Raw genomic sequence first — 115343 nt, 5'->3', positions numbered from 1 at the left:
GCTGCGGCGCGAGTGGGCGCGGATACTGGAGGAAATGACATGACCGACCTCGCCGCCCTCAAGCGCGAAGCCCGCCGCAAAGGAACGCCGCCAGAGCGTTTGCTGGAGCTGGCAAGGATGGGGCCAGAGTTGGCGCGGGAAGTGGCGAGGAGCGACAACACGCTGCCGGACATCCTGGCGCGACTGGTCAACATTCAGCCGGACGATTTGCCGACCTTGCAGAAGGTGGCCGCCAACAAACGCACGCCTGCGCAAACGCTGACCGAACTGGCGGCGCACCCACAGGCCGAAGTGGTGTGGTGGGCAGCAGGAAACCCAGCGACTCCCCTGGCCTGCCTGGAAGCCCTGACCGAGCATCCCGCGCCCAAAGTCCGTTCCTGGCTGGTGAGCAACCCGGTGATGCCGCTGTCGGTACTGGTGCGCTGGCAGCATGAATTTCCACATCTGACGTATCAGGCCCTCAAAACGCTGGTGGAGTACGGCGAGGGAGCGGAATTCTCAGCGGAAGAATTGACCCGCGCGCTCATTTTGACCGACTTGATCCCCGCTCCCGCCGCCCTACGGCTGCTTCCTTTTCCAGAATTCCACCGCACATTGCTGCAAAACGCCGACAAAATCGCTGCTTCCGTCCGCCCTCAAATTCTCGCCCAACTTCAAGGAGAAACCCCATGACCAAGAAAACCCCTAAAGCCCAAGCCCTCGCCGAAGCCCCTCAGCCCGAAGTCCTGCGCCAGCACGCCGAGCAGCAGTACGCGCACGAACTCGCCGCGCTTGCCGAGGCCGATGCGTTCCCCCGCCCGCCCAAATGGAACCTCTCGCCCCGCGCCGTGCTGACGTACTTGCTGGGCGGCACGGCAGGCGACACCGAAATCACGCCCAAGTACGTGGGCGAGCGCCGCTTGATGGAAATCGCGGTGGCGACGCTGGCAACCGACCGCGCCCTGCTGCTCATCGGCGTGCCCGGCACGGCCAAAAGCTGGGTCAGCGAACATCTGGCGGCCGCCATTTCGGGCGACTCCACGCTGCTGGTGCAGGGTACGGCGGGCACCGACGAGCAGGCCATCCGCTACGGCTGGAACTACGCCCGCTTGCTGGCCGAGGGGCCGAGCGAGGCCGCGCTGGTGGAAAGCCCCGTGATGCACGCCATGCGGGGGGGCAAAATCGCCCGCCTGGAGGAACTCACCCGTGTGCAGAGCGACGTGCAGGACACGCTGATTACCGTGCTGTCCGAAAAGACGCTGCCCGTCCCCGAGCTGAACACCGAGGTGCAGGCGGTGCGCGGCTTCAACCTGATTGCCACCGCCAACAACCGCGACAAGGGCGTGAACGAGCTGTCCAGTGCGCTCAAGCGCCGCTTCAACACCGTCGTGCTGCCCGTGCCCGACAGCCTCGAAGACGAACTGAGCATCGTCACCCGCCGCGTGGACGCGCTGGGCCGCAGCCTCGGCCTGCCCGAAGTCCCGCCCGCGCTGGACGAACTGCGCCGCGTGGTCACGGTCTTCCGCGAGTTGCGCTCCGGCGTCACCGAGGACGGCAAGACCAAACTCAAGACCCCCAGCGGCAGCCTCAGCGTGGCCGAGGCCATCAGCGTGGCGGTGAACGGCCTGACACTGGCCGCACATTTTGGCGACGGTGAACTGAGTAGCCGCGACATCGCCGCCAGTTTGGTGGGCGCAGTGGTCAAAGACCCCGTGCAAGACCAGCAGGTCTGGAACGAGTATCTGGAAACGGCGATTAAAAAGCGCGAGGGGTGGAAGGAGTTTTATCTGGCGTGCCGGGAGGTGAGTTGATTAGAGGCCCAGCACGAGACGCAGTCCCGCGTCTACGGCCCGCATGTCCAAGAGGCTCAGCGTATGCACATAGTCCAGAAATTCGCTCTTGTTCACGACTTGCAGACTGGTCACGTTGACCACGCTGGGCTTAGGCAGGCGCGTTTGCTCAGGCTCCAACAACACATTGCCAGGGGCATTCGCCAAGACTTCTTTGCTGCTAAGAATGGCGGTCAGGACGGTATTCAGCCCGCTGCGGTTGTAGCTATCGGCCTGAATGACCAACACAGGGCGGCGAAAGCCGGGGCGACTGCCCACGGGTTCACCGAGGTCAACCCACCAGATGTCACCGCGCTGAATCACCATTCGCTGCGCTCAAAAGCACGGCGGGCGGCTTCTTTGCGAAATTCGGCAGTTTCGGGGTCTTCGCCACCCAGCGGCCCGTACACAGCGTTGAGTTGCTCCGTGATGGCTGCGTCCTCCTGCTCCTTCAAGAAGTGACGCAGGGCCGTGGCATACAACTCGCTGCGGCTCAGGCCCATGCGCTGGGCATAGGCTTCGGCAGCATGGAACGTCTGGTCATCAAGCGAAATAGCCGTTTTCATACCCAAAGTATAACCAAAAGGAGAACTCATGGAGAATCAGCAAACCAGCAAATTTGGTCGCCCACTTTCTGAACTTTCCCAAGTGGACTGGGCCAATTTGGAGCACGCTTACGGCAGCGCCGAGGACGTGCCCGCGCAGCTTGAGGCCATTGCCGCAGGCGACGAGGAAGCCTATGCCGACGCCTTCGGCAATCTGTGGCACCAGTGGACGACTTACAGCGCGACGCCACACGCAATTCCGTTTCTGATTGGGATTTTGGAGACGGGCCAAAGTGAACTGGACATTCTCAGTTTGCTTTCGGTTATAGGTAGTGGCCATGGAGACGCGCAGGAAGCTGTACTGGCGGCGCTCCTCAAAGGTTTGCCCGTCTACTTGCCTTATCTGCACAGTCAGCAGCCCGAAATCCTTACTTCGGCGGCTCGCCTTTGCCGTGACCTGATTCTGGAAACCAAGGACGCCGCCGCACTTGAGGCCATGCAGGACGCACTTCTAGCCCAGCCTGACCCCGATTTGCAGGCCGCCCTGCTGTACTTTCTGGGTTGTGCGGCTCCGCTGATTTCGGAGGTCGAAGCCTTCGCCAGAGCGCAACTTGAGCGGGAAGACGCGCCGCTCCTATCGCTCTCAGCGGCGTTGGCGCTGGCTCATCACTTGGGAAAAGATGCGCCGTCCGAGGTTACGGAAGTCATCCTCTCCGCTCTTGCCGACGAAGAAACTGAGGAACGTGGTGAAGCTCTTTTCCTCGACCCAGACAACATTTTTGATGAGATAGCGAAGGCGGGCAAAGCCCTTGGGCAAGCTCAGGCTTTTGCGGTGGCTTTCAGGAAACAAGCTGAAGTGACAGGTGACGAGCATTTACTGGACTACTTAGACGAGTTGGAGGACTGGGAATGACCCTCCACCTCCTCCCCATCCGGCACCATGGCCCCGGCAGCGCCCGCAGCGTGCTGGCCGCGCTCGACGCCCTGGCCCCCGCCACGCTGCTCGTCGAAGGCCCGCCCGATGCCGACCCGCTGATTCCCTTTCTGGCCGACCAAGGCACGGTGCCACCCGTCGCGGTGCTGGCGCATGTGCATCTGTCTCCCGAACAGTCCGTGTTCTACCCGCTGGCCGAGTTTTCGCCCGAGTGGGTGGCGATTCGCTGGGCGCTGGAACGGGGCGTGCCGGTGGGGTTCATGGATTTGCCCGCTGCGGTGACTTTGGCGCAGGAACCCTCACCCCTCGCTGCGCGAGACCCTCTCCCAGAGGTAGAGGGTGAAAAAAGCTCTCTCCAAGGGGAGAGGGAAGGAGAAGCGCAGCTTCGGGAGGGTGACTTGCAAAGCTGCGAAGCAGAGGGGTTAGTTCAAGACCCCCTCGCCCTGCTCGCTCAGGCGGCAGGCTACAGCGACTTTGAGCGCTGGTGGGACGCGCTAGTCGAGTCACGTGGCGAGGGCATTTTTGACGCGGTGAACGAGGTGATGGCCGCCCTGCGCGAAGAGGACGCAGGCCACACCTCAGAGCGCGACCTGCTGCGCGAGGCCCAGATGCGCGAAATCATCCGCACTGCCCTGAAAAAAGGCGATGTAGCCGTGGTCTGCGGCGCATGGCACGCGCCCGCCCTGACGTCTGAAGCGCTGGAGCGCGAGAAAAAGGCCGACCCCGCTCGCCTCAAGGGGCTGCCCAAAGTCAAAACCAGCCTCACGGTGACGCCCTGGACGCACGGACGGCTCACGCAGGCGAGCGGCTACGGCGCGGGCATCACCTCGCCGGGGTGGTACGCGCACCTGTTTCGCACGCCGCAGCACGTCTCCGAAAGCTGGCTGACCCGCTCCGCGCGGCTGCTGCGCGAAAAGGGGCTGGACGCCTCCAGCGCACAGGTCATTGACGCGACGCGCCTGGCCGACGCTCTGGCCGCTTTGCGTGGGCGCAGTCTCGCGGGGCTGGACGAACTCACCGACGCGACGCAGGCCGTGTTTGCGTGGGACAGCGACACGCCGCTGCGCCTGCTGTCCGAGCAGCTTTTCGTGGGCGAGGTGCTGGGCAGCGTCCCCGCCGAGGTGCCCGCCGTGCCGCTGGCGCAAGACCTCGCGGCGACGCTCAAAACATTGCGGCTCAAGCAGGAGGCGACCACCCGCGAAGTCACCCTCGACCTGCGCGAGGACGCGGGTCTGAACAAATCGCACCTCTTTCACCGCCTGAACGTGCTGGGCATTCCCTGGGCGCGGGAAAGTCATGCGCGGGGCACGGGCACCTTCAAGGAAGAATGGACGCTGCGCTGGGAACCCGAGTACGCCGTGCGGCTGATTGAGGCGAGTCGCTACGGCAATACGCTGGTGCGGGCGGCGAATGCGGCGGCGGTGTCCCGTGCCCGCCGCGCCGACCTCGCGGAACTCTCCAGGCTGCTGGAAGTCACCCGACTGGCGAACCTGCCTGACGCGGCCCGTTTTGCCCTCGCCAAACTGGACGAACGCGCCGCGAGTGCCGACACCGCCGCGCTGCTGGACGCTCTGCCGCCGCTGGCCCGTCTCGCCCGCTACGGCGACGTGCGCAGCCGCGAGGGAGACGACCCGCGCCCCGTCTTCCGCACGCTGACCGCCCGCGCCGCCGCAGGACTGCCCAATGCCGCCCACGCCCTGAAAGACGACGCCGCGCAGGACTTGCAAAAGCAGTTGGCCGAGGCTGACCGCGCCGTGAGGCTGCTCGACGACGCCGAAGCGACGGCGGAATGGGTGTTGGCCCTGCACGCGCTGGACGCCGAAGGCACCGCCCCATTGCTGCGCGGGGACGCGGTGGCGCGGCTGCGTGACCGTCAGCTTCTCGACGAAGACACCGTGCGGGGACGCCTCGGCGCGGCATTGGCCCCCGGCCAGGACGTGCCCACCGTCGCCGCGTGGCTGGACGGGTTTCTGGGCGAAGGCGGCGTGACCCTGCTGCACGACTCCGCTGCATTGGGGCTGCTGGACGACTGGGTGGTGGCACTGGACGAGGAACAATTTGGGGAAGTGCTGCCCGCGCTGCGGCGTTCGCTCTCGCGCATCAGCCCGCCGGAGCGTCGGCGATTGGGCGAAGATTTGCGCGGCCTGGAGCGGGAAACCGCGAGTGCTGAGGTGAATGACGAACTGGGGATGCTGGCCGTGGCGACTGGGCTACGGCTGCTGGGGGTGGGAGACGCAAAATGAACAGATACACGCGAACGGTCATCAACTATCTCAGAAATGCACCTGACGAACACTGGATATCTTATGTCTGTCAATCAAATGATGATGCCAATAAAGACGTTCTGGCTTGGATGATTGAGCAACCGCGCATGCCCGATTCTGCTGCGCTTGCGCTGTACTGGATAATGGACCCCGTTTTCTTCTTGAAAGTTGAGGACGAAAAAGACATCTGGGACAAGGTGGATCACGAAATCGTTCGCACCTTGGAACGAGGCCTGCTGGAAGTCTCATACAAGGCCGCGGCTTTCGGTTTCGACCCACGCAAGGACCGGATTATGCGAGAAGATTGGGTCACCAGTCAGGGCTTCTACTTGAAAGAGGGCTCAGTAGGTGACAACTTCAGTTCGATGTCGTCCCAGACGGGAAAAATCAACAGTCGGCCCCATCAAGCTTGATGGGGCCGACTGTTCGCGGTCTCCTGGGAGTGTGAAATCGACAGAATCCACTGCTCAACAAGCTACCGTACTCACACAGCACTTCAAAGCGCACGCCAGTCATCTCCGCATCGACACGCTCCAGCGGCTCATTGACGTCCTCCTGGCGATGATTGCCGCGAGAAGCGTCAATCATCACGATCTGAGTGCCCATATGCCAGGGATGAGTACCCCGCAGGGCAAGAAGAGACGAGCAGACCGGACCTTCCGGGATGAGCAGCTGGACATGGGCTTTTTCATCGCCCTGCTCGTCGCCCACCTGCCACCAGGAAAGGTTTTGCTGAGTCTGGACCGCACCAACTGGGAACACGGGGAGACGCCCATCAACTTTCTGGTGCTTGGAGCCGTGGTCCACGGCTTCACCCTGCCCCTGATCTGGGTGCCCCTCGACGAGTCCGGGAACAGTCACACGTACGCCCGGATGTGGCTGGTGTTGAAGCTGCTTCGGGCCTTGCCAGCGAAACGCTGGCTGGGCCTAGTGGCTGATCGTGAGTTCATCGGTGCGGAATGGTTCCGTTTTCTCCGTCGTCAGGGCATCAAGCGGGCCATCCGCATTCGGCACAGCGACATGCTGGACGATATGAGCGGGAAAGAGTGGTTTGAGCATGTCCAGCACGGTCATTTTCACGAGATCAGCGAAAAGGTGTTTGTGTTCGGGGAGTTGATGCGGGTGGTGGCGACGAGGTCACCTGTGGGTGACCTCATCATCATCGCTACCGATTTCAATGCTCGGAAGACCTGGAAGCTTTACAAGCAGCGCTGGTCAATTGAGTGCACCTTCAGCAGCTTCAAAACGCGAGGCTTCGACCTGGAGCGAACGGGGATTACAGAAAAAAGCCGTCTACAACGGCTCTTTGGTCTGGTGACGCTGGCCTGGATGTTCTGTTTGCAGCTGGGGGTCTGGCTCGGCCAGACCCATCCCATTCCCGTCCTGAAACATGGTCGCAGAGCGGTCAGCCTGGTGCGTCACGGTGCTCAGCATCTCGTGGATGCCCTGCGTTGGAAACCCGAACGATGCAGGGCTTTCCTGGAACTGCTCACCCGTCCTTTCTGCCCGCCAGGCGCGGCTGGAGACGAAGTTGTCACCTACTGAGGAAAGAGGGAACCTCCATTCCGCCCCAGCTGCTGGAAGCAATAGACCGCCCGCAGCTTGACCCCGCTCCTCTGCCAGACGGCAACGAGGGGCTTCCTGAATATGTGCTGGCAGACATGTATGACTGGGAGGAGGAATGACCCAACCCGAATCCCAAGAACGCCTCCGCCGCTGGCGACTCCTCCTCGGCGGCCCTGGTCGCAGCGGCCAAAGCGCCGACGGCATCGGCTGCGAACTGAATGCTCAGGACACCCGCCTCGACGCCGCCTTAGCCGCCCTCTACGATGGCGCAGGCTTCAAAGTGCAGGGCGACAAGCCGACCAAAAAGGAAAGCAAAGGCGTGGGCCTGGGCCAATCCGCCCCGACGGTGGCCGCGTGGCTGGGCGAGGTGCGCGACCTGTTTCCGCAATCCACCGTGCAGGTGCTGCAAAAGGACGCGGTGGAGCGCCTCAACCTGCGCCACCTGCTCCTGGAACCCGAACTGATGGACACCATTGAGCCGGACGTGAATATGGCGGCGACCCTGCTGAGCCTCAAAGACGCGATGCCGTCCGAGGCCAAAGCGGTGGCGCGGCAGGTGGTCAAGAAGGTGGTGGACGAGCTTTCGGCGCGGCTGGCCGAACCGCTCCGCAGCGCCGTCACGGGCAGCCTCAACCGCTCGCAGCGCAACCTCCGCCCCCGCCAGAACGAAATCGACTGGGGCAAGACGGTGCTGAAAAACCTCAAGACCTACGACCCGGAGCGCAAAACCGTCATCCCCGAAAAGTTGGTCGGCTACGGGCGGGCGCGGCGGCACCTCAAGTCGGTCACGCTCTGCCTCGACCAGTCGGGGAGTATGGCCTCCAGCGTGGTCTACGCAGGTATTTTCGGTGCGGTGCTGGCGAGTTTGCCCGCTCTCAAGACGAATGTGGTGGTGTACGACACGGCGGTGGTGGACCTCACCGAGCAGCTGTCCGACCCGGTGGACGTGCTGTTCGGCGTGCAACTCGGCGGCGGTACGGACACCTCACCTGCGCTGGAGTATTGCAAGTCCTTCCTGAAGTCGCCCGAAGACCATGTGTTTGTCCTGATTTCCGACCTCTACGACTCGGACGGCCCGCAGATGATTCGCCGCCTGGCCGAGTTCCGGGAAGCGGGCGTGCGCGTCATCGTGCTGCCCGCGCTCGACGACGACGGCACGCCGAGCTACCACCACGAGTACGCCGCGCAGATTGCCGCGCACGACATCCCCGTATTCGCCTGCACGCCCGAGCATTTCCCAGGGCTGATGGCGGCGGCCCTCGGTGGGGAGGACGTGGCAGCGTGGGCTGCCGCGCGGGGGTTGGTCGCGGCGCGGGCCAAAACGCAATAGCGGGCACCCGTCAGAGGCTCAAGTCTGGGTTATCTGGACGATGTACGGATTCCGATTGAATCTGAACCTCCCAGATTCAATCGGAATCCGTATAAAGTGAGCTATGGCTCTGGCGTGCATCCTTCTGGCGGCGGGCGCGGGGTCGCGGCTGGGCGGGGGAAAGCCGTTGGCCCTCCTGGCCGGGCGTCCGCTGGTGCGCTGGGCGGCGGAGGTGGTGCTGGCAGCGGACTTTGACCACCTCCTGGTCGTGGGGCCACCCGGCGAACGGGGAGAAGCGGTGCGGGCAGCGCTGAGTGGTTTGCCCGTCCAATTTGTCACCCAGCCGCAGCCCGAACTGGGCCTGCTGGCGTCCTTTCAGGTTGGCCTCCAAGCCCTACCGGAAGGACTAGAGGGCACTGCACTGGCCCTAGCGGACATGCCTTTCGTGACCCTGCAGACGTATCAGAACCTGCTCGGCCTGCACGCCCAGACCCGCTCCCCGCTGGTGCTGACGCGCTACGGCGGCGAAGTCTCAGCCCCGCCGCACCTGTTCCGGCGTGACCTGTTTCCCGAACTGCTGGCGCTCCCCGCCGCCGACAGAGGACCGCGTGAAGTCGTGCGACGTTACCGAGGGGAAGCGGTCATCAGCGAGCGCCCCACCGAGGAAGGCCGCGACATCGACACCCCGGCTGACCTTGCCCGCGCCCAGCAGGAGTGGGCATCGGGTCATTCCACTCGCTCGGATAAGGGCTGAGCGCCCGCGCCCCGCACCGTCTGTACGTACTCGGAGAGCACACTAAGGGCAATTCCGGCAGGCGAACTCAGACCGAGGTCAAGCCCCGCCGGGGTGCGGAGGTGGGCTAGAGCGTCCGGCGGCGTGCCCGTCTCGGCCATGAAGCGCACCAGGGCCTGCCCCCGGCGGCGCGAGGCCACCAGCGCCACATACGACGCCGGGCCGCCCAGCACCCGCCCCAGCACCGAGAGTTCGTGGGCGTAGTTGTGGGAGAGCACCACCACACCATCACCCGGCTTCAGGTCGGGCAAGAGCAGGTCATGCCCCGCCGGAACAATCAGCCGCTCGTGTGCGTCGGGCAGGTGCGCGGGGGTCATCCGCCCGGCTTGGTCGTCGGTCACCACCACCCGCAGCCCCAGCGTCCGCGCCATCTTCGCCATCGGCGGGGCCACCGGGTCAGCGCCTACGATGAGGAAAGTGGGGGGGGCAGGACGCTGCTCGGTGAAGGCCTTCGCCTCGTCCGGCACGGCCTGCGGCGAGAGGTCGCCCGCCGCACTCCTGGCCCAGGTCGGCCCCGCGCCGTCGCCCAGCGGCGTGAAGACCTGCACGTCCTCGCCCGCCTCGCGCCGCGCCGCCAGCCACGCCCACAGGGGATGCCCCGGCGACATCGGCGTGAGCTGCGCGGTCACGTTTCCTGAGCAGGTCAGCCCGAACTCGTAGTCGTCCCCGCTGCCCAGGTTCAGCGAAACGAGCCGCCCCGAGCCGCTCTCCTGCACCGCCTCCACCTCGCGCCGCAACTGCCCGTCGGCGCAACTGCCGAGGGTGAGCGTGCCGCGCAGGGTGCCGTCGGCCAAAGCCCAGGCGCGGCGGCCTGCCGCCTGGCCCCGGCCCCCGCTGCCGACGAGGGTGATGAGCACCGCCCCCTGTTCCCCCTGCCCGGCCCCCTGCCCCGCAAGCTCGGCGCAGAGGGACAGGAAGGTGGGGTAGGTCTCGTCAATGGCGTTCAGAGCGTCAGAACTTGCCAAAGCGGGTGAGTTGGAAAGGCGTGAACTGCTGGGCCGTCGGCTCGTTCCTGGTGACGGTGGCGCTGACGGGCTTTTCCGGCGCGGGCAGCGTGCGGGGGGTGAGCGCGGGGGGAGTCTGAACTGGAGCGGTCTGGGCGAGGGCCACCGTGAGCAGGGCGGCGGTCAGGGGCAAAATTCGTTGCATGTGAAATCCTCCAGGGGAAGTTTGCCGGGAATGGAATGAGTGAACAGTGTGCCAGTTGCCGCTTGCCTCAGCCCGGCGTCAGTCTGGAATCTCGGCAATACTTTTTGGCTCTACGCGGGGCTGCACATTCATCTCATGGCGGAAGCGGCTGGACATCTCGTAGGCCGGGATGCGGACGCGCATGATAGACCCCAGCGGGCGGTGCTCGGGCAGGCAGTGCCAGGGGTTGAACGAGAGCTTGTCTTCGGAAAAGACGCGCCGGGCGGGGCTGTAGGCTTCCTGCGGCGGAATGACGAGTTTGGCGATGGGCTGATGCGGCGAAAGGGCTTCGTCCCACAGCACCGAGGCGTCTTCCACCGGCATCTGCTCCAAGTCCACGCACAGTTGCGCCCGCAGTTCGTACTCGGCTCCGTGCTCGCGGAAAAAATCCACCAGCAGGTCGCGGTGAAGCGACGGATTCTTGCTGGCGTCCACAACCTGCCCGGTCAGCGCCCGAACCTCCGGGGAGAGCGGCGCGGCGCTGAGTTTGGCAATGTAATCGCCGTAGCGCAAAGCCGCCATCGTGTGATAGGTCTGCCCCAGCAGGTGCTCGTTGGGCGCAGCGACATTCTGCACGAGCGGGTTTTGGAGGCCGAGGAACTCCAGCACCTTGTTCGTACCGCGTGCCAGCGCCGCCAGTGCCCGCTGCGCTTCCTCGGGGGCGTCTTCTTGCATCGCCAGGATGGTCTGCATTTCCAGGTACTTCTCGACGGTGCCAAAGGGAATCACGGGTTGCGACACCATCAGAAAATCCTGCGTCAGCTCGTGCTTCTGGCTTTCCAGCACCTTTTCGCCGGGCACGCCTATCACCTTGACCGCCATGCCGTGCGGCACGGGGATGCTGTCGTCGCGGATTTCGCCAGGTGCACTGGAAAAGCGGATGACCACCGGGTAGGTCTGGGGAGTGGCAAAGAGGCCCTGCGCGAGGTGCGGCGGCAGATCGGGGTAAATCTGGAGCTGGCCCACCACCGTGCCGTGCCCCTTGGCGTGGGCGTCGCGGATGGCGTGGCGGTGGCGGTCAAACGACTTGACGTTGGCCGCGTGCATCAGCTCCACGATTTTGTGAATCTGCTCCTGCTCGTTGGGCTGCAAGGTTTCGACTTCGGGGGAGTAGGGGACGTAGGTCATGGGGACTCCTGGTAAGCGTCAGAAAAAGAGCGGGGCCGGGAATACTGCCCCACCCGCCGCCGCTCGGGGAATTCAGCCTGCCGCGCCCCCGAACCGGACAATCGAATCGGCTTGAGGGTACGGCCCCTTTCCGAGTCCTCGGCGGCCCGGTTGATGTCGGCGGCCTGTACGGGGATGGTCTGTTGCTCGGTCATGGGGGGTTCCTCCTGGGTGGGGGGGGGGAGGTCGGGGCGGGCCGGGAACTCAGCCGCGCCGTTTGCCCAGCGCCCCCTTGTTGCCAATTGCCCCCGTACTCCACAGCGCCGCCGCTACCAGCACGGGCTGGAAAAACAGCCGGATAAAGCGCTTCTGGTCGGTGTCCAGGCCAAAGGCACTCGTGCGGGTGAGGTACTGCGAGATGTTGCCGGGGAAAATGGCGACGAAGAAGGCGGCCAAGAGCATCCCCACCGTGCGGCGCTGCGGCTGCTTGGTCGCCAGCATCGCCACGCCGAAGGAAATCTCGGCCACGCCCGAGGCCAGCACCACGAAGTCTTTGTCGAGCGGCAAAAAGTCCGGCACCTGCGCCTGAAAGTCCTCCCGCACGAAGGTCATGTGGCCGATGCCCGCGAACGTCATGAAGCCCCCGAGCGCCAGCCGGGTCAGCGTCTGCGCCGTGGTTTCTTTTGTCTGGTCACGCCCGCTCATGCTTCCGCCCCCTTATGGCCGTCTTGTGCCCCGGTCATCCCATGCGGGAAGGGGCAGCCCGCGCCCAGATTCGGCCCTGCCCCGTTCAGCCCTGCCCCGTTCAGCCCTGCCTCGCCGGGTTTGGGGTGCTTGAAGGTGCCCAGCTCCTCGATGCGGAAGCCGTTGGAGTAAGATTTGACGTTCCCTTCCGAGAAGAAGGCAACGCTCTCCTTGGGCGGCAGCAACTTGACGACCTCTGCCCGCAGCCGCAGCGCCCCGCGCACCAGCGTCCGCGCCAGCTTGCCGGGGTCGTCGTAGCGGAAGGCCTCAAGCAGCGGCTCGTCCATCACCGCACGGCTCATGACGCTCACCGCCGGGGCCGCCTGCGCGGGGTAGAACTCCTCTAGGGTGCGCAGCGTGGCGTCGGCCACCTTGCGCCCGCCCGCGTCAAAGGCGAAATGCGCGGCCTCGTAGGAATCCATCAGGTGCGCGAAGCCCTCGTAGGTCTCGGGGATGTCCTGAATGCCCATCAGCCGCCCCAGTTCGCGGTACACATTGGTGATGGCCGCTTCCTCCTGCGGCAGCAGCTTGCGCCAGCCGTAGTCCCGAATCCAGCGCACGGGCACGACCACGAAGGTGGAGAGCACGTACAGCATCTCGCCCTGGGAGATGTCGTACATCCCGTGCATCTGGTTGATGCGGCGAATGGCGGCGCGGCCCGTCGGGCTGGTCAGGCCGTCTTTCAGCGGGATTTCCAGCAGCAGCGCGGTGTCGTCGTAGCGCTTCTGGGTGTGCTCGGTGAGTTGGCGGGTACGCAACAGCAGCGACCCGATGGACGGCACGCCGTAGGTGCGGAAGAGCGCGAGGTTGAGCGCCTGATTCATATCCCACGGAAAATCGTGGAAGGTGAGGTTCTGGAAGATTTGCAGGTAATCGGTGTCGGGGTTCAGCTTGGCGTTGGCACGCTGGTAGTAGGAGCGGTCTTTCACGCGGGGCTCTCCTTGGCCGGATTCCAGGCCAGCAGGCGGGCGACGTCCTCTTCGCCGGGGGCGGGGGGCAGCGGGCGAGGCGGCGGACGAACGGAAACGGCCTCTAAAAAGAGTTCGGCGTAACGGATCCACAGTTCAGGCTGCCCGGCGCTGCGTTCCAGCAGGGCGCTGAGCATCAGGTGCAGCACCCGCAAGTCCTGGTGGGTGATGTCGGCCCGCACCTTGCCCTGAGCGTGGCCCCGCTCGGTGAGGGATTGCAGCACCGCCGTCAGCTCCTGCGCCTGCGCGTGCCCGGCGGCTCCGAGCTTGTCGGGGCTGAACATGATTTCGCGCAAGGCCCGGTGCCGCGCTTGGAGGCCGACTGTCTCATGCAGAAAGTGGCGCAGCCCTTCCCAGGCGTCGGGAAAGGTAAGCGCCTCCTGCGCGGTAGCAATCGCGGTGTGGGTGATGTCGGCCATGACCTCGGCGAGGAGTGTGCCCTTGTTGGGGTAATTGCGGTAGATGGTGCCCACGCCGACGCCCGCGTGGTGGGCAATGTTGTCCAGCGTGACACTCAGCCCCTGCTCGGCAAACACCTCGTGTGCCGCCGCCAGAATCCGCCCCCGGTTCTGGGCGGCGTCCCGGCGCTGGGGCCTGCGGGAGGCGAGTGCGGATGGCTGCGGCGACATGGCGATGTTGTAGCATAAATGGAGATGGCTTCTCCACTTGATGTGCGGAAGCTGGTATGGGAGGACTCCCCATGAACAAAACTGTAACCAACCCCCTCGGCCTCGCCCTCTTTGCTGGCGTGGGCCTCGCCGCCTATCGCTATTGGGGGGTGTTTTAAGGAAGCTGCTACGAAGCGCAAAGTGAGGACTTTCACGAGCCGAAAGCTCACGGTGCCGTGAAGGGGATAAAAACTGCCTACGCAGATCGCGCAGGCAGCAGACAAGTCATTTCATTGAGTTCCGCAGCTCTGATACGGATTCCGCTTAATTCCTGCACAGTCGGGAAAGCGCCGCCTGTGCATCCATATCGCAGAATCCGTATTTTTTCCTACTCGCATCCGCTCGGATTGAATCTGAAACTACCAGATTCAATCGGAATCCGTATTACCTTCAACGAGGTAAAACTACCCGTGATGCAGCCTGAAATTCAGGCTGCTTGTTGCAATGCCTCTTGCCAAGCCTGTATTGAGGAGGTCTGGTTCACTCGTCTTTGCCCTCAGTAGGTGACAGCTTCACTTTCAGCCGCTCCTGGCGGGCAAAAAGCCTGGATTGACACCTCCAGGATCGCCATGAACTGTTGGGGTTTCCACCGGAGGGCATCCACGAGATGCTGAGCACCGTGCCGCACCAGACTGACCGCTCTCCGACCATGCTTCAGAACGGGGATGGGCCAGGTCTGGCTGAGCCAGACCCCCAGGCGCAAACAGAACATCCAGGCCAGTGTCACCAGGCCGAAGAGTCGCTGTAGACGACTTCTCTCCGTAATTCCGGTCCGCTCCAGGTCGAAGCCTCGCTTCTTGAAGCTGCTGAAGGTGCACAGGGTGGACCAGCGCTGCTTGTAGAGCTTCCAGGTCTTCCGAGCGCTGAAATCTGTGGCGATGATGACGAGGTCACCTACAGGTGACCTCGTCGCGACTACCCGCATCAACTCCCCGAACACGAACACCTTTTCAGCGATCTCGTGAAAGTGACCGTGCTGGACATGCTCAAACCACTCTTTCCCACTCATGTCGTCCAGCATGTCGCTGTGCCGAATGCGGATGGCCCGCTTGATGCCCTGACGACGGAGAAAACGGAACCATTCCGCACCGATGAACTCACGATCAGCCACCAGGCCCAGCCAGCGTTTCGCTGGCAAGGCCCGAAGCAGCTTCAACACCAGCCACATCCGGGCGTACGTGTGACTGTTCCCGGACTCGTCGAGGGGCACCCAGATCAGGGGCAGGGTGAAGCCGTGGACCACGGCTCCAAGCACCAGAAAGTTGATGGGCGTCTCCCCGTGTTCCCAGTTGGTGCGGTCCAGACTCAGCAAGACCTTCCCTGGTGGGAGATGCACGACGAGCAGCGCGATGAAAAAGCCCATGTCCAGTTGGTCATCCCGGAAGGTGCGGTCCGCCCGCCTTTTCTTGGCTTGTGGCGTGCTGATACCGGGCATGTGGGCACTCAAATCGTGATGATTGACGCTCCTCGCGGCAATCATCGCCAGAAGGACGTCAATCAGGCGCTGGAGGGTATCGATTCGGAGGTGACTGGCGTGCGCTTTGAAGTGTCTTGTCAGTGCGGTAGCCTGCTGGGCAGCGGATTCTGTTGATTTCACACTCCCAGGAGACCGCGAACAGTCGGCCCCATCAAGCTTGATGGGGCCGACTGTTGGTTTTTTCCCTCTGGGACGAGGGCAGACCGAAGTTGTCGCCTGCTGAGGGTTGTGATCACTTCTGCCGTACAGACCCTAGAAGCTTTGCTACACGGAAGCGTCCCGTACCACAGGCAGCCCGAAAGCCACACGACACCTCAACACTACGAATTGTGGCAAACAAAACTGTGGCACCTCAGTAGGTGACAACTTCAGTTCGATGTCGTCCCAGACGGGAAAAATCAACAGTCGGCCCCATCAAGCTTGATGGGGCCGACTGTTCGCGGTCTCCTGGGAGTGTGAAATCGACAGAATCCACTGCTCAACAAGCTACCGTACTCACACAGCACTTCAAAGCGCACGCCAGTCATCTCCGCATCGACACGCTCCAGCGGCTCATTGACGTCCTCCTGGCGATGATTGCCGCGAGAAGCGTCAATCATCACGATCTGAGTGCCCATATGCCAGGGATGAGTACCCCGCAGGGCAAGAAGAGACGAGCAGACCGGACCTTCCGGGATGAGCAGCTGGACATGGGCTTTTTCATCGCCCTGCTCGTCGCCCACCTGCCACCAGGAAAGGTTTTGCTGAGTCTGGACCGCACCAACTGGGAACACGGGGAGACGCCCATCAACTTTCTGGTGCTTGGAGCCGTGGTCCACGGCTTCACCCTGCCCCTGATCTGGGTGCCCCTCGACGAGTCCGGGAACAGTCACACGTACGCCCGGATGTGGCTGGTGTTGAAGCTGCTTCGGGCCTTGCCAGCGAAACGCTGGCTGGGCCTAGTGGCTGATCGTGAGTTCATCGGTGCGGAATGGTTCCGTTTTCTCCGTCGTCAGGGCATCAAGCGGGCCATCCGCATTCGGCACAGCGACATGCTGGACGATATGAGCGGGAAAGAGTGGTTTGAGCATGTCCAGCACGGTCATTTTCACGAGATCAGCGAAAAGGTGTTTGTGTTCGGGGAGTTGATGCGGGTGGTGGCGACGAGGTCACCTGTGGGTGACCTCATCATCATCGCTACCGATTTCAATGCTCGGAAGACCTGGAAGCTTTACAAGCAGCGCTGGTCAATTGAGTGCACCTTCAGCAGCTTCAAAACGCGAGGCTTCGACCTGGAGCGAACGGGGATTACAGAAAAAAGCCGTCTACAACGGCTCTTTGGTCTGGTGACGCTGGCCTGGATGTTCTGTTTGCAGCTGGGGGTCTGGCTCGGCCAGACCCATCCCATTCCCGTCCTGAAACATGGTCGCAGAGCGGTCAGCCTGGTGCGTCACGGTGCTCAGCATCTCGTGGATGCCCTGCGTTGGAAACCCGAACGATGCAGGGCTTTCCTGGAACTGCTCACCCGTCCTTTCTGCCCGCCAGGCGCGGCTGGAGACGAAGTTGTCACCTACTGAGCTGTGGCACAACCCGTTTGGTGGCGCACCTACTGCAAACCACTAAAGCAAAAACCCCGCGCTAGGCGGGGCTTTTTCTTGGAGCTGAGGGTTGGACTTGAACCGACGACCTACTGATTACGAATACTCATCCGGGTTTTCCGGCATTTTCCGTGATGTTCCAAAAACGCCCACTGGGAGAGGGTTTTTGCGTGTGAGGCGTCTGGCTTTTTCCGGCTTTTTCCAAGGCTTTCCAGAAAAACTGTGGCACAACTGTGGCACAAAAGCCTTGGCTGTTTTCCGTGTTGACAGGTCGATTCTGGGTAAGCGAATCCTTGGTCTAGCGGCCCAGCCACGAGCCAGCGGCCGGCGCAGGTTCTTGATCTTCGTGTTTCAGTGCCCTAACGCTGGGCTTCCTTGATGTGGCGCTCGCCGGAGTTCGCTGCTGCCGCTGCTGTCTGTTTCAGTGGCCTAACGCTGGGCTTCTTCGATGTGGCATTCGAAGCGATGAAGGCAGCGCAAGCCCTGTTTCCTGTTTCAGTGCCCTAACGCTGGGCTTCTCCGATGTGGCTTCGTCCCGATGCCCGAAGCGCCCTCTCCCCTACCGTTTCAGTGCCCTAACGCTGGGCTTCTCCGATGTGGCGTTCCCGGCCTTTGGCCTGCGCTTGCCGCCCCTCTCCTCTGCCGGTTTCAGTGCCCTAACGCTGGGCTTCTTCGATGTGGCTTCCGGGCGAGGCTCCGCACATGGCTCGGCGTGAGGTTTCAGTGCCCTAACGCTGGGCTTCTTCGATGTGGCCGACCTCGAAGCCGAGATGAACAAGCCTGCGCTGACGTTTCAGTGCCCTAACGCTGGGCTTCTTCGATGTGGCTGGCTGACCCAGCGCGACAGCTATGGCACGCCGCAGTTTCAGTGCCCTAACGCTGGGCTTCTTCGATGTGGCTTGTCGCCGCCGTCGATGTACTCGCCGTCGCGGGGTTTCAGTGCCCTAACGCTGGGCTTCTTCGATGTGGCTTGGCGGCGTTCGCGTTGCCCTGGAACAGCAGGTAGTTTCAGTGCCCTAACGCTGGGCTTCTTCGATGTGGCTCGAGGGTTGCGCCGTCTTTGGTGACGTGCAGCGTCTGTTTCAGTGCCCTAACGCTGGGCTTCTTCGATGTGGCTTCAGGCTTTCGTTCGCCTGGAGGATCTCGTCCAACTGTTTCAGTGCCCTAACGCTGGGCTTCTTCGATGTGGCAGAGGTCTAGCGTCTCGTCGCCCCACTTTTTGAGCGTTTCAGTGCCCTAACGCTGGGCTTCTTCGATGTGGCGCTGGTGACTTCCTGCCACGTCGCGCCGTCGCGGAGTTTCAGTGCCCTAACGCTGGGCTTCTTCGATGTGGCTTGGGCAGGGCAGCAGTCCCACCGCCAGCAACAGGTTTCAGTGCCCTAACGCTGGGCTTCTTCGATGTGGCCTACACGCCCAGGCTGTGGCGCTGGCCGAGCGGGGTTTCAGTGCCCTAACGCTGGGCTTCTTCGATGTGGCGGTACGCCCCAAGTTCGCGCACCTGCTCACTCGGGTTTCAGTGCCCTAACGCTGGGCTTCTTCGATGTGGCAGCCATGTGGTCACTCCCATAGGCCCGATGATGGCGGTTTCAGTGCCCTAACGCTGGGCTTCTTCGATGTGGCGAGCGTGAGCAGCACCGTGCCGTGCGTGCTGCGCTGTTTCAGTGCCCTAACGCTGGGCTTCTTCGATGTGGCCGGGCACGTTGCCCTGAATGACCGTGCCCTGAGCGTTTCAGTGCCCTAACGCTGGGCTTCTTCGATGTGGCGGCTCCCTCAATTCCGGCTACGTTTACGGCGTCAGTCGTTTCAGTGCCCTAACGCTGGGCTTCTTCGATGTGGCTCTGCCGATTTCTGCCACCAGAAGATGACGTGGCTGTTTCAGTGCCCTAACGCTGGGCTTCTTCGATGTGGCGTCTGCTTCCCAGCGAGAAATCAGCGACTGGTGCCGTTTCAGTGCCCTAACGCTGGGCTTCTTCGATGTGGCGCGTTCAAGGAGCCGAACATCATCCTGCGCGAGACGTTTCAGTGCCCTAACGCTGGGCTTCTTCGATGTGGCCCGGGCTTCACCGGCGCCCCCAGTCCCCGCGAATCACGTTTCAGTGCCCTAACGCTGGGCTTCTTCGATGTGGCTGCCTAAGCCCACGCGCCTCATTTCCGGGCTGCTGGTTTCAGTGCCCTAACGCTGGGCTTCTTCGATGTGGCACCTCTCACACCTACCTGCCGCTTTCGGCTTGAACTGTTTCAGTGCCCTAACGCTGGGCTTCTTCGATGTGGCTAGGCCATTTTGGGAGTGCCGTCCGGGTTATAGACGTTTCAGTGCCCTAACGCTGGGCTTCTTCGATGTGGCGCGTTCAAGGAGCCGAACATCATCCTGCGCGAGACGTTTCAGTGCCCTAACGCTGGGCTTCTTCGATGTGGCCCGGAGAAGGTGGAGGAGAAGCGGGAGCCGAGGCGGTTTCAGTGCCCTAACGCTGGGCTTCTTCGATGTGGCGGGGCCGGGGTTGGTCAGCAGCAGCGTGGTGGTCAGTTTCAGTGCCCTAACGCTGGGCTTCTTCGATGTGGCCCGGGCTTCACCGGCGCCCCCAGTCCCCGCGAATCACGTTTCAGTGCCCTAACGCTGGGCTTCTTCGATGTGGCGAACGCGATCAGGGCCAGCACGAAGGCCTGACTCCAGGGCATGGTTTCAGTGCCCTAACGCTGGGCTTCTTCGATGTGGCTCGAAGCAAAAGCCCAGGCCCTACTCAGCCCCGAACTGTTTCAGTGCCCTAACGCTGGGCTTCTTCGATGTGGCCCGGCCCGCTGTTGATGGCCGTGTCCATATGGACCAGTTTCAGTGCCCTAACGCTGGGCTTCTTCGATGTGGCCGGCTGAGGCTCAGGCCGGGGTTTTTCCGGCAGCGGCAGTTTCAGTGCCCTAACGCTGGGCTTCTTCGATGTGGCGCAGGGACGCCCACACGAACCGCCCCGTCAGTTCCTCGTTTCAGTGCCCTAACGCTGGGCTTCTTCGATGTGGCCCCGCCACGCCCGGTTACGCCGCGTACATGGCAGAGTTTCAGTGCCCTAACGCTGGGCTTCTTCGATGTGGCCCGCTCTGGCCTTCGACCAGACGCCGATTGACTGTTTCAGTGCCCTAACGCTGGGCTTCTTCGATGTGGCGGTGCTGCCCAACGGCGATGAGTGGGTCATCTACACGTTTCAGTGCCCTAACGCTGGGCTTCTTCGATGTGGCTGCCGCGCACCGTGCCGCGCTCGGTGTCCAGACACTGTTTCAGTGCCCTAACGCTGGGCTTCTTCGATGTGGCCTTCCAGACGAACATGATCTTCGGGGCGCCTTCGGGTTTCAGTGCCCTAACGCTGGGCTTCTTCGATGTGGCCGTGCCGTTTCCTTCGGCGTGGGTGGAGATATGAATGTTTCAGTGCCCTAACGCTGGGCTTCTTCGATGTGGCTGCGGTGGAACAGGCCGTGCAGGAACTGGACCGTCGTTTCAGTGCCCTAACGCTGGGCTTCTTCGATGTGGCACTTTGCTCAGGGCCTTTTGCGAGCGAGCCTCACCGGTTTCAGTGCCCTAACGCTGGGCTTCTTCGATGTGGCCAAGCACCTGGCGCTGCATGGCGGCCGGGGACCGAAGTTTCAGTGCCCTAACGCTGGGCTTCTTCGATGTGGCGGCCCACGAGCACGCCGACCAGCAGCGCGAGGAGCAGTTTCAGTGCCCTAACGCTGGGCTTCTTCGATGTGGCCGTGCCGTTTCCTTCGGCGTGGGTGGAGATATGAATGTTTCAGTGCCCTAACGCTGGGCTTCTTCGATGTGGCCGCTTATTTCACGCGTTTTCTCAAATTCATTTGGGCTGTCATGTAGCGCGTGATGCCTCCATCACGGCAAAAGTATAGCCTGTCCATGTTGGTCGCAAATGACAGGAGAGACGTTGGATAGGGCCATTTGCGGTGTGTCTGACACACTCTTATTTTCCATGAGGAGCGGATCTCTGGGTTGCTCATCACCGAAAAGCGGCAAAATTGCCGTGACAACGCTTCGCAAATCAGGCGGCTCTGCGTGCAGCCTCAGCTTTTGCGAACGGGTCACAGCGTATCTCCGCAGAAGTTCCTCAGTTCGCATTCCAAGCATTTTACCGTTTTTGAGGTGGGAGGCGGGCACCGCTCAAGCTCAATGAAAGCGCGCACTTCGGCAATCGCTTGAAGGGTACGCCTTCGCAATCGGGTATCTATGGGGACGGTATGGGTTTGCCGGGTGCGGCTCGAGTGCCAGTACCCATAGGGGCAAGTCAGCCCCAGTTCGGCCTCAACGAGCAGGGCGTAGGCACACAGCTGAAGTTTGTGTCCGGGATCGGGTGAGCGATGCGTGTGTTTGAACTCGACTGGGTATGCTTCCTGTCCATTCACAATCAGCAAGTCCAGTTCGCCATTTAGGCCCAAGGCAGAGTTGGTGAGCCGCACGTCGTACCTTCGCTCGCCTTCGGCCAGGTCATAACGTGAAAGGGTACGCCGCCTTTCTTTGACCAGTTCGGTCTGATGTTTCTCGCGCCCGTGCATCATCAAGATGGTTTCGCGCCGCCTGACCGGGGTGCAGCGTTCAAAGAACACCACGCGGGGACAGTAATGCCATTGCCGCAGTTCGGTGGGGGTGATGAGGAGCGCCTCAGTCATCTTCGGGCACCTGAAAGATGATGGTGGCGTCGTCAATCTGCCACTGCTCCAGTTGCAAAATCGCTATCAGTCCGCCGCTGTCCCCAAGTGCCTTTTCCAGTCGCGTCTCTAGTTCACGTCGCGCCGCGTGGGTGAGCTTGCCCTGATAGGCACTGTACTGCCAGCGGGCGAGGCCGTAATCCTTGCAGGCGTTCATGACCTTGGTGCGGCGTTTGTCGTCCTGCACGTCGTACAGCACCAGTGTCGGCTGACCCGCTTTGCGTTCATCTTGAATGACTTTGACCATGTATCGTCACCAGCTCGCCACGTACACGGGGTAATCACCCTCGTCCCGCAGGAAGGTCGCCAGTTTGCGGGCTTGCATGACCATGATGTTTTGCAGACGGAATTTCTTGCTGCCCACGTTGTCGCGGGTGTCCAGCCGGTCATTCACCGCCGTGGCAATCCGCTTGCGCGTTTCGGGCGTCAATTTGCCGTGTTCGTCCAGTTCGGGTCGCCAGCCGCGTCCCAGCAAGGCCAACGTGGGCCGGTCAACGCAGGCGGCGCGGAACCCTTCCACAAAGTCCAGCACCAGCGAGGGTTTGCCAGGTCTGTCGGTGTGCAAAAACCCGGCAAATGGTTCAAGGCCCACCGTCGCCAACACGCCTGCCGCCCGCGCATAGAGAATGCCGTAGCCGTAGTTCAGGGTCATGTTGGTAGGGTCGGTTGCTCCGCGCCCCGTACGACCTGGAAAGCCGAGGTCGGCGGGCAGCATGGCGGCGATGGCCCCCCAGTACACCACGCCGCCCCGTCCCTCGATACCCAGCAGGACATCGCGGACTTCATCGATGTTTGCGCCCTGAATGCCGTCCAGTTCGGCCTCCAGTGCTGTGAGGCTGGGCAGTGCCCTCTGTATCGCTTCGTAGGCGACGGGGTCGGCCTCCTTGCGGTACTTGCCGAAGTATTTCAGCAAGCTGGCCTGATTGCGGAGGCGGGCGCGAATGGCGTGGCGGGCGACCTCCAACCCAGCAGGCGTGAGGTAAGCCGTCATCTGGGCGCGGCGGGTGCTGACGGTGCCGACCAAATATGGGCTGCTGAATTTGGCATACGGCGCACCCAGTCCATCGACAAGGTCAATCTGCACGCCAAACTTGGCACAGGCGCGAATGGCCTCGGCACTGAGGGTACAGGCGGTGGTCGTCACCGTGACCGTTTGCAGGTCACGCAGGGCGACTTCCTGCGGTTCCTGCTGCGGCACTTGTAGGCGCAGGCGTTCGCTGCGAAGGGCCAGAAAAGTGCCACGCTCCGAGATGATGAGATTCATACGGGGAACGTGGCACGAGGGGGCGTCACTGGATGACGCTTAGAAATGCCTATCTTGGCCCACTTATGGTGTGCAAAAATTAGCCCATGACTCAGGCCCATAGAAAACATGTCGTCTTTGATGCACAGGTGATGAAGTTTCTAGAGGATTATCAGACTCGCCACCGCCTCCCTTCCTTCAGTGCGGCAGTCGAGGCAGCGGCGGCGGCCCTCAGGGAACAGGAACTCAAGCGCGAATACGAGCGTTTTGCCAGCGACTATGCTGCTGACCCTACCGCTCAGGCCGAGGCCGAAGCCTGGTTGGGGCTTCCCATGCAGGAGCAGGAATGAGGCGCGGCGACATCTATCAGGTCAACTTTGAACCGAGTGTGCAGGGTGAACCCGCCCGAACCCGCCCCGCTGTGCTACTGACCAACAACCTTGCGAATGAGACTTTGCCTCATCTGGTCGTCGCGCCAATCACCAGCAATGTCAGCCGCGAATATCCGTTTGATGTAATGCTCCCGGCGGGAACGTGTGGCCTGCCCGAATCCAGCCGCGTGCAACTCAACTACGTTCGCGGCCTGAACCGCACTCGCTTCGGCAACTATTTGGGAAGTTTGAGCGCGGCTCAACTGGAAGACGTGGACAGAAAGCTGAAGGTGCATCTGGGGCTGGGCTGAAGTCAGCCTACCCGCTCATACACCGTTGAACGCTTGCTGGAGCGCGTCATGCGGTAGGGCACGAGTGCCGACACCACCACACGGTCAGGCGTGGCTTTGTCAAAGGTGCTGATCTTCTCCCACGTCATCTTGGGGCCGTAGTCGTCCAGGTAGTGCATCACCGCGCTGCCCCCCGCCATACGTCCGTCACCTGTGTGAGCGACAAAGTGCGCGTTCAGGTCAGGCATTTCGCTTTGTTGCAGCCACTGCATGAAACCGCCACGTTTACCCAGCATGTTTAGACGCAATAGCAGTTCCGATAGGGTTTGGCGCTGCTCCGCCGTCAGCCCAGACACTTCAAAGGCGAGGCGCAGTTCGCCACGAAACTGGACATATTCGCGGAAGGCCACCGTCGGCTTGAAAGGGTTGCCCGGTTCGGCAGTTTTGGGTGGACGCTGTACCTTCACAAACGAATTGGTCACACAGGCCCACTGCGGCGGACTGCTCCGCATCTGGAGGCCGCGTAGCCAGCCGAAGACTTCTTGCGCGAAAGCCACACCCTGCCAGTTCACCGCTACATCAATCAGGGCCGTCTTGACCGCGTAAGGGCTGGGCACCAGCAGCGATTTGCCCGCCGCGCTGGTGGCCTGCGAGTCCTTCAGGCTGAAGAGGGCCGTCGGTTCGTAGGTTGCCACCAACCAAGTCATACCGTGATTTCGCTCATCTTTTCGGCAAACTGCGCCAGAGAGCCGAAGTCGTGAACACCCACCGCCTTGCCGCTCATCTTCTCCAGCGCAGCTGCAATTCCTTTGACTTGCGCGGCGAAATCGTCGTTCAGGGCACTGACGGTTGGCGCAGGCACGCTATGGTCACTGGTGGTAATCACGCCCTGAAAGTCGGTGAGGTGAGGGCTTTGGGTATTCCGCATAGCTCCCCCTGGGTGGAGGAAAGTCAGCGTCAACGCTCGCAGCACGGCCCGCAACCGCTTCTGCCGTTCTTCTTCGCTAATCGCGTATTCGCGGGTAATGTCGTTCAGGCCAATGCGGTGGGCTTCCACATGAGCTACCAGAGCGTACTGTCCGCTGGAAGCAGGACGGTGGAAGATGGCTTGGCCCTTGTTGCTGCCGTCATCCGCGTCGGTTTTTCCGCGACCCTGCGGGTCATATTTGACGTGAAAGTAACTGCCTGTCTTCACTTTTTCGGGCACGCCCGGAACCCACGAAAATTCCACCACGCTCTTGCGACCCAGTGCGCGGTTTCCCTGAGTAATCAGGATGCCCGCTACATCATCAAGAGCGCAACTGACGGGCAGAAGGTCGAGAATCTCGATATTCGACTTGCCGTTGATCGCTTTCTCAAAGGCGGGGTCGGCGTTCAGACGGTTGGCATTGAGCGTCTGGCAACCTGCGCACAGCGTCAGCCCTTCTTCCTTAGCGATGGCCTGAAAATGCTCGGCGAAGATGTGCTTGAACATGTCGCCTGACACAGCGTTGACGGGGTGCAGGTTGCCGTCCTTGTCCACCACGTCCACCATGCGTGTCTGGATGTGGTTGCCTTCTCCGCCTTCATTGTTCAGCGAGTGCAGGTTGAGGGTGGCAAGGCCGGAGATGGAGAGGGTGCGTAGGGTCATTCGTTTTCCTCCTGATTTTGATGGTCGTTGTCTGGCGTCGGAGTGGGTTCAGGTGTCTCGTCCTTTGGCTCCTTGGCGTAGCCATAGGCGATCAGCAACATGGCGACCATCTGCGGGTCATGCTCGTCCAGCAGCTTGCCTACTGCCAGCAGGTCTTCCGTGGTCACGGGGGCGCGGCCTTTCTTGCCTCGGTCAGCGGCGCGAAGGTTTTCGGTCATGTACTCGGCAACGAACTCGGACAATGTCGCCATGAACTTGACCTTGGTCACGGCGCTCCGCTTCAGCTCTTGCGCCAGCCCGTAGTGCACGTCGTAGGTACGGTCATTGCCCAGTTTGCGCGAGTAAAGCGCCGTACGAGTGGCCCTGCGGATAGCACCCGCCACGCTCTGAAAGCCTGTGTCGGAAATGATGCTCGTAATGTCGTTTTTTCCCATATTGTTCAGTACCCTCCCTAGGTGTTCGGTTTGCACCCACAGCGCGTATTTGCCCTTGTCTGCCAGCCGCAAAGCATGCGGCCCGTAGTCCGACAGGAACTCTAGGAAAGCCCGCACATCCTGCCCGCTGAGAAAATCGCGGTACTTTTCGAGCAGATTGCGTTCTTCCGAATGACTTTCGTCGAGGTTACGAATGATTTGGCGATGCTCCTTGAGGATGTCCAACCACTCGCTCTGTCCCGCATCGTCTTGCAGATTGACCCAGTGCGGCAGGGAGATGAAGGAGATGTTGGTAACGCCTTTTGCACTGCCTAGATTCTGAAAGTAGGCGGTCTGAAAACCGGTGACCACTTCTGCGGGATTGAGCCAGTCGGCGTCCTGCAACTCGTGATACTTGAGCAGCGTTTCCGTGAGCGTCAACGCAGCCAGAATGTCCACCTGAATGGCTCCGCCGCCTATAAAGCTCGCCCGAAAGTCATTCATCAGCCTTTCCAGCGCGTCAATCTCAATATCAGCGGCTTGGACCACCAACACCTTGAGGTCTTTGCTGCCCCTCGGTGTTACCGCGACTGCCCCTACGAACCAGCCTGCGTACTTCAGGGTTTCCAGCACCAGCGGCGCTTTCTCCTGCCCCATGCCAATCGTGTTGGCTTTGGGCGAGTTCATGCCTTTGCCGGTCATAGGGTTAAAAATCTGGACGATGGAAACTTCGTTGGCCTTATTGCCCTTCAGCCGCTTTTTAAGGGCTGCCGTCGCTATTTCAGAAGGCAAGCCGCCGCCACTGAACGCTTCCAGCGCAATCTGAATATGCTCGGCGCGCCGCTCAGAGGCCAGTTCACGGTAAGCCGAAGCGTAGCCGCTGGCGTTAATCGGCTTGAGCATGTCCACCAGACTGGAAAACAGTGAGTAGTTGGGACTCGGTGGCGGAATGTCGTCGGCGTAACGGCCCGCTCTGGCTTCAGTCTTATTGGCGGCTTGCCACTTGAAAAACCTTTCCCTAGCGGCCCTTTTCTTCTCATAATCGTAGGAGTCAGCAGGTGCGTCTTTGTCCTTTTCAGTCTTGATGTACTCGTAAAGCTGCCCCACATTCACGCTTAAATCTGGCTCTGCCGACTCCAGAATGAAGGCGTCTCGACTGCTGTCTAGTCGCAGCCCTACGGGTTGTCCTCCTGTGAAGGCAGTCAGCAACTTAGCGAGACCCAATGCGGTCAGGCTGTCAGCGTAGGTGCCCTGCACGCGGGGAACGGTATAGGTGTTCAAGAAACAGCCTCCTGTAAGCGCACAGCTTCGAATGAACGGGTGTCACCCAAGCGTAACGTACGTGAAGCGAGGGTGTAGACCAACCATGCGAGAGGGTCGGTGGGTGAGAGGGACAGGGGCCTCAGCGTCGCCTTGACGCCACCACGTTGCAGCCTGTCCATCACGGTTGGGTCAAGCTCGGCTGCTGCGATGAGCGTAAACACCCGCTGGGCTTCAGCTGCCGCACCTGCGTCCAGCTTCCAAGCGCTTGTCTCGCCCGTCGCTGCGGCAGAGTGGTGCCGTGTCACTGCGCCCGCTACGCCGTAGGCCACGCTTCTGGCGTTCTTCTCACCTAAACGTTTCCGCAGTACCTCGCCAAATGCTGCCATGAACACAGCAGCCGACTCGCCCGCGTGCGGTGGTCGCTTGCCGCCCTTGTCGAATGCCTGATTCCGTTCCTTGTCATATTTGGGGTGGTAATCGGTGTGGGCGCAATACTCGCCTACTGTCTGAGTCTTGGCGACGCTTTTGCCGTCCCAGAGGGTCTGCTGGCCGTAGTTCGCCACCTGCAACGCCTGCCAGCCCCGCGTCCACCGCTGCCAGCCTTCCGATAACTTCCCAATATCGTGCGCGGCGATGGCGGCCTTGAGAGCCAGCTCGGTCGTGCCATCAGGTAATTCGAATTTCCTGTCCACCTTCGGGCAGATATGCCATACGTCCTTCGCGTGTTTCTGCGCGGAAGCGAGTACCCGCTCAATGTGTTCTTGATAGGTCTCATAGACGTACCAATAGTGACCGCCTTCTCCCGTTGGGCGTGGGTTGTGCGCTGCGGGGATATCTTCCAGCCTCACACCCAAGCGGCCGCCTTCGGGAGCGTCCCAACGAAAGCCCTCTTCGCGGTTGTAGAAGACGAACTCGGGATTCACCAAGACCAGTGTCTGCCCTTGTAACTCTGCCGCACTCGTCACCGGAATCCAGTCCAGCTTGGTGGGCTGGCGGATTTCGCTTTCCGCAGATTTGGGCTCAGGCTCCACTTCACGCGGAATCTTGACCAGCCAGCTTTCACCAGAGTAGTCCGGCCCCCGTGCTTCCCGGTTCCTTTCCAGCGCGGCGAAATCCACTCTCGTTACACCTGACGGCCTGACAGAAAGTATGAGAAAGCGTTCCCGATGCGGATGCTTTTTGTTCGTGACAACAGAAACACTCCTTGGGGACGCTCCTCGACTCTACCAGTCTGTCTTCGATCACGTCAAAAACGCCTTCTGGAACGATATCCGGAACGCTAAAACGTGTGCCTGGATGGTTGCCGCACTCATTCTCTCTCGGCGAGCCACGCCATCAGCGTGGCTTCCTTATTTGCCTGCTGGGCGATATGCCCAGAGCATAGAACGGCAGATTGTGCGCTGGCTCGATAACAAACACATCAATGCGACCGACATCTACGGCCCAGCCGTCATGAAGGCTTTACGCCACTGGGGGCCACACGTCCTCAAATTGGCCTTGGACACCAGCATGCTGTTCAACACGTACTGCATGATCCGCATCTCCATTTTGTTCCGTGGACGAGCGGTTCCGCTCGTCACCCGAGTCATCAAGCATGCCAGCGCACAGGTCAGCACCGAACAATTGACGCCGATCATTGCCCAGGCCAGGGGAATCCTTGCGGCGGCAGGCATCGACAACGTGAGGTTCCTGGCTGATCGAGGCTTTTGTGATGTCGAGTTGATGGATTTACTGTCTCAGTGCGGATGGAACTATATCATTCGCATCAAATCCAGCCTGCTGCTGTGTGCAGCAAACGGGCAGAGGCTGTGTAAAGTGGGTGAGGTCGCTCTTCAAGTTGGCGAAGCGAAGTGCTTCCATAACATGCGACTGACAGGCCAAAAATATGGCCCAGTACATCTGGCGCTTGCTCGTCCCGCTCATGGGCAGGACACCTGGCAAGTCGTGAGCAATGAGCCGACCAGTCTGGAAACCTTGGAAGTCTACGGTGAACGCTTTGGTATCGAAGAAGGCTTCCTGGACGATAAAAGTGGACTCTTCCAGTTGGAAGAGTCCATGTTGCGCGATGAAGGAAAATTGGAGAGATTGTGTCTGATTCTTTCGTTGGCAACGCTCTTTCTCGTATCTGAAGGTGATGCCTGTGTCGCACAAGGCCACCGGAGACTCGTTGATCCGCACTGGGAGCGCGGTATCAGTTTCCTCAAAATCGGTATGAATCGCATCAAACAGGCACTGTCTTGGGGTGAACAGGTGTTGAAGCAGGTCGCACTGATCGGTGGGCCTGATCCCGCCCCGCTCGGTCATCGGAAGCAAAAGAATCCTGACCCTTTTGACTGCTTTAACTGTGTGTGGGTGCTGATTTCCGCTCCGCCCTCATAAAATCTGTCAGGCCGTCAGCACTCCTGAGCCAAGAGAGGGGCGCGACGCGCCCCTCTTACGCCCTATCCAGCGGTTTCAGAACAACTTGGACAGCTTTGCCTTGATTTCATCGAGCCAGCCTTTTCCGCCGCCTCCCCCAGCCGTCTTTTGCTTGACTTTCTTGAGTTCAGCATACAGGGGCTCAAAGTCCTTCTTCTTTCCATAGCCCAGCAGTTCTGCCATTTCCAACTGCTGCCGCGCTTCGTTCAATAATGTCTCCAGGCGCTCATTGGACGCTTCGCTGCGCTGACCATCTTCTACCAAGGTCTCGGCGCGCTGCAGGAGCAGCTTCGCACGCAGGACGGGCAGCGGAAGCACGCTGCGCTCCTCGACCAGCGTGCTGAGCGCTGCCTGCAGCGCGGCTTTGGCTTCTTCAATCTTGCCCTGATCGATCAGCGGCACGACTGACTTCACGGCTGCGGGATAGGACGCCAGAGGGATGCTGGTGACCGTGATCACGATTTCACTGGCCAGCAAAGCCAGCAAGTGACGTGCCTGTTGCACCTCGCCATGTTTGAGGGCATCCAGCGCCTCGTCGGTCATCGCCTCAATGGTTTCCGTGTTGGCGAACAAGTCGTGCACGATGGTGAGCACATCAACGGGGGCCAGGGCGAGCGTGGGTTCGCGCGCAACGATCAGCTCCAGCTTTCCCGTCACTTCGGCCAGCGTTGCCAATGCGCGTGCAGCGTCATTGCCGTCAAGTGCGGCCAGCGCTGATTTGGTCAGCGCCAAGGCCGAGACGGCCTCATCGAGGACTTGTTTACGTTTGTCTGCCACCTGCGAGTCCGTTTCCTTCTGAACCTCAGGCTGTACCTCCGTGACGACTTCAGGCTTGGCCTCTGGAGTGACAGGAAGGCTGCTTACCGCGGCCTGTTCGTTTATTTCTTTGCTCGTCGCATTGGGATTCGATGTTTGCTCGTTCATGGTGATATGCCTCGTATGAGTTAGTGAAAATAGGCGAATCTATTGGGGCTGACTGCGGACATCGCGAGACTGACCGACCGAACAGTCGGCCCCTTCATCACCTCAAAACAGCTTTTGGAGGCGCGTCTTCAACTCGTCGAACCATCCCTTGCCGCTTTTGCCACCAGCCGACTTTTGCTCAATAGCCTTCACCTGATCGAAGATGGGCTTGAAGTCCGCCTTCTTGCCATAACCCAGGATCTGCGCCAGCTCGATTTCCGTGCGCACGTAGGCCAGCAGGGCGCTGAGCTCCTCGTTCTGCTTGGCATTGCGCTTGCCGGTCTCGGCCAGCTTTTCCGCTTTTGCCATCGCGGCTTCGGCCCGTAGCACGGGCAGAGGAAAGGCGACCGAGGTCATCACCAGCGTGTTCAGCGCTCGGGCGAGCACCGCCTTGGCATCGTCAATCTTGCCGCTGTCGATGAGCCGTGCGGCCGACTTGATCGCTGCCGGGTACGTTGCCATCGGCAGGTTGTCGGTTTCGATCACGATTTCGCTGGCAAGATTGGCAACAATGGGCCGTGCCTTTTGCACCTCGCCATCATCCAACAACTCCCGAGACAACTTGACCGCTTTCTTGACCGATTCCACGTTGGCGTGGATGTCATGGGTGATGACGCGTACATCGACGGGCGCCAAAGCAAGTTTGGCGTCGCGTGCCAATACCAGTTCCAGCTTTCCGCTGGCCAGTTCCAGCGCAGCGAGCGCCTCCTTGGTCTTCCTTGCATCAAGGAGGATCAATGCCTCATGGGTCTTGGCCAGCGCAGTGATTGCATCTCGGGCGAGTTTGGCGCGCTTTTTCGCGGCTTCCCGGGCGACCTTGTCATCTACCTGTGGCTGCGCCGCTTTGGATGCGGCAGAGGGTGCTGCAGCACCTGGTCTAGAACCTGCCGCCGATTGGGCCTGGGCCGGTCCGCTCAGTCCGACGACGACCGCCAGGGCAAGTGCGGAGAAGGTTAATTGGGGCTGTTTGATATTCATGATCCTGGGCTCCTGATTGAAGTTAGTTGACTGAGATTTCAATCTGTTTCGGTTTGGCTTGCTCGGCCTTGACAAGCCGCACTTCCAGCACGCCGTCTTTCATGGAAGCCGTCACCTTGGTCGGATCAACGTTGTCAGGCAAGACAAAGCTGCGCACAAAGCGGCCATACGCACGTTCGATGCGGTGGAACTTCTTGCCTTGCTCCTCTTTTTCCAGTTTGCGCTCGCCGCTGATGGTGAGCACGCCGTTTTCCGCGCTGACGCGCACGGCATCCTTGGGGACCTCCGGCAGATCCAGTTTGAGGATGAATGCGTTCTCATCCTCGCTGATGTCCACCATTGGTGCCCAGTCCGCCGTGGTCATGGCTTCGTTGCCGGTACGGGCGCCCTGTCGCTGGGGTGTCCGTCCGAACATCGTCGCCAGGCGGTTTTGCAATTCATCCAGTTCCCGGAAGGGGTCCCACGGAGTCAATGCAGACATATCGGTTCTCCTTGAACAATGCCGGCGAATTGGATGACGCACCGACAGAGCCGCCGGTTCACTCTGAACAGAGCCTACTACTTTTCGTTTCTATCAAGAACAAGTCCTTGGGTCAAGGGTGCATCTCGGTGAAATGGGATGATGGGGTATGGACGCAGCAAAAGAGAAGGAAGTGCTGATGGCGGTCATGGCGCGGCATGTGGAGGAACTGACGGAGGCATCAGAGGGGAAATTCAGCGGTATCTGATTAGCGCCTGAGTGCCATGAGGACATCAACGGGGTCATGGCCACGAAGACGAGCGGTCTCGGTGACGGATTTGATGCGCATGTAGGTGGTGGCTCCACGCTCGTTCTTGCTGCACTGAGAGACTTTCCGGGCTAGGACGACACTGCGTAACTGACGTTCAGCGGCATTATTCGTGGGTGGCAAACTCGGTTTCTCCAGAAACAGTAACAAGCGACCCCTTTGATGCTGTTTCCAGAGTCCCGCTCGGAGCCGTTCGCTTTCCTTCGTTCGCAGATCAGTGCGTTTCAGCAAGCGGTTCACCAAGCGCCGCACTCGATCAGCCCGAATACGAAAGTGCCGTTCATGACAGCGTCCTTCCACAAAATCCCGGTGAACCGTCATGGCCTCCTGGAAGGCCGCTTTGAGTTTCAGGACATATGCCAAGGCTCGTCCAGCACGGCCTTGCACTTGCTCCGCAACATCGCTGATGTTGCGGATGACGTGGGACAGGCACTTTTGCTGAGGAACTTCAGCGAACTGCTGTGCGTCATAGGTGACGAAGCGGTCACAGATCAGTGTCCCAGCAAAACTGTCTTTCAGGACAGCGTGCAACTCCGCCGCCGTGTGCCTGCGATTGGCTTTGAACAGGGCCACGTCCTCAGAACGGTAAGCATTCACCCACGCCTGCTGGCCGTTCATGCGCCAACCCGTGTCGTCGTGGTGGACGTACGCCGCCCCTCGCAGGCGTTCTTCCAACGCGAGAACGTCCTCTGCCAACAGTCCACCATCCTGAGCAAGCCGCTGTGCGGCTTGATTGATGGCCCCCTGCGTCAATGACAGACCCACCGTCATCGCCAGTAAGCGGGGAATCTTCCGCTCTGACACGCCCAATTCATGATGCAGGGTTTGAACCACCGCCGCCAGACGTGGCCCAATTCGGTGCGCGGTCGCGCCACACTGTCCAGCCGCCAGGTCAGGATGTTCCCCACGTACCTTCTGCCCGCACTGCGGGCAGATCATCACAGGCACGTTGTACACCGTCACCTGACCACGCATCCCAGCGGGCAACTCCGTGATGCTGGCCTTCTCGAAGTGGCTCAATTGCAGTTCACCCAAGAAGTCGCAGGCCGGGCAGCGGTTCGGCACTGAGACAGTGATTTCTTCGGTGATGCTCTCTGGCACTTGACGATAGGTGAATGTCCCCTGCCCTGGTTTGCGTCCTGGGCGTTGGGGATCGGCTTTCAGCGCTTCACGGCTGTGAGGCGCGGTGTACTTCTTGCCCTGGCGCTCCAGATCGTTGATGCGCTTCTTCAGTCGCGTGTTCTCTTCGCGCAGACGAGCATTTTCTTCCCGTAACGCTTGGTTCTCCGTTTCGAGGTCTTTGACTCGCTGCGTGAGTTCCCCGATTTGTTGCTGCAACTGGCGGACGACTTCCAGTAATTCCGCTACAGTCGTCGCCGCCTCCATATCTCACAGCTTAACCGCTGCCCCCCTTCCAGGTGCGCTAATCAGATACTGCCAGTGTTTACTGATTTGATGCCAGAGATGAGGCGGCTCTCAATAAGCTCGCGCTGAATCCGGTATAAACGCTGACGAATCTGATGCATAGATAGGGGATACATGGTATAGCCAGCATCTGTCTGCTTGCCCGTATAAAGTCTTAGTATGTGGCAAAGCTGCTCTGCACTATCTGGCGGCCTGACAAACTTGATGAGAAAACGTCCCCGATAGGGGACAATTTCTGTTTGTGACGACAAAAACTTTCCTTGGGGACGTTCCCCGACTCTACCAGAATGTTCGCCCCTTCCTGAGTACCCTTCCCTGGAACGATGTCCGCAACGCGGACACCTGCGCTTGGCTTATTGCAGGCTGTCTGGAAAGCCAAACCTGCTCCATTCCTGCGTGGGTGAGCGGACGAATCTCGAAAGCGCAGTTTGCGCAAAGCCGAGAGATTCAGGGCCGGAGGTTTCTGGAGAACCCGAAGGTTGATCCCTTCGAGACCTACGCGCCGCTCGTCTTCCAAGCTCTTCAACATTGGGGCGAGCACCGTCTGGTGCTCGCGTTGGACACCAGTATGCTCTTTGGGAACTTCTGCCTGATTCGCTTTGCGGTTCTTTTCCGTGGACGCGCTCTTCCACTGCACCAAGAAGTGATCGAACACGAAAGTGCCCAGGTTTCGACCCGTCAGCTTCTCCCCCTGCTCGCCCGTGTCAAAGGCATCCTTGACGTGCTCGGTATTCGTAACGTCCGGCTCCTTGCTGACCGGGGTTTTTGTGACACTGAACTCATGGATTGGCTCTGGGCCTGTGGTTGGCACTACCGCATCCGTATCAAGTCGAACCTGATCCTTGCTGACCTGAAGGGTCAGCGCCTGTGCAAACTGGACGAAATTCGACTTCAGCCCAGAGAGACCCGGTGTTTCCACAACGTCGCGATCACTGGGCAGGTTTTTGGCCCAGTCCATGTGGCGCTCGCTAGACCGACAGACGCTCAGGAGCAGTGGCAGGTCGTGAGCAGTGAGCCGACTGGTCTGGAGACGTTCGCCGAGTACGGCGAACGCTTCCAAATCGAAGAGGGCTTCCTGGACGATAAAAGTGGTCTCCACGGGCTGGAGTCGTCGAAGCTGCGTGATGTCGCGAGCCTGAATAGGCTCGTCATGATTCTGGCGCTGGCCACGCTCTTCCTGATCACCAAGGGCGTGCAAATCGTTGCCGAAGGCAAACGGCGGATGGTGGATCCGCATTGGCAACGCGGACTGAGCTATCTCAAAATTGGGGAACGGGCCATGCGCTGGTTGCTCAGTCGCGGCCTCGAAGTGTTTACCCACCTGGCATTGCCAGGTGGGCCAGATCCAGAAACTCTGGGCAAACGGAAGAAGAAATGCCCTGACCCCAGCACGCTCCTGGAAGTCGGCTGGACGCTGGTTTTACGCCCTCTCTCATAAAGTTTGTCAGGCCGCCAGCTCGTTACACTCAGGCGCTCGAGTCTGTTGACTTCATCCCATGTGCTCAGGTCGGTGTTCGGCCTGACCAGCAACAGGCTGACGTTCTGAATGTCGCGGATGAGGTCGGTGCGGGCAGAGCGGTCGCCCTCAAAGGCTTGGTTCATTTTGCTGCGCAATTTTGAGGTGCGGCTTCTTTCGTAGGCATCCCAGTTGGCCTCATCACCAGTGGTATGCACACGGTCTACCAACCACGCTTCGGCCTCGGGGTTGACGGTTTCAGGCAAGTCGGTCAGAGCGTCCCAAGTCGCCTGAATCACCTCATCTTGTCCCTTATATGGCATCACGTCGGGCTTGCCGTCCTTCTCCGGAAGGGCGTAGACACTGACCACTCCGTGTTCACCCGCGTAGCGCGCGTTGCGACCCGCCCGTTGCAGCAGTGCATTGGCAGGGCAGAGTTCCGTGTGTAGTTGCTCGGAACTGATGTCGATGCCGACTTCCACCGCCTGCGACGCGACCAAGATGACATTTGCGCTGGATTCCCTGCCCAACAATGCTTTCAGCCGAATTTCGTGTTCATTGCGGTGTGTCGGGAAGTAGCGCGAATGCAGCATCACCAATTCAGTGTCGTCACGTTTCAGCCCCTTCAGGTCAGCGTAGAGTGCCTGCACACGGTCAACGGTGTTGGCAATGGCGATGCTGCGGCGCTGGTGGGCCATTGCGACAGCCTCGGCACTCAGCAGTGCGTCCACACGGCGAATCTGGCGGGTCTTTTGCTGGCTTTTCATGGTCGCCAGTTCGTCAGCCGTCGGGGTAATGAACTCTGCACCCACGGCCCCCGCCAGCTTTTGCGTCAGGTCTTCGGAGAGAGTTGCCGTCATGAACAGGAACGGCGTGACCCCTTCTAGTGCCCGCGCCATTTCCAACGTGGTGCGGAAGGCCCGCTGCGGGTCGAACAGGTGAAACTCGTCCAGCACGACGTAGCTGGCGACTACTCCGCCCGCGCCGATGTTGCGGCTGCGCCAGCTTTGCGAGTACGGCACATGCAGGGAGTTGCTGAGTAACTGGTCGTAAGTCGTGATGATGATGTCCGCTTCCAGCAGCGGGTCGGCGGGGTCTTCACCCGTGTGAAGCTTGACCTTGAGGCCCAGCGGCTCGCCTGCCTTCTGTGCCCGCTCAAATAGGTCTTTTGCAAGCGTTCGCATAGGCGAAGCGATGATGCACCGCAGCGGAAAATCCCCATGCCTTTGCTGACGTGCCAGCAGAAACGGCCCCAGTGCCGCCTCAGTCTTGCCTGCCCCTGTCGGAGCGCGGAGGATGACGTTTTTGCCGCTGAACAGGGCTTCGGCGGTACGGACTTGATAAGGGTAAGGAAGTTGCCCAAAAAGGTTTTGTAGGTGGTCCGCCGTGTCCATGTGGCAAGCCTCGCATAAGGAAGCGTCTTTGGATGACGCAACAGAAATGTCGCCCCTCCATTCACTAATTTCAGTTCCCTACCGTAGGGATAAGCCAGCAAAGTCGAGACGACTTCGGAAAGTTAGCATTTTTATTCTGCCCTAGTGAATGGAACGTGTTATCCTGTCGCTCATGCGCTTCCTGACTTACCATGACCTCGACATCGGCAAGCTGGGAGCCAAGCTGAAGAAGGTGAGGGAAGCGGTCGAGCGCGACGATTTCAAGACGCCCGACATCAAAAAACTGGCGCAGGGAACCTACTACCGCGCCAAACTGGACGACACCAACCGCCTGCTGCTGACCTTCGTGCGCCACGAGCCAGAGGGCGGCCAGCCCGAAACGGTGTGTCTGGCGCTGGAAGTCATTCACCAACACGCTTACGAGAAGTCGCGCTTCCTGCGGGGAGCACCTATTGACGAGGCCAAGCTGCCCGATTTCAATGTGGCGGCGGTGAATGCTGATGCCCAGCAACTGCGTTACCTGAATCCTGCCCGCAGTGAATTTCACCTGCTGGACAAGGTGATTTCGTTCGACGACACCCAGGACGCGGTGTACCGCACGCCCGCGCCCGTCATTCTGGTGGGGTCGGCGGGCAGCGGAAAAACGGCGCTGACCCTTCAGAAACTGCGCGAGATGCCGGGGCGGGTGCTGTACGTCACGCTCTCCAAGTTTCTGGCCCAGAGCGCGGCGGGCCTGTACGGGGCGCACGGGTTCGAGAACGAGGCGCAGGAGGTCAGTTTCCTGAGTTTTGCCGACTTTCTGCGAACCATCAGAGTCCCCAGCGGGCGCGAGGTGACGTTCGAGGATTTCCGGGGCTGGGTCACGCGCCAGCCGGGGCTGAAGGGCGGCGACGCGCACCAACTGTTCGAGGAATTCAGGGGTGTGCTGAGCAGTTCGCCTGCGGGGGCGCTGAGCCGTGAGGAGTACCTCGGCCTCGGCATTCGCCAGAGCATCTACGCCGCCAGCGAGCGTGCGGGCGTGTATGACCTGTTCAGCAAGTATCTGCGCTGGCTGGACGAGTCGCGGCTGTACGATTCCAGTCTGCTGGCCGCCAGTTATCGCCACGACGCTGCCCCCACTTACGATTTCGTGGTGGTGGACGAGGTGCAAGACCTCACGGCGGCGCAACTGGCCCTTATCCTGCACACCCTCAAAACACCCGGACAATTCCTACTGTGCGGCGACTCCAACCAGATTGTCCACCCAAACTTCTTTTCGTGGGCCGCCGTCAAGTCGCTGCTGTATCAAGACCCCGCACTAGGCGAGCGGCAGAAAATCAGCGTGTTGCAGGCCAATTTCCGCAACTCGCGCCACGTCACGCAGGTCGCCAACGACATCCTGAAGGTCAAGCACGCCCGTTTCGGCAGCGTGGATAGGGAAAGTAACTTTCTGGTGCGGGCAGTCGCTGCAGAGGGCGGTTCGGTCACCTTCTTGCCCGACGACAAGCGCGTGAAAAAGCACCTCGACGACCAGACCCGCGACAGTACCGAGTACGCCGTGCTGGTGCTGCGCGACGAGGACAAGCCTGCGGCCCGCGCCGCGTTCGGCACGCCGCTGGTCTTCAGTGTCCACGAGGCCAAGGGGCTGGAATACCCCAACATCATCCTGCACAACTTCATTTCGGGGGCGCGGCAGACCTACGCCGAGATTGCCGAGGGCGTGACCCGCGCCGACCTGCGAGATACCGACGAGCTGAGCTACCGCCGCGCCAGGGACAAGGCCGACAAGTCGCTGGAAATCTACAAGTTCTATGTCAATGCGCTGTATGTGGCAGTCACCCGGGCTGTCGAACGGGTAATTCTGGTCGAAAACGACACGCGGCATCCGCTCCTGCCGCTGCTGGGCGTGGAATTGGGCGACGAGGCCGAGCAACTGGGGGCCAAGAAAGCCTCCCGCGACGACTGGGAGCGCGAGGCCCGCAAGCTGGAACTGCAGGGCAAGAAGGAGCAGGCCCGCGACATCCGGCAGCGGATTTTGCAGCAAAAGCCCGTGCCGTGGGAAATCTGGACGCCGCCTGTGCTGGCGCGAATGCAGCGTGACGCCCAGCAGCATCCGGGCGACGTGAAAAAGTCGCGGGAATTGACCGATTTCGCCCTGCTGAACCTCGACGAGCGGCTGCTGACCGAACTGGCGGGGCTGAAAATCAAGCCCGCGCAGTCGTTCCTGCGCAACAACGACAAAGACCGCCGGATTCAGCGTCAGGCCATCCTCGACAAGTACCGCAAGCCCTACGAGGCGGGCAACCTGCGGGCGATTCTGGCCGACACCGAACGCTACGGTGTAGACCACCGCACGCCCGAAAACCTGACCCCGCTGATGCTGGCGACCCTCGTGGGCAACGCCGCGCTGGTCCAAGAACTGCTGACACGCGGCGCGGACATCGGTCAAACCGACCTGTATGGCCGCACGCCGCACATGCTCTCGCTCTGGCGGGCCATGCAGGACGAAGAGTACGCCCGCACGAGGCTGGGGCCGCTGTGGGAAATTCTGCACCCCACTCACCTCGACGTGCAGGTCGGTGAGCAACTCGTGCGGCTGCAAAGCGGCGGGGCCGAATACTACTTCCTGAGCGTGATGCTCGCGCAGTTGCCGCACTACACGTCGGCGCTGGGGCAGCCCCATCTCTCGCCGCATGACCTGCGGGAACGGCAAGGCGGCTTTTTCGTCAACGCGCTGCAAACCAACCTGGAGCATTTTCCGACCACCGTGCTAAGAGAGCAGCGGCGAAAGCGTTCCTACTTCAACCACGTGCTGGCCCGCGCCGAGGTGGGCAGCAATTATGTGCCCGCTCGCAAGCTATGGCAACGGGTGAAGATGGGCTCTTACGTTCTGAATCCTGAAATGCATGTCGGACTGGTGCTGGCCCCGAATGCCGAGCCGCAGTGGGTGAACGTCGGCCTGCTGAGTGACCCTCTGGCACGGGGCTGGCTGGCGTCACCGAAAGACGCCGAAACGCTCTAGCATCCTTCTATGCTCCCGCTCGACCTTCCCTTTTCCGTTTTGCGGGTGACACTGACGGCCCGTGAGGAGGTGCGCTTGCCGCCCTTTCCCGGTTCCAAGCTGGAAGGGGCGTTCGGGCGGGCACTGTACAACTTGGCCTGCACCCAGCCACAGCGCGACACCTGTGTGGGCTGCCCCCTGCGTTCCATTTGCCCGTACGGGCTGAGCTACGCGCCCCTGCTTCCCCCAGAAGTCGGCGCATCTTCGCTGGCGACACCGCCGAGGCCGGTCATTTTCCGAGTCGCGTATGGCGCAGAACAGGTCATTAAGGCTGGGGAATCTCTGACCTTCGGGCTGGTGGTGGTTGGTGTGGCCTTGCCGCAGTTGCCCTACATGTTGGCGGCGCTGCGGGAAGTCGGAGAACAGGGTATTGGGCGCACCGGAGGAAGATTGGAACTGGACGAGGTGGTCAGCGTTCAACCGTACACGGGGCAGGAGGTGACTCTGCTGCGCGGCGGAGACCTTAGCGTTCACCTCACGCCTCTCCTCATGCGGCCTGCTGACCTGCCTGCCATCAGTGCGGCGCGGATTCGGCTGCATCTGCGCTCCCCACTTCACGTTAAGCATGGTGGTGTCATGGCCGAGGACATCCAATTTACGGTGTTGGTCAGGGCGTTGCAGCGGCGCATAAGCAACTTGGAGCAGGTTCACGGCGGGCGTCGAAGTCTGGGCGCGGACTTTGGAGCATTGCCCGAACTGGCGCGGAACATTCAGACGACCTACCAATATTTACGCCCCGCCTCGCAACTTCGCAAAGGCCGTCGCCCCGGCGAGAAAACCAGTATTGAAGGTGTGATGGGAACGCTGGAGTACGTCGGGGACTTCACGCCCTTTGCTTCGCTCCTGCGCCTAGGAGAGCAACTGGGCGTGGGCAAATGGGCGCATTTCGGGGCTGGGCTATACGACATTGAGGAGCTGCCTTGACCGTCACCCGCAAACGGGGCCAGGGCCAACGTCTTCTGCGCCTTATTCGTCTGTTGCAACAAGATGCCTTCGACTCGACCACCCTTGCCGACTCCCTGGCATGCACCCAGCAGGAAATTCAGCGTGACCTCCGGCTTCTGCGTTCCGAAGGCTGGAATGTGCAAGAGACTTCAAGGCGACCCAAACGCTATTTTCTCGCCCCAGAAAGCGTGGGCGAACCTGACCCGGTGCGTGCGGTCATCACCCATGCCTTGTTACGGATGCTGCATCACCATGCCCCTACGCCCAGCCGCGTCTACCACCGCGCCGCCTTGGAACTGAGTGAGGCGCTGCCTGAGAAGCTGCGTGCAGGAGTGCCGCTGCACGAGCCGCAGGGGGATACGCCCCGAATTTTGGAGACGCTGGCGGCGGCTTGGTGCTGGGGTCAGGCCGTGGAGTTCACCTACCGAAAACCCGGTGGCGAGCCGAGAAAAGGTGTGGGCGATATCGCGTACATGGAAATCAACCGCACCAATCTGGACTGGTACGTGTTCATTCGGCGCAGGGGACAAGACAAAGTCAAGACCTTTCACCTGTCGCGCTTCACCGACGCTGTTCGGCGGCAGGATGACTTCAGCCCCGATCTCTCCTTTGACCCGCGCTGTGAACTCGACGGAGCGTGGGGCATCATCGGCGGCCACGACTCCTGTGTCATCACGCTGCGGTTTCCCCCGGAGGCTCTGGCTTGGGTGACGCACCGCCGCTGGCCTGGTCAGGTAACCTCCTCACTTGACGGCGAACACTACCGTCTGACCCTGCGTGCTCCCCTCAACCACCAGCAGTTGCCCGTCGAAGTTCTGGCGTGGATTCGTGGATGGGGACCGAGAGTAGAAGTGATCTCGCCGGACTGGGTGCGTGCACTGTGGTTGGCTGAAGCCCAGGCATTGCTTGACCGATACAGTCAGAAATAAGTCATTCCAGTGCTCATCTTGCCTTTCCGGCGTTTTCCAAGCCTCTCTGGAAAAACTTTGGCACAAACGATCTCAAAATCTATCGCTTCAGACGTGCCCTGAGGCTTCACTTCCTCAGCAAGCAGGGACGTTTTCGGTGCGGCTTGTCAGTCTTTGTGCAGCCACAGCGGCCAAGGTCGCCAGGACGCTCAGCAGGAGCAAAGAGGGTAAATAGCTCCCGAACTGTGTAAAAAGCCAGCCCATGCCGAAGGGTGTCAACGCCTGAGCCAGATTTACCCACCAGGACACTTTGCCGTTCACGCTTCCAATAATGGTAGCCGGATAGTGAGCGTGAAGCTGGGGCTGCATCTTGACCTTCCTGTCGCCTACGCTCTGACCGATGAGCCGCTCCACTGGCACCGCATGCACGTCCCCTCGTCGCCACAGCGCATTGTTTATATCGATGACCTGATCTGCACAGGCCAAGGCACGCGTGCGGTAGTCAAATTCCTACGAGACGAAGGCCATGAGGTTCTCGGCGTGAGTGCATGGTTGAGCCGTACCGCCTTGGAACTGATGCTGGTGACGCTGGACGGACATCCGTTTCAAACCTTTTCAGCCGAACATTGCCCCCTTTGTCGACAGGGTGAAGGAGTCGTTTGGCACGGTGTTCGGGAATGAATGTGCCGCATTTCGCCAAGTACTCCAACGCGGCTGACGAGGAGCAGACGTCACAGTGACCCAACTTTGACACGGTACAAATAGCTTGAGCGGGTGAAAAAGATGCTTGCTCTTCTGGTCACCGCGTCGCTCGGAATGGTTGCTGCTCAGCAGACCCAGCCCGCAGTCAGCTTCCTTCCCCTGAGCCCCCAGGCGGGCGAAGCGGTCACGGTCAAAGTGGTTGTTCCGGCCGCCACCACCCTCGCTAAGCTTGGCAACCTCGAAGTCAGCCAGATCGGTAGCTCCAAGCAGGTCTTCAAACCTGTGTCGCTCAAAGACGGCGTGGCGACTTACACCGTCAACCTCGCCAAGGACGGCACCTACCGCATGACGCTGGCTGGTCAGCCCGTTCAGATCATCAAGGTCGGCGTGCCCAAAGACCGCCTGCAAAGCCCCATCCTGCACCTCAACTTCGATGGCAAAAACCCACTGGCTGACCTGTCCGGTTACGGCAACGACGGCAAAGTCATCGGGAAGGTGCAGTACCCGACGGGCAAGGTCGGTAAGGGACTGTCTTTCGATAGCGAAGCCTCCTATATCGAATTCCCCCGCAGCGCCGTACTGGAAACGCCAACGCCCAACATGACCATGAGCGTTTGGGTCAAGCCCGGCGAGCAGCGCGGTTACGCCGACTTCTTTACCAAGGGTGACTGGAACGTACTCAAGACAGACGCCAAAAACGGCTCAATCTCCTTTTTCACGGGGGGCTGGCGTCGTGGTGAAACCGAGCTGGCTCAACCCAAGGACTGGGAAGGCAACTGGCACCACTTGGTCGGTGTGGTGGAGGGTCAGGAAGCCCGTCTGTACCTGGACGGTAAGCTGGTTCAGGAAAGCGAAGTCGAAGGCGAGTTGAAGTACACCTCTTTCCCCTGGAACCTGGGCCGCAACGCTGAGGAACCCAAGGGCCGCGGCTTTACCGGCACGATGGACGAAGTGCGGATCTATCCCTTCGCGCTGACCAGCGCTGAAGTCGCGCAGCTCTACACCATCACCCAGAAATAATTCCCCTGCCGTAAGCCGCAGCGCCCAGTGAGGCTCTGTGGCTTACGACTCTTTTGAAAGGAGCCAGAGATGAGCCTGACCCGCCGTTCCATCTTGAAGACCGCGCCGTTTCTTGCCGGACTGCCGCTGCTGGGCCGTGCCGAAGCGCAGAGCGCAGCCACCGACAGACCCGACCTGATCGTGGCCCACCTGACCGATATCCACTTCGGCGTCGATCTGCTTGACAAAGACCGCCTCAAGCCCGGTGTCTCTGCTCAGGGCTTGGTAGCCACCATTCGCCATGCCCAGGCACAGGGTGCTCAGCTCATTTTGCAAGGCGGTGACCTGCTGGCCGAGGCGTTCAACAAGCCCGCCGATGTCGTGCGTCCGCAGATCGAAGGGGCGGTCAAAGTATTTGCGCAGGAAGCCAAGGTGCCCGTGCGTCACGCCATCGGCAACCACGACATCTGGGGCTGGGACAAAAAGAGCAGCGGCACCACCGGCAACGAGCCGCTGTGGGGCAAAAAGTGGATCATGCAGGCGTTGAAGATGGACAAGCCCTATTACAGCTTCGATCAGGGCAAGTGGCATTTCGTGGTGCTGGACGATATTCAGCCCGGTGAGGACCGTGACTATGTCGTCAAGCTCGACAGCGACCAGATGAGCTGGCTCAAGGACGACCTCGCGGCGAATGCCCAGAAGCCCACCGCCTTGCTGTCACACGCGCCGATCTTTGCCGTCACGCCCTTTTTGGACGGCTCGAACAACCTCAGCGGCGACTGGAAGGTCAGCGGCAGCCTGATGCACCTTGACGCGCCACGCCTCAAGTCCCTCTTCAAGAAAAATCCGCAGGTCAAGCTGACCCTCTCCGGACATACCCACCTGATCGATCAGGTGCTGCTGGCGGGGGTCGTTTACGCCAACGATGGAGCCGTATCGGCGGGGTCCTGGTACAACAACATTCAGGACACCGCGCCGGGCTACGGCCTGATCAAGCTGTGGAACGATGGGCGCGTCAAGGTGGAGTACGTGCCGAGTGGCTTCAGCCTGGGCTGAGCATCAGGGCAGGGTTACTTCAGCGACAACAGGCAGGTGGTCGGAGAAGTAATACTTCCCGTTGTTGTTGTCCAGTACCCGGTAACTGTTCAGCGTCACGGCTGGAGCGCGGCTGACCCAGATGTAGTCGAGTCGCGCTCCATTTTTGTTGTTGACTTCAAAGCCGTAGAAGGTGTTGTCCGGTCCGCTTCGCTTGGGAGCGCGGGCCGCATCCTGAAAGCCTTTTTCCAAGAGCGAGTGAACGGCAGTTCGTTCCCCAGCGTCCGCGCTGTCACTGTTGAAATCGCCGGTCAGGATGACGCTCTGGCTGCCCGCCATGCCGGAGAGTTTGCTCAGCAGCGTTTGCAAGGCGAAACGGCGATCCCGCCGACCACGCTCGCCACTTTCGTAGGGCAAATGGGTATTGAAAGCGAAGAAAGTCTTGCCAGTGGTCTTTTCATGTAGTTTGGCCCAGGTACTGATGCGCGGCAGGCCGAAACCCGGCCCGAACGATCCGGCCTTATCCGGGGTGGCGGAAAGCCAGAAAGTGCCACTGCCAAGGGCCTCGAAGCGGTCTTTGCGATAGAAAATCGGGTTGAACTCCCCCGCCTTTTCGGAGTATTCCATTTTGGGGTTGTCCGGCCCACGGCCCACTCCTACCCAGGCGTAATCCTGCAATTTCTTGGCCAGGTCGCTCACCTGGTATCGCAGGGCTTCCTGTACGCCAAGCACATCAGGTTGCTGGCTGACGATTAGCTCCGACAGTGGGGCGAGGCGCTCATCCCAGACGAAGGGATCCTTAGGCTCGTCGTAGCGGATGTTATAGGTCATGACCTTCAGATTCATGGGGGCAGCGGCAGCTACGGTGGTAAGCAAACCGCACAGGATAACCAATCGGCGCATACCCGTAGAAAACCGTATGCGGGTCAATAATGTGTCAATTTTCCCCCATGTGCTGGCGATCATTGGAAGCAAGTGTTTCCGTACAGTGACGCGGTGCGCACCGGGCACGCCCAGCTGATGAGGCAGCGCGGTGGCCCCCCACCACAAACCTGGATCGAGACATTGGCCCCCTACCTCGGTCATCATGTTCACCTGTGTGACAATGACACCACCAACGACCAGCACATAGCACCAGGAGGCGGCACCACTCTTTGGGGAAGTGTCGAGCGTGCGCTGCACAAGCCCCCTAAGACGGCGCGCCTGCTGGTCGAGGTCAAGGCGTTCGAACTCGGGCTGGGCCGTCAGTGGCTTGAACAGCAGACATGAGTGAACTGCTGAGTCTGTTGGAGGAGGGCTGGGCCCTGCGCCCCGGCCACTTTGATGATGTAGGTCATGACGTGGGCATGGCACAACCGGGTGCCATTCAGAGACGCCGTATATGTAGAAAATGCTTGCATAGAGTCCTCTTTCGTTCAGTTTTCTTTGAAGCTTTGTGGTGTCACGTTCGGCTGAAGGCAATCTGAAAACCTGTATGTTTCTCCGATGTATGTGTCTTTGCTGTGCCTCAGACACTCAGCAACAGTGGTTTCGTTTGTCGGAATTTGTTGTCCGGGAAGGCTTTACTATCGGGTGAATGGAATGGACGGTCGAACAGCAGCGCATCGTGGAACACGGGGAAGGGCATGCCCTCGTATTCGCCGTTGCCGGAAGTGGAAAAACGACGACCCTGGTTGGACGTGTTCGGCACCTCATCAACCATGGGAAAGTTCGCCCTGGCCGCATCCTCACCACGACCTTCACGCGTGAAGCCGGCAGAAGCTTGCGTGAGAAACTGGCCGAATATCCGGAGTGCGCGGGTGTCGAAACACTGACCCTTCATGCCCTGGCGACCCGGATTGTGGACCGGGCACGTCAGATGGGACTCACCGACCTCGTCATCGGCGAGGAGCATTTCAGCCAGCGCCTTTTTGGCGAAGCGCGTAAACAGTGGCTGGCAGACCTGACCGAAGACGACCGTGAAGTCGCGGCCCGCCTGCGGCAGATGACTTTCAAGGATTTCGACACCTACCTTGGCATACAGAAGGGCAACCTGCGCTTGCCCTATGTCCCGCAGGATCTACCAGCGGAAGCCGCCGCCCTGATCACCGAGCCACAGGGCGGCCCTGACCTCTATGCACAGGTCTATGAGCGTCACGACGAATTGCGGCGGCGGGAAGGAAAACTCGATTTCGACGACCTGATCGTCGCGGCGTGGATGCTGATGAGTCGGTTCCCGGCCCTATTGCAAGGCATCCGCGCTCAATGGGACTACGTCAGCGTGGACGAGTTTCAGGACGTGAACCTCGCCCAGAGTGAAATGATGGACCTGGTGGCGGGCGGCTGCCGCTCCTACATGGCCATCGGTGACGACGACCAGACCATTTATCAGTGGCGTGGCGCCCATCCCCGTTTTATCCTCGGCTTCGCGAAGCGGTATGGCGCTCGGGAATACACCTTGCCCGCGAATTTCCGTTGCCCACTCGGTGTTATCGCGCTGGCCGACCGGGTCATCGCTCAGAACCGTGTCCGTGCGCCGAAGCGTCTGAGGGGGACTCGCGAAGGCAACGGCGTTCACGTCCATGCCCCCCGCAGTGGTGAGGCGGCGCGGGTGGCCATTCAGGCCCTGAACGAAGGGCGCAATCCGGACGACATCGTGATTTTGCTGCGGACCTACGCGCAATCCGCCGAAATTGAGCAGGTTCTCCTTGAAGAGCGAGTCCCCTACCGGCTGATCGGTGCCGCGCCCTTTTACCGCCGCGCCGAGGTCACCACACTGCTCGCCTATATCGAACTCGCGCTCGCGGATCTCGACGTGCTGGCCGGGCGTTCCCTGACGACTCAGCGCCGTGAGCGGGTGCAGGCCCACTGGAAAAGTGTCGCCAACCGACCCTCACGCTACCTGCGGGTCGCAGACATCGAACGGATCGCCCGGGATGCGTGGCGCTCGGGGCGTACGCTGGCGACCACATTGGAAGCGTTCGCCGAGGGGCAGCCGGGCCACGTCGCGAAGCCCGTCGCTGTCCTCGCAACCTGGCTTGGCTTCCTCACAGAGGACATGGGCACCACGCCGGGACGCGACGTCCTCCTGGACTTCGTCGGAGCCATCGGCTACCGCGACTACCTGATCAGCACGGCCCCTACGACCGAGTTCGGTGAGGAGAGGGCCGGTATGGTCGACGCTTTGGCCGAAATGGCGCAGACCCGCTCACTGGGGGAACTCGTCACCCACCTCGCTCAGTTGCACGAACAGGTCCGCTACGAAGAGACGCTGCGTAAACGTTCGGCGACCGAGGAGCCAAGACTCACGATCATGACGGCTTTCAGGGCCAAAGGCCTGGAGTGGCCTGTCGTCATCGTCCCGGATTGCACGTCGGCCATTTACAGCAGCAAGCCTCACGCGGACGCGGCAGCGGGGGAAGAGGAGCGGCGCGTGTTTTACGTCGCCATGACCCGCGCACGGCAAGAGTTGCACTTGGTTGTGGGCGATGACGACGACACCACGCGCTTCCTCGAAGACGTGAAGTATGACCGGGTCGTCCACCAGCATGACCGCTTGGATGGTCTGCTCAAACGCGGGCCACGGAGTTGGTCAGCAGGAGATACGTGCGAGGCAGCAGAAATCCTCGGGCACTACGAGCACGAAGGGTTCGTGCAGCGCTGGTTGAATCCCGAAGTACGCCGTGTCCTCCTCGGCCGCTTTCAGAGTCTGAAAGCGCAGCCTGCCATACAGGCCAGCGATCTGGCGGCTCAGGAACTTCAGCGGCTGCTTGACCTGCAGAAGTACGCTGCTCATGGCCCCGTGACGGCAGACGGGGCAGAGTTCAGCGATTGGCCGGATCTTGACGCTGTGCTCCGTGCCCGGCGCGCAGGACACAGCCGGGAAGGCAGTCAGCCGGAAACGACCTCGTCGGCCGCCCGAACGCGAGGGGCACAGGTCGATGCACTGGGCCGGACAGTGGCGTCCGCTCCTGTGACGTCACTGGTGGTCGGCGACCGGGTCAGGCATGCCCGGTTCGGTGATGGGGAAGTGCTGCAAGTGAAGCAGACGGGAACGCAGACCGAGGCCCTAATCCGCTTCGAAGCAGGAACGAAGCGGATGTCCCTCGAATTTGCCCGCCTGGAGAAACTCACCAACTGAGGCGCATGGAAGCGTCAACGCACTCTGCGCCGCTTGGCTGCACGACTGGGTGCGGATTCCAGAGTGGCCCGTTCCTGTAGGAGCGGCCTCACTCTGTTGATGCCCCCTTCGATGAAGCGGCCGAAACCGAAGGCCTCCAGCACTTGACCGGCCTGTTCGACTTCCGATGTCGGTGCGTTCGGGCGGGCCATCAAAGCCTCAATGACCGCCCGGAGTTCGCTGTTAGGAATATGGCTCAGCGGTCGGTCACCACGCAGCCGCGGGCGCACGTCCTGATCTGGCAGGCGGTAGACCAGCCCGATCTGCCCACCTGTGCCGAACTCGTCTTCCGCGAGCAACTCCCCGCGCTGCACCGCGGTATGGAGAAGAGGATTGAGTTCCCGCTTGAGTTGCATCCGGGACAGGGGCACCCGGTCGGTGTGTGCCTGCAAGGCTTCGGCATAGCGGAGAAGCAGGTGATGACCCACCATTGGCCCCTCGACCCGCAGGATGTCTTTGATGCTTTGAAGGACACGGCTGGCTGGTGGGGCCAGCGGATGAGCGACCACGCCGCGCCAGGGCAAGTAAGGGGTAAGGCCTTTCTTGAAATCGGGACCGTCAGGACTTCCTGCTGGTCGGGAAGCAGCTATAGAAACTGCAGGCCGACTGGGCTGCCCCAGTTCCTTGGTTGGGTGGCTCTGGCCTGTATGGGTCGTCCGGACGACTTTCTTTGTGGCCTGCTCCCATAACGCGTCAGGCCAGCTCGCTCCCCGCAGGAGTTGACCTTCGGGAAGTCCCCTGGCCTTGATGGTGCCCTCATCCGTGATGAAGTACAGGCGGTTCTCGCCGATCGGCTCCTGGGTGACCCGCAGATTCAGGTGCTCCGGGAAGCGCTGTTTCAGTTCGCGAAGCAGACCGATTTCCTCGCCCTGCACGAGCATTTGCACTGGCGTGGAGACCAACCACTCTTCGAGGTGATCCCAGAAATGAGGCGTTCGGTTGAGGGCTTGCAGAGTCGTCACCATCCGGTATTCGCGGGCGGGCAGATTCAGCCACGTGTCCGGGCGACGCACCTCGAACTGATAGTGGCCACGGAAAGGCGTCAGGTGCAATTCCTTGCCTGCCTTAACCTCCCACATCAGGAAAAGCTCGGCGAGCGCCTCACCGTGGAGGGCCTGGCCATCGAAAGGAACGTCATAGCGGTCCAGACCATCGGGGGTATAAAGGCGCACGAGAGGCAGATGCCCCTGTGCGGGCAGCCGAGCCTCTTTCAAGTTCTTCGCTGTAATGGTCCAGCTGCAGGTCGGCTGCGAGGTGACAAGATCGTCCACTCCGCTGTCCGAACGGACGCGAGTGAAAAAGCCCCCAGTCAAAGCAAGGTACCCGGCGGTGTTCAGATGATCTGCAACGATACGGATCATCTCCTGCTCGTCCAGTTGAGCATGTCGCGTGACCAATGTGCGCCAGTCGACCGGGTCAGCCGTGATGGGCGGGCAATGCCAGTGGCGCGCTGTGACCTGAGCTTCCACTTTGCCCGCCGTGGTTTCCACTGTGACGGGTCCTCGGTAGCAGCCATTGAAAGCGGGGTTCGTCCTCAAAACGACGCGCTGGCCGTCAACCGTGCTGATCAACCATGGCGGGCAAAGGACTCGAATGATCCGAATGTCCTCATCCCGGCCGTAGCCAGCGTTCCGGACGGTGAGTACACCCTCGTGGCTCTCGGTTCCCTCTGCCCGCCGGGGTTTCAGCGCCACTTCAGTGTGAGTGAGGCCAGCCAGAGGCTGACGCCCAGCTCGGTTAAATTCCCGAGCGATTCGGCCGAAATCAGCCTGGGTTGAGGTGGCCGTCACTCCGGGGAGCTTGCGGGGGTTGCAGTGCAGCACATGCTTCGAAAGCTGTCCGTCGATCATGCTTGGGGGCGAAGAGCGGCAGGTCAGGGCCGGGCTGCCCTGTGCGGCCGTCAGGACATCCTGCACCGTGAGCGGCGTTCTGGGCAGGCGGCGTCTGAGGGCATTCAGGACGTCGACTTCACTCAACTGTGTCGAGGTCCAAGCACTCGCCTCCCGGCGACGGGCGAGGTCTTCGAGGAAGATCACCTCAATCTCACGGGTCAGGAGGTTCCCAGAGGCCGAATTCATGAGCCTCCCCAGGCTTTGGCGGCTTTACGGCCCTGGTCTGTCAGCACGACCACGGGCAGGGGCTGTCCACCCGCGCGGAAAATCCGCTGCTCGACTTGCGTCAGGCCTTCTTCACACAACTTGTCGAGGTCACTGCGGATGTCCTGTGGCCGGATGAACCTCAACTTCCCGAAGTTCGGGGCTTCCCGCTCCTTCCAATGAAAGGGCTTGGGGGCGGAAACGCCTTCCTGGGCGTTCTGAAAAGCCTTCACCTCTTCGTTGCGCAGAATACGCACCAGGGTGCCCTTGCCGACAAAGTGCTCGTGCTTTTCGAGGTGCGCGAGCAGCCGCAGCAGTTCCTTACGCGGGTTCCAGAGGCTGTCGAAATCCAATTCGTTTCCATCCCATGGTGCAGGCTTGTGCGGCGCGCAGACGTCACAGTTCCCACATTTTTCTCCGCGATGCTCGAAGTGGTACTGCAGCTGAGCGCTACGGCAGACCTGACGGTTGAGCAGCACCTTGGTGAGTTCGCGGAAACGTTCATGTTTCGCGCGTTTCAGGGTCTGCACTCTTTCTTCGTAGCCGGTGTACTCGATGCGGTCCTGCCGAAGCTCGATGTCAAGTGCGGGCTCGAGCAGCATGACGCCGAGGCGGCCTTCGCGTTGGAGTTCGATCAGATGGTCTTCGATAGCTGCCGCGCTTTTACGGTAAAGGCGCGAGAGGTGTACGGGTTCCACTTTCGTGCGCTGCACCAAGTCCTGCACCACAGGGTCGTCTGGCAGGTCGACGCCGTAGTAGGGGTAGACGCGGCACAGGCCCGGTACGTAGCGGTAGCGAATGGCTCCACTGACCTCAAGCAGGTGGAGCAGGGTGGGCAGGGTATTCAGGTCCACGCCCTCGCAGGCACCGAGTTCGGAAAGGGTCGGGAAAGAGTGCCCGTTTTTGATGAGGTCGAGGAGCCTCTGCGCCTGCGCCTTGTCCGGGTAACTGTGGTCGATCAGGTATTTCGCCCGGCGTTCGCTGCCGCTGCTCCACAGCAGGACCGCCCGCGCCTGAATATTCGGGTCGCGTCCTGCACGTCCGGCTTCCTGGACGTAACTTTCCAGTGACAGCGGGGCGTCGTAGTGCACCACCAAATGAATGTCCGGCGCGTCCACGCCCATCCCGAAGGCGTTGGTCGCCACCATGACGCGAATCAGCCGTGCCTGGAACTGGTCGAGCAGTTCGGTGCGGACTGCTGGGGAAAGGCCAGCGTGGTAAGCCGCTACCTCGATGCCGATCTCACCGATCATCGCTGCCAGCCGCTCGGCTTTGGCGCGGCTGCCGACATAGACGATGGTGCGGCCGTCCCGGGTGTCGGGGTTGGTCTTGAGCCCCGCGAGCATGGTGAGCAGAACCTCGTCGCGGCTGACCTTCTTGACCTTCTCGTCTTCAGGCGCTTTCCGGGGCCTTCCCTTCTTGGCCGTCACGTCCACGACTTCGTAGTAAAGGTTCTTACGCTTCACGCCGAGTTGGGTACGTTCGGGACCGTCCATACCGAGCACCTGAATAAGCTTGCGGCGCATCTCGGGCGTCGCGGTGGCGGTAAAGGCGCTCACTGCCCCTTTCACGCCCAGGTCGGCGAGCTCCTGGCGAACATGCAGGTAGTCGGGACGGAAGTCATGCCCCCATTCGAGCAGGGTATGAGCTTCATCGAATACGACTCGTTCAGGAGGCTGCTGCTGCAGGAGCTTGCGAACCGCCGCGCCCTTACGGATTCTTTCCGGCGCCAGATACAGCAGTTTGACCTTCCCAGTGCGGACGTCTTCCAAGGTGCTGTCCTGCTCAGCGCGCGAGAGCCCACTCCAAAGACCGGCTGCCGGCAGACCGAGTTGCTGCAGGCGGCTCACCTGGTCCTGAATCAGGGCGACCAGCGGAGAGATGACCACGGTGTAGCTCTCCCCGAGAAAAGCCGGTAACTGGAACACCAGACTCTTCCCGGCGCCCGTCGGCATCACCGAGAGCACGTCGATGCCCTCCAGAGCAGCGACGATACCTTCGTACTGGCCCTCACGGAAGCCGCCGGGGGGAAATTCGAAAAGCTCTACCAGAGCGTCTTCAAGCTTGCGTTTCCGGGCAGGTTCCTGAAGCCCCACCAACTCTTCACGGTAGCGGTGAATCGCCTGCAATTTCGGGGCAACAAGTTCACCGAAAATCAGCGGGCGGTTCCACAGCAGGCTGAGCTGGTCGTAAAAGTCTTGACGGTTGCGGGCCCGCTTCACGTTTTGCGGCGGGATCGGTAAGGCTCCCAGGAAACGGTCCTGGTAATGGGCGAAAGCCAGCCTCTTGTCCCAAACGACGAAAGCACCGGGGGGAAGGTTCTGACGGTCGTTGCGCACCAGTCGGCCGAACCCCTGCACGAACTTCAGTACGGCACGTGGGAGGTACAGGGTGTTCCAATACGTTTCGAAATCTTTGACGTCGCGCCGCTGAGCTTCGAGGATGAGATCAGGAATAGGAAAAGGGGTCTTATCGAGACTGACCAAAGTCAGGTCGGCGATATCGACCCCTTGCAGGAATCCGGCTGATCCGAGGGCATGCGACTCTTCACCCTGACGCAGTTCCTGCACCGTGCGCTGGGTTCCGTCGCGCACCGCGTTGAGGTGCGGCTGCTTGATCTGACGGCTGGCCCGGCGGAGGCGTTCGTTCGCCGTGAAGATGTGCAGTGCCTGATTCGGCGTTTGCGAAACAAGGTTATTGATCTCCTGACCCACCATGTTCGGGAAGTCAGGGTGGTGCACGAGGGGAAGGTGATTGGTCAGGACAACGTGCCCCTTGTCGTAAGGCAGCACGGGGGGCAACACCATGTACTCCGCTGTCGGGATAGCCAGGTCGCGTTCGAACACACCGAAGTCCTCCGGCTCACCGCTCCCGTTCTTGGCAGGCCAGGTTCCTGGAACACGCAGCGTTGCACTGGTAAAGACCAAGCTGTCCGTCTTTTTCCACAATTCTTCGAGTCGCGAAGACAGCCACAGGGGGACCGCCCACAGTGAAGCGCTGTCTTCATGGGCCTGTGCAGCATAGACGTAAGCACCGGGAAGCCCCCGCTTGAGCAGCGTCCCCAGCGTCTCGATCTGCTTGTTCAGTCGAGCTTGAAGTTCCTCAAGGTCCATGCGGTAAGCCGAGTGTTCCGCGAGTGAAGGGATGAAACCTGCACAGTACTTGAGGCTGTTGATGAGGTCCTCTGAAGCGTGGACGACGGCCCGCCACTCGGCGCTTTGCATCGGCAGGCTGTCGATGGCTGCCTGAAATCCAAAGGCTTCGCTGCCCTGACCGAACTGCAATGCGAACGCCCGCAGGGCTGCTTGCCAGGCATCGACCCGACCGACGAGCAAGTCAAATGCCGTCGAGGCTTTCTGTGAATAGGTTGCGAGTTGCAGATCTTTCGCCTGCCGGGCCGCTCGCTCGATGCTTGCCAGCAGGCCAGCAGGTTCACCCTGCGTGCGACGGAAGAACTCACGGGCAACACTGAGCACCGCGTCGCTGCCGATTTCCAGACGCAGGGCGGCGAGGGCCGCGTCTTGCAGGTCGTGTGCCTCGTCGATGATCACGCGCCCAAAAGGCAGCTCTTCTTGCTCAAGTCCGTCCAACTGGTTGCGCAGGAGAAGGGCATGATTGACCACGACCACTTGGGCCTGCTTCACCAGAGCCTGAGTGCGGTGGTAAGAGCAGGCGGTCGAGAAAGGACAGGCCGGGCGGCAGCGTTTGGCCACCGTCGAAGTGATGATCTTGACCTGCTGGTACTCGGGTGAGCGGGTCAGGGCGCTGGGGGGAACGGCGCCATACTCTCCCGACTGCACATGAAGCGCGAGGAGTGCGGCGGCTCTGGCCTGTCCTGGCGACATGATGAGGTGACCAAGTCGAAGCTCTTCGGGCAACTCTGCTGTGGGTTGGGTTGACTCTTCTGGAGCAACGGGCGGCTCCTGTTCGGCTGATGAAGAAGGAGATTCATCTTTCTCCTCGACCGGCTGCACAGGACGGTGACGCCGGGTGAGCAGCAGTTGGAGCCGCTCCGGGCAGATGTAATTGCTCTGACCTTTGAGGGCGACCACCTGAATTTTGAACCCCTGATCCTTGAGGTCGCGCGCTTCACTGACGATCTGATCCTGCAGTTGTTTGGTATGCGTGCTGATCACGACAGGCCGGCCGGGTCGTCCATGAAGCAGTGCCGGATAGAGGTAGGCTCTGGTTTTTCCGGTGCCGGTTGGCGCTTCGACGACCACTCGGCCCGGACCTCTGAGTGTCTTTGCGACGGCGTCGGCCATGTCCATCTGACCAGGTCGTGGGGTCGGGAGCATGTCGCTGATGGTCCGTGGCTCACGGCCGTGACTCCAAACTGCACTGACGTCTGTCGCGGCGGCGGCCACCTGGGACGAGAGACTTTCCAAGTCCTTTCGCGTAATGGGGGCTGGTGAAAATGCCAGAGCAAGTTCCGGAACGGGCAGAACCGAGAGGAGTTGGCGTTGGTCGTCAGGCCGGTTTTGCAGGCGTGCGATCATGACGTCGAGCAACCGCGCCGTCGCTGCACAGTCCGCTAGTGCACGGTGAGCATCGTCGTGAACCTCTCCGCAGAAGCGAGCATGCAGTCCTTCGAGACTGAAACTTTCAACGGGCGGCTGCTCACCGGCGAACGCAAGAGGGGCCAGCAGCATGGTGTCCAACACAAACGGAACGTGGAAGGGCAGACCTTGCTCGCGGTACAGGCGCCTGAGCAAAGGCACGTCGAAGGCCTGAGCGTTGTGACCGACCAACGGAAGCTGGCCGATGAACTGGCTCAACTGCTGCAGGACTTGAGCGAGCGGTTGACCTTCACGGTCCAGTTCGTCTTGTTGGATGCCAGTCAATTCGGCAACGTTACGGGGCACGCGTGCACCAGCAACGAGCAGTTGGAGTTGCCCTGCGAGCTTCCCATTTTCGATCCGGAGTGCTGCGACTTCCAGGAGGCGCGCCTCCGCACGGTCGACGGAAGTCGTCTCGGTATCGATGATGATGTAAGAAGTGATGTGCTCTTTGGGCACACCATGCAACTCCGCGACGCGCTCTTCCTGCCCTGGAATGAACAGGTATTCGCCCTGCTGACGCAACTGACTTCGGCTTGCTTTGAGGAGACGGGTAAGCAGTGAACGCTTCAAGTCGAAGTGCTCAAGCAGGTCTTCCTCCGTTTGCGGACCATGCATCCGGAGGTAATCGAGGACGCGGCGCAGGAGCGGAGACATCAGGCGGCGTCGCGAAAGTGGAATGTCTTTCGGGGGATAACTGTGATCACGATGTCGTCTGAAACTAACATACTCAGTGTCAAGTGGGTGAGGCATTGACCGACGTGCATCCTCTTTCGGTAGGCGTCAGTGGTGTGCAGAGGGCATCTGTTGTACAGCCCTTTGCTTTGATCAAGTCGTCGAAGTGCGAGTTTTTAAGTTGCACTTCGAGTGACTGTCATGGTGGCCATAGAGGTAGTCGAGGTCGTCGAAGGCGGGTTGCGAACCGCTATCGACTCTCAAAGATTTGGAATTTGAACTTGAAATTGTCCAGGTAAAGTTGGGGCTTGGGGACCATTGAGGTGGCATTCAATGTCACAGCAGGAGTAAAAGTTGCGATCACCGTGAACAGTGATTGCACCAGTTTTGTGTCTGCGCGTCCGAACCTGTTTGACCGCTTGTGACCTTTCCCCGGTGGTGTTGTTGCGTGTGCATGTCACTCACTTTTGCCACCACATGGCCTCAACAAGAGATGAGGTAAGGGCAGCGTTAGTGGCAAGCGGTGACGCTATTGTTCTGCACATCGCGCGCACAACTGACGATAACTGAGTGTCTCCTTCAGACCTTGAACCCTCAGATACAAAGACTTGCAACGCTCATTTTTTATGTGTATTTCGTGAGTGGCATGGTGGCGAACAGTAGTGCAGGAGGGTGGTCAAACAGCCTGTCCAAAAAACCCCGATTTTTACATTTCTTCCAGTGTCCACGATACATGCCCGGGGGGCGACAGGCGACCTTAGAGCCATATTCCCTCTCTGGGAGGACGTTTCTCGAATTTCTGTATCCTTTTTTCACGCTTGGCTTTCTCTGCAGTCATGGACAGGCAGGGTGGCGCAAATAATTTCTCATCAGGAGGGTGTTTGGACCAGGTCAGGCTGCACATGGCGTGTCGAGTCGGCTTCGTTTTAGCCTGCGCGATAGCCGTCCAGACCACATGAGTGACCCGAAAAAGAGCATGAGATGACGAGCGGAGTAGTTGAGATCAGCGGAAGTGGCGTGCTACTGAAGGGGGGTTGATGGCTGCATGATCGCTGCACTGACACCACCGGACCCGTGAGTTTGGCAAGCAGCACTCGCCGGTGATGTCGCCCCAATGCCAATCGACGCAGCCAATTTTACCGACCCGCTTACCCCCCAAGGGTGATACAGGTAGGTAGAGGGCATTGCCATTTTGGTTGCCGACAGTCGATTTGCTGCAACCCTCCTCACCGTTTTTTGGAGATCACGGGTGACTGATGATCAACGCAATGACCCGATCGAGAGGAATACATTTCGGCGACTGACCTCTCCTTGACTTGCCCCAACGGTGACTCGTCTGCATCAAATGAGCATGCACCGAACCGCATCCCGACCTGATGGGTGGCAGCATTTTTGCCAGGGCTCCGGCCGCACCAGGAGTATGATGTATCGTCCAAAATCACAGAGTGACTATTCAAAGTCAGTGCTCTTGAGGGTCTCTCGTGAGAGCAGTAGCCCCTTCCGTCATTGCCCAAAGAGCGAGCAAGGGGTCGAAGAGAAGTCACTGGTGAGGTCTCGACACGTGCGCAAGTTGCCAGGTCATGTAGGCTTTATGTATCCAACTGCCTCACCGTATCGCGACAACGCTGGAACCTGATGGATTCAATTTCGCAGAGCGTTGGTCGCCTGGTGAGAGGTCATCGCAACTGTAATACCGGCAGATCAACCCGTCGGTTGAGTTCAAATGCAGTCGCTTTAGGTGACGGCAGAGTGGCACATCGCAACTCAAAATCGCTGCTTTACTGTGCAGGGACAGCGCGACATGGACGCGTCGGCTCCGTCCAAAACTACGCAAGTGAGCAGCGGCAATCATCACCGCAGGAGGGCAAACCTCGTATGGCTGAGCGGTAAGCTAGGCCAAAGCCAGTAGCTCCTGAACTTCCCGCACGATGTCTTCAACCGCCATCTTGACCTCTTCCGGAGTGGTACCTTTCCCCAAACTTGAAGCGGCTTCCTCTCTCGATAGACCAAGTTCAGTGAGGACATACGAAGGTTCCAGGGCCCCTGCGTTGCAAGCCGAGCCTAGGCTGAGGCCGAGGTGAGGCAAGAGAGTGAGGAACGCGTCGACTTGTATACCTGGGATAGTGACGTTACCAGTGCTTGGCACGAGCCTGACCATCTCTCACTGCTAGTTGTTAATGCGCGAGGCTCGCAAACCCGGATCACGGTTTTTTCATCACGGCCTAGTCGGCATCTGGGCGGCAGCAGTATTTCGGTGCTGACTTAGTCCCTACCACCATGCAAATACACCAGAGTTCTGGTTCCCGTTAGCCCGCAAGATTGCATCCTATCGCTCAATCGTAGGAAGACCCTCCGGCATATTGTTGAGTTTGGCAAGCTTGCTATCTGATAAGGCAGCGCGACTCTTCGCAGTCTCAGCACATCACGTTGCGTGAGTTGCTGCAGGGCGCCAAAGCTACTCAGTACCATTACACTCGCCCCGGTGAGGGTGTTCGGCAGACGAGTTTGCTGCCAGAAACGCCATCGCCGTGTAAGCATGGCGCGTCTCTTCAGCCCTATGTATCCAGCCTGTACGATCACCTGAACTTGAGGTGCTACCTCCCGATGCCCAGGGATAGAGTCCAGTCCGGCCAACCGCGATACTGGTTCACGGAGACCGGGGACGTACAGTGTGCCGAGGCATCAGTTGCAGCGTTTTGTTCAGGTGGAGTCAAATAATTCTGGCGAACGTGGGCGTGTTACGTGAATCGGCAATAGCGAAAATCAGTCTTATGGCAGCCTCGGAAAGTTCCTGAGCATCTCCTATACTCCCGACGCCGAAACGGTGATTCACGCCACGCTCCAAGATGCTCCGCATGTTGTGACGGTCAAAATAGGTCTGGTAAATGTGGGGCAGACGCTCACGCATGACGGGAAGCCAGGTCTGATCGGGCATCCTGTCGCGCTTCTTGAAACGGTTGAACTCGGATTCGGACGGGACAAGGTTCCAAAGTTCGTTAATTGGAAATGTGGTGATCGGGATGATGTGGTCAACGTCATAGTTCTGGGGGGTCAGCGGCTTGTCCGTCCAGAAGCAGCGCAAGCCCTTGCCTTCCATCATCAACAGTTCAAACTGGTTACGCTCCCAACTCAGCGGGCGCCTGCTGTCGGGTCTGTCGGTGAGTGCTAAATACACTTGGCCCCTGTCGGTTCCTGAACCGTCCCTATCGGCGCTTTCTACGAACAGCGCCCATTCGTGCAGGCAGAGTGCCTCAATATAGAGTGAATAGAACTTGAAGTCCTCCCACATTCCATCGTCTACAACGGTGAAGAGTTCGGACGCGTTTTGATGGGGGAGGGTCACAGTGTGCGGATCAAGCTCGGGGATTCTTTTCACTCTGGTGAACACGCTGAATTGGACATTTCCGTCACCTGCGTACCGGATAGGCTGCTGAATGGCCCTGATCAACACTTTAACGCAGCGGTCATAACTGTTCCTGACCTCAGTCGATACGTTGCCTTTGACGACTTCGGACACCAGCAAGACGCCGTCTGACGGACGGTCCGAGCCGAGCTCAGTGTTCTTCCAAAGGCACTTGAGTTGAGTCAATTCATGCCTGAATACCACATCTGCCGCCCCTTCCCTGAATCCGCCCTGATAAACGGGCTTCTGCTCACTTACGAAAGGCCAGTAGTAACCCAACCAGAGATCGGCGATAAGTTTGAGCGGCACAGCCACGCCCGCTCCTCTGCCTTGAATACCTGCGTAAGTCAGGGCAAGGTCATTGAGTGCGCGGATAAGGGCAATCTTGTAGTTGTTGGTCTTTTTGTCGTGCTTAACGACTTTTTGAATAACTTTGACCGCCACGCCTGACCCGTCCATAACCCTTTTGTATCAGTGTCATTTGCAATTTCAAATGGCATTGGCTTTCAGTTCAGATGGCATTGCCGCTCGCCACGGCACTACCGCTCTGAAAAGGCCGTATTGAAGACCTGTTATGAGCGCTGCTCCGGGGAAAGGCTGTGGGGTAAGCCACAACACACCAGCACAAGGGATATCCCATGGGTGTCCCTTCTTTTTCCCTTACCGTTCTTTGTATCTAAATGATACATTCCGAGTATGGCGAAGCGGTTTATGGTCAATCTCGGAACCACCCTGGACGCCGAAGTTGACCGTCTGGCTACGGAAGCCGGTGTCGGGAAATCTGAAGTGGTCAGGCAGGCGCTGCGCTTTTACCTTCCACTGGAAGCGGCAACAGCACAGGGTGTGACAGTTCTTCTCGTCCATCCGGACGGCATCACCGAACAATTCAAGATGTACAGCATCCACGGCACACCACTGCGCAGCCATGTTCAGGCCGACAAAGGTCAAGCGACCATGCCCGCAAAGGAAGATGACGCCGTGTCAGGCGGACGTGATACCCGCCACAGTATTGTGCTTCCAGTCAAACCACTCAAACCGAAGTGAATCAAAATGATGCACTTTTCTGTTCAGGAGATCCCATGACCCAGCCCACTGCCTTTACGCTTCGCGCCCTTCTTCAGCCCCGCGCCTCCGTGTTCGAAAACAACAAGAGCGACACGACGCTGGAGATCAATAAACTTACCGAGGGCAGTGTCGATCCTCAAACGTTCTTCGACGAGAACGTGGTTACAGACGGCATGCAGCACCTGCTCACCCAGAGCTTCAAGCGTCTCGCCGGGCAGTCGGCCAATAGCGTCTTCTTTCTGAAGCAGAGCATGGGGGGCGGGAAGACGCATAACCTCATCACGCTGGGTCTGCTGGCGTCCCACCCTCTCGTGCGCCCGCAGGTCATCACCGATCCCGCGATGGAGTCTGTCCTACGCGAGGTGGGAACCGTTCAGGTGGTCGCGTTCAACGGTCGCAACAACCCTCCGCACGGCCTGTGGGGCGTGGTGGCCGAGCAACTGGGCAACAAGGCCGCTTTCGCCAATTTCTACGCTCCACCCGACGCGCCGGGGCAGGAGGACTGGGAGAATCTGCTCCGGGGACGCACGGTGTTGATCCTGATCGACGAGTTGCCGCCCTACCTTGAATCAGTGGAAAGTCGTGTGGTCGGCGACAGCAACATGGCCCGCCTCACCGCCCGCGCCCTGACCAACCTGATGGCCGCCGTACAAAGGCCGGGGTGTGAGCGAGTCGCACTGGTACTCACCGATCTCGGCGGTGCCGCTTATGGGCGTGCCAACACCTACCTCCACGACGTCCTGAGTGACCTCACGAAAGAAACGCAGCGCCTCGCACTGGAAATCGAGCCTGTTCAGCAAAACTCCAACGAGGTCTACGACATTCTGCGCAAACGCCTTTTTGAGTCCGGGCCGTCAGATGATGTCGTCCGCCAGATTCAGGCTCAATACGCTGCCGAAATCGATCAGGCTCACAAGATGGGGCTGACACCCTCAGACGGCCAGCAGGCCAGCATGGCGCTCCTCGACACCTACCCGTTCCACCCGAGCCTGCGTGACCTGTACGCCCGTTTCCGTGACAACCCCGGCTTCCAGCAGACCCGCGGCCTGATTCGCATGATGCGGGCTGTCACGGCTCACCTGTGGAACAGCGGTCTTGCGGACGAGCGCACCACCATCGGGCTTCAGGACTTCGATCTGAACAATGAACGTATTCGCGGCGAAATCCTCAACATCAACGACAAGCTCAAGAACGCGCTCTCGCACGATGTCGCCGACCAGGGCAGGGCCGTCGCGGAACTCAACGAACCCACCGACCTGTCCCGCCGCGCCGCGACCCTGCTGCTGACGTCTTCCCTCGCGCACGTGGTCGACGGAGTCGTCGGCTTGCCACCGCAACTCGTCGCGGATTACCTCGCCGCACCGGGGCTGGATCTCGCGCCCATCAAAACCGTACTGAATGACCTGGCTCACAAATCGTGGTACCTGCACAAGGATGGCGACGCCTACTACTTCAGTTCCACCCGCAACATCAACGCCGAGATCGAAGCGACCATCCAGTCGACCAGTGAGGACAAAGCGCTCGACATCGTCCGTGAGCAACTCAACATGCTGTTCAACCCGTTGCCGGACGGCGCTTACAAGGAACTGCTGATCTTCCCCGTCCTTGACCAGATCGAACCGAAACAGGGGCATGTCACCCTGATCCTCTCCCGTCCACAGGGCAGCGGCCTGAACCCCAAACTCAAGGAACTCTTCGAAGCCAGCACCCTCCGCAACCGCATGATGTTCCTGACGGGCGAAGAGTCCAACTACCGCCTGCTTCTCGACCGCGCCAAGGCTCTGCGCGCCACCCAGACGGCCCTGAGCAAGATCAAACGCAGCGAGAAGCCCAACCCGGACATGATCCTCGAACTGGAAGAACGCGAACAGGCCACGATGATGCACTTCCTGACCGCCGCACAGGAAGCCTTCACACACCTGCACTTTCCTGAACAGTCCGGCCTGACCAGCCTCGATTTCACCGGCAAATTCGCTGATAAGCATCCGGCCAGCCGTGGCGCACAACAGGTGCAGGAGATTCTCGAAAGCCGCAAGAAGTTCGTGAAGGTGCTGGACGCTTCCGAAGGTCGCAAGTTCGAACAGCGCGTATTTGGCAACGCCAAGCGCATGACGTGGAACGAACTGCTCGCCCGCGCGGCCAACACGACCGGCTGGCCGTGGCACCCGAGTGGCGCTCTGGAGCAGTTGCGCCGCGACAAGATCGACCGCGACGAGTGGCGGCAAGATGGACAGGAAATCGAGCGCGGGCCCTTCCCCCTCGAACCCACGTCCGTGACGGTGCGCCATGACGTACTGGACGCGGCCAAAGACCACTACCGCCTGACGGTCACACCGAAGTACGGCACACAGGTTCATTACGCTGAGGGGGCCAGCGTGGACACCAGTGCCCCCGTGATGACCGACGCTTCTATGGAAGTCACCGGGCAAACCTTTTCCTTCCTCGCGGTGGATCCCAGCCACGATCCGGCCACCAACAAGGGGCACCCGACCGGCGAAAGCGTGACGTGGCAGGCCCCTACGCATTTGAAGGGAAGCTGGGAAGACGAGAGCCTCAACTTCGAAACCTCACCGGATGTGGAAGTGCGCGTCACCTTCGACGGCAGTGCCCCCGAGAAGGGCCAGATCGTCAAACCCGGTCAGCCGATCATCCCGCCCCCCGGCACCCACGTCGTACAGGCCGTTGCCACGCGTGCCGGGATCGCCAGCCCCCCGATCACCCTGAAACGCAATGTCACCGGGCCAGAACCCATGACCCCCGCCCGCTGGACACGCACCCACAAGACCACGGCCACGGCCGACAGTGTGAAACTGATGGATCGACTGGAGAAACATGGCGGCAAGGCCGCCGGAGTGAAAGTGACGGTCGAAGGGAAAGGCGACCATTACGGCACCGCCACTTTCTCGGAAGGCACGGTCTTCACGGCCGAAACCCTGCGTGACCTGACGGACTATATTCGCAAGCTGGTCAGCACGGACACCAACCTGCACCTCGATGTGAAAGAACTTCAGTTTGAGCGAGGCCAGCACCTCAGCGACTGGGTGGCCGAGACAGGTGACAAGCTCAACATGAGCGAAGTCAAGCAGTAACGCGAACCACGCCAACGACCGTCAAAGGACTCGACATGACGAAACAAAGCACCACAGCCACGCTGGGCCACTTCGACGCCCCGAACGTCGAACGTCCGCACATGCTGGTCAGCGTGCCCAGCAGTAAGAAAGAACTCGTGCAGTTTTACGAAGTGCGTGAAAACCTTTCCGGTCGCCTCGTACAGACCCTGCGGGCCCAACTGACACACAAACAATGGGCATCCGTCTCCAGAACCGCAGAGTTCACCTTCAACGAGCAACTCCGCGAGGCTGGTGAGCGCCCCGGACGCTTCCTGAAAACAGGTGATAGCCGCCTGAGCATCAACAACCTCGGCAAGGAACTCATGGTGCTCGTCTGGGCTGCTGAAGACGCCACCGAGGATGAACTGGAAATCATCCGGGTAAGTTGGCAGCGCCTGCACCGTATCGAACGCTGGTGGCTGTTCAATCAGACAGTCGCCCTGAACGGCGATCTGCGCGGCCGTGGCAAAGGCTGGCGGGCTGCACTCAGGCTCATGCTGGCCGCCACACCGACTGGGCCGGGCAGCGAAACTGCCGTGAACGACCCCGAAACGACCCTGAAACTGATGCCTACCCGTACCGTGAAAACCAAGAACGGGAAGAACAGCATGGAACCGATGTTCAAAAAGGCCAAAAGCGCATGATCCAATCTCAACACACACCGCTGGCCGACCAGCCCGCCCTGATCGAACACTCCTTCCCCGTCGCAAAGCTCAGTGCGGAGAGTTACAAGGAACGGAAGGCCGGATCTGGTCAGCGCCTGACCGGCATCGGAAAATGGTGGGGTCGCAAGCCCCTCGTTCTGGTGCGGGCGAGCATCCTTGGTGCCCTTTTGCCTGCCACGGACGACCCCCAGAAGGACAACGAGGTCTTCGAACGCCTGATGGGCATGGACGACTTCGGCCTGTACGAACGGCGCACACGCAAGGCCCTGAGCAAAGCCCAGTTCGATGCCATGACGCCCGAAGAGCAACTCAAGGGAGCGATCCTCGCGGAGGCTTACGAAGGCCCCAGCGACGAGGAAAGCTGGAAGATGATTAACGATCATCTCGGCACGAACGCCCACACCTTGCAGGAAGTCGTGGAGCAACTCGGCGTCATGCGCTTCGGCGAGAAGCCCAAAGTCGGAGACGTGTTCTCCGGGGGCGGTTCCATTCCTTTCGAAGCCGCCCGTCTTGGGTGTGACACCTACGCCAGTGATCTCAACCCGGTGGCCGCTTTGCTCACGTGGAGCAACCAGGCCTTGCTGTGCGCCACGCCCGAAGATAAGGAACGCATCGACGCCGCCCAGAAGTGGGTTTACGAAGAGGTCGACCGTCAGATCACCGAGTGGGGCATCGAGCACGACGAACAGGGACGGCGTGCTGACGCTTACCTGTGGTGCAATGAAGTCCTTGACCCGGAAACCGGGTACATGGTGCCTCTTGCAGCGACTTGGGTCATCAGCGTGAAAGATCGGGTGGTGGCCGAGTTAGTGCCCGACGATGCCAACAAGCGCTATGACATTCGGGTCGTTACGGGAGCCAGCGACGAGCAGATGAAGAAGGCCAAGCAGGGAACTGTGGTCGATCAGCAGCTGGTACCGCCTCCAACCAAGGACAACCCGCAGCCCCACAAAACTCAAATGAGCAAACTGCGTGACCGTCACAACAACGGTCAGGGCCTGCGGGCTTGGCACAGCGACGATCTAGTACCGAGTCCTGATGATTTCTATCAAGAGCGGCTTTACTGCGTGCGCTGGATCGACTCGGATGGGAACAGAAATTACGAAGCCGTTACACCTGCCGACGAAGCACGTGAAGCAAAAGCATTGGCCCTGCTACATGAACGATGGAGAAATTGGCAGGAGGATGGCTTCATACCTTCACGTGCTATTGAGGAGGGCCCTCGTGCCGGACGCATCTTCGCAGGGCGCAATTGGCGGTACTGGTCGAACCTGTTTACGCCCCGACAGTTATTAACGAACGGTCTTTTCGCTGCGAATATAAGCCGCAGCAATGCGCCAAAAGAACTGCTGGTTTTGCTTGGAAAACTTAATGATAACAACTCTAAAATGTGCAGGTGGAATGAAGGCGGAAGCAAACCTAACAATGTCTTTAATAGTCAAAGTATCAATCCAATTTATAATTACGCTGTTCGCGGATCAAAACAGCTACACAATCAGAAAATTGATACGATCAGCCATGATTGTTTTCCCATTTCGGTAGGATTGTCGGATGCACGGTTAGTCGCAACTAATCGCGATTTGTGGATCACTGATCCACCTTACGCTGATGCCATCGACTATGAAGAAATTTCAGAGTATTTCCTGTCTTGGTACGAAAAACGTATCCCGAATCTTTTCCCCGATTGGTATACTGATACACGTCGTGCTCTTGCTGTTAAAGGTAAAGGAACGGCATTCAATGAGTCCATGATCGAGGTGTACAGCAACCTCACTCACCACATGCCAAACAACGGCATGCAGATCGTGATGTTTACCCATCAGGATGCCGAGGTGTGGGCCGACCTCGCTATGACCATGTGGGCTTCTGGACTCCGTGTATCGGCGGCATGGACGGTCGCAACTGAAACGACCGACGGCATCAACGGTGGGGACAACTATGTACAGGGTACGGTTCTCCTTGTTCTCCGTAAGCGCGGTGAAGTCGAGACCCTCTTTGACGATGAAATCCTGACCCTTATGGAGCAGGAGGCATCCAAACAACTCAAGGACATGCAACTCCTTGAAGGAGCGGGACTTCGCTGGAGCGACGCCGATTTGCAATTGGCGACTTACGCCGCGGCTTTGCGAGTCATCACGTCCCATGACATCGACGGAATCGACCCTCGGCAGGAACTCCTCAAGGTTAGGGCCAAGGGGGAGAAATCGCCTGTCCACCGCCTGATCGAGCAGGCTTCACAGGTCGCCAGCCGCGAACTTATGCCTCGCGGCCTCGACCCGGCGATCTGGCGTGACCTTGGTGCCCATGAACGCTTCTATCTCAAAGGTCTCGACACCGAAAACCGTGGTGAGCACCGCAGTGGCGTGTACCAAGAACTCTCGAAGGGCTTCGCCGCGACCTCATGGCGTGACCTGCTCGGTGACGAACGCGCCAACCATGTGCGTCTCCAGACCGCCAGTGAAATGGGCAGCCGTTCGGTGACCACCGGGCCGCTCGCGGGAACCCTTCTTCGGCATGTGCTGATGGCCATTCAGATCACGGCGCGTGAGGGAGAACCCGAGAAGGGCATCGCCTGGCTTCAGGGTGAAGTGCCCAGCTTCGACATGCAGCAGACCCGCACCATCAAGTTGCTGGAACACCTCGGCAAGCAGAACCTGCCCCACTGGACACAAGATGCCGCAGCGGCCCGTCTCCTGCGCGGCGCTTTGATGAACATCGGCGTATAACACCATGACCCAGACCCCAGTGCCGCCCTTACGTGACGCTCCGGCCCTCATCGAACGCTGCTTTCCTGTGGCGAAACTGAGTGCTGAAAGTCGCAAGGAGCGGATTTCCGGGGCAGCCCAGCGGCTCACCGGGGTTGGGAAGTGGTGGGGGCGCAAACCGTTGGTGCTGGTCAGAGCCAGCATCCTTGGAGCGCTGCTTCCGGCCACAGATGACCCTCAGAAGGACATCGAGGTTTTTGAACGTCTTCTGGGCATCGATGATGTCAGTGTGCATGAGCGTTCGGGTTTGTCCACCACGAAATTCACCACCTCATCTTCGGATGAAAGGCGAAAAAAAGCCGGGCTGGCTGAGGATTACGACGGGCCCACCGACTGGGCCAGTTGGATGATGATCAACGATCACCTTGGAACGAACGCCTACAGCCTGACGGAACTCATCGCGCAACTGGGGCACCTGCGCTTCGGTGGTACGCCGAGTGTAGGAGACGTGTTCTGTGGTGGTGGTTCTATTCCCTTTGAGGCAGCCCGGCTCGGTTGCGAGACAATCAGCAGTGACCTCAACCCGGTGGCAGGTCTGCTCACGTGGAGCAACCAAGCGCTGCTGTGTGCCAGCCCATCAGACCGGAAACGCATCGAGACGGCTCAGCAGTGGATGTACGAGGAGGCTGACCGTCAGATCACCGAGTGGGGTATCGAACATGACGCTCAGGGCCGGCGAGCCGATGCTTACCTCTGGTGTACCGAGGTACTCGACCCGGAGACGGGCTACATCGTTCCCCTGTCCACCACCTGGGTCATCTCGCCGAAAGACCGGGTAGTTGCTGAATTAGTCCCTGACCACAAGGGGCGACGGTACGACATTCACATCATCAGCAATGCTACCGACGAACAGATGGACAGGGCAAAACAGGGCACCGTGGTGGATCAACACCTCGTTCCGCCGGGCACACCTGACCACCCTGAACCTCAACGGACGTTGCTTTCGCGCCTGCGCGCCCGACATCGTCACGGTCAAGGGTTGCGGCCGTGGATGGTCTCCGAGTTCGGCCCTGCCCCTGATGATTTCTTTCAGGAGCGGTTGTACTGCATTCGTTGGGTCGAGGAAGTTCAAACAGGCCGGAAGGTCAAAACCATCAAGCGTTATGAAGGCGTGACCGAGGCCGATCTCGCCCGCGAAAAAACCTGTGAGAAGTTGTTACTGGAACGCCTCACAGACTGGCAGGAGCGGGGGTATCTTCCCAAGGCGGCCCTTCCGGTGAATGACCGTCAGCGGAACAACCTGCTGGCCGTGCGCGGTTGGACGCACTGGCATCACCTGTTCACGCCACGGCAACTGTTGGTCATCGGGTTGCTCGCTGAGCTTTCTGAAGTCAGTGAAGCGCCTCGTGAATTACTCGCTCTGACGGGGAAGCACACCGACCGGGGAACCAAGCTGTGTCTGTGGAGCCGCGTGACCGACACGCCCACCAACACCTTCACCACGCACGTGCTGGCTCCGGTGTACAACTGGAGCGCACGCGGTCTGAAACTGTTCCGCAGCCTCAGCCTCCCTACCTCCTCGCTGCCCGCCATCCCAGTGAACGTCGAGTTACGGGACGCCCGGACGGCCAACGCACCTTGCTCCCTATGGATCACTGACCCGCCGTATGCCGATGCGATTCCCTATGAGTACCTGAGTGAGTTCTTTCTGGCGTGGTACGGCCAGCGTCTGACCAAGTATTTTCCCGAGTGGTATGCCGATCCCAAACAGGCGCTGGCCTTGCAGGGTAAGGACGCCGCTTTTCACGGTGCCATGATCGAGGTGTACTCGAATCTCGCTCGCCTGATGTCGGAGGGCGGGCTTCAAATCGTGATGTTCACCCACAGGGACGTTCGCCTGTGGGCTGACCTCGGCATGATCATGTGGGCTTCTGGACTCCGCGTATCGGCAGCCTGGACAGTGGCGACAGAAAATACAGAGGGACACCGGGCCGGCAGCGGCGCGGTACAGAGCACTGTCTTGCTGGTGCTCCGCAAACGGGGGGCAGTCGACATGCTCTTCGAGGATGAAATCCTATCGCTGATGGAGCAAGAGGTCGCCGAGCAACGCGCCAGTATGCAAACGCTCGCGGATGCGGGTTTGCAATGGAGCGATGCCGACCTGCAACTCGCAGCTTATGCCGCTGCACTACGGGTCATCACGTCTCATGACATTGACGGGATCGACCCACGGCAGGAACTTCTGAAGGTCAGGCCGAAAGGAGAGGTCTCACCTGTTCACCGCCTGCTTGAGCAGGCTGCACAGGTCGCCAGCCGTGAACTTCTGCCCAGCGGTCTGAATGCGGCTGTGTGGCACGTACTGAGTGCCCATGAACGCTTCTACCTGAAGGCCCTTGACGCCGAGCGCCGACATCGCACCCACCGGGGGCTGTATCAGGAGCTTTCGAAAGGCCTGACCGCCAATCACTGGCAGGAACTCGTTTACGAGAAACGCGGACAGGAACCAAGGGTATTCACGGCCACCGAGTTCGGCGGACGGGGAATGCAAAGCGGGCCGCTGGCGGGCACCTTGCTGCGGCACGTGCTGATGGCGGTCAAACTCACGACTCAAACCGGCGAGCCCGCCAAAGGCGTCGACTGGCTTTTCAAAGAGGTGGATCAATTCGATATGCAGCAGACCCACGCCCTTCACCTGCTCGAATACCTCGGCCGCCAGACTGAACCGCACTGGACAGCTGATGCCGCCAACGCCCGCGTTCTGCGCGGCGCTCTGATGAACGTGGGAGTCTGATGACCATGCAACGCTTCAGTGCCCGGCTGGGCCGTATCGACGAGGACTTCCTGATCCCGCGCCTGACCGGGGCCAGCACGTACGACCGTCTGAGCGGGTACTTCACTTCCTCTGTCCTTCACCTGCTCCGTGAACCGTTCAGCACGGTTGGGCACATCCGCATGGTCTGTAACTCCGACCTAAATCCGGCTGACGTGGCCGTGGCGAAGATCGCCGAAGAGCAGCAACGTCGCCAGTGGCATGCCAGTCGTCCGGAACAGCAACTCCTGCACGCGCCGCCCGAGATGCGTGAACGATTGCGGCTCCTGCATGCCGCGCTGCTCAGTGGACAGGTGGAAATTCGTGTCCTGCCTGATGAAGCCTTCGGGTTCATGCACGGCAAAGCTGGCGTTATCACGAATGGCACGAAGACCTCGTTTATGGGCAGTGTCAACGATACGGCGAATGCCTGGAGTCGCAACTACGAACTGCTCTGGGAGGACGCTTCCCCAGAGGGTGTGGCATGGGTACAGGCGGAATTCGACGCCTTGTGGCACCATCCGCTGGCTGTGCCACTCGCAAGGGCCGTGATCGACGACCTCAAACGCCTCGCGGGCCGCCATAGCCTGACCTTACAGGAATGGCGCGACCTGCTGGGTAACCGACTTGAAGGCGGGGGCTACGATCTGCCGGAAGTGATGGCCCCGCTTATCGAAGCACCGCTGTACACCAAAGAAATGGGCCTGTGGCCCCATCAAAAAGCTTTCATTCACCAGACGGTACTGGCGCACTCTGGGCCTTTTCAGCACGCGAGGCTGCTCCTCGCGGATCAAGTCGGCCTCGGCAAGACCCTGCAACTGGCGGTGAGCGCCGAGATCATCGCGTTGCAGGGGGACAAGCCGGTGCTAATCGCCGTACCCAAGACGCTGCTGAGTCAGTGGCAAGGAGAAATGTGGGAACTCCTGCGGGTTCCGAGTGCCCGCTGGGACACCGAATCGAAAGGCTGGATTGACGAACGGGGACGAATTACGCGTGGGTTCGTGAACTGTCCGCGCCGCATCGCTTTGGTTTCTTCCAACTGGCTTTCTTTCCTTGGGGACAGTGACCATGAGGTCTTCAAGAGGAAATACGATCTGGTCATCCTTGATGAAGCTCACCGCGCCCGCAAGTCCGGGAAAGGCCGACAACGCAAACCCAACAACCTGTACCGCGCTATACAGCGACTCGCTCATCAAAGCCGCAGCGTCCTGCTCGCTACCGCTACACCCGTCCAACTCGACCTGATCGAGGCGCATGACCTGCTGGAGATCCTGTCGGAAGAGGCCCCTGAAGTGCTTGGAGGCCCGTTCTCGCACTGGAATCTCCGCACCGCTGAGGGATTGGAACTGGCGGTAGGCCGTGAAGCCGCGCCCACCGAGTTCATAGAGCAGTGGGCGTGGTACCGCTCCCCTGTCGCTCAAAGCCGGGATGCCCATGGTCGCCTTGACCCGGAACTGCTGGACATCCGCCGCAGCCTTGGCTTACGGGACGGTGAGTACCAGGCTACGAGCGACGGGTACAACCGGCTGAATCCCATCGAGGAACGCAACTTGAGACGTGATTTTGCCCAGTGGATTCGGGACGGTAACCCATACATTCAGCGGATCGTTATGCGTACCCGTAAGGCCCTCGAAGAGCAGGGTCAACTGGAACGCATCGAGGTCAACCTGCAAGGTGACCGGGCGGATGAGGCGGTGCCCGTTGATCCGGAAGTGACGCGCGCCTATGAGATCGCTGAAGAGGTGTGCGACACCCTCGGCAAGCAGTACAACCTGACCGGCTTCGCCAAGACCGCTTTGTTGCGCCGTATCAGTTCAAGCCTTGAAGCCGGGTACATCAGTGTCAGTCGCCTGCTTCAGGGTGAAACCGCGATTCCGGATGAGGAGACCGACGAGGACGAGGATCAACTGACTCCTGAAAATGCGGGCGTCGTTCGCAACCAACTAGAAGAACTCCACTGGATGCTGAGCCGCGTTCGCGGTCATGATCCGAAGATTCGGCTCGCCATCGACCTCCTGAGCGGTGCTTCTCACGCCACCCGTGGTCAACCCGACTGGTTACAGGACGGGTGCATCCTTTTCTCACAGTATCTCGACACGGCCCGCACGGTCGCCGAACAGTTGAGTCGTCATTTCAGGACGACGCGAGTCGGGCTGTACACCAATGAGCAGCAGAGCGGCTATTACGAAAACGGACTCTTCACAGGCTGTGATCGCCAAGTCCTCAAGGAGCAGGTCAGGGACGGAACACTGACCCTGCTGGTCGGAACGGACGCAGCCTCGGAAGGCCTGAACCTGCAACGCCTGTCCAACTTGATCAACATCGACCTGCCGTGGAACCCGACGAGACTTGAGCAGCGCAAGGGACGAATCCAGCGCATTGGTCAAAAGCACTCGACGGTGCGGATCTACAACATGCGTTACCGAGGCTCCATCGAAGACCGCGTGCACCAACGCCTGTCCGAGCGCTTCGGGGATATTGCGGCCCTGTTCGGCTTGATCCCGCAGGTGCTCGAAGACCACTGGGTCGAGTTGGCGAAAGCCGAGGCGAAACGGGTGAAGGTCTTGCTGGATCATGTGGGTGAAGCTGAAAAGACGGCACTTCTGCACCCCTTTGAGCGGGTCCATCAGCAGATTCCTGATCTCGCTTACTGGGATGAATGCACCGCTGTCTTGCAGCACGCTGAAGCCATCTCCCATCTGGAGCAGGGCTGGAATTTCAAGGCAGAAAGATAGAGCTCGAATCATCACCATGTTGGTGGTGAATGACGGCAGCCAAATGGCTGCCGTTTTGTTCGGTCATGCAATGGCTAAGTGAACACCCAGATTCTCCGGGCCTCCTAGAACATATACCTGGTAAAAGTTCAGCACGCTCTCGTACATGCTCCGCTCAGGCCGGAAAGAATCGCTCGGCATCCCTAGCCGCGCCTGCTTACGCTTCTCGGGGTCGAACATCGCTTTAATCAGACTACTGAGCCTGTCGAATTCGTGCGCAACAAGGGTGGGGGCGTTATGGAACGACCATCGACTGAGCGTTGACACCAAGCCGAACAACGTTTTTTCGCTGAGGTGGGATCCAAGGCAGAGGAGCCGGGTAATGATCTCACTAGGACTCGATATGCCCAACAAGTGAGACGGAGCGCTGCGCGCTCCGTTTTTTTTGGCATGTACGACACCAGTTAGGGATGTCACTCCCGTCAGCCACCTTCAATCACCTCTCACCACCCAAGGAAATCACACCATGCTCCTATCCACCGACCAGCACCACGTCAAAGTCCACCGCAAGAGCTACAGCAGCATCAACGCCCTCATCGGAAAGGGTTTCTTCGTCCCAGTTGCCAAGGACGACACAATCAAAGGCATCTGCCCGACCGCTACCTATCGCCTGCAGGACAAGGCCGACATCGCACTGCTTAATGACCGCACACTCACCATCAACGGCGCACCCGTCAACGGCTGCTACGCCCACGTCCCTTCGCCGGCTCACAATGCCCTCGTCGCAGGTAGTCCTACCTACACCGCCTACCCTGGCCTCGATCAGCTGCTTACCTCTGCTCGGACGCCGACTACCTACCCTGATTACCTCACGGCCCTGATTAATGAGATCGTCAAAGAGGGGGCCCAGCCCACGCGGGCTGCTCCGATGACCACGCCGTCGCAACAGTTTCGTGCGCAGTGGCTGCCAGATCAGACCCTGCTCCACCTGACGGCCGGGGGAGATTATTACTGCACGCTCTCCTTCGATGTCCGCTTTACGCGTGTGAGTCGGGTGGCCACGCCCTGCGCTGTGGGACTCGACGTCGGCCTCAGTCCCATCGCCGCACTCCACTATGACGACGGTCGGCCTCAGGTCTTCGCGGCCACGCCGCTCGTGCGCCCTGATATGCAGACGCTCAGTTGCAAGGGCCAGGCCCTGCTCGACGACATCACGTACGCCAGTGGTCGGCAAGACGCCGAGCAGGTCGTGCGCCACCTCGTTTACAGCGCCAGCGAGGTTTTCGCTGAGCACCTCCGGCTCGGAGACATGCACCGCCGCTACGTCTTTACCTCCCGCGACCGCGCTTTGCAGGATTTTCACCAGTCTTGGCTCCCGCAGTATCTCTGGGCCGCCAAGATCCCGTTTTTCCGCGTCGCCTCGGGTTACACGTCCACTGAGTGCCCCAAATGCCGCCACACCAGCCCCAATAACCGTTGCCGCGACCACTTTCGCTGCCAGCAGTGCGGATTCGGGGGTGATGCGCACCTTGTCGCAGCGAGCAACATCCTACGGCGTGGAAGACGTGGAAAGAGGAGATAAGGTTGATTTGTTGCAGGTGGTGCTCTCCCGACAGGGCTGGCGTGCCTGTCAGGCGTTTTACCGCGCTATCGGTCAGACGCCGACCCACCTGCTGCTCTCCGGCCCGGCCCTACTCCTTCTCCTCCTTGCGGATGACGACGCTTATGCCCTCCATGACCTCGCGGGTCAGGGCACCATCATCACCGTCACGCAGGTCACCCTCGATGCTTACGATCTCGACAGCGGTCACCTGCCTGCCTATATCTACGTCGTCCGGGATCTCGAAACTGGCGCCCTCTCGCGGCAGACCGTCTCGCTGCTCTGGCCCTAAATTCCTCGTAGCCCCCTTACATTGGGGGCTTCTCTCATTTCTGGAGTCTCATGACCTCACGTTTACATCGTTACCTTCTGGGTGCACTGGCGTTGCCGCCCGGCCCCGCTACTTCTACCGCTTTCACCACCACCACGATCGAGTCACCCGCCCTCAACACATTTCACCAGCAACTGACGGCCCCCGGATGGTGGGCGACTGGCAACCTGTACGGTCATATCGCCGACGACACCCTGCGCATCACGCACGCGGCGGTAGGCGGTTATCCGGTATGGCGGCCCCTGCCGATCACCGGGGATGACCATTACCAACTCGGTTACCTCGACGCTCTACGGAGCACCGATTCGCGGATCGACTGGGTCGGACACTGGGTCACCCGCCCCGATTCGCAACTGCCGACCATTGCTGAGGCGGGACGCTGGCTTCAAGCAGGCGCAACTCAGGGTCTGTTCACAGCAGTGCACATTCTTCTTGCTGTGGGCTACGTCGATGAGCGTCTCGAGGTCGAGGCGTACCGCATCATCGACGGACGCATTGACCTGCTGCCTGTTCAACTTCCCTGACTACAGCAGGTCGCGCAAGGGCAGTCCCAGACCTCGCGCGATAGCGTCCATGTTGTCCACGGTGATGTTGCGGATGCCCCGTTCGACTTGTGAGAGGTAGCTCCATTCGAGGTTACTGCGTTCCCCGAGATCTTCCAGTGTCAAGCCCTGAGCATGCCGTTCACGGCGCACGGAGGCGGCGAATGTTTTTCGAGACTCGCTCGGTTCGCGGCTCTTGGGTACTTTTGGCACTCTGGGCATTGCCTCAGCGTCGCCCTCCCTTGGCCAGTGCTCCATGTACTTGATATCTTGTTAGTTGATATTCAATTTCTGGGGAGGTCTATATGAAACTTGTTCCATGGCTCTACATTTCGCTCGCCGCCGCAAGTACCGCACAAGCGGCTGACACGTGGCTCTCGGTGAGTGACCTCTGGATTGATGCTCCTACCCAGGCCCTGACGCTGACGTACTCCGCCGACACCGGTTTTCCGGCAGGGCGACGCTACGCCCAGACGACACTCGACTGCCGCACGAGTCAGACCACGTCTCGTGGCTATGTATATTCCGGTTCGCTTGATCCCCAGTATGCGGACGAGGATAAAGGGGCTCCGGCGGCCATCCTGTCGACCAAGTTGCTCAACATCGGCAAAGGTGCCCTGAGTTACAAGGACTTGGGTGCCCAACCACGCTTCTTCTGCCGTAACGGTGTTCTGGTGAGTGACCTGAGCACCTACGCTAAAAGCAACCGAGCGCGCATGTTCGACGTTTCCTACTCAGACAGCAACCTCAATGTGAGTGCGGGGATAGGCAGTGTGCTCATGACCGTACCGGCTTTCACTTTCCGGCGCGAGGACGGAAAACTGGCGACGGCGACCATCGATCTTGAAGTCGCTGGTGATTCACTGGCCACCGCGAAGTCCCTGATCGGTTTCCGCGGAAACGCTCCGCTGTTCCGGCCACGTGAAGCAGTCTTCCTTTTGGAAAAAGACGGTAAGACGCTGCGCCCCCTGATGTACAACGGTCAAGCGCCAGGCCTACGAACGTCTGTCGCCGTTAAGGCGGGAAAGGGAGGTACTGTTCTGACCATCTATTACACCGAGGATTACAACAGCACAGCGTGGCAGAAGGCCGTGGTCGACCTGAGCACCTTCCAGACGTACACAACGAAAACAGGCCGCCCGGCCAACCTCAAATTCGGTCAGTAAGTGCCGGAAACATGGATGAGGGCAGAGAGGCATATACCTATCGTTTTGCAGAGCGTTCAGTGCAAAGGCAACGCCCTCAGCAACCTGTTCGTGCGACATGGTGTCGTGTCGGTCGGAGTGAAGTGGCCTTCATCACTGATCAGCGACAAGTCGCACGCAATAGGTGGTACACGCTGACGGGAGTGATACAAGAGCGTGACAGTAAACAAGGAAGGCGGCGCAGGCTGCCTTCCTTGTTCTGGAGTGAGGGTTTTAGCGGGGCGTGACGGCTTTCCTGTGGTAGTACACGGTGCCGTCGATGATGGGCTGGTCCAGGGGGCTGAGCGGGTAAAACAGGCCGTCACCGTCGACGGCGCAGCCGAGGTCCCTGCTATCACACACGACGTTGATACGGTTCCCGGCGGCCGTGTCGTAGGTGCCGGTCTTGAGGGTGTTGCCTTGGGCGTAGATGACGTTGTTCAGGGTGTACGCGGCGAGGTTGGTGGGCAGGGTGGTGTCGTCGCGGTCGAGCACGACGATGGGCCGGGTGTCGACGTTCTTGAGGGTCTGCACGTAGGCGTCACACAGCTTGCGGCGGGATTCGCTGCTGTCTTTGGCGGTCGCGCAGGCGCTGTAGTAGTCGCTCAGCGTCTTGGGGGCGTTGACGGACTTGTCCCAGCCGCAGGCGGTGAGGTTGAGGCCGAGGAGGGGCAGAAGCAGGGTCAGGGTTCGTGTTATGGTGGGGGCTCCTTTGCAGAGTAGCCTTGTGCCTGCTTACTGCCTGTGGCTTACCGATGTCGACTGTTTGACCATCTGAGCCTTGACTGTAGCGTAGACGTGTCTTCGAGCAGGTCGGGGACCGGGTGGTCCGTGGCCCACAAACGTTGATTGCATACTCATAGGGGATGGCGCCTTTGATGCAAGATTCAAGCCTCGTCGTTGCTGCTGTTTGTTCAGTGACCCGGCAGGCTGAGTCTTTCCGCTGCCAGGCCGCTATGGTGAGGCCACCCATCTCGGTAGCACGCGCCGCACGCGCCTCATGCCTCTCGGGGTTTATGGGACGCCATGTGCTCCAGGGAGCTTGGGCTGGGGCTGGTGGTGTGGGTCCGCCGCGGGGCCACCGCGCAAATGAATCCGAAGGGGAGGAGGTCAAAGACCGACGCAAACCGCCCTGTAGGTAGCACATCTTGCACCATCATGATTTCCCAAAATCACTTCTTTTTACTCTTTGCAAGGGCACGGTACAGCCTCGACTCCCGAATTCCACTGCGCAGTCGGCGGACAGCCTTGATGACCTTGTCGATGGTGGGCCAGCCGAGCCGTTCGAGGGTGTTGTACACCGTGGATTTAGAGACGTGATCTTTTCTAGCCTGCCATGCTTTATAAACGTTGCGCTGATCCTGAGCCGCTCTCACTAGGGTGATGACACTCTGGCGTTCGCGCTCTAAAGCTCGCCTTGTCTTCCACTTCTTCTTGATCAGGATCTGGACTTCCTGAGCTTCCCATTCAGCTTGGCTGATGCTCATGACAGGTTGTGTTTCGACCTTCATGTTCTCCAACACCTTCAAGGCTGCAATCCGTTGAGCGTCGGTCAGCCGTGGAATGAAAAGACCGAACGTTCGGCGCGGCATGCGCTTGAGTCCCAAAGCAATCCGCCGGGCTCGTCCGATCTGCCAGTCTTTCAATGCCGCCCGAAACCCAGGCGGTTGCCGCGGGTCGTCAGCGGGCAGTTGCTGGTTAAAATCTTTTGCACCGACGTGTCCAACCTTGCGCAGGTATTGGGCGAGTTTGCGAGGAGTGCCCAGTTTCGAGCGTCCAGCTTCGCGACTGAAGATGGCAATGACCTCACCTTTGAGATTTTTAATGGTCAGTATGGCTGGGAGCGGCGCATCATCCCGACTCATGATGTGCAGATGCAGTGGATGCGGACCCTCACCTACCTCCACAGTCACCCATGCCGGGTGGCCTGAGCGGGCGCGCTTGCGAAGGGCCTTCCGCATGCGCTGGGCCACACCAAGTAACAGTTCCGGATCAAAACATCTTCCCTTCGTCTCGTCAAGGATCGCGAAATAAAGGGTATGCATCCTACAAGCCCCCACCACATTTAACAGTGAAATGAAGCTGGCTGGGGAATGCAGCAGTTGTCGCTGCACACGGCGCCCTGCTGGGTTTAAGGCGTCCGGCGGGTAATGAATCGGCCCTCCTTGCGGAGGGCCAGACTTTTGGATGCGGGCAGATCTTCGTCTTCCCGCACTCGTAGCGAGGTCCGCCCGCAACAGTTCCCGCAAGCTGTCTTTGGCAGCTGCACTTAGCTGCTCAGTCATACTTCACTGGCCCTCCGCATGAAGCAGTCATCAAGCCACGCTCTGGTGGTCATGCGTTTTCGCTTACCTATCAGGATGGTTCGCAGCTTGTTTGATTTCGCGAACTCGTAGAGCGCCGCTCTCGGATATCCGAATCGCTTGTGGGCCTCGATGAGACTGAAAAACTCATCATTGAAGAATTGCTCTGGCGTTTTCGCGTGGGTCTGCTGCTCTACAGGAGGACTTATCTGCGGTGCTGTTTCACCGTCTGCAGTGGGAAAGTCAAACTCGGACAGGAACGATTGGACGTTGCTGAGGAGTTGGATGGCAGCCAGGATCTGGTTGATGGTGTCTTTGTCGAGTGGGTTTTTTCTTCTCATGAACACAGAATTCCGCGTGTGAGACGTGATTCAGGAAATTCTGATGCCTGTTTCCTGATCGCGTTTTTGCCTCCAGTTGTTAGCTGCTCTGCTACTGAAAACAACGTCAAAATCAGCGGTCCGAGACAGAACTTTTTGGTGCCCGTTTTAGAACGGCGTTGGAAGTATCAGTTCTTCGTGGTAGACCCTGGCACAATGTGGTAATGACACCTAAAAAACAGAAAATGAGTCATCCGTCGAGTCGCCTCCGTTTACTCCGCAAACGCCACAGGCTTTCGCAAAACGAGATGGCGGACCAGATGCAGGTCAGTGTCAACACGTACCGTGAACTTGAGGAGTTTGAGCAGGGTCTCGAAAATGAGCAGAAGTTGCGCGACCGACTCCTCGCTGAAAGGAAAAAGCTGCCTTTCAAAGAAGATGTACATGGGAAAATCATGACGCCGTCATACGCGGCGGCAATTGCTCACATCTTCAAGATGGATATCGAGGAGCTCCTCAACCAGCTTCACCTCGAGCCTGAGGAGGAGCTTGAAATAGATCCCGACGAAATCATTGATGAGGGCCATCAGCCCAGCGCTGACCACGGTGGGCGATATGTTCCCCTCGCGCCTCAGCATGCCATTCACAGCCACGAGTCCCTCAACTTGAGGACGTCGAAAGCGAATGACGAAGCCGAGCAGCTTTCACTTGGATTACTGCGCCTTCCTCCGGATATGGATATTGGCTCAGGCTCGTTTGCTTACGTTTGGACGGACGAGTTTGAGAACAGCCGGGATGCGCTGAACATGGGGGAACTCGTCTTTATTGATGATTCGTCACCAAAGTCCCCTCTCGAAGAGGGCGCCATCTACGTGATCAAGGACAGGGGCGAAGTACTGCTCCGGCGCGCCGCAAAGAATGGAAAAAAGTGGTATCTAACCAGCGACCATTGGAACGCAAGACAGCTGTCTGCCACAGAGCGTGACAGTCGAGTGTATGGGCGGGTATACCGCTACAGCGAGCTGATGCGGCAACACCTGCAGAAGGGAGGCCCTCAGAAGTCGAAGTGACATTCGGTTACTACGGCATATGGCTCACCGCGAAGAAGGTAGAAGAAAGATTGGCTCCCCTGCGGGGAGCAGAAGGAGATAGGCCTTTTCGATAAAGTTCAGGGAAGAGCCTGTGGATGACAATAACTCCACCAGTACGTCTTTCCGTGCTGGTGGAGTTCCCTGAACTGTGGAATCGGCAGGAGAGTAACGATGACGAAAAACAAACGCCGGGGAAACGGCGAAGGCACCATTCGTGAGCGTGTAAGAGATGGCAAGGTGATCGGTTGGGAGGCCCTGATAAGCTATATCGACCTCGAAACGGGTCTAGTGCGCCGCAAATCCCTGTCAGCGAAAACGCGCCCAGCCGTGCTGGCAAGAAAAAAAGCGTTTGAGCAGGAATTGGAGAAACTGGGCGGTCTGCCGAGCCAGGAGCGCACGGTCGCCCATCTGCTGGACGAATGGCTGAACTCGGTGCGCATGCGCGTGGGCCTCAAAACCTTGGAGGACTACACTCGCATCGTCGAGACGCGACTCAAACCCGCGCTGGGAGAAATACCTATCACCAAGTTGAAACTGGTGGATATCGAGAAAATGGCCCGAAAACTCGTCGAGGCCGGAAAACCGAACGAGGCCAACCGTGCAGTGGCTCGCCTGCGGATGGCGCTGTCCTATGCGGTGGAACATGACTGGATTGCAAGTAATGTCGCAGAGCGTTACAAGCCTGTACCAGTGCCCGCAAAGCATCATGGAATATGGCAGCCTGATCAGGTAAGGACATTTCTTGAAGTGATGCAGGGACACAAAGAGCATGTCATGTACACGGTGTTTCTGACGACGGGTATGCGTAGCGCGGAAGTGCGCGGCTTGCGCTGGAAGGACATCAACCTAACCGATAGGACAATCCATGTCCGTCAGCAGTGGCTGGAAGCCGCTAAGGCCTCCGAGAGCCGGTTTGCGCCACCGAAACGGGGCAGTGCCCGTCACATTCATATTCAAGAGGGCCTTGTGCAATTACTTTTGCAGCACAGGGCACGTCAGGAAGCAGAGAGAGCCGAGCTCGGAGAGGCCTGGGTTGATTTTGATCTGGTCTTCCCAAGTGCCATAGGGACGCCGATGCTGTCGACCAACTTGCTTAGGCAGTTCAAAAGGGATACTGAATTGGCTGGTCTGCCGGTCATACGAGTTCATGACATGCGCGACACAGCAGCGTCCGTGATGCTGGCGAGCGGCACACCACTGACGCTGGTTTCCGAGATTCTGGGACATCAGGACACCAGCGTCACCCTAAAAAAGTATGTACACGTTCTTGACCAGCAGCGTGCTGCATATCCCGTCGGACAGGCCATGTATACCGCGAGTGATGAACACAATGACCGATAAACGTGGGCGCAACGCTGGCAGTGGAGGAGGTTGCTAGGTGACAACTACCCTTTTGCCATCCAGTTAAAGCGGAGAGGGTTGGCATTTCTAAAATGCGGCGCTGCTTAGAGCATTTGACATAAGAAGGCTCCAGGGTGTGCGTGAGTGATCCAGCCAAAGATGTCCCGCAATGACACTGCGGCAAGGCCATCCCAGATCGCTTGAATCAAGGTCTCCACCTCACGGAACTCACCGGCACGAATCCATGCTTTGAGCTTGGAAAACATCATCTCAATCGGGTTGAAATCTGGACTGTAGGGCGGCAGAAAGAGGAGCGTGCATCCACGCTCCTCGATGAACGTCCTCACACCCTCACGGTGATGAGCTGAGAGATTGTCCAGGACAACGACCTGTCCAGGTGTCAATGTCGGACCCAACACTTCACGGACGTACCACTCGAACACAACGCCATTGACCGACCCTTCGACGACCAGCGGGGCAGTGGCCCCGCTGCACTGCATCGCACAAATCAAAGTTTGGTTCGTGCCCCAATTCCGTGGTGTACGCCCGATTGCCCGTTGACTGCTCGGGGCACGACCGTACAGACGGGTCAGTGCCGTGTTAAAGCCGCATTCATCGAGAAAAACGAGTCTTGCAGGACTGAGGAGGAGCGAAGCAATCTCATTTTGGAACTGCGTTCGCAGTTCCTCACTCCGTTCGCTGGCGACCAGCGTTTTTTTTATGCGTGATGTGGTGACGCTGGAAAACACGGTCAACGGTTCGGTAGGAGATCTTCAAACCTGTGGCTTCGTGAAGCATGCGAGCATGCTCCTCCAAAGTTGCGTCTGGATGGCTATCGAGTTGCTCAAGAAGCTTCGCTTCATGTTCCGCTTGGACGGTACGCGGGCGTCCAGGCGGAGAGATACGCTGTTCAAGCGTCCCCTCCTGCATCTTCTTGAGGTAAGTCCGAACTGTGATGTGCGCAACCTCATACTGACGGGCGACCTCAGTGATGGTCGCTCCCCGCTGCACACTGGCGACAATCCGCTCCCGTAGGTCGTTCCCATACCCAGCTGCCCCAACAACTTTCATAGCCTCATTATGTCAAATGCTCTAGAGCGAGTCTTTTCCCACCCGACTGGTAGTGAAGCGAAGAAGAGGGAGACACAATTCGCTTCTTCCCATTTGTCTATGAGTCCCGTGACCTGCCCTGCCTTAATCAGCAGGGCAGAAATTTTCCCAAGCTTTTCCAAGTCATTCTTGAATTTGCTGAAATTTCCCCTAAATTACAAGATTGTACCTCATAAATATTATGTTTTTGCTTCTATTATTTTAGGTGAAGAGGAATTAGATATCTGGAGGCTACCTGAATAAAACAATATCTTAGAGGACACACTTGGTAACCAGAGAGTTACCTATATAAGCGACTACGAAGCTATATGTAAAGGAGAACAAATGTCGAATAGAGATTTGATTGCTAAGGAGATTGAAAGATCTATAGAGGAGATAAGAGGAATCCCCAAGCTTGCTGCGGTTAGGACTTTCCGTATCACCATAATGATTCATGAAAATGGGCGGCTCTCGGCCTGGTACCACAAAGGCCTTATTAGAGAGCGCTTTGAAAATGATAGTGATCGTTCGGTCGAATTCAGTCCGCTCGTCAGTGGTGACAAGATCGCCGATTTCGTTAGAAAGTATTCTTCCCTCTTTCAAAAGGTTTCTGAGGAAACCGTTAGCATGGGAGAGCCCGGGAAAGGTGCGGTGCTAAGTCCAAAAGGCAAAGCAGCAATAAGGGAAATCCAAGTATTGGCTTGGGAGATGGAGCCTGATCTGTATCCTGTTGATCCCTGCTGCTTTTATGCCTTGGACGGGTACCGTGAAAGGCTGCGTTCCCAAGCATCGTTAGATGAGGCTCTTAAAGTAGCGACTGGAATTGCTGAAGAATATACTTCTAGATTCCCTAATGCAGTGTTCGATCCTTATACAGTGGAAGAATGTGTGAGGTGCATTTGGCACTTTAATTCGTGATGTCCAACGGTTCCACGGCAAGAGTTTTCGTTCGTTAAACTATCCGGGCAAGGCTCACCGTGGGACCCCCTTTTATTTTCCCACTGTATCTAAATCAATTAAATGCGCACTACTTTGTATGAATGACTCGCTCCATGAGTGGAAGATTCAGTACACTCACGGGTGAGCTGCCTGACGCCCGCGTTACCCTCACAGAACGGACATCATGACCGTAGAGGATTAGGCGGGCGCAGCAGCAAACCGGCATCCAGGGACAGGAAGAAGCGTTGCGGTATGACCGCTGTCTGGTTGACACGTTTCTCATCGGTGACGAACTCAGCAGCAGCCTGCGCCTGGAGGCTGCTGAACTTGATCTGCCTCTGGCATCCGGAATCTCAAATGCGGGGAAAGCGCCGGAGCTTCACGATGCGTCATTGCCTCAAGCCGGGATAAGCTTTATTGGGCGGTCCGCTGAACTGACGGAACTGCACGACTTGCTCCACGACCTGCACAGCCGGCTGCTGACACTCGTCGGTCCCGGCGGCATCGGTAAAACAAGACTCGCTCTGGAATTGGCCCGGCAACTTCAGGACGAGTCGGTGACGTACATGGACCTGCAACAGGTGGATGATCCGATCCTCGTCCCCACGGCGATAGCGCTGAAGTTGAAGCCCAGTTCCACGCCCAACGCCCTGGAAATCCTTCGAAACGCCCTTTCCGACAGTGCTCACGTGATCTTGCTCGATAACTTCGAACAGGTGCTCGACGCTGGAAACGTTCTGACAACTCTACTTGAGGCCTGTCCAAAAGCGAAGTTCGTGGTCACTTCCCGTAAGCGACTGGCACAACCCTCGGAAGTCCTTTACCCGGTCGACGGCCTTCACTTTGCTGAGGAGGCTTCGGACGCGGTGAAGCTGTTCAACAGTCGGGCACGGCAGGCCAATGCCCGGTTCCGACCCAGCCCAGGCAACCTGACTTTCATTTTGGAAATCTGCCGCCTTGTCGAAAGTTCTCCTCTCGCTATCGAATTGGCGGCCGCGTGGCTTCGTTCTGTTCCGGTCGAGCAGATCGCGGCGGAGTTGCAGCGGGGGCCGGAGCTGCTGGAGGAGGGTGTGGGAAAAGGACGAAGGAGTTTGCGAGCCATCTTCGAGGAGTCGTACAAGCGGCTGAACGAAAAGGAACGTGAACTCCTGAGCAGTCTGAGCGTTTTCCGAGGCGGCTTCACCCGGGCGGATGCGCTGCAAATGATGGACGCGCCCCTGCGAACCCTTCTGGGACTCGCCGACGCGGCGATGCTTCGTCTGACACCGCAAGGCCGTTATGTCCACCACCCAGTCCTTCAGCACTTTGCCCGCGAGAAGCTGCTTGAAGCTCCGACTCGGAAGGCGGCGTTGGAAGACGCCTTCCGAGTCGGAGGAGCGCCGCGGCTTGGCAGGACTATTACTCTGGACAGAACCAAGAAGGTTCGGCGAATTGGGGACTTGAGGAGTACGACAACATTCAAGCTGCCCTGAAATACGCTGAAGCGCATGGGCAGGTTGAAGCGGCACTGGACATCCCTAGATTCCAGGCCAAAGAGTGAATCAACCGTGGCTTGATGGAAGAGGGGGTCACGCGCCTTTCCAAACTGCTGTCCCTGACCCAGGATCAATCCACCGTTGCCTATCGGTGGGCCGCTCTGACCCGCCTGCAACTTCAAGTTTGTCTCGGGACACTCAATCCAGAATTTCCGGAGCAGTTGGAAGAAACCATTTCGTTAGCCCGCTCGGCTGGTGACTTGGCTTGTCTGGCTGAAGCACTGAATGTGAGTGGCGTCGTCAAGGCCTACAGCGGCCTCTTTGAAGAAGCCGTCCCTCTCTTTGAGGAGGCCGTGGAAGCAGCCAGTGCGTCTGGTTACCATTACGGACAAGTGGCTGCGCTCAACAACATCGGTGCCATGTTCAGCAACGTCAATCAGTTCACTAGAGCGAAACACGTCCTCGCTCAAGCTGTTCACTTGGCCAGTGAGCATCATTTTGACTCTGTTCTTGCGGCCTTAGCGCTTCTGAACACCGAGGTGCAGATCAATGTGGGTGATCACCGAGTAGCCGAGGAAGCATGCCAGGTTGCCGAAGCGCTGTTCCAGAAACTGGGCAGCCGACGCGACCTTGGCTTCGTGGCGCTGTTACGTGGGATCATTGCTTTGTGGCAGGACGTGCCGAGTGTGGCGCGAATCAACGGCAATTTTGAGCGGGCAGAGCAGCACTTCCAGGAGGCAGAACGTCTTCTGAAACCTGGCGCCGTTGGCCAACAGATGGACCTTCTTCGACCTGGGCCGGTAGATGTTCTGATCGGTCGGGGGCAATGGGCTGAAGCCCGCGAGCAACTGGAGCGAACGCTGGCTAAAGCGGTGGAAGACGATGATCAGGTAGCGGTGATGAATGCTCACTTTGCACTGGGCCGTGTCGAACATGGAGAACAGCATTACCTGGAAGCCCTCCTGCACTTTCAGACGATGCTCGGGCTGACGCAGTATGAACTGGCCCAGGTCGAGGGCTTGGAGGTCGCTACGGCCACCGTCAGCCGACTTGGCTATCGGGAGATGGCAGCCAGTATCTGGGGAGCTACAGCACGCTTCCGAGAGCAAACCGGGCTGGTGCGACAACCGTACTTTGCTGAACCGCATGATAGAGAACGGCAATGGACACGACAACAACTGGGACAAATGGCCTTCGATGAGGCGTTCACCCAAGGCAAAGCCATGTCCTTGAAGGAGGCTGTGGGGAGGTTGCTTTCACTTCAATGCACTAAAGAGGGGCAGAGTCACCCGAGCCATGGTGTTCAGCCTCTGAACTGAACTTGAACCGGAGCCCGTGAATTCGACGGCTCGGCGTCGTCCTGCGGGTCTGTTCTCGCCACAGGAAGCCCGAAAACCACACGTCACCTCAACACTACGAATTGTGGCAAAACTGTGGCACAGCCCGTTTGGTGGTACACCTATTGCAAACCAGTAAAGCAAAAACCCCGCGCTGGGCGGGGCTTTTTCTTGGAGCCGAGGGTCGGACTTGAACCGACGACCTACTGATTACGAATCAGTTGCTCTACCACTGAGCTACATCGGCAGGGCCTGCACCTGACTTTTCAGGCTCAGAGAGTATAGAAACGCCTTCCCAGGGTGTCAACCACATCCGCCGTTCTCCGGGCGTCTCATCTTCTCTTCAGGGCACCTTGACCCTTATGAAAGGGGCGCAACCTCCGGCGAAATTGCCACGTAATGTGGACTGTAAGGAGGCACCACCATGACCATTTTCGACCGTCTGTCCCGTCTGCTCCGCGCCAACGTCAACGACATGATTTCGAAGGCCGAGGACCCCGCTAAGATTATCGACCAGGCCCTGCGTGACATGCGCAGCGCTTACGCCGATGCCCGCAACGAAGTCGCCGGGGCGATGGCCCAGTCGGCCAAGCTGGAGCGCGAGTCCGGCACCAACGGCAAGCTCGCCGCCGAATACGAGAAGAAGGCCGAGGAAGCCCTGCGCGGCGGCTCGGAAGACCTGGCCCGCGAAGCGCTGCGCCGCGCCCAGAACCACAAGGACCTCGCCAAGGGGTTCGACGAGCAGCGCACCATCCAGCAGAGCACCGTCGACCAGCTCAAGACCCAGCTGCGCGCCCTCGAAGCCAAAATCGACGAGATGGAATCCAAGAAGACCCTGCTCGCCGCCCGACAGAAGACCGCGCAGGCCGGGGCCACCCTCGACCGGGTGTCGGGCTTCGACAAGGCCGGAGGCGCGATGGACGCCTTCAACGAGATGGAGCAGAAGGTCGCCGGTATGGAAGACCGCAACCGGGCGATAGGCGAACTGCGCAACGAAAACGACTTCGACGCGCAGCTCAAGGACCTGGGGCGTGACCGTGACGTGGACGACGCCCTCGCCGCACTCAAGGCCAAAGTTCAGGGCAGCAACCAGAGCTGATACGGATTCCGCTTAATTCCTGCACAGTCGGGAAAGCGCCGCCTGTGCATCCATATCGCAGAATCCGTATTTTTTCCTACTCGCATCCGCTCGGATTGAATCTGAAACTACCAGATTCAATCGGAATCCGTATGAGTCTCTTTGCCCGAATGGACCCCTCGCCCGGTGCGTGGGGTCCGTTTTTCGTCTCGGTGTGCCATGTCCCTGCACGCTTTACCGGGAGCTGACACAATGGGGCCATGACGTTTTCCCGTTTCCTGAGCGCGGGCACCCTTGCCCTGCTGGGGCTGCTCTGCTCGTGTGCGCCGCGCACCGCGCCAGCGGCGGCCCCGGTTCGCGCCAGCACGCCGGTCAGCAGCGTGTCGTTTTATCCGCGTGAGGCCGGGCTGGTCTGGACCTACCTCCCCGAAGGCGAGGACGCCAGCGCCACGCCCTACGTCCTGCGGGGGCTGGGACCGACCATCTTCAGCGGCGTGACCGTCACCGCCTCGCAGCTCAGCGGGCGCGGCGCCGACCAGACGTGGTACCGCCTGCACGACAGCGGCGGCGTGCGCCTGCTGGGGTTCCACAAGCCCGGCGTGACCGTTTCGCTGCGCCCCGCGTGGCAGGAATACCCCAGTGAGACTGCCTGGAAGGTCGGGCTGGTGTGGCAGGGGCAGTCGGCCATCACGGTCGCCAGCGACGACGGCAAGGTGCAGGCGCAGGGCACCCTGAAGTACCGCTACGAGGTGCAGGACCGCCGCGAGGTGAGGACCCAGGCAGGCACGTTCGACGTGTGGGTCGTCACCCGCCAGATCAGCGACGACGTGGGCGGCCTCTTTCCCGCCACCGAGCAGCTGTGGTTCGTGCCCTACGTGGGCGAGGTCCGCACCCCGGAGGGCCTGCTGCTCACCTCGCGCAATTTCGCCCCGAAAGGAGGCGTGCGATGAACGAACTTCCCGGCACGTCCAGTACACCGCTGCTGGACCAGATTCACGGCCCCGCCGACCTCAAGCGTCTGTCGCGTGAGCAGCTTCCCGCGCTGAGCCACGAGTTGCGCGAAGAAATCGTGCGGGTATGCTCGCGGGGCGGGCTACACCTCGCGTCCTCGCTGGGGGCCGTGGACATCATCACCGCGCTGCATTACGTGCTGGACTCGCCGCGTGACCGGATTCTGTTCGACGTGGGGCACCAGGCCTACGCCCACAAAATCCTGACCGGACGGCGGGGGCAGATGGCCGACATCAAGAAGGAAGGCGGCATCAGCGGCTTTACCAAGGTCTCCGAGTCCGAACACGACGCGATTACCGTCGGGCACGCCTCCACGTCCTTAGCCAACGCGCTGGGCATGGCGCTGGCCCGCGACGCGCAGGGCAAGGACTTTCACGTCGCTGCCGTCATCGGGGACGGGTCGCTGACCGGCGGGATGGCCCTCGCCGCACTGAACACCATCGGCGACATGGGGCGCAAGATGCTGATCGTCCTGAACGACAACGAAATGAGCATCTCGGAAAATGTCGGCGCCATCAACAAATTCATGCGCGGCCTACAGGTCCAGAAGTGGTTTCAGGAGAGCGAGGGCGCAGGCAAGAAGGCGGTGGAAGCCGTCAGCAAGCCGCTGGCCGACTTCATGAGCCGCGCCAAGAACTCCACCCGGCATTTTTTCGACCCCGCCAGCGTCAACCCCTTCGCCGCGATGGGCGTGCGTTACGTCGGTCCGGTGGACGGCCACAACGTGCAGGAACTGGTGTGGCTGCTCGAGCGCCTCATCGACCTTGACGGGCCGACCATCCTCCACATCGTGACGACCAAGGGCAAGGGCCTGAGCTACGCCGAGGCCGACCCGATCTACTGGCACGGTCCGGCCAAGTTCGACCCCGCGACGGGCGAGTACGTGCCGAGCAGCGCGTATTCGTGGAGCGCCGCCTTCGGGGAAGCCGTGACAGAGTGGGCGAGGACCGACCCGCGCACCTTCGTGGTCACGCCCGCCATGCGCGAGGGCAGCGGTCTGGTGGAATTCAGCCGGGTTCACCCCCACCGCTACCTCGACGTGGGTATCGCCGAGGAAGTCGCGGTGACGACGGCGGCGGGCATGGCGCTGCAAGGGCTGCGGCCCATCGTCGCCATCTACTCCACCTTCCTGCAACGCGCCTACGACCAGGTCCTGCACGACGTCGCCATCGAGAACCTGAATGTCACCTTCTGCATCGACCGTGCGGGCATCGTGGGGGCCGACGGCGCGACGCACAACGGCGTGTTCGACCTCAGCTTCCTGCGCTCCATCCCCGGCGTGCGGATTGGCCTGCCCAAAGACGCCGCCGAACTGCGGGGGATGCTCAAGTACGCGCAGACGCACGACGGCCCCTTCGCCATTCGCTACCCGCGCGGCAATGCGGCGCAGGTGCCTGCCGGAACGTGGCCCGAGATGAAGTGGGGCGAGTGGGAACGGCTGCGGGACGGCGACGACGTGGTGATTCTGGCGGGCGGCAAGGCGCTCGACTATGCCTTGAAGGCCGCCGAGGACCTCCCCGGTGTGGGCGTGGTCAATGCCCGCTTCGTCAAGCCGCTGGACGAAAAGATGCTGCGCGAGGTGGCGAGCAAAGCCCGCGCCCTGATTACGGTGGAAGACAACACCGTGGTCGGCGGCTTCGGCAGCGCGGTGCTGGAGGCCCTGAACGCCATGAACCTGCGCCCTGGCGTGCGGGTGCTCGGCATTCCCGACGAATTCCAGGAACACGCCACCACCGAGAGTGTCCATGCCCGCGCCGGAATCGACGCGCAGGCGATTCGGACGGTGCTGGCCGAACTCGGGGTGGACGTGCCGATTGAGGTGTAGGGGAAGAGGTGGAGGGAAAAGAGTGGAGGGTGGGGGGGCTTTGGCAGCGGCTGGCCCCTCCGCCTTTTTGGTGACGCACCGGGGAGAAGGGGCGGGTAGGCTCGGGCCATGCGAAAGGTGCTGATGCTCGCGGCCTTCATCCTGGGAACGGCGCAGGCGGCGGAGAGGCTGGTCGGGCCGCCGTTGCCCGGCTGTTATACGGATTCCGCTTAATTCCTGCACAGTCGGGAAAGCGCCGCCTGTGCATCCATATCGCGGAATCCGTATTTTTTCCTACTCGCATCCGCTCGGATTGAATCTGAAACTACCAGATTCAATCGGAATCCGTATTACCGCGTGAACGGCCTGTACACCGACGGCCCCCGGCAGGTCGTCACGGCGCTGTGCAACGACGCGAAGGGGGGTGCGCTGGTGCTGATGCGGGACCGGGCCAGCGGGCGGACGCTGTGGAAACGCGACGTGCAGGCCACCCCGGTCCTGACCGACGTGGGGCGGGGGCACGGGGCGGTCACGCTCTACAGCGTCATCACCGGGGCACCCACCCGCCGCGAGGACTGGCTGTTGCGCCTGAGCGACGGCGCGGTGCTGCGACGGGGCAATTTCACCACCGAGGCCATCTCCGGCGACCACGCCCTGCTCATCGACCGGGACGAAGCCCCACCGAGCGCCGCGTTTCTGACGGACGGCTCCCGGCTGACCGGCGAAGTGCGCTCTCTCGCCAGCGGCAAGACCCTGACCCGCGATTTCCCCATTCCCGCCCGCCCCGGCTGCGGTCAACCGCGTGTCATCGGCGCAGACCGGGAAGGCGGCATAGGCACCAACGTTCAGCGGTATGGCGTCCAGGGCAGGACCCTCACCGTTCCCCGGGTGGACGAGTGCGGCCAGTTCAATACGGTGTTCGACTGGGCCACCGTTCCCCTCCCGAAGCCGACCCAGACGGGGTTTTATACGGATTCCGCTTAATTCCTGCACAGTCGGGAAAGCGCCGCCTGTGCATCCATATCGCGGAATCCGTATTTTTTCCTACTCGCATCCGCTCGGATTGAATGTGAAACTACCAGATTCAATCGGAATCCGTATTAGCCCTCTGCTCTCGCCCCGCCCCGACTGTGCCCTGACTCTCGCCCCCTGAGTAAGTTCAGGGCGTAAAATCGTCCCCGTGACCCGCAAGGCCCGTCCCCCCAAACCCGCCCCACCCGAGACCGCCGCACCTGCGGGCACCGCCGCCGAGCTGTCCACGTCCGACGCGGCCCCCGCTTTTCCCCGGCTCTCGCGGCTGGAAATTCGCAACCTCGCCACCATCACGCAGCTCGACCTCGACCTCGGCGGCGGCTTTTGCGCCTTTACCGGCGAGACGGGGGCGGGCAAAAGCATCATCGTGGACGCGCTGGGGCTGCTGCTGGGCGGGCGGGCCAACCACGACCTGATTCGCAGCGGGGAAAAGGAACTGCTGGTGACCGGCTTCTGGGGCGACGGCGACGAAACCGAGGCCGACAGCGCCAGCCGACGCCTGAGCAGCGCGGGCCGGGGGGCGGCGCGGCTCTCGGGCGAGGTGGTCAGCGTGCGCGAGTTGCAGGAGTGGGCGCAGGGGCGGCTGACCATTCACTGGCAGCACTCGGCGGTCAGTCTGCTGTCGCCCGCCAACCAGCGCGGTCTGCTCGACCGCCGGGTGCCGGGGGAAGCCCAGGCGTACGCCGCGGCGCACGCGGCGTGGCGCGGGGCGGTGGGCCGACTCGAACGCCTCCAGGCCAGCCAGCGCGAACGGGCGCGGCAAATCGACCTGCTCGCCTTTCAGGTGCAGGAAATCAGCGAGGTCAGCCCCGACCCCGGCGAGGAAGAGGGCCTGAACACCGAACTTTCGCGCCTGTCCAACCTCCACACCACCCAGCAGGCGGCGGCGGGCGGCGTGGAACTCCTGAGCGACGGCGACCTGAACGCGGCGGGGCTGCTCGGTGAGGCAGTGCGGGCGCTCAACGCCGGAGCCAAGTACGACGAAACGGTGCGGCAACTGCAAAGCGACCTGCGCTCGGCACTCGAAAGCGTGCAGGCCATCGCGGGCGAGCTGCGCGACGTGGCCGAAGGCTCGGCGGCGGACCCCGAAGCACTCGACCGGGTGGAAGCCCGCCTGAGCGCCCTGAGCAAGCTGAAAAACAAGTACGGTCCCACACTGGAAGACGTGGTGGAATTCGGGGCGCGGGCCGCCGAGGAACTTGCCGCCCTGGAAGCCGACGAGCGCGACGCGGGCAGCCTGCAAGCCGACGTGGACGCCCTGCATGCCGAACTGCTCAGGGTCGGCAAGGCGCTGGACACGGCCCGCGAGCGCGAGGCCGGGCCGCTGGCGAAGTCGCTGCTGGCGGTCATTCGCGAGCTGGGGATGCCCCACGCCCGCATGGAGTTCGCCCTCTCCCCGCTGGCCGAACCCGCCGCTTCCGGCCTCAGCGACGTGCTGCTGCGCTTTTCGGCCAACCCCGGCGAGGAACTCGGGCCGCTGTCCGACGTGGCCTCGGGCGGTGAACTGTCGCGGGTGATGCTGGCGGTCAGCACGGTCCTCGGCGCCGACACCCCCAGCGTGGTCTTCGACGAGGTGGACGCGGGCATCGGGGGCGCGGCGGCCACCAAAGTGGCCGAGCAGCTCTCGCGCCTCGCCGGCGCCCGGCAGGTTCTGGTCGTCACCCACCTCGCCCAGATTGCCGCCCGCGCCCACCACCACTACAAGGTGGAAAAACGGGTGGAAGAGGGCCGCACCGTCAGCCGCGTGCGCCTGCTCACGGGCGACGAGCGCCTCGAAGAAATCGCCCGGATGCTCTCCGGCAACACCTCGGAAGCGGCGCTGAAGCACGCGCGGGAGCTGCTGGAAGGCTAAAAAACGAACGAAAAGTGGGAGAGGCGAACCGGGCCTCTCCCCTTTTCGTAGACGCGCTCAGTCCAAGTCGTCCCCGTCCCATTCGTCCCTGTCCAGGTCGTCCCCGTCCCCCAGCACCGTGATTTCCACCGTTTCCTCGGCCACCCGGTACGGCCCCTCGGAGGCGATGTAGTCGGCGGCCATCTTCAACGTTTCCTCGACCCACTGGTAGTCGTTGCTGAGTGTGGCGACCCCGATGACTTCCCAGTCGTGGGCGTCCAGACCGTCGAGCCGGGCCACCGTGAGCGGAAAACGGACCTTGAGGCGCTCGACGACAGGCCGCACCAGAGCGCGTTTTTCCTTGAGGTTGCTGACCCAGGGCATTTCCAGCCGAACGGTCAGCACCCCGACATATCCGAGCGCCACTCAGAGCATCCCGGCCAGGAAGCCCTGCATTCTCACCGTCCGGACAAGGTCCATGACCGTGTGCAAGGACGGGTCGTAGTGAACCTCGATCTGGCCTTCGTCGGGGGTCGCCTGACTGACGCCGGGCAGGGCGAGCAGCGCGGCCGCGACCCGTTCGCCCGCTTCCCTGTTCATTCCCCGGACACCCAAAAGTACGCGCGTGGCAGTTGCAGTCATGAGGTCCATTATGCGGCGGCGCTCTGTCGGAAGTCTGTTTCCGGGGGAAGGCAAAGAAAATGGACGCACTCCTCTTCAGAAATGCGTCCACTCGGTTAAAAAACGGCTCAGGCGGAACCTTTCAAAACGGGATCATACGGATTTGAACTCCACTCCGCGCATCCAGGGAAAGCGCCTGAATGCGTTGCGCTCCGTTCAAATCCGTATCTTCTACTCGCTTCGCTCGGAAAAATAGATTTCCTATAAAATCTATTTTTCGAAGTCTTCTCAGTTGCTCTTCTTCTGGTCCTGAGCGCCGCTGGCCTGGCTGCTGCTCTGGCCCGCCGTTCCCTGGTCCTTGAGGAAGCCCTCGGTCTTGGGGCTGGTGACCGGCTTTTCGTCGGTGGTGGTGGCCCCGGCGTTGGGGGCCTTCACTTCGGGAGCACCAGTCTGAACCGCGTCGCCGGGCTTGGGGGCGGGGGAGGTGTTCGCCATGCCCTGGGCAGCCGGGGCGTCAGGGGCCGGGGAACCGCCCCAGGCCGCGCCGGTGGTGCCGGCCTGGGTGCCCTGGGCCGCAGCGGGCGCCGCCGGAGCAGGAGCGGCTTTAGGCTCCTCAATGGTTTCGAGCCACGCGCTGCCGATGAGTTCGCGGGCCTGACGGCTGAAGCGGTGCAGCGACTTGGCGGCGTCGGGGTTGACGCTTTCCACAGCGTCCAGCACCGTCTTGCGGGCCGCCGGAACACGGGCCAGCACCACAGCGCCCGCACCCAGCGCCAGCAGAGTAAATGCGCTGCCGCTCAGGCCACTGCCACCCGACTCGCCGCGCAGGGCGTGCTGGCGGTGCTTGGCGTCTTTTTCCAGGCGGGCGAGGTCACGGCCCAGTTGCTTTTGCAGGGGCGCGAGCTTCTTGGTGACGGCGCGTTCGAGCTTGTCGGCGTCCCAGTCGCGGTGGGCGCGGCGCAGTTCCTTCTGGGCCTGACGGCGGGCGCGGGAGAGGCGACGGTCGGCGTCGCGGCGGCCTTCTTCCAGGGCGTCCTCGGCGTGGGCAATCCACTCACCGGCATGGTCCTGCACTTCGGAAAGCAGGGCGCTGCCCTTCTTGGTGGCCACCTTCTGAGCAGTCATCAGCGACTTGTGGGCGTCGTTGCGGGTGTCGGCCACGCGTTCCCCGGCCTCGTCGAGCAGGTCCCCCGCGCGGTGCTGGAGGCCCGAGAGCAGGGCGCTGCCCCCCTTGCGGGCGACTTTGGCGGCCTTCTGCGCCGCGCGGCGGCGCTCCTCGGCGGTGTCGCTCAGGTCGCTGACCAGGCCACGCAGCTTGGGCGCGTACTGCCGGTCATAGTCACGCTGAAGCTGCTCGGCGGCGTCCTCGGCTTCTTCGCGCAGTTGCGCGGCGCGGGCGGCGGCCATCTGTGCCAGCGTGCCGGCGCGGCCCTGCGCCTGCTCCAGCCAGTGCGGGCCTTCCTCACGCAGGGCCCCGAGCGTCTGTCCGATGGCGGGGCGCACGGTTTCCGCGTAGGTGTCCTGGGCGGTGCGGGCGGCGTCGCGGGTGCCCACCACGAGGCCCCGGCGAAGGTCACGGTTGAGGGCGAGAGCGGCGAAGGCTCCCAGGAGAATCAGGCTACGGGGGCTGACGCCGCCGGTGTTCTGGTTGGACATGTCGTACTCCTTTCGGTCCGGCCGGGTGGGTGCCTGGCCGGTCAATACCGCCATTGTGCGCCCCGCCTTCCCGTCAGAGTGTGGGGGGAATGTAATGCGGGATTCATCTTTGGCCGCAGAGTGCAGAAAAGGGGGAGGCGCAGAAAGGGACCGCCCCCACACGGTCCCCGGAAACCGGACGCAGGCTCAGGCCCAACTTCAGGCCAGGTCGTCGAGCACCGCCGCGAGGTCTTTTTTCACGCAGGTGTACATCGGCGTGTCCTGCAAGGTGTAGTTGCTCGCCTCGGTGTAGCGCAGGCGGTGAACGAGGTCCACGAATTCCTGCGGGTAGTCGGAGTCGAACGACACCACGAACTCCTGGTCGTCGATGCCGTAGGAGTAGCTGGTGTTGATGCGCACCCCCTTGAACGGCTCGGAGGCGTAGATGTGCTCGTCCATCATGCCCTGGCGGGCGTAGGGGGTCAGGTCGTACCAGGCGCGGGTCTTGATGAAGGGGTAGATGAAGAGGTACTTGCCCTGTCCCGGCAGGATTTCCAGGCCGTGCCCGCTGCCCTCGATCCGGTTGACGTACTGGCTGCGCTTTTGCATGGCGAGGTAGGTGGCGCTCTGGTGCAGGTAGCCCATCATGCGGGTGCGGTTGAGCCGGGCCTGGGCCGCCTGGAAGTCGTTCACGTCGAAGGCGATGCGCCAGAGCATGAAGTCCACATCGTTGCGGATGCCGACCAGCGAGTAGGAACGCTGAATCAGCCCCTGACGCGGTTCGGCGTCCGCGACCCAGCCCTCCACCGCCGCCCGAAACTCGGCCTTCATCTCCTCGCGCTCGGCGTGCGGCAGGCGGCGGAAGGCCGGGTCGAGCTTGTAGAAGGCGTAACTCAGAAACTGCCGCTGGGCGCGGTCGGGTTCCTTTTGCGTGACCTGCCCGCTGGGGTCGAGGTCCACCATCCGCTTGGGGCGGCCTTTGGGCGCGGCGACCGCGGGGCCAGACGGCTGCATCGGCGCAGCGGGCGCAGGCTGAGACTCGGAAGGGGCCGGGCTGACTGGACTGTGTTCAGGGGTCATTGCCCCTACTGTTTCACTGCGCCCGGTGGACATTTTGCCCCGTCCGACCGTTCAGGAAGGACCGGAAGAAGGCAACCCCCAGCCCCCGCCCCAGCCCTCCGCCATTAGCCATCTGTCTTCTGCCATCCGCCCCCTCAGGGCGTCATCTGCGTAATCGCCTTGTTCTTGCCCATTCCGGCCACGATCATGTTCATCACGCGAATCCAGGCGCGGGCCGACGCTTCCACGATGTCGGTGGCGACCCCGGTGCCACTCAGGTGCGTTTCGCCGTGCCGGACGTGAATGCTGACCTCGCCGAGCGCGTCGTCGCCCCGGGTGACCGACTGGATGCGGTAGCTCTCCAGCGTGGGATGCAGCCCCGTAATCTTGGAAATGGCCTGAAACGCCGCTTCCACCGGGCCGTCGCCGTGCGCGGTGGCGTCCACCGGGCCGTCGGGCGTGTGCAGGCGCACGAACGCGACCGGCATCATGTTCATGCCGGAAGTGATCTGGAACCCCTCCAGGCTGAAGGTCTGCGGCACGTCGCTGCGGGCGTCCACCAGGGCGCGCAGGTCCTCGGCGTAAATCTGGCCCTTGCGGTCGGCGAGGTCCTTGAAGCGCCCGAACAGGTACTGCACCTTGTCGTCGGGAATGTCCTCGTAGCCCAGGTCGGTCAGCGCCTTGCGGAAGGCGGCGCGGCCCGAGTGCTTGCCCATGACCAGCACGGCGGCCTCACGGCCCACCAGTTCGGCGTTCATGATTTCGTAGGTTTCGCGGGCCTTGATCACGCCGTCCTGATGAATGCCCGACTCGTGCGCGAAGGCGTTGTCGCCCACGATGGCCTTGTTGGGCTGCACCGGCATCCCGCTCAGGCGCGACACCAGCCGCGAAGCGCGGTACAGCTCACGGGTGCGGATGCCGGTCTCAAAGCCGTACACGTCGCGCCGGGTGTGAAACGCCATCACGATTTCTTCCAGCGAGGCGTTTCCGGCCCGCTCGCCGATGCCGTTGACGGTGCATTCGATCTGCCGCGCGCCGCCCTCCGCCGCCGCGATGGAGTTGGCGACCGCCATGCCGAGGTCGTCGTGGCAATGGCTGGACAGGATGACGTGCGCGGGCAGTTCGGCCCTGAGGTACGCAAACAGCCGGCGCATCTCCTCGGGCGTGGTGTAGCCCACCGTGTCGGGCACGTTGATGGTGGTCGCGCCCGCTTCGACGGCGGCCTTGAAGATACGGCTCAGAAAGTCCCAGTCGCTGCGGGTGGCGTCCTCGGCGCTGAATTCCACGTCGTCTACGAACGTGCGGGCCAGCGTGACCGCCTGCACCGCCCGCTCGATCACGGCGTCCGGCTCCAGATTCAGCTTCTTCTGCATGTGAATCGGGCTGGTGGCGATGAAGGTGTGGATGCGGGCGTTCTCGGCGGCCTCGACCGCTCTGGCCGCCGCCTCGATGTCGGCCCGGTTCGCCCGCGCCAGACCCGCGATGACCGGCCCCCGCACTTCGCGGGCGATGCGGCTGACGCCTTCGAGGTCACCGGGGCTGGCAATCGGGAACCCGGCCTCGATCACGTCCACGCCCAGACGGGCCAGGGTGTGCGCGATTTCCAGCTTCTGCGCGTGGTTGAGCGCCACACCGGGCGACTGCTCGCCGTCACGCAGGGTGGTGTCGAAGATGCGGATGCGTTGCTGGGACTCGGTCTGGGTCATGGGCACTCCTTGCAAATGAAAAATCCCCCCGGAAGGTCTGGGGCTTCCGGGGGGGGCTGGGATACGGGGCTGCGTCCGCCGTCACTCCACCGGAGGAAGGCTCAGAAGAAGCAGGCCGCTTGCGAACATGGCCCAACTGTAAGCGGGCAGGCGGGCATGGCGCAGGGGTTGTCTACGGGGGTTGTCTATTTTGCCTGTCCATTCCTGCCGGTCCCTTCTTGCCTGGCCCTTTCCCCTGGGCGCGGTGAGGCTGCCCGGCACGCCTACCAGATGAGAAGAAGCTGAATCAAGCGTCCGGGCACTTTCCGAGGCTGGCCCCTAAGCTGGCACGTGGTCGAAATCACGACCAGCACCCGCAGTCGAAATCCTTTCCGATTCTCAAGCGCCCTGTCTCACCTTGCCGCGCTTGCCAAGGAGAACCATGACCCTGAACACTGATCGTCTGTCCCGCCGCCTGTCCTGGAGCGGCATCCTCGCCGGCCTGGTGATGGGTGTCGTCACCACCCTCTCCATCATCGCCCTGGGCACCGTCATCACCGCGCTGACGGGCCTGTCGCTGACCGGGGTGGGCATCGCCGCCGCCATCTGGACCGCCATTGCCGCGCTGGTCGGCGCCTACGCCGCTGGCCTGACCGCCGTGCGGGCGAGTGCGCCTGCCACCCACAACAGCGACGGCCTCGCCGCCATGACCCACGAAGACGCCACCCTGACCGGTCTGGTCACGGCGGGCCTGCTGATTCTGGCGAGCACCCTGTTCGCCGTGAACAGCGCCAGCCGCCTGCTGGGAACCGCCACCAGCGTGGCCGGCAACGTGCTGGGCGCCACGGCCACTGCCGGAGCCGCCGCGGGCACCGCCGCCGCGCAGGACCCGGGCACCCAGAACGTGCTGGGCAGCATCAGCCAGGACGACATCGAGGCTCTGATCGCCGACAACAGCCCCAACCTGACCCGTGAGCAGGTCAGCGCCACCGGCAACGTCGTGAGCGGCATCGTGCGCCGGGCGCAGTACGACCTGGGCGAGCAGGACGTGACCAGCATCGCCGACTTCGCCAAGGCCCGCACCGAGTACATCAAGAAGGCCCTGAGCGGCGAGCAGTTCATCACCCGCCTCCAGCGTCAGGGCCTGACCGACGCCCAGGCGCGTGAAGTGCAGACGACGGTCAACAACACCGTCAACCGCGTGGAAACCCAGGCCCAGCGTGCCGCCCAGGTGGCCGAAGACAACGCCCGCATCGCCGCCCGCAACACCGGCCTGAGCTGGCTGCTCGGCAGCGGCCTGACCCTGCTCGCCACCGTGATGGGTGCCCGCAGCGCCGCCACCAGCCGCCGCCTGCTGGCATCGGCTCCGGTCAAGACCACCACGACCACCACCAAGAAGCGCTGATCCGCGAAGCTCCGACTTCGGAGCGCGAGCAGGCCGCCACTTCCCTGACCGGAGGTGGCGGCCTGTTTTTGCCGGGAGTTCAGGGCAGGCGTTGTGATGACGTTTCACGCCCTGCGGCACCCTCGGAACTGACCCGCCCAAGCGTGACCCTGTAACTCAGCAACTCCTTGCCGAACAGGACCGTACGCAACTGACCGCTGAATTCGCCCTCCCGCACCTCGCCGCGCAGGTTGCCCCGGTGCTGGTTGCCCTGTTCGAACAGCGAGGTGTCGAGGGTCAGCGTGTCTCCCTTCTGCTCGAAGCTGCCGCTCAGGGCGTAGGCCTTGCGGTTTTCCAGGTTGGTCAGCACGCCGCTGACCCCCTGGCCCCGGGGCTGCACCGCCAGGACCAGTCGGTACGGCACCCGCCCGGTCGGTCCCACACCGATGCCCTCGTAGGTGCCGTTGAACTGCCGTTCGAGCGGCGAGAGCGGGCTGATGTAGGCCCCGATGGCGCATCCGGTCAAGGCGGGAAGCAGCAGGGCGAGGGACGCACGCCGGAGGAGAGGGGACATGACAAGAGGCTAAATGAGGCTCATGAAGACTGGCTTATCCTCCCTTCGCGCAGCCTGTCCCCCAGCCAGCGGCCCGCGTCGTCCACGAGTTGCGCGGCGGCGGAGGACACGCCGGTCATGTTGGCAAAGCCGTGAATCATACCGGGGCCGGGGCGGTGCTCGCTGTCCACCCCGGCGGCCCGCAGCGCGTCGGCCAGGAAGGCACCCTCGTCGCGCAGGGGGTCGAACTCGGCGGTCAGCACCAGCGCGGGCGGCAGCCCCGCCAGACTCTCCGCGTTCACCGGCGAGGCGTGCGGGTGTGCGGCGTCTTCGGGCCGGGCGAGGTACATCTGCCCGAAGAACTTCATGCGCTCGGCGGTCAGAAAGTACCCGCGTGCGTTTTCCCGGCGGCTGGGGTAACGCCTAGGGTTGCCGAAGTCGGCGGCGGGGTAAATCAGCAGTTGCGCCCGCAGCGCGGGGCCGCCCTCGTCGCGGGCACGCAGCGACGCGGCGACGGCGAGGTTCGCCCCGGCACTGTCCCCGGCCACCGCCAGCCGGGAAGCGTCGGCCCCGAGGCCAGCGGCGTGTGCGGCGGCCCAGACCACGCTGGCGAAGGCGTCGTGAACGGCAGCGGGAAACTTGTGCTCGGGGGCGAGGCGGTAGGCCACGCTCAGCACCGCCGCGCCGGACGCCGCGCACAGTTCGCGGCACAGGGCGTCGTGGGTGTCGAGGTCGTAAGCCACGAACCCGCCGCCGTGGAAATACACCGTCAGCGGCCAGCCCGACGCGGGGACCTGCCCGGCGGGGTGATAGAGCCGGGCGCCGAGTGAACCGTCCGGGCCGGGCAAGGTCAGGTCGCGCACCTCGCCCAGGCTGACCGGGCGTTTGGGGCTGCGGACGGCGTTGGCCCGCACACTGGCCCGCATCTCTTCCAGACTGCCGGGTTGGGGGGCCTGCGAAAGTTGCAGCAGGACTTGGTACAGCTGGGGGTCTACAGGCATCGGGGCTCCTGGGGAAAAAAGCTGGGAGGGACCGCAGGCTGCACATATCGCCGCTTCCGGTCCCCCCAGCCAGAGTGGGCTACGCCGGGAAGTGCCCGCTGCCGGGGCCTGCCAGCGCAGACGACTCGAAAAACGCCACACGCATCTCGCGCAGCAGTTCGGCGTTCAGGGCATAGAGCGGCACGTCGGGGAGCGCCGCATCTATGCCGCAGCGGGGGCAGAGCGCGGTACTCAGGTCGTCCACCCACGCCTCGATTTCGCCGGGTGCAAAAAAGGACTCGCAGTGAAAGCAGCCGCAGCGGGGCGAGCGCCGAACCAGACGCTCATGGTCCCGGCAAAAGTGCCAGATGGCCTCCAACCGCGTGACGGCCCCTTCCGGCATTCGCTTTACGCTCCAGCCTCGCGGTCGTAGTCGCTGAAGGTCTTGCCACCCTCGGCCAGTTTCCTGAGCAGCGGCGCGGGCGTCTGGCCGTATTTTTCGAGGTCGGCGGCCACGTTCTTCAGGCCCTGCTCGCTGGCGTACTGCATCGGGCCGCCCCGGTAGGCCGGGAAGCCGTAGCCGTAGATGTAAATCACGTCAATGTCGCTCGCCCGCTGCGCGATGCCTTCTTCCAGAATCTTGGCCCCCTCGTTGACCAGCGAGTAGGCGAGGCGCCCCGTGATTTCTTCCTGGGAAATCGCGCGGGGCTGGAGGCCCTTCTCGGCGCGGTAGTCCTCGATGAGCTTCTGCACGTCGGCGTTGGGCTTGGGCTTGCGGTCCTGATCATAGTCGTAGATGCCGCCCTGCGTCTTCTGGCCCTTGCGCCCGGTTTTCACGATGCGGTCGAGCCAGCCGTCGGGTTCGCTCTCGCCGCGCACTCTGGCCTGGTGCTGCCGGATGGAATAGCCGATGTCCAGCCCGGCCATGTCGCTCATCTGGAACGGCCCCATCGGCAGGCCCAGCGCGTTCATGGCGGCGTCCACGTCCTCAGGGCGGGCACCTTCCTCCACGATTTTGCGGGCCTCGTCGCCGTAGCGGTGAACCATGCGGTTGCCCACGAAGCCGTCGCACACGCCCACCACCACGCCGACTTTCTTGATGCGTTTGGCCAGCGCGAGGCTGGTCGCCAGCACGCTGTCGCTGGTTCTGTCCGCGCGGACGATTTCCAGCAGCTTCATCACGTTGGCGGGGCTGAAAAAGTGCAGGCCGATGACCTGTTCGGGGCGGCCCGTCACGCTGGCGATTTCGTTCACGTCCAGCGTGCTGGTGTTGCTCGCCAGAATCGCGCCGGGCTTGGCCACCCTATCGAGGTTCCTGAAGATGTCCTTCTTCACGTCCATGTTCTCGAAGACGGCCTCGATGATGATGTCGGCGTCCTTCAGGTCGTCCATCTTGAGGGTGGGGGTCAGCAGGGCCATGCGCTTTTCCACGTCGTCCTGCGTCATGCGGCCCTTTTTCGCGGTGTTCTCGTAGTTCCTGCGAATGACGCCCAGGCCCCGGTCGAGCGCCTCCTGGGTGGTTTCCACGATGGTCACGGGAATGCCGACGTTCAGGAAGTTCATGGCGATGCCGCCGCCCATCGTGCCCGCGCCGATGATTCCGGCGGACTTGATGTCGGTGGTGGGCGTGTCCTTGCCCAGGCCGCGCACCTTGCCCGCTTCGCGCTCGGCGAAGAAGATGTGGCGCAGGCCGCGCGACTGCGGGCTGTTCAGCGAGTCGACGAAGCGGTCGGCTTCGGCGTCCCAGCCTTCCTGAAAGGGCTTGGTCGCGGCCATTTCCGCGAGGTCCACGATGTGCGAGGGCGAGTGCTGGCCCCGGTGGGTCTTTTTCAGGCCCTCGCGGGCGGCGGCGAACAGTTCGGGGCTGCCGCCCTCCACGCCGCGCTCGCTGATACGCGGCAGCGGGCGGGCGTCGGCGTGGGCGCGGGCAAAAGCGACGGCCCCGGCGAGCAGGTCACCGTCTACGAGTTCGTCCACCAGGCCGAGGGACTGGGCTTCGGTGGCCCGGATGGGCGTGCCGGAGAGCATCATGTCCAGCGCCTTCTGAGCGCCCACCACGCGGGGCAGGCGCTGGGTGCCGCCCGCGCCGGGAAGCACGCCCAGTTTGACTTCGGGCAGGCCAAGTTGCGCGTCTTTGGTCGCCACGCGGTAGGTGCAGCCCAGCGCCAGTTCCAGCCCGCCGCCGAGGGCCGTGCCGTGAATGGCGGCGACGGTGGGCTTGGCAAAGGCGTCCAGCTTGGCGACGGTGCCGCGCAGGTCGGGGGCCTGCTCACGCGGGAGGCCGAAGCCCTTGATGTCCGCGCCCGCCACGAAGGTGCGCCCGCCGCCGATGATGACCACGGCCCTGACACTGTCGTCGGCGGCAGCGGCGTCCAGCCCGGCCTTGAGGCCCTCGGGCACGCCGGGGCCGAAGGCGTTCACGGGGGGGTTGTTGATGGTCAGAATGAGAACGTCGCCGTCGCGGGTCTGGTCCACACGGTTGGGGGTGCCTTGGGTCATGGGTAGAGCCTCCTGTTTGTGGTGTCGGCCCATGCTTCCACGTCCGGCGGGCAAGGTCAACGTGGACGTACAGAATGAACGTGCGCGTTCACTTTCCGCCTGCCCTGCCCCCTTCCCGGCCTACTGTTTCCCGGCCTACTGTGCCGGGGTGTCGCGTCCGAGGCGAATGGTGAGTTCGCTGCCGGGCGTACCCGGCGCCGCAGGGTCCAGTTGCCCATATCCCAGGTCGCGCAGCAGCGCGGCGGCGGGCGCGGCGGGGCCGGACACGGTGGTCACGGGCCAGGGCCGGGCCTCGTTGGCCGCAGTGACATTGCGGTAACCCAGGCTCTCCAGCCGGGCCTTCAGGCGCCGGGCGCTGCCGTCGGGGGCGTCGGCGTTGAAGACCAGCACGCGCAGACCGTGGGGGTCGTTCGGGTCACGGAACTGCTCGCCCAGCAGGGCATCGAGCCGGGGCGTGTCCACGTTCCAGACCGAGGCGGCCCCCACCATGCCGAAGTTGCCGGGCACCGTGTAGGTGCTCACTTTCGGCCCCCGCTGCGCCGCGCCCAGCAGCTCGGCGATCTGGGCGCGCGTGAGGTTGGTCTTGGCGTTGGCGTCCAGGGCCGCAATCACCCGGGGCAGCTTCCAGACGTTGGCCGGGCGGCGGATTTCGGCAATCAGGGCGGTCAGGAACTGTTGCTGCCGCCCCACCCGCCCGATATCGCCCAGGTTGTCCTTGCGAAACCGCAGGAAGCCCTCGGCCTGTTCGCCGCTCAGCCGCTGGCGGCCCGGTTGCAGGTCGATGTGCAGGTTCCCGGCGTTGTCGTCGTACTTCATGCGCTGCGGCACGTCGATGGTCACGCCGCCCACCGCCTCGGTCACGGCGCGCAGGGCGTTCAGGCTCAGCAGCGCGTACCCGTCGGGGCGCACGCCGGTCAGGGCCTGCACGGTGTTCACCAGCATGTCGGGGCCACCGTGCACGTTGGCGCTGTTGATTTTGCCCGAGCCGCCGGACCACCCCACAATCGGCACCCAGCTGTCACGCGGAATACTCAGCAGCTTGACGGTGCCGTCGGGCCGCACCTGCGTCATGACGATGGTGTCGGTGCGCCCGCTGTAGTCCTCGGGCTTGGCCGGATAAGGCCAGACCCCGGCCTTGTCGTCGTAGTCCACGTCCACGCCCGCCAGCAGCACGTTCAGAGGCTTTTCACCGTGCCGGGGCAGGGCGCCGTACCGGGCCAGGGCGGGAAACGCGGGCGAAAGCAGGGCGACCAGACCGGCCAGCACAATCAGAATCAGGGCGAGAACGCGGCGCACACGGGCCAGAATAGCCCCCAGCGCGTGAGGAACCAACCGACTTTGGGATGAGGCGGGCGCGGCACGCTAGCCTGGGGCACACCCCCCATCCCCACCCATCAGGAGGCTGTTCATGTCCACCCCCACCCTGCCCCCCACCTTCCGCGCCCTGCGCATGGTCAAGGACGACGCGGGCATTCGCCCCGAGTTTCAGCAGCTCACCCTGAGCGACCTGGGCGAGGGCGACACGCTGGTGCGCGTGCAGTGCAGCTCGCTCAACTACAAGGACGGCCTGGCGGTCATGGGCCGCCCCGGAGTGCTGCGGCGTTACCCCATCATCCCCGGCATCGACCTGGCGGGCGAGGTGGTTTCGTCAGACAGTACAGAGTACCGCCCCGGCGACGGGGTCATCCTGACGGGCTGGGGCAGCGGCGAAAAGGTGGACGGCGGCTACAGCGAGTTCGCCCGTGTGCCCGCCGCCTCGCTGGTGCCGCTGCCCCCAGGCACCGACGCGGTGTGGGCGATGAGCGTGGGCACGGCGGGCTTCACGGCCATGCTCGCGGTGATGGCGCTGGAAGAAGGCGGCGTCTCCCCCTCCGGCGGCGAGGTGCTGGTCACGGGCGCGGCGGGCGGCGTGGGCAGCACGGCGGTGCGGCTCCTGGCGAAAGCGGGCTTCAGCGTCACCGCCAGCACGGGCCGCCCGGAAGAAAGCGACTACCTGCGCGGGCTGGGGGCCAGCGAGGTGATCGGACGGGGCGACCTCACCCCGAATCGCCCGCTGGAAAAGGAGCGCTGGGCCGGGGTGGTGGACACGGTGGGCGGTCAGACCCTCGCTGCCGCTGTCGCCGCGACCCGCACCCACGGCGTGGTCGCCGCCTGTGGCAACGCGGGCGGGGCCGAACTGCACACCACCGTGTTTCCCTTTATTCTGCGCGGGATCACCCTCGCCGGTATCGACTCCAACACCTGCCCGGTGCCGCGCCGCCGCGCCGCCTGGGATCGCCTCGCGCGCGACCTGCCCGCCTCGGTGCTGGCCGGGGTCACGCAGCGCCGACCCCTGAGCGACGTGCCCGCGCTGGCCGCGCAGATTCTGGCCGGGCAGGTGCGGGGCCGAACAGTAATCGACGTGGCCCGGGACTGAGGAGCCGCCGATCAGCCGGGTATCAAGGTGACACCGTTGTGACAGCGTTTCCCTATGCTGGAAGCATGAACAAGATGCTGCTTCCCTCCCTTGCGCTGTCACTCGCCTTGGCGTCTTGCAGCTCGGCCCCGACTGCCCCCGCCACCGCTGAGCAGACCGAAAGCATCACCGGTACGGTGGTCAGCGGTTCCGGCACCGGCAAGGTGGTCCTGAACGACGAGACCTTGGGACAGCTTTCCGAGGCCCAGGTGGCCGCCGACGGTGGCTTTACCCTGCTGCTGCCCGCGCCCGAGAAATTCAGCCGCCGCCTGATGACAGCCAACGAAGTCCTGGGCAGCATCGGCTGCGTGGGCACCCTGCAGTCGAGCGTGCCCGGCGCCAAGGGCTACGGCGTGGTGACGCTGGACCTCACCCGCGGCACCAAGCAGGGCAAGGCCCTCGCCGGGCAGGTCACGACGAGCGTGGCGAGCAAGTCCTTCGAGGGCCGCGCCTGGATCTACACCGACCAAGCCACCACCCTGAGCGGCGCTGTCGACTGCCAGAAACTGGTCGGCATCGGCATAGCCATCCCTGCCACCGTCAACGTCACCACCCAGCCAGGCTGGAACGCCCTCAAGGTCAGCGGCACCGGGAACCTCTTCGGCGTGAACGCCAGGGTCGAGAACGGCACCAAAGAACCTGCGGCCTGGCGCACCCTCGACGAGTTGTAATACGGGACTGAACTCTTTTTCGAAGCTGTATAAATTCTCCCCTGTACCCTTCTCCCCTGTCCCGTACGGGGGAGATTTCTTCTGCCCCTCTTTACCCCGCCTTTCCGCCCTTCTCCGCCAAAAGGCTGAAGGCGCAGTGACCCCCGGCACGCTAGCCTGCCCTCATGTGCCTGCGCCCGCCGCCCCGCCGCCAGACTGCCCGCGTTTCCCGCTGGCACCGGCTCGGGGCGGTTTTCCTCACTGGGGCGATGCTCATGGCGACGGGCGCGCAGGCCAGCCCCGCCAGCGACCTCTACGCGGCGGCGACCAAAGTGGTCCGCGAAAATTATCATGGCTGGTCCACCCGGAATTTCCGCACGCTGGAAGCCCAGTACGCCCGCAAGCTGGCCCGCGCCTGTGCGCCGCAGGGCGAAACGTGCAGCTACGACACGGGCCGGGCGGTCCTGGGCGAACTGCTGGCCGACTTCGGTGACGCCCACACCTACGTGCGCGACCCGGAGGGCGCCGCCCGCTACCGCGAGAGCGAGCAGGGGCAGGTGGTCCCGCGCACCGGGCTGCGCCTCGCCCGCGTGCAGGGCGGGCTGCTGGTCGCCTCGGTCGCCGCAGGCAGTCCCGCCGACCTGCTGGGTGTGCGCCGCCTGGACCTGATCACGCAGGTGAACGGCAAGGCGGTGGGCGGCCTGCTCGCGCCCGGTCAGGCCGCGCCCCCCGGGGACTTCGGGCCCAACGAGTTTGCCCGTATGGAACGCACCGGACAGGCGATAGACCTCACCCTGCGCCGCGCCGGGGAAGACGAACAGACCCTCAAAGTCATCGGGCTGCCTCTTCCCGCCCGTGACCGGCCCGAACCCGTGTGGGTGGGCGCCGGGGGCCGGGTCGCCGTGATCGACCTGCCCAGTTTTCTGTCGCCCGACACCGCCGCCGAGTTTCTGGCGCAGGTGCGGCAACTTCAGGCCAGCGGGGTGCGCCGCCTGATCGTGGACCTGCGCTTCAACGGGGGCGGCAATCTTCAGCAGTGCGTGGCCGCCGCCAGCATTTTCGGGCCGGTGGTCTACAACGCCAGCTACGCGGTCGGCGGATTTTCGTACAGCGGCCTGGACGGGCGCGAAGGGGCTTACCTCGACAGCGTGTTCGCCAGCCCCTCGCGCCGGGTGTGGACCGGCCCCGCCGCCGTGCTGATCGGCCCCGACACCGCCTCGTGCGCCGAGGTCTTCGCCTACTACGCGCAAAAGGGCGGCGCCCGACTGGTGGGCGAGGCGACCAAGGGCGTCGCCAACAGCGGCGTGCTGCTACGCAACCTGCCCGACGGGGGCCTGATTGCCGTGACCGTTTTCCGGGGCTACGCGACGGGCGACGTGCCTTTGCCGGCCCGCCTGACCCCGGACGTGCCCGCGCCCCTGGACATCGGCCTGCTGACCACCCAGGGGCGCGACACCGGCCTCGAAGCGGCGCTTTCCGCCCTCGGGGAGACGGCGGCGCCCACAGCGCCTTGACCGCAAAGAGGGGAAAGACCGTCTCGTCTTCCCCCTTCTCCTTTGGCTGCCTCCGGGCGCCCGGAAGTCATACGGATTCCGCTAAATTCCTGCACAGTCGGGAAAGCGCCGCCTGTGCATCCATATCGCAGAATCCGTATTTTTTCCTACTCGCATCCGCTCTGCTGCGCAGCTTTGCAAGTCGGATTGAATCTGAAACTACCAGATTCAATCGGAATCCGTATCAGGTGCCGGCCAGCAACCGCCAGATTTCGGGCGGCGCCACCCAGCCGTACCACAGGTTGGGCAGCAGCCCCAGCACCACGATTCCGATCAGGCTCAGCGCCACCGCGAAGGTGGTCGCCGGGCGCTGGCCGTGCGCGTACTCGCGGGCGGGGGTGCGGTCGGGCATGAACATCAGCATGGCGGGGCGCAGGTAGTACACCAGCGCCGCCACGCTGCTCAGCACCGCGAGCAGGCTGACGACCACGTACCCGCTCTCGAACGCCACCTGAAACGCCAGATATTTGGCGAAAAACCCCGCGAACGGCGGCAGCCCCGCCAGCGACGCGAGGCACACCGCCAGCGCTGCGGCGTAGGCCGGGTGCCGGTAGTACAGGCCGCGCAGGTCGTTGACGCTCATGCCCTCCTCGGTGCGCTGCAACGCCGCCACGATGGCCAGGGCCGCCACGGTCATCAGGGTGTAGACGAGCAGGTAGTACCCCAGCGCCGCGCCGCCCTGCGCCGTGTCCCCCAGCAGCGTCATCGCCAGGAAGCCGGTGTGCGCCACCGCCGAGTAGGCGAGCAGCCGCTTGAAGTTCTGCTGATACAGCGCCGCCGCGTTGCCGATCAGGAGGGTCAGCGCGACGAGCACCTGAAGCACCGCGTGCCAGCCCGGTCCCGCCGCGAGCGCCCCGCCGAAGACCCGCAGCATTCCGGCAAAGGCGGCCACCTTGACCACGGTGCTCAGAAACAGCGACACCAGCGTGGGCGCCCCGCTGTACACGTCGGGCGTCCATTGATGGAAAGGCACCAACGAAATCTTGAACCCGAAGCCCGCCAGCACCAGCAGCGTTCCGGCCACCAGCACCCCCAGGTTCGCCGGTTCCAGCACGCTCACCTGCTGCGCGATGCCCGCGTAGTTCAGCGTTCCGGTCGCGCCGTACAGGAAGGCCAGACCATAAATCAGAATCGCGCTGCCCACCGACCCGAGCAGAAAGTACTTCAGGCCCGATTCCTCGGCGCGGCGCGAGTCCTGAAAGGTCACCAGCACGTAACTCGCCAGGCTCATGATTTCCAGGCCGATGAGCATCACGATCAGGTCGCCCGAAAAGGCGATCAGCAGGCAGCCGGTCACCGCGTACATCAGCAGCGCGTCGAATTCGGCAAAGCTCACGCGGGCGCGGTAGGCCGTGTCCAGCGACACCAGCAGCGTCAGCAGCGCCCCGAGCAGCACTGTGCCCCCCAGCAGCAGCGCCGCCGGGTCCGCCCGCAGCGCCCCGGCAAAGGCCGAGCGCGGCACGTCGGCGCCCGCCCCCCAGAGCCAGACCAGACTGGCTCCGGAAGCGAGCAAAAAGACCACGTTGAGCGCCGTCAGGGTCCGGCGCGGCAGCCAGAAGCCCCCCAGGGTGGACACGATGGCCCCCGCCAGCACCAGCAGCAGCGGCAACATGGGGGCAAAACTCACGTCAGGCAAAACCAGATTCATTTACTGTCCCCCTAAGGACGAGAGCGCGGCCCGCACCGCCGGCTGCATCAGGTTCAGCACCGGGGCCGAGTACACCCCGAACAGCAGCGCCGCCAGCAGCGGCAGCACCAGCACCAGCCACTCGGTGCCGCGCAGGTCCGCGACCCGCACCGCGCCCAGGGGCCGCCCCTCCCAGAAGGTCCGCTGAAAAGCGGTCAGCGCGTAGGCGGCGGCGGCGATGGTGGTCAGCCCGGCCAGGAACGTCAGCCAGGGACTCACCTGATAGGCCCCCAGCAGCACCGAAAATTCCCCGACAAAGCCCGCAAAGCCTGGCACCGCGATGGACGCCAGCCACAGCGCCAGCGTCAGCCCGCCCAGCGCGCCGGCCTGGTTCATCACGCCGCCCACGCGGGTATCCAGGCTGCCGACGCGCTCCTGCAGCATCCCCACCGCCATGAACAGCGCCCCGGTGTAGAGGTTCTGGAAGGCGAGCAGGTACATCGCGCCGATGACCGCCGTTTCGTTCAGCGAAAACAGCCCCAGCGCCACGAAGCCCATGTGCGAAAGACCCGCATAGGCCAGCAGCCGCTTCCAGTTGCTCTGGTGAAAGGCGATCCAGGCGGCATACAGCGCGGTGAAGGCCGCCAGCCCCATCAGGACCGGGCGCAGCTCCAGCGAAGCGTCGGGAAACAGCGTCAGCCCGAAGACGAAGATGCCGTAGCCCCCCACCTTGTACAGCGTGCCCATCACGTCGGGAACGCCGCTTTCGTGGTTCTGTTCGTGAAAGTCGGGCAGCCAGGCGTGCAGCGGCCACAGCGGCAGCTTGACCGCCATCGCCGCCAGAAAGCCCAGGTACAGCCAGGTCTGCGCCGCACCCCTCACCGGGTGTGCCAGCAGGTCCGGCAGGGCGAAGGTGGGGCTGCCGCCGAGCCACTTGTAGCCGATGAAGCTCAGCAGCATCAGCAGCGAGCCGAGCAGCGTGTAGGCGCCGAACTTGACCAGCGCCCGCATCCGCCCTGGCCCGCCGTAGACCGCCAGCATCAGCAGCGAGGGAATCAGCGCCCACTCGAAAAACACGTAGAACAGAATCAGGTCCCGCGCCGCGAAGATGCCCAGCAGCCCGGTTTCCATCGCCAGCACCATCGCCAGCATCGGCCCCGGATTCGGCACCCGGCGGGCGGCGTACCACACGGCCATCAGGGTCATGAACGCCGTGACGAGCGCGAAGGCCAGCCCCACGCCGTTCAGTTCCACCGCGTAGGTCATCCCCAGCGGCGGCACCCAGGGCGAGACACTCAGCCCCTCGCCCCCCAGCCGCCACAGCCACAGGCCCAGGCCCAGCGTCACGGCGGCGAAAAACCCCGCGACTTCCTCGCGCCACTTGACCGGAGTGAGCAGCACCAGCAGCGCCCCCAGCAGCGGCAAAAACAGCATCAGACTCGTCATGCGGTGCCTCCGGCGGCCTCAGGAACCACGGGCCGCATCAGCTTCCCCCCCGGCCAATCATGGTCAGTGCCCAGTACCCGATAATCAGCGCCGTGCCCAGCACCATGCTCACCGCGTAGGCGCGGACATACCCGCTCTGCATGCGGGCAAACAGGCTGCCCGGCGCCCCCGCGTTGCGGGCCACCCCACTCAGCCCGGCGTCCACCCCCCGGTCCACAGCGTCCAGCCCCTGCGCGGCTGCCCGGCTCGGCGCGGCGAACAGACCGTTATACAGGTTGTCGAGGTACAGCGCCGACGTGCTGACCTGCCCCAGCGGGCCGTCGGCCAGCGCCCGGCGGCGGTGGTCCATCCAGGCCCAGCCCAGTCCCAGCAGCCCGGCCAGCACCGCCAGAGCGGTCAGCAGCCACTCGGTACTCACCGGAATGTGATGCGCGTGCTGCGGAATCGCGCGGCCCAGGTAGGTATCGAAGGCGTGCGTGCCCCCCGGCAGGAAGGTCGGAATGTTGAGCAGCCCGCCCAGGGTCGCCAGCAGCGCCAGCACGCCCAGCGGCAGTTTCATCAACCCGTCGGCCTCGTGGGGGTGGGGGACAGCGCCCCGGTATTCGCCGCGCCAGACCAGGAAATACCAGCGGCCCATGTAAAAGGCGGTCAGCAGCGCCACGCCCAGCCCGATGACGTACAACCAGGGGTTTTGCGCCCAGGCCGCCGCCAGAATCGCGTCCTTGGAGAAAAAGCCGCTCCAGATGGGAATGCCCGAAATCGCCAGCACGCCCATGAGTGCGGCGATGTGGGTAAACGGCATAAATTTCCGCATCCCGCCCATCGCCCGCACATCCTGTTCTTCGTGCAGCGCGTGAATCACGGCCCCCGCGCAGAGAAACAGCAGCGCCTTGAAAAACGCATGGGTCAGCAGGTGAAACACGCCCGCCGAGTACGCGCCCAGGCCCACCGCCATGAACATGTAGCCGAGCTGCGAGACGGTCGAGTAGGCCAGAATCTTCTTGATGTCGCTCTGGTTCAGGGCCGAGAGTGCGCCGTACAGCGCGGTCAGGCCACCGACCCAGGCCACCCAGTTCGACGCGGCGGGCGCGAGTTCGTACAGGAAGTGGCTGCGCGTAATCAGGTACACGCCCGCCGTCACCATCGTCGCCGCGTGAATCAGCGCCGAAACGGGCGTGGGGCCAGCCATCGCGTCGGGGAGCCAGGTCGTCAGCGGCAACTGACCCGACTTGCCCACCGCGCCGACGAGCAGGAACAGACACGCCAGTTCGATGGCCGACTGCGCCACGCGGGTGCCCTGCGCCTGCCCCGCGAGTTCGGGAATGCTGAGCGTGCCGTAGAGCTTGTACAGCAGGAACATGCCCAGCATGAAGCCGAGGTCGCCGATACGGTTCATGATGAACGCTTTGCGGGCGGCGTCGGAGTTGGCGCGGCCTTCTCGCGTGCTTGCTTCCAGGGTGCGCGGGTCGGACGCTTCCGAGTGCCGCCCCGAATGCCAGAAGCCGATGAGCAGGAACGACGCCACGCCCACCCCTTCCCAGCCCACGAACATCAGCGGGTAGGAGTCGGCCAGCACCAGAATCAGCATCATGGACACGAACAGGTTCAGGAACGCGAAAAAGCGCGTGAACTTGGCGTCGTGACTCATGTAACTGAGGGAATAGACGTGAATCAGGAAGCCGATGCCCGTGATGATCAGGGTCATCAGGCTGGAAAGCTGGTCGAGGTAAAAGCCGACGTTGAGGTTGGCACCGAGCGCCATGTTCGGCAGCCAGGGCCACAGCGACTCGTGGTCGGGCGTGCCGTCCAGCCCGAGGGAGCGGGTGACCGCCACCACGAAACTCAGCAGCACCATCAGGGAGGCGAGGTAGCCGCCCGTTTTACCGGGGAAGGCTTTGGGGAAGCACATCAGCAGCGCGAAGCCGACGAGCGGCAGCAGGGGAAGCAAATACAGAGGCATCATTCCCACTCAGCCTTTGAGTTGCGCGAGGTCGTCCACGTTGGTGGTTTCGCGCTTGCGGAAGATAGCGACGATGATCGCCAGGCCAATCGCCACTTCGGCGGCGGCCAGCGTCATCACGATAAACACGGCGGTCTGCCCCATCAGGTCGCCCCACGAGCGGGCAAACGCGACCAGGGCAATGTTGGCGGCATTGAGCATCAGTTCCACCGAGAGAAAAATCAGGATGGCCGTGCGGCGGGTCATCACTCCGATGAGGCCCAGCGCGAACAGGATGCCCGAGAGCGCGAGGTAATACGAGGTCGGCACCATCTCAGGCACGCTCCTTGAGGGGTTCGCTGCTCAGCGCCGCCGCTTTCCCTTCGCGCCAGGCCCGCCCGGCAGCGGGGGCCAGTTCGTTTGCGGCTTCGTCGGTCACGCCGTCGGGCTGGGGTACGGGCCGCTGCACCAGGGCCACCGAACCGACGATGGCGACCAGAAGCAGGATGCTCACGGCTTCAAAGGGCAGCAGGAAGCGGGTGAGCAGCGTTTCGCCCACCGCGCCCGCCGAGCCGCCGCGCAGCGCCTGCACGCTTTCGGCCAGCGGACGGGGGTCCTGATAGGTCAGCGCCAGCGCCACGAAACCGCCCGCGAGCAGCAGCGCGGCGATGGCCCCCAGCGGCCCGACAAAGGGCAGCGGGTCTTTGGCGGTCAAGGGCTGGTTGGCCCCCAGCAGCATGATGACGAAGAGAAACAGCACCATGATGGCCCCGGCGTACACGATCACCTGGGTCGCCGCCAGAAACGACGCGCTCATGGACGCGAACAGCCCCGCCACGCTGATGAGGGTGCCGACCAGTCCCAGCGCCGCGTGAACCGCGTTCCTCGCCGCGATGGTCAGGATGCCCCCAGCAATGGCGAGTGCGCCCAGCAGGATAAAAGCCAGCATCATGGGTAGTCCACTCCTTCCAGTTCGGCGCGGGGGCCGCCTTCCACCTGAAAGCCCAGCCGCACGGGTTTGCCCGACCCCAGAGCCTCGCGGCGCTGCGGGCGACTGCCGGTCACGCCGACCAGCATGTCTTCCTTGCCGTACACGAAGTCACGCGAGCGGTAATCGGCCATCTCGAACTCGTTGCCCAGCACCACCGCGCCCGTCGGACAGGCTTCCTCGCACAGGCCGCAGAAGATGCAGCGCAGCATGTTGATTTCGTAGACCTTGGCGTAGCGCTCGCCGGGGCTGACGGGGTTATGCGGGTCGTTCTCGGCGGCTTCCACGTAGATGGCGTAGGCGGGGCAGGCGGCGGCGCACAGCGAGCAGCCGATGCACTTTTCCAGTCCCAGCTCGCCGGGGCGTGCAGCGGGGTGACGGGTCAGCACATGGCGGCCCCGGAAGCGCGGCTGCAAGGTGGCCCGCTCCTCGGGATAACTGACGGTCAGGGGCTTTTGAAACAGCTTGCCGAGGGTCACGCCCATGCCTTTGGCGATGTCAAGGACACCCATGGTGGCCTCCTTTGGCGGTGCAGAGGGCGGAGAGCGGAGAGCAGAGGAAAGAAACCATCAGTCGCCCCCCAGTGTGCGGCCCGGCACCCGTTTGTCCCCTTGGCGCAGGGCGGGCGCGTTCCACAGGCCGCGCACCGCGTCGCTGGCGGCAAACAGAATCAGCAGCAAGAGCAGGCTGACCGCGCCGAGTAGCCACAGCCGGGGAATGCCGAGCAGCCCTTCAGGAGGCACGAAGGCGAGAACCGCCGCCACCGCCACGGTGTTGAGCAGCGCGAGCGGCAGCGTCAGTTTCCAGCCCAGGCGCATGAGCTGGTCGTAGCGCAGGCGGGGCAGCGTGGCGCGGACCCAGATGAACAGGAACATGAAAAAAGCGATTTTGGCGATCAGCCACACCAGCGGCCACGAGCTGATGCCGGGAATCACCCCTTCCAGAAAGCCCGGCCCCCGGTAGCCGCCGAAAAACAGCGTGCTCATCAGCGCCGAGGCGGTCATGATGTTGACGTACTCGGCCATCTGAAACAGCGCCCACTTGATGGACGAATACTCGGTGAGGTAGCCCGCCACGAGTTCCTGCTCGGCTTCGGGCAGGTCGAAGGGGGTGCGGTTGACTTCGGCGAAGCTGCTGACCAGAAACAGCGCGAAGGCGAACACCTGAAACAGAATCAGCCAGCCGTGGCCCTGGGCGCCCGCCTGCCACTCCACGATGTCGAGGAAGTTGGTGCTGCCCACCAGCATCAGCAGGCCCAGAATGCTCAGGCCCATGCCGAGTTCGTAGGAAATCATCTGCGCCGAGGACCGCAGCGACCCCAGCATCGGGTACTTGGACCCTGACGCCCAGCCACCGAGAAAGATGCCGTACACCCCCATGGAGGTCAGCGCCAGCAGCGCCAGCACCCCCGCGTCGAGGTTGTACACCCAGGGGTCGGTGCCGAACAGACTGCCGGGCGGCCCCGCCGGAATCCCCCCGAACGCGGTCAGCGCCATGCCGATGGCCAGAATCGGCGCGAGGGTATACACCAGCTTGTCGGCCAGAGTGACGGTCACGTCCTCCTTGAAAATGCTCTTGATGGCGTCGGCCAGCGGTTGCAGCAGTCCGAGCGGCCCCACCCGGTTGGGTCCGGGGCGCAGCTGAATGCGGCCCAGCAAGCGGCGCTCGATGAGGGTCATGTAAGCGAAGGCCGTGAGCAGCGCGAGTGCGACCAGCACCGCCTTGAGCAGCGTCACGAGCAGCGCGGAAAGCCAGTCGGGCATCAGTCGTCACCTCCGGGTTGGACGGGCTGGGGAACGTACATCGGCAGCGCCCACTTTTCCTCCACGAGTTGCCGGGTGCGCTCGACCCAGGTTTCGCCTTCCCGCGTCACCGGGCGCATCCGGGGTTTCCAGAGCTGCGGCGTGTACGGCACCCCTGCGGGCGCGGCGGCGCGGGTCACGTTCAGGTTCAGCGCTCCCCGCTCCGGCAACCCGTCCACCCGCACGCCCAGCCGCTCGTGCAAGGCCGCCTGCGCCGACTTCAGCCCGCGCACCCCGGGCCGCACGCCCAGCGCCCCCGCCAGCGCGGTGAGAGTGCGAATCAGGTCGGCCC

94 protein-coding genes, 1 tRNA gene, 1 pseudogene and 1 CRISPR repeat array (2 of these 97 cut by a window edge) are annotated in these 115343 nt (G+C 61.7%); of the genes and pseudogenes, 46 read left to right on the top strand and 50 right to left on the bottom strand.

The window, feature by feature from the left end:
- The 3 genes in view from G6R31_RS03905 to G6R31_RS03895 are tightly spaced (each overlapping or abutting the next) and all read left to right on the top strand, a layout consistent with a single transcriptional unit that may run on beyond the window.
- On the top strand, positions 1 to 43 hold the final stretch of the coding sequence (locus G6R31_RS03905) for a DUF5691 domain-containing protein (RefSeq protein WP_017871830.1). Its footprint begins 1433 nt before the window's first position; only the last 43 of its 1476 coding nucleotides appear in the window; its start codon lies beyond the left edge, outside the window; it ends in the stop codon at positions 41 to 43.
- A complete protein-coding gene (locus tag G6R31_RS03900) occupies positions 40 to 672 on the top strand; it encodes a hypothetical protein (protein ID WP_017871831.1) in 633 nt (210 codons plus the stop codon). Before G6R31_RS03905 ends, G6R31_RS03900 begins: the two co-directional genes overlap by 4 nt.
- Entirely contained in the window at positions 669 to 1790 is a 1122-nt protein-coding gene (locus G6R31_RS03895; RefSeq protein ID WP_017871832.1) for an ATP-binding protein, read from the top strand. The genes G6R31_RS03900 and G6R31_RS03895 overlap by 4 nt, the downstream gene beginning before the upstream one ends.
- Here the strand turns inward: G6R31_RS03895 and G6R31_RS03890 are convergent, their stop codons facing one another.
- Positions 1791 to 2135, bottom strand: coding sequence for a type II toxin-antitoxin system PemK/MazF family toxin (locus G6R31_RS03890; RefSeq protein ID WP_017871833.1), 345 nt, complete (start codon positions 2133 to 2135; stop codon positions 1791 to 1793).
- A complete protein-coding gene (locus tag G6R31_RS03885) occupies positions 2129 to 2374 on the bottom strand; it encodes a hypothetical protein (protein WP_017871834.1) in 246 nt (81 codons plus the stop codon). Before G6R31_RS03885 ends, G6R31_RS03890 begins: the two co-directional genes overlap by 7 nt.
- 28 nt (positions 2375 to 2402) lie before the next feature.
- Here G6R31_RS03885 and G6R31_RS03880 point away from each other — a divergent pair, with 28 nt between their 5' ends.
- The 6 genes from G6R31_RS03880 (at position 2403) to G6R31_RS03855 (ending at position 9180) form a co-directional block, all read left to right on the top strand.
- Complete coding sequence (locus tag G6R31_RS03880) at positions 2403 to 3266, top strand: hypothetical protein (RefSeq protein WP_017871835.1); 864 nt, start codon at positions 2403 to 2405, stop codon at positions 3264 to 3266.
- Positions 3263 to 5530, top strand: a complete 2268-nt coding sequence (locus G6R31_RS03875) for a DUF5682 family protein (RefSeq protein ID WP_017871836.1) — start codon at positions 3263 to 3265, stop codon at positions 5528 to 5530. The genes G6R31_RS03880 and G6R31_RS03875 overlap by 4 nt, the downstream gene beginning before the upstream one ends.
- Positions 5527 to 5964 carry a DUF4274 domain-containing protein gene (locus G6R31_RS03870; RefSeq protein ID WP_164993960.1) on the top strand — a complete coding sequence of 146 codons (438 nt, stop codon included), beginning with the start codon at positions 5527 to 5529 and terminating at the stop codon, positions 5962 to 5964. The genes G6R31_RS03875 and G6R31_RS03870 overlap by 4 nt, the downstream gene beginning before the upstream one ends.
- A gap of 148 nt (positions 5965 to 6112) precedes the next feature.
- Positions 6113 to 7096, top strand: a complete 984-nt coding sequence (locus G6R31_RS03865) for an IS4 family transposase (RefSeq protein ID WP_164994000.1) — start codon at positions 6113 to 6115, stop codon at positions 7094 to 7096.
- Between the two features lie 136 nt (positions 7097 to 7232).
- The gene (locus G6R31_RS03860) at positions 7233 to 8447 is read left to right on the top strand and encodes a VWA domain-containing protein (RefSeq protein ID WP_017872001.1); all 1215 of its coding nucleotides are present in this window, start codon (positions 7233 to 7235) and stop codon (positions 8445 to 8447) included.
- Positions 8448 to 8550: 103 nt separating this feature from the next.
- Positions 8551 to 9180 carry a nucleotidyltransferase family protein gene (locus G6R31_RS03855; RefSeq protein ID WP_017872000.1) on the top strand — a complete coding sequence of 210 codons (630 nt, stop codon included), beginning with the start codon at positions 8551 to 8553 and terminating at the stop codon, positions 9178 to 9180.
- Here G6R31_RS03855 and G6R31_RS03850 read toward each other — a convergent pair.
- From G6R31_RS03850 to G6R31_RS03815, 8 genes are all read right to left on the bottom strand, one after another.
- Positions 9153 to 10184 carry an XdhC family protein gene (locus G6R31_RS03850; RefSeq protein ID WP_017871999.1) on the bottom strand — a complete coding sequence of 344 codons (1032 nt, stop codon included), beginning with the start codon at positions 10182 to 10184 and terminating at the stop codon, positions 9153 to 9155. The two genes, G6R31_RS03855 and G6R31_RS03850, sit on opposite strands and share 28 nt — an antisense overlap.
- On the bottom strand, positions 10171 to 10368 hold the full coding sequence (locus G6R31_RS03845; RefSeq protein ID WP_017871998.1) for a hypothetical protein: 198 nt from the start codon (positions 10366 to 10368) through the stop codon (positions 10171 to 10173). Before G6R31_RS03845 ends, G6R31_RS03850 begins: the two co-directional genes overlap by 14 nt.
- Before the next feature lie 78 nt (positions 10369 to 10446).
- Positions 10447 to 11535 carry a catalase family protein gene (locus tag G6R31_RS03840; RefSeq protein WP_017871997.1) on the bottom strand — a complete coding sequence of 363 codons (1089 nt, stop codon included), beginning with the start codon at positions 11533 to 11535 and terminating at the stop codon, positions 10447 to 10449.
- On the bottom strand, positions 11532 to 11729 hold the full coding sequence (locus G6R31_RS03835) for a hypothetical protein (RefSeq protein ID WP_164993959.1): 198 nt from the start codon (positions 11727 to 11729) through the stop codon (positions 11532 to 11534). Before G6R31_RS03835 ends, G6R31_RS03840 begins: the two co-directional genes overlap by 4 nt.
- A gap of 49 nt (positions 11730 to 11778) precedes the next feature.
- A complete protein-coding gene (locus tag G6R31_RS03830; protein WP_017872041.1) occupies positions 11779 to 12219 on the bottom strand; it encodes a DoxX family protein in 441 nt (146 codons plus the stop codon).
- On the bottom strand, positions 12216 to 13187 hold the full coding sequence (locus tag G6R31_RS03825) for an oxygenase MpaB family protein (RefSeq protein ID WP_017872042.1): 972 nt from the start codon (positions 13185 to 13187) through the stop codon (positions 12216 to 12218). Before G6R31_RS03825 ends, G6R31_RS03830 begins: the two co-directional genes overlap by 4 nt.
- Positions 13184 to 13855 (bottom strand): TetR/AcrR family transcriptional regulator, encoded by a 672-nt coding sequence (locus tag G6R31_RS03820; RefSeq protein ID WP_017872043.1) that lies wholly within the window; start codon positions 13853 to 13855, stop codon positions 13184 to 13186. The genes G6R31_RS03825 and G6R31_RS03820 overlap by 4 nt, the downstream gene beginning before the upstream one ends.
- Positions 13856 to 14390: 535 nt before the next feature.
- On the bottom strand, positions 14391 to 15374 hold the full coding sequence (locus G6R31_RS03815; protein WP_164994001.1) for a transposase: 984 nt from the start codon (positions 15372 to 15374) through the stop codon (positions 14391 to 14393).
- A 569-nt stretch (positions 15375 to 15943) separates the two neighbouring features.
- Between G6R31_RS03815 and G6R31_RS03810 the strand changes: the two genes are divergently transcribed.
- Positions 15944 to 16927, top strand: a complete 984-nt coding sequence (locus G6R31_RS03810; protein WP_164994000.1) for an IS4 family transposase — start codon at positions 15944 to 15946, stop codon at positions 16925 to 16927.
- 369 nt (positions 16928 to 17296) lie between these two features.
- Positions 17297 to 20755: a CRISPR direct-repeat array (repeat unit 37 nt; unit sequence GTTTCAGTGCCCTAACGCTGGGCTTCTTCGATGTGGC).
- Between the two features lie 267 nt (positions 20756 to 21022).
- On the opposite strand, the gene cas4 is transcribed toward G6R31_RS03810, so the two are convergent.
- From cas4 to cas1, 3 genes are read right to left on the bottom strand one after another with little or no spacing between them, the layout of a single operon-like run.
- Positions 21023 to 21607 (bottom strand): CRISPR-associated protein Cas4, encoded by a 585-nt coding sequence (cas4, locus tag G6R31_RS03805; protein ID WP_017871689.1) that lies wholly within the window; start codon positions 21605 to 21607, stop codon positions 21023 to 21025.
- Positions 21600 to 21893, bottom strand: a complete 294-nt coding sequence (cas2, locus tag G6R31_RS03800; protein WP_017871690.1) for a CRISPR-associated endonuclease Cas2 — start codon at positions 21891 to 21893, stop codon at positions 21600 to 21602. Before cas2 ends, cas4 begins: the two co-directional genes overlap by 8 nt.
- Positions 21894 to 21899: 6 nt before the next feature.
- Positions 21900 to 22910 carry a CRISPR-associated endonuclease Cas1 gene (gene cas1, locus G6R31_RS03795; protein ID WP_017871691.1) on the bottom strand — a complete coding sequence of 337 codons (1011 nt, stop codon included), beginning with the start codon at positions 22908 to 22910 and terminating at the stop codon, positions 21900 to 21902.
- Between the two features lie 86 nt (positions 22911 to 22996).
- Here cas1 and G6R31_RS03790 point away from each other — a divergent pair, with 86 nt between their 5' ends.
- The gene (locus tag G6R31_RS03790) at positions 22997 to 23239 is read left to right on the top strand and encodes a hypothetical protein (protein ID WP_114671448.1); all 243 of its coding nucleotides are present in this window, start codon (positions 22997 to 22999) and stop codon (positions 23237 to 23239) included.
- On the top strand, positions 23236 to 23571 hold the full coding sequence (locus G6R31_RS03785; protein ID WP_017871693.1) for a type II toxin-antitoxin system PemK/MazF family toxin: 336 nt from the start codon (positions 23236 to 23238) through the stop codon (positions 23569 to 23571). Before G6R31_RS03790 ends, G6R31_RS03785 begins: the two co-directional genes overlap by 4 nt.
- 2 nt (positions 23572 to 23573) lie before the next feature.
- On the opposite strand, the gene G6R31_RS03780 is transcribed toward G6R31_RS03785, so the two are convergent.
- From G6R31_RS03780 to G6R31_RS03765, 4 genes are read right to left on the bottom strand one after another with little or no spacing between them, the layout of a single operon-like run.
- The gene (locus G6R31_RS03780) at positions 23574 to 24257 is read right to left on the bottom strand and encodes a hypothetical protein (RefSeq protein WP_029732643.1); all 684 of its coding nucleotides are present in this window, start codon (positions 24255 to 24257) and stop codon (positions 23574 to 23576) included.
- Positions 24254 to 25180: a DevR family CRISPR-associated autoregulator gene (locus tag G6R31_RS03775; protein WP_017871695.1), complete on the bottom strand. Its 927-nt coding sequence runs from the start codon at positions 25178 to 25180 to the stop codon at positions 24254 to 24256. Before G6R31_RS03775 ends, G6R31_RS03780 begins: the two co-directional genes overlap by 4 nt.
- Positions 25177 to 26874, bottom strand: a complete 1698-nt coding sequence (locus G6R31_RS03770; RefSeq protein WP_225983199.1) for a hypothetical protein — start codon at positions 26872 to 26874, stop codon at positions 25177 to 25179. Before G6R31_RS03770 ends, G6R31_RS03775 begins: the two co-directional genes overlap by 4 nt.
- Entirely contained in the window at positions 26871 to 27974 is a 1104-nt protein-coding gene (locus G6R31_RS03765) for an HD domain-containing protein (protein ID WP_017871697.1), read from the bottom strand. The genes G6R31_RS03770 and G6R31_RS03765 overlap by 4 nt, the downstream gene beginning before the upstream one ends.
- 178 nt (positions 27975 to 28152) lie before the next feature.
- On the opposite strand from G6R31_RS03765, the gene G6R31_RS03760 reads away from it, so the two are divergent.
- Positions 28153 to 29235, top strand: a complete 1083-nt coding sequence (locus G6R31_RS03760) for a transposase (protein WP_225983198.1) — start codon at positions 28153 to 28155, stop codon at positions 29233 to 29235.
- A 75-nt stretch (positions 29236 to 29310) separates the two neighbouring features.
- On the opposite strand, the gene yfdX2 is transcribed toward G6R31_RS03760, so the two are convergent.
- The 4 genes from yfdX2 to tnpC form a co-directional block, all read right to left on the bottom strand.
- Positions 29311 to 30198, bottom strand: coding sequence for a heat resistance protein YfdX2 (gene yfdX2, locus G6R31_RS03755; protein ID WP_025566609.1), 888 nt, complete (start codon positions 30196 to 30198; stop codon positions 29311 to 29313).
- A 102-nt stretch (positions 30199 to 30300) separates the two neighbouring features.
- Positions 30301 to 31215 (bottom strand): heat resistance protein YfdX1, encoded by a 915-nt coding sequence (gene yfdX1 / locus G6R31_RS03750; protein WP_025566607.1) that lies wholly within the window; start codon positions 31213 to 31215, stop codon positions 30301 to 30303.
- Between the two features lie 22 nt (positions 31216 to 31237).
- Positions 31238 to 31696: a small heat shock protein sHSP20-GI gene (hsp20-GI, locus tag G6R31_RS03745; RefSeq protein WP_025566605.1), complete on the bottom strand. Its 459-nt coding sequence runs from the start codon at positions 31694 to 31696 to the stop codon at positions 31238 to 31240.
- Positions 31697 to 31943: 247 nt separating this feature from the next.
- Positions 31944 to 33389, bottom strand: a complete 1446-nt coding sequence (tnpC, locus tag G6R31_RS03740) for an IS66 family transposase (RefSeq protein WP_017871705.1) — start codon at positions 33387 to 33389, stop codon at positions 31944 to 31946.
- Between the two features lie 280 nt (positions 33390 to 33669).
- Here tnpC and G6R31_RS03735 point away from each other — a divergent pair, with 280 nt between their 5' ends.
- Positions 33670 to 34866, top strand: coding sequence for a transposase (locus G6R31_RS03735; RefSeq protein ID WP_081703130.1), 1197 nt, complete (start codon positions 33670 to 33672; stop codon positions 34864 to 34866).
- 353 nt (positions 34867 to 35219) lie between these two features.
- Here G6R31_RS03735 and cas3 read toward each other — a convergent pair.
- Positions 35220 to 36278 (bottom strand): annotated as a pseudogene (gene cas3, locus G6R31_RS03730) (CRISPR-associated helicase Cas3'); the annotation flags it as partial.
- A 172-nt stretch (positions 36279 to 36450) separates the two neighbouring features.
- On the opposite strand from cas3, the gene G6R31_RS03725 reads away from it, so the two are divergent.
- The 6 genes from G6R31_RS03725 to G6R31_RS03700 all read left to right on the top strand — a co-directional run bounded on the left by G6R31_RS03725 (position 36451) and on the right by G6R31_RS03700 (position 43928).
- Positions 36451 to 39279: an AAA family ATPase gene (locus G6R31_RS03725; protein WP_025566598.1), complete on the top strand. Its 2829-nt coding sequence runs from the start codon at positions 36451 to 36453 to the stop codon at positions 39277 to 39279.
- A gap of 9 nt (positions 39280 to 39288) precedes the next feature.
- A complete protein-coding gene (gene cas6, locus G6R31_RS03720; RefSeq protein ID WP_017869335.1) occupies positions 39289 to 40242 on the top strand; it encodes a CRISPR system precrRNA processing endoribonuclease RAMP protein Cas6 in 954 nt (317 codons plus the stop codon).
- Positions 40239 to 41192 (top strand): helix-turn-helix transcriptional regulator, encoded by a 954-nt coding sequence (locus tag G6R31_RS03715; RefSeq protein WP_017869334.1) that lies wholly within the window; start codon positions 40239 to 40241, stop codon positions 41190 to 41192. Before cas6 ends, G6R31_RS03715 begins: the two co-directional genes overlap by 4 nt.
- A gap of 324 nt (positions 41193 to 41516) precedes the next feature.
- Complete coding sequence (locus G6R31_RS03710) at positions 41517 to 41852, top strand: type I phosphoribosyltransferase (protein ID WP_152524797.1); 336 nt, start codon at positions 41517 to 41519, stop codon at positions 41850 to 41852.
- A 621-nt stretch (positions 41853 to 42473) separates the two neighbouring features.
- Positions 42474 to 42893, top strand: a complete 420-nt coding sequence (locus tag G6R31_RS17135) for a LamG domain-containing protein (protein WP_373284335.1) — start codon at positions 42474 to 42476, stop codon at positions 42891 to 42893.
- 69 nt (positions 42894 to 42962) lie between these two features.
- Positions 42963 to 43928 carry a metallophosphoesterase family protein gene (locus tag G6R31_RS03700; RefSeq protein ID WP_017869332.1) on the top strand — a complete coding sequence of 322 codons (966 nt, stop codon included), beginning with the start codon at positions 42963 to 42965 and terminating at the stop codon, positions 43926 to 43928.
- A gap of 3 nt (positions 43929 to 43931) precedes the next feature.
- Here G6R31_RS03700 and G6R31_RS03695 read toward each other — a convergent pair whose 3' ends face one another.
- Entirely contained in the window at positions 43932 to 44783 is an 852-nt protein-coding gene (locus tag G6R31_RS03695) for an endonuclease/exonuclease/phosphatase family protein (RefSeq protein WP_161617818.1), read from the bottom strand.
- Positions 44784 to 44882: 99 nt separating this feature from the next.
- Between G6R31_RS03695 and G6R31_RS03690 the strand changes: the two genes are divergently transcribed.
- Complete coding sequence (locus tag G6R31_RS03690; protein WP_017869330.1) at positions 44883 to 45176, top strand: hypothetical protein; 294 nt, start codon at positions 44883 to 44885, stop codon at positions 45174 to 45176.
- Positions 45177 to 45483: 307 nt separating this feature from the next.
- A complete protein-coding gene (locus G6R31_RS03685) occupies positions 45484 to 48027 on the top strand; it encodes an ATP-dependent helicase (protein ID WP_017869329.1) in 2544 nt (847 codons plus the stop codon).
- Between the two features lie 14 nt (positions 48028 to 48041).
- Here G6R31_RS03685 and G6R31_RS03680 read toward each other — a convergent pair whose 3' ends face one another.
- The 3 genes from G6R31_RS03680 to G6R31_RS03670 form a co-directional block, all read right to left on the bottom strand.
- A complete protein-coding gene (locus tag G6R31_RS03680; RefSeq protein ID WP_017869328.1) occupies positions 48042 to 50144 on the bottom strand; it encodes a hypothetical protein in 2103 nt (700 codons plus the stop codon).
- Positions 50141 to 55378 carry a RecQ family ATP-dependent DNA helicase gene (locus tag G6R31_RS03675; protein ID WP_225983197.1) on the bottom strand — a complete coding sequence of 1746 codons (5238 nt, stop codon included), beginning with the start codon at positions 55376 to 55378 and terminating at the stop codon, positions 50141 to 50143. Before G6R31_RS03675 ends, G6R31_RS03680 begins: the two co-directional genes overlap by 4 nt.
- A gap of 2728 nt (positions 55379 to 58106) precedes the next feature.
- Positions 58107 to 59258 (bottom strand): HNH endonuclease domain-containing protein, encoded by a 1152-nt coding sequence (locus G6R31_RS03670; protein WP_017869322.1) that lies wholly within the window; start codon positions 59256 to 59258, stop codon positions 58107 to 58109.
- A 237-nt stretch (positions 59259 to 59495) separates the two neighbouring features.
- On the opposite strand from G6R31_RS03670, the gene G6R31_RS03665 reads away from it, so the two are divergent.
- The 9 genes from G6R31_RS03665 (at position 59496) to G6R31_RS03625 (ending at position 74322) form a co-directional block, all read left to right on the top strand.
- Positions 59496 to 59843, top strand: coding sequence for a ribbon-helix-helix domain-containing protein (locus tag G6R31_RS03665; protein ID WP_017869321.1), 348 nt, complete (start codon positions 59496 to 59498; stop codon positions 59841 to 59843).
- Between the two features lie 35 nt (positions 59844 to 59878).
- Positions 59879 to 62953 (top strand): DUF499 domain-containing protein, encoded by a 3075-nt coding sequence (locus G6R31_RS03660; RefSeq protein WP_017869320.1) that lies wholly within the window; start codon positions 59879 to 59881, stop codon positions 62951 to 62953.
- 35 nt (positions 62954 to 62988) lie between these two features.
- The gene (locus G6R31_RS03655; RefSeq protein ID WP_017869319.1) at positions 62989 to 63618 is read left to right on the top strand and encodes a DUF3780 domain-containing protein; all 630 of its coding nucleotides are present in this window, start codon (positions 62989 to 62991) and stop codon (positions 63616 to 63618) included.
- Positions 63615 to 66365: an anti-phage-associated DUF1156 domain-containing protein gene (locus tag G6R31_RS03650; protein WP_017869318.1), complete on the top strand. Its 2751-nt coding sequence runs from the start codon at positions 63615 to 63617 to the stop codon at positions 66363 to 66365. Before G6R31_RS03655 ends, G6R31_RS03650 begins: the two co-directional genes overlap by 4 nt.
- A gap of 4 nt (positions 66366 to 66369) precedes the next feature.
- A complete protein-coding gene (locus tag G6R31_RS03645) occupies positions 66370 to 69135 on the top strand; it encodes a DUF1156 domain-containing protein (RefSeq protein ID WP_017869317.1) in 2766 nt (921 codons plus the stop codon).
- The gene (locus tag G6R31_RS03640) at positions 69135 to 71888 is read left to right on the top strand and encodes a helicase-related protein (RefSeq protein WP_017869316.1); all 2754 of its coding nucleotides are present in this window, start codon (positions 69135 to 69137) and stop codon (positions 71886 to 71888) included. The genes G6R31_RS03645 and G6R31_RS03640 overlap by 1 nt, the downstream gene beginning before the upstream one ends.
- A 505-nt stretch (positions 71889 to 72393) precedes the next feature.
- Positions 72394 to 73449 carry a zinc ribbon domain-containing protein gene (locus tag G6R31_RS03635; RefSeq protein ID WP_025566590.1) on the top strand — a complete coding sequence of 352 codons (1056 nt, stop codon included), beginning with the start codon at positions 72394 to 72396 and terminating at the stop codon, positions 73447 to 73449.
- Positions 73433 to 73759 (top strand): hypothetical protein, encoded by a 327-nt coding sequence (locus G6R31_RS03630; RefSeq protein ID WP_152423457.1) that lies wholly within the window; start codon positions 73433 to 73435, stop codon positions 73757 to 73759. Before G6R31_RS03635 ends, G6R31_RS03630 begins: the two co-directional genes overlap by 17 nt.
- A gap of 50 nt (positions 73760 to 73809) precedes the next feature.
- The gene (locus G6R31_RS03625; protein WP_017869313.1) at positions 73810 to 74322 is read left to right on the top strand and encodes a hypothetical protein; all 513 of its coding nucleotides are present in this window, start codon (positions 73810 to 73812) and stop codon (positions 74320 to 74322) included.
- Here G6R31_RS03625 and G6R31_RS17015 read toward each other — a convergent pair whose 3' ends face one another.
- Positions 74323 to 74562, bottom strand: a complete 240-nt coding sequence (locus G6R31_RS17015; RefSeq protein ID WP_025566588.1) for a helix-turn-helix domain-containing protein — start codon at positions 74560 to 74562, stop codon at positions 74323 to 74325.
- Between the two features lie 83 nt (positions 74563 to 74645).
- Between G6R31_RS17015 and G6R31_RS03615 the strand changes: the two genes are divergently transcribed.
- Positions 74646 to 75506 (top strand): hypothetical protein, encoded by an 861-nt coding sequence (locus G6R31_RS03615; RefSeq protein ID WP_017869311.1) that lies wholly within the window; start codon positions 74646 to 74648, stop codon positions 75504 to 75506.
- Between the two features lie 252 nt (positions 75507 to 75758).
- Here G6R31_RS03615 and G6R31_RS03610 read toward each other — a convergent pair whose 3' ends face one another.
- The 3 genes from G6R31_RS03610 to G6R31_RS03600 form a co-directional block, all read right to left on the bottom strand.
- Positions 75759 to 76058 (bottom strand): hypothetical protein, encoded by a 300-nt coding sequence (locus tag G6R31_RS03610; protein ID WP_017869310.1) that lies wholly within the window; start codon positions 76056 to 76058, stop codon positions 75759 to 75761.
- 638 nt (positions 76059 to 76696) lie between these two features.
- The gene (locus G6R31_RS03605) at positions 76697 to 77569 is read right to left on the bottom strand and encodes a hypothetical protein (protein ID WP_164993958.1); all 873 of its coding nucleotides are present in this window, start codon (positions 77567 to 77569) and stop codon (positions 76697 to 76699) included.
- A gap of 236 nt (positions 77570 to 77805) precedes the next feature.
- Complete coding sequence (locus G6R31_RS03600; RefSeq protein WP_152423455.1) at positions 77806 to 78168, bottom strand: hypothetical protein; 363 nt, start codon at positions 78166 to 78168, stop codon at positions 77806 to 77808.
- Between the two features lie 203 nt (positions 78169 to 78371).
- On the opposite strand from G6R31_RS03600, the gene G6R31_RS03595 reads away from it, so the two are divergent.
- Together G6R31_RS03595 and G6R31_RS03590 are read left to right on the top strand one after the other, a co-directional pair.
- Positions 78372 to 79217: a helix-turn-helix domain-containing protein gene (locus G6R31_RS03595; protein WP_152423454.1), complete on the top strand. Its 846-nt coding sequence runs from the start codon at positions 78372 to 78374 to the stop codon at positions 79215 to 79217.
- A 192-nt stretch (positions 79218 to 79409) separates the two neighbouring features.
- Positions 79410 to 80579, top strand: a complete 1170-nt coding sequence (locus tag G6R31_RS03590) for a site-specific integrase (RefSeq protein ID WP_017869304.1) — start codon at positions 79410 to 79412, stop codon at positions 80577 to 80579.
- Positions 80580 to 80683: 104 nt separating this feature from the next.
- Here the strand turns inward: G6R31_RS03590 and G6R31_RS03585 are convergent.
- Positions 80684 to 81650 (bottom strand): IS630 family transposase gene (locus tag G6R31_RS03585; protein WP_152423453.1). Its coding sequence is split into 2 segments (ribosomal slippage): positions 80684 to 81298 and positions 81300 to 81650, totalling 966 coding nucleotides; the frame shifts between segments, so codons are not numbered across the junction.
- Positions 81651 to 82013: 363 nt separating this feature from the next.
- Here G6R31_RS03585 and G6R31_RS03580 point away from each other — a divergent pair.
- The 3 genes from G6R31_RS03580 (at position 82014) to G6R31_RS03570 (ending at position 85401) form a co-directional block, all read left to right on the top strand.
- Entirely contained in the window at positions 82014 to 82586 is a 573-nt protein-coding gene (locus G6R31_RS03580) for a hypothetical protein (protein ID WP_152423452.1), read from the top strand.
- A gap of 266 nt (positions 82587 to 82852) precedes the next feature.
- The gene (locus tag G6R31_RS03575) at positions 82853 to 84079 is read left to right on the top strand and encodes an ATP-binding protein (RefSeq protein WP_025566583.1); all 1227 of its coding nucleotides are present in this window, start codon (positions 82853 to 82855) and stop codon (positions 84077 to 84079) included.
- A gap of 83 nt (positions 84080 to 84162) precedes the next feature.
- Positions 84163 to 85401 (top strand): ATP-binding protein, encoded by a 1239-nt coding sequence (locus G6R31_RS03570; RefSeq protein WP_017869301.1) that lies wholly within the window; start codon positions 84163 to 84165, stop codon positions 85399 to 85401.
- 190 nt (positions 85402 to 85591) lie between these two features.
- Here G6R31_RS03570 and G6R31_RS03565 read toward each other — a convergent pair.
- Positions 85592 to 85666, bottom strand: a tRNA-Thr gene (locus G6R31_RS03565).
- Positions 85667 to 85843: 177 nt separating this feature from the next.
- Here G6R31_RS03565 and G6R31_RS03560 point away from each other — a divergent pair.
- From G6R31_RS03560 to recN, 5 genes are all read left to right on the top strand, one after another.
- Positions 85844 to 86518: a PspA/IM30 family protein gene (locus G6R31_RS03560; protein ID WP_017869300.1), complete on the top strand. Its 675-nt coding sequence runs from the start codon at positions 85844 to 85846 to the stop codon at positions 86516 to 86518.
- A 239-nt stretch (positions 86519 to 86757) separates the two neighbouring features.
- Positions 86758 to 87447 (top strand): hypothetical protein, encoded by a 690-nt coding sequence (locus G6R31_RS03555; RefSeq protein WP_017869299.1) that lies wholly within the window; start codon positions 86758 to 86760, stop codon positions 87445 to 87447.
- Positions 87444 to 89333 carry a 1-deoxy-D-xylulose-5-phosphate synthase gene (gene dxs / locus G6R31_RS03550; RefSeq protein WP_017869298.1) on the top strand — a complete coding sequence of 630 codons (1890 nt, stop codon included), beginning with the start codon at positions 87444 to 87446 and terminating at the stop codon, positions 89331 to 89333. Before G6R31_RS03555 ends, dxs begins: the two co-directional genes overlap by 4 nt.
- Positions 89334 to 89669: 336 nt before the next feature.
- Entirely contained in the window at positions 89670 to 90296 is a 627-nt protein-coding gene (locus G6R31_RS03545; protein WP_017869296.1) for a hypothetical protein, read from the top strand.
- Positions 90297 to 90492: 196 nt separating this feature from the next.
- A complete protein-coding gene (gene recN / locus G6R31_RS03540) occupies positions 90493 to 92196 on the top strand; it encodes a DNA repair protein RecN (protein WP_017869295.1) in 1704 nt (567 codons plus the stop codon).
- 57 nt (positions 92197 to 92253) lie between these two features.
- Here the strand turns inward: recN and G6R31_RS03535 are convergent, their stop codons facing one another.
- The 5 genes from G6R31_RS03535 to G6R31_RS03515 form a co-directional block, all read right to left on the bottom strand.
- Complete coding sequence (locus G6R31_RS03535) at positions 92254 to 92601, bottom strand: DUF503 domain-containing protein (RefSeq protein WP_017869294.1); 348 nt, start codon at positions 92599 to 92601, stop codon at positions 92254 to 92256.
- Entirely contained in the window at positions 92602 to 92826 is a 225-nt protein-coding gene (locus G6R31_RS03530; protein WP_017869293.1) for a cation transporter, read from the bottom strand.
- Between the two features lie 258 nt (positions 92827 to 93084).
- A complete protein-coding gene (locus G6R31_RS03525; RefSeq protein WP_020381051.1) occupies positions 93085 to 94452 on the bottom strand; it encodes a coiled-coil domain-containing protein in 1368 nt (455 codons plus the stop codon).
- A 198-nt stretch (positions 94453 to 94650) separates the two neighbouring features.
- Positions 94651 to 95445 carry a chlorite dismutase family protein gene (locus G6R31_RS03520; RefSeq protein ID WP_017869292.1) on the bottom strand — a complete coding sequence of 265 codons (795 nt, stop codon included), beginning with the start codon at positions 95443 to 95445 and terminating at the stop codon, positions 94651 to 94653.
- 200 nt (positions 95446 to 95645) lie between these two features.
- The gene (locus tag G6R31_RS03515) at positions 95646 to 97196 is read right to left on the bottom strand and encodes a 2-isopropylmalate synthase (protein WP_017869291.1); all 1551 of its coding nucleotides are present in this window, start codon (positions 97194 to 97196) and stop codon (positions 95646 to 95648) included.
- A 421-nt stretch (positions 97197 to 97617) separates the two neighbouring features.
- Here G6R31_RS03515 and G6R31_RS03510 point away from each other — a divergent pair, with 421 nt between their 5' ends.
- Positions 97618 to 98580, top strand: coding sequence for a hypothetical protein (locus G6R31_RS03510; RefSeq protein WP_017869290.1), 963 nt, complete (start codon positions 97618 to 97620; stop codon positions 98578 to 98580).
- Between the two features lie 79 nt (positions 98581 to 98659).
- On the opposite strand, the gene G6R31_RS03505 is transcribed toward G6R31_RS03510, so the two are convergent.
- The 5 genes from G6R31_RS03505 to G6R31_RS03485 form a co-directional block, all read right to left on the bottom strand.
- Complete coding sequence (locus G6R31_RS03505) at positions 98660 to 99133, bottom strand: hypothetical protein (RefSeq protein ID WP_017869289.1); 474 nt, start codon at positions 99131 to 99133, stop codon at positions 98660 to 98662.
- Between the two features lie 20 nt (positions 99134 to 99153).
- Positions 99154 to 100113: an alpha/beta hydrolase gene (locus tag G6R31_RS03500; RefSeq protein ID WP_017869288.1), complete on the bottom strand. Its 960-nt coding sequence runs from the start codon at positions 100111 to 100113 to the stop codon at positions 99154 to 99156.
- Positions 100114 to 100192: 79 nt separating this feature from the next.
- A complete protein-coding gene (locus tag G6R31_RS03495; RefSeq protein ID WP_017869287.1) occupies positions 100193 to 100495 on the bottom strand; it encodes a hypothetical protein in 303 nt (100 codons plus the stop codon).
- A gap of 5 nt (positions 100496 to 100500) precedes the next feature.
- A complete protein-coding gene (locus G6R31_RS03490; RefSeq protein ID WP_017869286.1) occupies positions 100501 to 102591 on the bottom strand; it encodes a 3-hydroxyacyl-CoA dehydrogenase NAD-binding domain-containing protein in 2091 nt (696 codons plus the stop codon).
- Positions 102592 to 102726: 135 nt separating this feature from the next.
- Positions 102727 to 103887, bottom strand: a complete 1161-nt coding sequence (locus tag G6R31_RS03485; protein WP_017869285.1) for an LCP family protein — start codon at positions 103885 to 103887, stop codon at positions 102727 to 102729.
- Positions 103888 to 103999: 112 nt separating this feature from the next.
- Here G6R31_RS03485 and G6R31_RS03480 point away from each other — a divergent pair, with 112 nt between their 5' ends.
- The 3 genes from G6R31_RS03480 to G6R31_RS03470 all read left to right on the top strand — a co-directional run bounded on the left by G6R31_RS03480 (position 104000) and on the right by G6R31_RS03470 (position 107210).
- Positions 104000 to 105007, top strand: a complete 1008-nt coding sequence (locus G6R31_RS03480; RefSeq protein WP_017869284.1) for an MDR family oxidoreductase — start codon at positions 104000 to 104002, stop codon at positions 105005 to 105007.
- 65 nt (positions 105008 to 105072) lie between these two features.
- Positions 105073 to 105717, top strand: coding sequence for a hypothetical protein (locus tag G6R31_RS03475; protein ID WP_017869283.1), 645 nt, complete (start codon positions 105073 to 105075; stop codon positions 105715 to 105717).
- Positions 105718 to 105881: 164 nt separating this feature from the next.
- Complete coding sequence (locus G6R31_RS03470) at positions 105882 to 107210, top strand: S41 family peptidase (RefSeq protein WP_081608181.1); 1329 nt, start codon at positions 105882 to 105884, stop codon at positions 107208 to 107210.
- A 223-nt stretch (positions 107211 to 107433) separates the two neighbouring features.
- On the opposite strand, the gene G6R31_RS03465 is transcribed toward G6R31_RS03470, so the two are convergent.
- The 8 genes in view from G6R31_RS03465 to nuoG are tightly spaced (at most 57 nt apart) and all read right to left on the bottom strand, a layout consistent with a single transcriptional unit that may run on beyond the window.
- Complete coding sequence (locus G6R31_RS03465; RefSeq protein ID WP_017869281.1) at positions 107434 to 108897, bottom strand: NADH-quinone oxidoreductase subunit N; 1464 nt, start codon at positions 108895 to 108897, stop codon at positions 107434 to 107436.
- Positions 108898 to 110322 (bottom strand): NADH-quinone oxidoreductase subunit M, encoded by a 1425-nt coding sequence (locus tag G6R31_RS03460; RefSeq protein ID WP_017869280.1) that lies wholly within the window; start codon positions 110320 to 110322, stop codon positions 108898 to 108900.
- A gap of 37 nt (positions 110323 to 110359) precedes the next feature.
- A complete protein-coding gene (nuoL, locus tag G6R31_RS03455; RefSeq protein ID WP_025566951.1) occupies positions 110360 to 112282 on the bottom strand; it encodes an NADH-quinone oxidoreductase subunit L in 1923 nt (640 codons plus the stop codon).
- Positions 112283 to 112291: 9 nt separating this feature from the next.
- Positions 112292 to 112594, bottom strand: a complete 303-nt coding sequence (nuoK, locus tag G6R31_RS03450) for an NADH-quinone oxidoreductase subunit NuoK (RefSeq protein WP_017869278.1) — start codon at positions 112592 to 112594, stop codon at positions 112292 to 112294.
- 1 nt (position 112595) lies between these two features.
- Entirely contained in the window at positions 112596 to 113213 is a 618-nt protein-coding gene (locus tag G6R31_RS03445; protein WP_017869277.1) for an NADH-quinone oxidoreductase subunit J family protein, read from the bottom strand.
- Positions 113210 to 113761 carry an NADH-quinone oxidoreductase subunit NuoI gene (gene nuoI / locus G6R31_RS03440; protein ID WP_017869276.1) on the bottom strand — a complete coding sequence of 184 codons (552 nt, stop codon included), beginning with the start codon at positions 113759 to 113761 and terminating at the stop codon, positions 113210 to 113212. Before nuoI ends, G6R31_RS03445 begins: the two co-directional genes overlap by 4 nt.
- A 57-nt stretch (positions 113762 to 113818) precedes the next feature.
- Positions 113819 to 115012, bottom strand: coding sequence for an NADH-quinone oxidoreductase subunit NuoH (nuoH, locus tag G6R31_RS03435; RefSeq protein ID WP_017869275.1), 1194 nt, complete (start codon positions 115010 to 115012; stop codon positions 113819 to 113821).
- On the bottom strand, positions 115012 to 115343 hold the 3' end of the coding sequence (nuoG, locus tag G6R31_RS03430) for an NADH-quinone oxidoreductase subunit NuoG (protein WP_017869274.1). 1858 nt of this gene lie beyond the right edge of the window; the window shows 332 of its 2190 coding nt (coding positions 1859-2190); its start codon lies off the right edge, out of view; it ends in the stop codon at positions 115012 to 115014. Before nuoG ends, nuoH begins: the two co-directional genes overlap by 1 nt.

It is taken from the genome of Deinococcus wulumuqiensis R12 (assembly GCF_011067105.1).
In the GTDB taxonomy this organism is placed as follows: domain Bacteria; phylum Deinococcota; class Deinococci; order Deinococcales; family Deinococcaceae; genus Deinococcus; species Deinococcus wulumuqiensis.
The sequence above is the reverse complement of the archived record's forward strand: the minus strand, read 5'-3'. Positions and strand labels throughout refer to the sequence as shown.

What these genes read in the sequence shown, in the direction of transcription:
- G6R31_RS03900 (WP_017871831.1), top strand. Translation starts at nt 40, where the DNA reads ATGACCGACCTCGCCGCCCTCAAGCGCGAAGCCCGCCGCAAAGGAACG.
- G6R31_RS03895 (WP_017871832.1), top strand. Translation starts at nt 669, where the DNA reads ATGACCAAGAAAACCCCTAAAGCCCAAGCCCTCGCCGAAGCCCCTCAG.
- G6R31_RS03890 (WP_017871833.1), bottom strand. Translation starts at nt 2,135, where the DNA reads ATGGTGATTCAGCGCGGTGACATCTGGTGGGTTGACCTCGGTGAACCC.
- G6R31_RS03885 (WP_017871834.1), bottom strand. Translation starts at nt 2,374, where the DNA reads ATGAAAACGGCTATTTCGCTTGATGACCAGACGTTCCATGCTGCCGAA.
- G6R31_RS03880 (WP_017871835.1), top strand. Translation starts at nt 2,403, where the DNA reads ATGGAGAATCAGCAAACCAGCAAATTTGGTCGCCCACTTTCTGAACTT.
- G6R31_RS03875 (WP_017871836.1), top strand. Translation starts at nt 3,263, where the DNA reads ATGACCCTCCACCTCCTCCCCATCCGGCACCATGGCCCCGGCAGCGCC.
- G6R31_RS03870 (WP_164993960.1), top strand. Translation starts at nt 5,527, where the DNA reads ATGAACAGATACACGCGAACGGTCATCAACTATCTCAGAAATGCACCT.
- G6R31_RS03865 (WP_164994000.1), top strand. Translation starts at nt 6,113, where the DNA reads ATGATTGCCGCGAGAAGCGTCAATCATCACGATCTGAGTGCCCATATG.
- G6R31_RS03860 (WP_017872001.1), top strand. Translation starts at nt 7,233, where the DNA reads ATGACCCAACCCGAATCCCAAGAACGCCTCCGCCGCTGGCGACTCCTC.
- G6R31_RS03855 (WP_017872000.1), top strand. Translation starts at nt 8,551, where the DNA reads ATGGCTCTGGCGTGCATCCTTCTGGCGGCGGGCGCGGGGTCGCGGCTG.
- G6R31_RS03845 (WP_017871998.1), bottom strand. Translation starts at nt 10,368, where the DNA reads ATGCAACGAATTTTGCCCCTGACCGCCGCCCTGCTCACGGTGGCCCTC.
- G6R31_RS03840 (WP_017871997.1), bottom strand. Translation starts at nt 11,535, where the DNA reads ATGACCTACGTCCCCTACTCCCCCGAAGTCGAAACCTTGCAGCCCAAC.
- G6R31_RS03835 (WP_164993959.1), bottom strand. Translation starts at nt 11,729, where the DNA reads ATGACCGAGCAACAGACCATCCCCGTACAGGCCGCCGACATCAACCGG.
- G6R31_RS03830 (WP_017872041.1), bottom strand. Translation starts at nt 12,219, where the DNA reads ATGAGCGGGCGTGACCAGACAAAAGAAACCACGGCGCAGACGCTGACC.
- G6R31_RS03820 (WP_017872043.1), bottom strand. Translation starts at nt 13,855, where the DNA reads ATGTCGCCGCAGCCATCCGCACTCGCCTCCCGCAGGCCCCAGCGCCGG.
- G6R31_RS03815 (WP_164994001.1), bottom strand. Translation starts at nt 15,374, where the DNA reads ATGATTGCCGCGAGGAGCGTCAATCATCACGATTTGAGTGCCCACATG.
- G6R31_RS03810 (WP_164994000.1), top strand. Translation starts at nt 15,944, where the DNA reads ATGATTGCCGCGAGAAGCGTCAATCATCACGATCTGAGTGCCCATATG.
- cas4 (WP_017871689.1), bottom strand. Translation starts at nt 21,607, where the DNA reads ATGACTGAGGCGCTCCTCATCACCCCCACCGAACTGCGGCAATGGCAT.
- cas2 (WP_017871690.1), bottom strand. Translation starts at nt 21,893, where the DNA reads ATGGTCAAAGTCATTCAAGATGAACGCAAAGCGGGTCAGCCGACACTG.
- cas1 (WP_017871691.1), bottom strand. Translation starts at nt 22,910, where the DNA reads ATGAATCTCATCATCTCGGAGCGTGGCACTTTTCTGGCCCTTCGCAGC.
- G6R31_RS03790 (WP_114671448.1), top strand. Translation starts at nt 22,997, where the DNA reads ATGACTCAGGCCCATAGAAAACATGTCGTCTTTGATGCACAGGTGATG.
- G6R31_RS03785 (WP_017871693.1), top strand. Translation starts at nt 23,236, where the DNA reads ATGAGGCGCGGCGACATCTATCAGGTCAACTTTGAACCGAGTGTGCAG.
- G6R31_RS03780 (WP_029732643.1), bottom strand. Translation starts at nt 24,257, where the DNA reads ATGACTTGGTTGGTGGCAACCTACGAACCGACGGCCCTCTTCAGCCTG.
- G6R31_RS03775 (WP_017871695.1), bottom strand. Translation starts at nt 25,180, where the DNA reads ATGACCCTACGCACCCTCTCCATCTCCGGCCTTGCCACCCTCAACCTG.
- G6R31_RS03760 (WP_225983198.1), top strand. Translation starts at nt 28,153, where the DNA reads ATGGTTGCCGCACTCATTCTCTCTCGGCGAGCCACGCCATCAGCGTGG.
- yfdX2 (WP_025566609.1), bottom strand. Translation starts at nt 30,198, where the DNA reads ATGAACGAGCAAACATCGAATCCCAATGCGACGAGCAAAGAAATAAAC.
- yfdX1 (WP_025566607.1), bottom strand. Translation starts at nt 31,215, where the DNA reads ATGAATATCAAACAGCCCCAATTAACCTTCTCCGCACTTGCCCTGGCG.
- hsp20-GI (WP_025566605.1), bottom strand. Translation starts at nt 31,696, where the DNA reads ATGTCTGCATTGACTCCGTGGGACCCCTTCCGGGAACTGGATGAATTG.
- tnpC (WP_017871705.1), bottom strand. Translation starts at nt 33,389, where the DNA reads ATGGAGGCGGCGACGACTGTAGCGGAATTACTGGAAGTCGTCCGCCAG.
- G6R31_RS03725 (WP_025566598.1), top strand. Translation starts at nt 36,451, where the DNA reads ATGCGCTTCCTGACTTACCATGACCTCGACATCGGCAAGCTGGGAGCC.
- cas6 (WP_017869335.1), top strand. Translation starts at nt 39,289, where the DNA reads ATGCTCCCGCTCGACCTTCCCTTTTCCGTTTTGCGGGTGACACTGACG.
- G6R31_RS17135 (WP_373284335.1), top strand. Translation starts at nt 42,474, where the DNA reads ATGACCATGAGCGTTTGGGTCAAGCCCGGCGAGCAGCGCGGTTACGCC.
- G6R31_RS03700 (WP_017869332.1), top strand. Translation starts at nt 42,963, where the DNA reads ATGAGCCTGACCCGCCGTTCCATCTTGAAGACCGCGCCGTTTCTTGCC.
- G6R31_RS03685 (WP_017869329.1), top strand. Translation starts at nt 45,484, where the DNA reads ATGGAATGGACGGTCGAACAGCAGCGCATCGTGGAACACGGGGAAGGG.
- G6R31_RS03680 (WP_017869328.1), bottom strand. Translation starts at nt 50,144, where the DNA reads ATGAATTCGGCCTCTGGGAACCTCCTGACCCGTGAGATTGAGGTGATC.
- G6R31_RS03675 (WP_225983197.1), bottom strand. Translation starts at nt 55,378, where the DNA reads ATGTCTCCGCTCCTGCGCCGCGTCCTCGATTACCTCCGGATGCATGGT.
- G6R31_RS03670 (WP_017869322.1), bottom strand. Translation starts at nt 59,258, where the DNA reads ATGGACGGGTCAGGCGTGGCGGTCAAAGTTATTCAAAAAGTCGTTAAG.
- G6R31_RS03665 (WP_017869321.1), top strand. Translation starts at nt 59,496, where the DNA reads ATGGCGAAGCGGTTTATGGTCAATCTCGGAACCACCCTGGACGCCGAA.
- G6R31_RS03660 (WP_017869320.1), top strand. Translation starts at nt 59,879, where the DNA reads ATGACCCAGCCCACTGCCTTTACGCTTCGCGCCCTTCTTCAGCCCCGC.
- G6R31_RS03655 (WP_017869319.1), top strand. Translation starts at nt 62,989, where the DNA reads ATGACGAAACAAAGCACCACAGCCACGCTGGGCCACTTCGACGCCCCG.
- G6R31_RS03650 (WP_017869318.1), top strand. Translation starts at nt 63,615, where the DNA reads ATGATCCAATCTCAACACACACCGCTGGCCGACCAGCCCGCCCTGATC.
- G6R31_RS03645 (WP_017869317.1), top strand. Translation starts at nt 66,370, where the DNA reads ATGACCCAGACCCCAGTGCCGCCCTTACGTGACGCTCCGGCCCTCATC.
- G6R31_RS03640 (WP_017869316.1), top strand. Translation starts at nt 69,135, where the DNA reads ATGACCATGCAACGCTTCAGTGCCCGGCTGGGCCGTATCGACGAGGAC.
- G6R31_RS03635 (WP_025566590.1), top strand. Translation starts at nt 72,394, where the DNA reads ATGCTCCTATCCACCGACCAGCACCACGTCAAAGTCCACCGCAAGAGC.
- G6R31_RS03625 (WP_017869313.1), top strand. Translation starts at nt 73,810, where the DNA reads ATGACCTCACGTTTACATCGTTACCTTCTGGGTGCACTGGCGTTGCCG.
- G6R31_RS17015 (WP_025566588.1), bottom strand. Translation starts at nt 74,562, where the DNA reads ATGCCCAGAGTGCCAAAAGTACCCAAGAGCCGCGAACCGAGCGAGTCT.
- G6R31_RS03615 (WP_017869311.1), top strand. Translation starts at nt 74,646, where the DNA reads ATGAAACTTGTTCCATGGCTCTACATTTCGCTCGCCGCCGCAAGTACC.
- G6R31_RS03605 (WP_164993958.1), bottom strand. Translation starts at nt 77,569, where the DNA reads ATGCATACCCTTTATTTCGCGATCCTTGACGAGACGAAGGGAAGATGT.
- G6R31_RS03600 (WP_152423455.1), bottom strand. Translation starts at nt 78,168, where the DNA reads ATGAGAAGAAAAAACCCACTCGACAAAGACACCATCAACCAGATCCTG.
- G6R31_RS03595 (WP_152423454.1), top strand. Translation starts at nt 78,372, where the DNA reads ATGACACCTAAAAAACAGAAAATGAGTCATCCGTCGAGTCGCCTCCGT.
- G6R31_RS03590 (WP_017869304.1), top strand. Translation starts at nt 79,410, where the DNA reads ATGACGAAAAACAAACGCCGGGGAAACGGCGAAGGCACCATTCGTGAG.
- G6R31_RS03580 (WP_152423452.1), top strand. Translation starts at nt 82,014, where the DNA reads ATGTCGAATAGAGATTTGATTGCTAAGGAGATTGAAAGATCTATAGAG.
- G6R31_RS03570 (WP_017869301.1), top strand. Translation starts at nt 84,163, where the DNA reads ATGGAAGAGGGGGTCACGCGCCTTTCCAAACTGCTGTCCCTGACCCAG.
- G6R31_RS03560 (WP_017869300.1), top strand. Translation starts at nt 85,844, where the DNA reads ATGACCATTTTCGACCGTCTGTCCCGTCTGCTCCGCGCCAACGTCAAC.
- G6R31_RS03555 (WP_017869299.1), top strand. Translation starts at nt 86,758, where the DNA reads ATGACGTTTTCCCGTTTCCTGAGCGCGGGCACCCTTGCCCTGCTGGGG.
- dxs (WP_017869298.1), top strand. Translation starts at nt 87,444, where the DNA reads ATGAACGAACTTCCCGGCACGTCCAGTACACCGCTGCTGGACCAGATT.
- G6R31_RS03530 (WP_017869293.1), bottom strand. Translation starts at nt 92,826, where the DNA reads ATGGACCTCATGACTGCAACTGCCACGCGCGTACTTTTGGGTGTCCGG.
- G6R31_RS03525 (WP_020381051.1), bottom strand. Translation starts at nt 94,452, where the DNA reads ATGTCCAACCAGAACACCGGCGGCGTCAGCCCCCGTAGCCTGATTCTC.
- G6R31_RS03520 (WP_017869292.1), bottom strand. Translation starts at nt 95,445, where the DNA reads ATGCAGCCGTCTGGCCCCGCGGTCGCCGCGCCCAAAGGCCGCCCCAAG.
- G6R31_RS03515 (WP_017869291.1), bottom strand. Translation starts at nt 97,196, where the DNA reads ATGACCCAGACCGAGTCCCAGCAACGCATCCGCATCTTCGACACCACC.
- G6R31_RS03510 (WP_017869290.1), top strand. Translation starts at nt 97,618, where the DNA reads ATGACCCTGAACACTGATCGTCTGTCCCGCCGCCTGTCCTGGAGCGGC.
- G6R31_RS03505 (WP_017869289.1), bottom strand. Translation starts at nt 99,133, where the DNA reads ATGTCCCCTCTCCTCCGGCGTGCGTCCCTCGCCCTGCTGCTTCCCGCC.
- G6R31_RS03500 (WP_017869288.1), bottom strand. Translation starts at nt 100,113, where the DNA reads ATGCCTGTAGACCCCCAGCTGTACCAAGTCCTGCTGCAACTTTCGCAG.
- G6R31_RS03495 (WP_017869287.1), bottom strand. Translation starts at nt 100,495, where the DNA reads ATGCCGGAAGGGGCCGTCACGCGGTTGGAGGCCATCTGGCACTTTTGC.
- G6R31_RS03490 (WP_017869286.1), bottom strand. Translation starts at nt 102,591, where the DNA reads ATGACCCAAGGCACCCCCAACCGTGTGGACCAGACCCGCGACGGCGAC.
- G6R31_RS03480 (WP_017869284.1), top strand. Translation starts at nt 104,000, where the DNA reads ATGTCCACCCCCACCCTGCCCCCCACCTTCCGCGCCCTGCGCATGGTC.
- G6R31_RS03475 (WP_017869283.1), top strand. Translation starts at nt 105,073, where the DNA reads ATGAACAAGATGCTGCTTCCCTCCCTTGCGCTGTCACTCGCCTTGGCG.
- G6R31_RS03470 (WP_081608181.1), top strand. Translation starts at nt 105,882, where the DNA reads ATGTGCCTGCGCCCGCCGCCCCGCCGCCAGACTGCCCGCGTTTCCCGC.
- G6R31_RS03465 (WP_017869281.1), bottom strand. Translation starts at nt 108,897, where the DNA reads ATGAATCTGGTTTTGCCTGACGTGAGTTTTGCCCCCATGTTGCCGCTG.
- G6R31_RS03460 (WP_017869280.1), bottom strand. Translation starts at nt 110,322, where the DNA reads ATGACGAGTCTGATGCTGTTTTTGCCGCTGCTGGGGGCGCTGCTGGTG.
- nuoL (WP_025566951.1), bottom strand. Translation starts at nt 112,282, where the DNA reads ATGCCTCTGTATTTGCTTCCCCTGCTGCCGCTCGTCGGCTTCGCGCTG.
- nuoK (WP_017869278.1), bottom strand. Translation starts at nt 112,594, where the DNA reads ATGGTGCCGACCTCGTATTACCTCGCGCTCTCGGGCATCCTGTTCGCG.
- G6R31_RS03445 (WP_017869277.1), bottom strand. Translation starts at nt 113,213, where the DNA reads ATGATGCTGGCTTTTATCCTGCTGGGCGCACTCGCCATTGCTGGGGGC.
- nuoI (WP_017869276.1), bottom strand. Translation starts at nt 113,761, where the DNA reads ATGGGTGTCCTTGACATCGCCAAAGGCATGGGCGTGACCCTCGGCAAG.
- nuoH (WP_017869275.1), bottom strand. Translation starts at nt 115,012, where the DNA reads ATGCCCGACTGGCTTTCCGCGCTGCTCGTGACGCTGCTCAAGGCGGTG.